The following is a 115,343-nucleotide window of genomic DNA, read 5'->3' as shown; positions in this document are numbered from 1 at the left end:
ATTGGTTCATCCAAATACTTTGGAATTGTTTGCTGAATAAGCTGAATCAATGCACTGTCCTTTGGCGCAACAACCGCACCGTCATATGCCTTAACATTCAAACGCAAATCCATTTGTGAATCCGTTGCCATCACATCGGCCATCAACTTTTTCAAACGGCCAATCAATTCCTCCGGTGGCAACTCTGGAATGATACGCGTTAGCACCGTCAATGTTGCTGAGTCAGGGACTGAGTTTTGTTGCTGGCCACCTTGAATGACGTCAGGTCCATATAACGTACGGTCCAACACTGGACTAACTTCTGGCAGTTCTGCATAGAATTGCTTCTCAGCTAGATAGTAGGTAATCAAATGGTCAATCGCATTGATGCCCAACTTTGGCATCGAACTGTGTGCTGCCTTTCCCTTCGCCGTCACTTCATAAGCCAAAAAGCCCTTGTGCGCGTGAAAGATAAAGTGTTGTTCCGGCGCCTTGCTACCACGCTTCTTTTCATTCAACTCAACCAAAGCTTCCGGATCGATTACTGCCCCACCGCTGTGGAAATAATCATCAATGTCGTCCAACGCCACGCCAGTTGGTTCGGCAATTACCATTGCTTCAACATCATCCAAGTAGCCTCGATCAGTTAGCAACTTTGCGCCAGCTTCCGTCTTTTCTTCATCAACCGTGGCGATGAAGCGCACTGTTCCATGCAACGGCGTACCAGATTCTTGTAACTCAATCATTGCAATCAAGAATTCGGCGATACCGCCCTTCATATCCGTCGTGCCACGGCCATACAAGCGACCATCCTTTGCAACCACTTCAAACGGATCTGTTGACCAGGTATCTAAATCACCTTCATGAACCGTATCAATGTGGCCGGCAAACGCCAGCACTGGTCCTTCACCATCCCCAATTTCCGCCACAATGTTTGCACGTTGTGAATCATCAGCCACTAACTGACTTTCGATGCCATGGCGCTTAAAGACGTCCTGCAAATAAACCGCTACTGATGTTTCATTGGCTGCTACCGTGTTAATGGCAACCAAGTCTTTTAGTATTGTTAATTTTTCTTGTTCCCGCATAGTTTTCCCCACCTTCAAAACTTCTCATGTAATTTTAATCTATGTGGCCCAAATACGCAAAACAGCGATTAAGTATCATAAGAGATACTTAATCGCTGTGAACATTTTTAACGTTGTTGTCGTGCCTCAATCTCAGCAACGACTTCTTCTGGCTTCTTTGGATGCACGCCAATATTCATCAAGATGGCGACTACCGTTCCGATGAACGTATCAAACACACGTTCCACGGCATACATATATGTCGCATCTGCTGGAATCGTCAACGCAATCATCAGCAAAGCCGCCGTCGATCCGATAATTCCTTTGTTGTTACCAATGCCGTCATTGATTGAAATCAACAACATTAGGAACGTTGGCAACACCAGAATTTGGACCAAACTAGCTTCATTGAAGTATTCGTAAATCAAAAAGTACGCAATTGCAAAGCCACCACCTAAAGCATTGGCTAACACACGCGACTTACCAAACTCAACCGTCGTCTCAAAATCTTGTCTTAGCGAAAACACAGCTGAAAGTGCTGCAATCATAGGATTACCACGATCAATGAGGACGAAAATTGCCACAATAATCATGACAGCTAACCCCGTTTTAAACGTGCGCATCCCCAATCGAAATGATCCTAATTTCATACAGTTGCTTCTCCGTTGTTATTCGTATTGTGTTGCATGACGATAACCAATAAAGATCATCGTTGCAACGCCGACAAAGGCAATAAAGACCACACCTGCTCCGCCATAGAACAATGAACCATAACCGCTCTGTTCAATCACGGCGCCACCTAACAAAGGCCCAATGGCACGACCGACAGACGGCGCCGCCGCTGTCAGTCCTTGGTAACGTCCCTTTAACTCCATTGGTGTTAGCTCATTGACCAGCGCCGGAATCATTGGGAAGGCTGTTGCTTCACCAATCGTTGTGACAACCATCGCCAACGCAAACCCGGTAAACATCTTGGCGAATGGCAAAATCAAGAATGCCAACCCAAACATCAACAAGCCGGCAAAAATCTGAATAAACATTGATTTGCGATTAGCTGATAAGTTCAAAGCGTTCATACCAAGCTGAATAACAGCAATCAAAATACCGTTAATCGTCCATAACATTGAGTATTGCCACAATGGCAACTTCAACACACTCGACATGTAAACTGACAAATTACCAAGCCATTGTGAATATGAAATCCACAAGACCATTAAACCAATGACACCAGTGTAAACCAAGCGCCAATTCCATTTTGGTAATTTGAAACTTGACTTCGTTGTCTTTTGTTCTGTACGTTCCACTTTAATTTTGAAATGTGAACGCACAATGAACAAAAGGACAATATACATAATCAACGCCAAGATAAACAACCACGTAATCCCATACGTATAAATAGGTCCAACGGCAGCCGTTGCAAACACCATACCAAAGTTTCCCATAAAGTACAGCATGTTAAAGACAAATCGACCGTCGTGGCTACGGACATAGGTACCATACGAATTAATCGCAGCTGTGTTCCAACCACCGAAGAAACCAACTACGGCCAGAATAACCGCATAAGTTGGCCAACCGTGGAAGAGAATGAACAACACCTGCAACACAATCATGGCCACTGTTCCAAATTGAATCAGCTTATGCGGTGAGAAGCGATCAAATAATCGACCGCTGACCAGCGATCCAACTGCCTGACCTACGGCATTAGCCATCATGACCCAACCAATAATGACTAGCGTTTGATAAAGTTCATCGTGCAAATACACTGACGTCAACGGCCAAATAAAGCCAAAGGCAACACTGTTAATGAAACTAGCCGTCAACAACCAGCGAATTGACATGCCTTGTTCGTTTGTTTGCATCCCTTACCTCCATTATTTGAAAAAAGAGAACGAGGCTACCAAATTGGTACCCCCGTTAATGACTGTTGTTATTACCACAGCAGCTGTTGGTCACGTCGGAGGTCAAAAACCTCCGACATTCTCAGTCTGCTTTACCCGAATCCACCTGGTTCTTCAGCGTGGAATTCAATGTTTGAGAATTTGTTGTATGACTTAACAAATAGCAAACGGGCGGTTCCACGAGCACCAGAACGGTTCTTTTCCAAGATGACTTCGATTTCTCCGACATCTTGTTGTTCTTCATCACGCGGATCATTTGGATTGTCTGAATCATCGTTAGCTTTCTCGTAATAATCATCACGATACAAGAAAGCAACGATGTCGGCGTCCTGCTCGATTGATCCAGATTCACGAATATCTGACAACATCGGACGCTTGTCTTGACGTTGTTCAACACTACGAGAAAGCTGAGAAAGCGCAATAATTGGCACATCCATTTCCATGGCCATCATCTTGATGGCACGAGAAATAGCTGAGACTTCTTGCTGACGTCCTTCACTTCCAGTTCCTTCAATCAGCTGCAAGTAATCGATAATAACCAAGCCAATTTGGCCTTCACGCTTGTATAGACGACGCAACTTCGAACGAATTTCCGTCACCTTGATACCAGCCGTATCATCGATATAAATCTTGGTATTTGCCAATGAACCCATGGCCACAGCTAAAGCATTCCATTCTTCGGAATCCAATTGACCAGTACGCATGTGCTGTGAGTTGATGTTTCCTTCAGCCGCCAACATACGGTTAACCAATGACGTGTCCGGCATTTCCAGTGAGAAAATAACAACTGGCAAGTTCGGGTCAGCCACGGCAACCTTTTGGGCAATATTCAAAACGAACGCCGTCTTACCAACGGCCGGACGTGCGGCCACGATGATCATTTCGCCACCGTGGAACCCAGTCGTCAAATTATCCAAAGCTGGGTAACCTGAGGCAAGTCCCGTAACCGTCTCAGTCGTTCGAGAGTTTTGCTCAATTTGCTCAAATGACTTCTCAACCACGTCCGCGATATTCTTAAAGTCAGCGCTCTTCTCGCCACCATTAATCATATCCAGCTTCGTTGACAATTCAGCCACGGCATCGTCAACCGAATCCGCACCTTCATACGTTTGCGTCAAACTGTTTTGCAACGTATCAATCATGTTGCGACGAATCGACTTTTCACGCACGATGCGCGCATAGTAAAGCGCATTGCCGGCAACCGGCACCGTTGATGCTAGTTCAGTCAGGTAGGCCATGCCACCCACGTTTTCGACTTGATTATCCTTATTCAGTTCATCGGTAATCGTCAAAATATCGATGGCACGTTGCGTTTCATCAAGCTTCAAAATTGCTGCATAGATTAAACGGTGTGCCGTTCGATAAAAGTCAGATGGTTCCAAGATTGTCATCAAGTCCGCAATCAAATCCTGCGGGTCAGTCGACAACAAAATAGATCCCAAAACGGCTTGTTCAGCGGTCACATCTTGCGGCACGCTAAGCGCAGTCGTTTCTGTTTCATCTGCCATGGGGACGCCTCCTTTATATGTGTATTCATAAAATCTATTGTAACAGAAAAAGCCAGTGAAACATCACTGGCTCGTCACTTTATTTATCTACCGATTTTTTATTGCTCATCCGTGTGGATACGAATCTTTGCCTCAACATCGTGGTGCAACTTAACCGTTACGGTACGGTAACCCAAGGCACGGATTGGCTCCTTCATATCCATCTTGCGCTTATCAATCTTCAAGCCGAATTGCTTCTCCAAAGCTTCAACAACTTGCTTTGATGAGATGGCACCGAACAAACGACCGTCAGTTCCAGCCTTTGCCTTCAACTCAACAACCGTCTTGTCGTCTTCCAACTTTGCCTTCAAAGCCTCAGCTTCAGCCTTTTCTTCAGCGGCCTCACGATCGGCTGCCTTCTTTTGGCCACGCAATGCAGAAACATTTGCGTTAGTTGCGGGCTCAGCCTTCTTGTTCTTAATCAAGAAGTTGTTAGCGTAGCCATCAGGAACTTCCTTAACTTCGCCCTTCTTACCGCGCCCCTTAACATCTTCCAAGAAAATAACCTTCATGATTATCGACCTCACTTATTAATCTTCATTATCACCATCATCGTTTGTTCCCGTAAGAACAGACAACAATTGTTCATAGACGGCAGTGGTCGTCGTATCTGAGACCTGCGTTGCCGCATTACTCAAATGACCGCCTCCGCCCATCGCTTCCATTACTAATTGTACATTAAATGACCCAGTTGAGCGCGCCGAAACGGCAACTGTATTATCATCGCGTCGTGAAATAACAAACGACGCTTCAATCCCAATCATTTGCAACAACGCATCTGCAGCCTGTGCGGCCACAACCGAATCATATTGCACATCATCTTCACCGATAACAATTGCCGCATTATCATGAATTTGCGCACGCTCAATCAAGTGTGCACGCTCACGGTATGAATCAACCGTTTCCTTCATGAAGTCCTGTAGCATCTTACCATCAGCGCCAACTGAACGCAGGTAACTAGCCGCATCGAACGTTCGCGTACCAGAACGCAACGTGAATGACTTGGTATCAACTTGGATACCCGCCAGCATCGCAGTCGCCTCAATACGAGACAACCCCTTCGTACGACGTGGTTGATACTCAAACAATTCCGTTACCAACTCAGATGTTGATGAGGCATATGACTCAATGTAAACCAATTGCGGTTCATCTGGGAATTCTTCGCCACGGCGGTGGTGATCGATAATCACAACCCGCTCAGATAGTTGTTGATAGACTTCAGGTGATTCTGAAATCGATGGCTTTGAATGATCCACCATGACCAACAAGCTTCGTTCAGTCGCTTCTGACAATACTTGTGAAGGCACCATCATTGCAGATTGATCTGACGGATCAGCCTTAAGTTCTTGCAACAACAACTTAATATCTGAGTGCTCATGCCCGCTCTCTTCGTAGACAACCCATGACGGCTTACCCAACATTTGAGCCAAACGGCGAACACCCAGCGCGGCACCAAACGAATCCATATCAGAACGTTTGTGTCCCATAATGAAAATTTGGTCCGCTTGCGTCATCAAATCAGCCAACGCTTGTGAGATGACACGCGCACGCACACGGGTACGCTTGGCCATTGGGTTTGTGTTTCCACCGTAGAAACGAGCATCCCCAGTCGGTGACTTCACAACAACTTGGTCACCACCACGACCCAACGCCAAGTCCAAGTTAGCTTGAGCGTTCTGCGCCAAAACATCAATCGCCGTTTCCTTATAAGCGATACCAATACTCAACGTGATTGGCGTGTTCTGCATTGAAGTTGCCTCACGAACCGCGGTCAACACATTAAACTTATCAGCCTCGGCGCGACGCAAACCGTCACGATAACCGATCAACATATAACGATCGACAGCCAAACGACGCACATAAATCTTGTGCTCAGCCATCCAGTCTGACAACGTCTTCGTCACGAAGGTACGTAATGCAGAAGCGTCCGAGTCGTTCATGCCTTCAGACACTTCGTCATAGTTATCCAAGGAAACAATTCCAATGAACAACTTGTGCGCTTCGTAGTCACTCATAACTTGCGCTGAGTCAGTGGCATCCAGCAGATATGCAGCGCGGAGTTCCGGCTGCACTTGCACATTAAATACGCGATCCAACCAGTGCAATTGCGTAACACGCTTATCTTCATCCGGCCATCGCTTAATCAAGTCTGCCAATTGCACGGAAGCTTCCTGCAATGGTCGACCAACGATAACGCGTTCCCCAAGGAAACTTTGTAGATAAGGGTTCACCCAATTAACTTCGTTCTGCTCATTGAACAAAACGACCCCCAAAGGCATCTGAATAATCGCTTCTTGTTCACCACGATTAACGCGGTATGAAAGATTCTCAATATAGTGTGTGGTGTCTTCGCCAATAATCTGCAAGGTCTTGAATATGACCATCAAAGCAATCACAACCAAGGCCAGCCAGACAATTCCGGCAACCCAATTCACCATAAAGGCTAGAATCGCGCCGATAATTGCCATCACCGAGACGAGCACTGCCATCCAAGCGAGGCGCCGATTTTGGAAAAACGCCGGTAAAGCATCCAAATTTTTCACGCGTATCACCCAACCCATTCCTTAATAGTTTCTTTATAAAGTAGTATACCATGATTACCAAATAGACTTGAACTGATAAATAATGGCTTTTTTATGTAAAAACATTTGGTTGTGGTGCACCTCGATGAAACGCGTCGACTTTGACCACCAAACAAAAACGCACCTAACGTAATGTCAGGTGCGTTTCTTGTTAATCGATCAATCCAGCTTCGCGGGCGCGTTGCTTGTACATCTCGATTTCGTCTTCTGCAGCCCAAACGAAGTGTTCAGGTGCAATTTCAACCATTTCACGGTCACGTCCGTCCATTTCGTCAGTTGGATCGTAAACGATTGGCTCACGGGCCGTCTCAACTGATGGATCTGGAACTGGAATGGCACTCAACAATGAGCGCGTGTAATCGTGCAAAGGCTTGTTGTAAACTTCGTCGGCTGGTCCGATTTCAACCATCTTACCCCAGTGCATAACACCGATACGGTCAGAAATGTACTTAACCATCGACAAGTCGTGGGCAATGAACAAGTAAGTCAATCCCTTGTCCTTTTGCAATTGCTTCATCAAGTTAACAACTTGCGCTTGGATTGAAACGTCCAAGGCAGAGATTGGTTCGTCGGCGATGATGAACTTTGGTTGCACAGCCAACGCACGGGCGATACCGATACGTTGACGTTGTCCACCAGAGAACTCGTGTGGGTAACGGTTTGAGTGATCACGGTTCAAACCAACCGTCTCCAACAAATCTTCCACGCGCTTTGAACGATTTTCATCACTTGCAGCCAAGTGGTTAACGTCGATTCCTTCAGCAACGATGTCCTTAACCTTCATACGCAAGTTCAATGACGCTTGTGGGTCTTGGAAAATCATTTGTACCGCTTGACGGAAGTCTGACAATTCGCCGCGCTTCTTCAACTTAGCAATGTCCTTACCATCAAACAAAACTTCCCCTGCTGATGGTTCGTACAACTTCATAATCGTACGACCAATTGTCGTCTTACCTGAACCTGACTCACCAACAAGACCAAACGTCTCACCTTCGTAAATGTCGAAAGTTGCGTTTTGAACAGCCTTCGTTTCGTTGCTACGGCCCTTGTTAAACGTGATATCAAGTCCCTTGATTTCAACTAACTTCTTCTTTTCTTCAGCCATTAGTTGTTAACCTCCGTTCCAAGAACTGCCGTTGCGTCGACGGCGACTGCCTTCTTACGGTCAGCTTCTGGGTGCTCAGCTTGGTAGCGAGCCCAACGCTTTTGTACTTCCAATGGCGGCTCAACTTCTGGCGCACGCTCATCCAACAACCACGTTGACGCAAAGTGCGTCTCTGATAGCTTGAAGAAAGGTGGCTTTTGCTTTTCGTCGATTGCCAAAGCGTACTTGTTACGTGCCGCAAATGGATCACCTACTGGTGGCTCCAACAAATCAGGCGGCGTACCTGGGATAGCTTCCAACTCGCCACGCGCCGTTTCCGTCGTTGGCATTGAGTTCAACAAGCCCCAAGTGTATGGGTGTTGTGGGAAGTTAAATACTTCATCAACAGTTCCAATTTCAATAATTTGTCCGGCATACATAACCGCCACACGATCAGCCATACCAGCCACAACACCAAGGTCGTGCGTGATAAAGATGATTGATGAATCAATTTCCTTTTGAATCTTCTTCATCAAGTCCAAGATTTGGGCTTGAATCGTCACGTCCAAGGCGGTCGTTGGTTCGTCGGCAATTAGGATTTCAGGGTTGTTGATCATCGCAATCGCAATAACGATACGTTGACGCATACCACCTGAAAATTGGTGTGGATAGTCGTTGATGTGGTTTTCTGAATTTGGAATACCAACCAACTTCGTCATTTCCAATGCCTTTGCCCAGGCATCCTTCTTGCTCATCTTCTTGTGCTTAATCAAAGGTTCGGCAATTTGTTGACCGATCTTCATCGTTGGATCCAAAGAAGTCATTGGGTCTTGGAAAATCATGGCAATTTCTGAACCACGCAAGTGCTGCATGTCTTCTTCTGACTTACCAATGATTTCATCGCCCTTGAACTTGATTGAACCGTGTTCAACTTCAGCATTCTTTGCCAACAAGCCCATCAATGAGCGTGTCGTAACAGACTTACCTGAACCAGACTCACCCACGATAGCAAGCGTCTCACCCTTGTACAAATCAAATGAAATGTCGCGGATGGCTTGTACCTTACCGTTGTAAGTTCGGAAATTAATTTTAAGGTCCTTAACCTCAAGAATCTTTTCTGCCATGTCTTAACTCTCTTCCATTAATCCTTCGTACGAGGGTCAAAGGCGTCACGCAAACCATCTCCAAGCAAGTTAAAGGCAATCATGATGACAGCCAAGATAAGTGCTGGAATTACCAATTGGTATGGATAGAATTGCAAAGCCTTTTGTCCATCATTCAACAACGTACCCAATGAGGCCATTGGCACTGGAATTCCCAATCCAATAAATGACAACAATGCTTCGAAGAAGATTGCTGATGGGATTGTGAACATCAATTGCACAATGATTGTTGAACTCAAGTTTGGCACCAAGTGGCGGAAACCAATACGCCATGCTGATGATCCCAATGTACGAGCGGCCAAGATGTAATCTTGTTCCTTAATCGTCAATACCTGTGCACGTATCAAACGTGCCATTGACGTCCATGATGTCATTGCGATACCCAATGCGATTGACAACATACCGGGCTTCAAAATCAAAATCAACAAAACGAAAACAACCAAGTTAGGAATTGATGAAATAACTTCGATGATACGTTGCATCACAATGTCGGTCTTACCACCACGCCAGCCGGAAACAATTCCGTATGTGACACCAAAGACCAAGTCCATGGCAGCGGCAATCAACGCAACTTGCAATGAGATGCGCGTTCCGTAAAGGACACGCTTGAAGATGTCACGACCAAATTGGTCAGTTCCAAACCAGAAGTTCTTCTTCTTTGAAACGCCAGCTGAGTCGTATGAATCAATCTTGACACCATCCAACTTTGCATGACCAGTGAACCCTGGAATATCTCCCAAGACACCTGGCAAGCGCGGTGGCAAGTTTTGCAACGTCACATCTTGGTGTGACGTTGACTTTGAGTTGGCAATTGGGGCAGATCCAAACGCTGCCACAAAAATGAATACCAAAATCCACAATGAGATGAAGGCTCCCTTGTTCTTCTTCAAACGACGCCAAGCATCCTTAGCGAAGCTCAATGAAGGCTTCATAATCTTTTCGTTATCGACATGACGATCCGCTGGAAGCAGCTTAAAGTCATCTGCCGTCAAATTTACTTGTTCAGCCATGTGCTACTCCTTACTTTGCCAAACGGATACGTGGGTCAATGACACCGTACAAGATATCCGTAATCAACAACACAACCATCAACATCATGGCGTAGACAATCGTCGTTCCCATGATGATTTGGTAGTCATTCGTCAAAATTGATGAAACGAATTGGCTACCGATTCCAGGAATTGAGAAGATTGACTCAACAACGATTGACCCAGTCATCAAGTTAACCGCCATTGGTCCAATCAACGTAACCAACGGAATCAATGAGTTACGCATTGCGTGCTTCCAAATCACTTCACGCTTTGACAAGCCCTTGGCACGTGCCAATTCGATGTAGTCAGAACCCAACACATCCACCATTTCGGTACGGATGAAACGAGCTGACGTTGCCAAAGGTGCCATTCCCAACGCGATTGTTGGCAAGATAGTAGAAGAGAAGCCCTTCCAACCAGCGATTGGCAACCAGTCCAACTTCAAACCAACCCAGTATTGCAACAAAGCCGCAAACACGAATGATGGGATTGAAATTCCCAAAACGGCAATGATTGACAAGATTGTATCCGTCTTTGTGTTACGACGAACGGCTGCTGCTGAACCAAGTCCGATACCGGCGATTACACCGAAGATCAAAGCTTGAATTCCCAATTGTGCTGAAGGTCCCATACGTTGTGCAATCAACGTTGAAACTTCTTGGTTAGCAAATTGGAATGACACACCGAAGTCGAAATGCAAGGCATCCCACAAATAAGTGACGTATTGAATGAAAATTGGCTTATCCAAGCCGTACTGTGCTTCAATCATCTTTTGTTGTGCCTCAGACAAACGCTCAGCATTCGCAAGCGGTGAACCAGGCATCAGCTTCATCAAGAAAAATGTCGCTGAGATAATCAGCACCAGCGTCAAAATAATGATTGCTAGTCGCTTAAGTAAATATTTGATCATAGCGATGACCTTCCCCTATTATTCCTGCTATTCATATTATGAAAGACGCGCTTACGTTTAATTAAAAACAAAGTTGATACCTCTCACATATCCATAGTTTTTATTAGTATTTTCTAATCTTACCAGACAAGTCCCGATTATAAAAGGGTTTGTCAGGTAATATCACATGAGAATCAAAATTTCTTAACACTTACGAATTTGTTAGCGTTTACATAGATTTTGATATGTTTGTCCAGATTCTGGGACGACATAACGCTCGCCCTATATGTAAAACACGCATCTATCCATAGTAGATAGATGCGTGTTGTCTATTCAAACTTAACAAACAAGTGTCGTTTTGATCCTGCAATCAAAATTACTTCTTGTATGCCCACTTCCAGTCGTAAGGTGCACCAGCAGGGTTCATAACAACACCCTTAACTGACGTACGGAACAACGTAGCGTATGAACGGTAGTACAAAGGTGCCACACCGACTTCCTTGTCGATGATTTGCTCTGCTTGCTTGTAGTCGTCGTAACGCTTCTTGTCGTCGTTAACGTCAGTCGTCTTAGCAGCTTGCATCAACTCGTTGTATTGAGCGTTATCCCATGAACCGTTGTTGAATGATGAATCCTTCGTGTACAAGTCCAAGAACGTTGATGGATCACCATAGTCGGCTCCCCATGCAGTGATAACCAAGTCGAACTTCTTGTCTTGTGACAAGGCCAAACGTTGCTTAAATGGCACCGTCTTGATGTCGATCTTCAAACCGTCCAACTTTTCCATTTGTGATTGCAAGAATTGTGCAGTACGCTTTGCACCGTCAGTGTCGTCCGTTACCATTTGCAACGTCAACTTCTTAACACCGGCTTCCTTCATACCTTCCTTGAACAACTTCTTAGCCTTAGTCTTGTCGTATGCAATTGCACCCTTTACTTCGGCTGACTTAGCAAAGTCCTTGTTCGTGTTAGGATCAACAGCCAACTTAGTTGAAGTAAACGTCGTTGCTGGCGTTGCAGTTCCCGTCAAAATCTTGTCTGACAAAGTCTTACGGTCAATTGAGTATGAGATGGCTTGACGAATCTTTTGGTTAGCCAATGCCTTAACCTTCTTTTGGTTAAACTCCATGTAGAACGTTGAAGCTTGTGGGATAACCTTGTAAGCCTTGTTCTTCTTTGAAGCCTTAACTTGGTCAGGTGACAAGTTAGTGAAGTCAACCTTACCTGACTTGTACAAGTTGTAACCCGTGTTTTGGTCCTTGATCGTTTGAATAACAACCTTAGGCGTCTTAACTACCTTTGCATCGTAGTAGTTCTTGTTCTTTACCAATGAGTACTTGTTGTTTGAACCAGTCCAGTCCTTCAAGATGTATGGACCTGATGACAACGTGTACTTAGCAGCAGTTCCGTACTTCTTACCAACCTTTTCCACAAACTTTTGGTTTTGTGGGTAGAATGGTGCCATCGTCAATACTGACTCAAGTTGTGGCATTGGCTTTTCCAATTGCACTTCCAAAGTCGTGTCATCAACAGCAGTTACACCCAATGATGACAAATCAGTGTTTTCACCTGATTGGATAGCGTCAGCGTTCTTGATACCTGAGAACAAGTAAGCATATTGTGATGCCGTCTTAGGATCGTTCGTACGTTGCCATCCGTAAACAAAGTCGTGCGCAGTCAAAGCGTCACCGTTTGACCACTTCAAACCTGAACGCAACTTGAACGTCAATGACAAGCCATCTTCTGACTTCTCAACTGACTCAGCCAAAGCCAAAGCTGGCTTTCCTGACTTGTCGTTACGGTACAAACCATCACCAGTGGCTTGCAACGCATCAAAATCAACAGCAGCAGTAGACTTTGAAGGGTCCATCGTTCCCAAATCAGCACCTTCAGTCCAGTTGATCGTCTTGTACTTAGCAGCATCTGCCGTCAAAGGTGCAACCGTTGATCCCAAAATCAAGGCCGTTGACAACAATGCTGACGTCTTCAACAATTTGTTCATAAAATAACTCCCCATATCCAGAAAATGTAAATAACGTTTTTCAATATGCATGTATCATATCCTGGACGAAAATGAGAAGCAATGCCATTTTTTAATACAAACTGTGAATTATGTTTGAATTTCAGGCAATAAAACGTTTAAACCCCTCGGTATATCAACGTTTTTAAAAATGAGAATATTACTCATTTTCATGACGTTTTCACATCATTTATGAGCTTTATTACGTCTTTACATCTCAATTCACGTAATCTCGCACGTAATTGACGCACTTGTTTATCAGTTGGTAACCCTCGCCATTCAAACAGGTTTTCTCGTGCAACATCCTGTCGATTCGCGCTTGAGATGACAATGTCGACATCAGAATCATGCTGCACCGTTACGTCTACATTAAATTCCGGCATCCCCAAAATCATATTACTGATCATTTGTTGTGTACCCGGCAAACCAGGTAAATCTAGTTCCACCCTAATTTTGGGATAGAGTCGCTCTTTTTGGCACACCGAACAAATCACCATCAATAGTGTCGTATACAACGCATTGTTAATCGTTTGCACGTCCATCGCGATGGACGTTCCAAATTTGGCGATAATTCTCCCAACAATAACATCAATGTCTGGAAAACGTTCCGCAATGGTCGCTTTCCCGTATTCGCTGGATTCAACGCCATACTTAACTGACAGCTGGATTAATTTTGGTTCTAAATAGCTGCCCAGCCGAACGTTCTGTAGCTGAGAGAATTTGATATCACCTAACATTTGCACTTCATCAAGGACCATTTCTATCAACCTGTTTTGTTGTTGAATCAGGTCATCTGTTAAACATAAACATTCTTCGGTGTTTGAAAAAATACCAAGCGCATATAGAAATACTAAAAAGTGGCGTGCTTCTACTCGCGCTATCTCATCACTCACTGCCAATTGATGAATCAATTGATGAATTAATCGATTCACGATGGCTTTACTGCTGCCCACCAACCGTTCATTATCCAGCAAGGTCTTATCCACCCATTCAATCGATGCAAAATGCTCCTTTTGAATGCGCACAAATAAGATGCCCAAATAGATTTTAATTTCCTGAATAGCAGACATTTGTAAACTTCCTACCACCGGTACTTCTTTATATAACCAGATCATCGCTTCATCAATCATTGTTTCGGTAGTGGCATCAAAAGGCGTATCATCCTCACACCAATACGATCTAAACAAATCAAGAAACATTAATCGTAAGCGAGACTCCGAGCTTGATTTAAGTTGATAGTCATTTGAAACCACAACACTATATTCCGCTAAGTTTTTCTCTAACAAAACTTTCGTGTTTCTGGCCGTCCCCACCGAGCAATTGAACCGTTCCGAAAAATATGTATACGAATGCATCGTTTCGTTCAACATCTTAATGAGCATCTGCCAACCTGCTGTGCGATGAAAATATTGTGCAGCGAGCGCTTCAACATTAATTTGTCTTGCTGAATCAAGCATTACAATTCGTTTATCTGATTTCAGAGTCAGTATATTTGGGGAGTCTTTATAAAAATCTTGCAAATCAATGGCCACTTCTTCGATAATGCTCAGCACCAAGTACTTTGACCATTTCAATTCACGCATCAAGTCGGCAATCAAAATAGCACGATCTTCATTAGCAACCAGTGTGTTTAATAGTTGTATTTTTTCATACTCTCGTTTACCAAACATCATCTCGATCATCTGTCCATCCCCCAAATCTATATTGTTTTGTATTACTAGATTAACCGCGTCACCTCACCGTTTAGAACAGTTTCCTTTCCTAAAAAGACCTTGTTAAATTGAATGACAAATTTTTAGGCAAAATAAAAAAGCCGTTCAAACGAACGGCTTTATCATCTTAAATTAACGCAATGCGATTGCCATGTAGTTCATGAAGCGTTCCAAGTAGAACGGTGCATCAACCGCAACAGCTGCGTATGTGTTCTTAACTGGGTCAGTCAAACGGCTCAAATCACCAATCGTACGACCGTCTTCGTGGTCAACACGCATGTTAATTGGTAGCAAGGTTACCAAGTTAGGGTCAACCGCCACACCAACAGCCAATGGATCGTGCAATGCGGCACCTGCCTTGTTGATATCCAAGTTGTAGTAAGCATCAATGTAGTAATCCATGATGTCAGCGTAGGCACGTCCCTTTTCGGTACCCAAGTCACGCCATTGTTGCGTTTCTTTCTTTGTAAGCAAAGTTTGCAACGTGACGTCTAGTCCAACCATCACCAAGTGCTTGGCATTCTTGAAAACATAATCGGCGGCTTCAGCATCTTGATTAATATTTGCTTCAGTATAAGGGGTTACGTTACCAGGTACTGTTAGCGCACCGCCCATAATCGTGATATTACCAATCAACTCAGCGATTTCAGGGTCCTTCTTAAATGCCAAGGCCAAGTTAGTCAAAGGACCAGTAGGCACGATAACCAAGTTCTCTGCATATTTGTGAGCGGCTTCAATAAGGAAGTCAACAGCAGATTGATCTTCAATTGGACGCTTTGGTTCAGGCAAAACAACGTTACCGATACCATTGTCACCATGGATGTCCTTTGAGACTTGCATCGCCTCAAAGCTATCCGTGTTCAATGAGTGATCCACACCGCGGAAGACTGGCACATCCGTTGCACCCAACAGCTCCAACAACTTCAAGCTGTTTACAGACGTAATGTCTTGTACGTTGTTCCCGTATGATGATGTGATTCCGATCAAATCTGCATCAGGCGTTGCCAATGCATAAGCCAAAGCCAAGGCGTCATCAACACCTGCATCCAAGTCCAAAATCATCTTCTTTTGAGCCATTTTTCCATTCTCCTCTATATATACAAGTTTTACTATTTTATTTAAGCATTCATTTGTTGCACTTGTGCCAAGAACCATTCGTTGAAGCGCTCGGCATCCACATCGACACCGATCGTCGCATTTACGAAGTCATTAGCGTGCCAACGGTGTTGGAAATCCCAAACCGTCGCACCGGCTGCTGGCCCTTCAGTGACAACGTCAACGGCGCCATCTTTAACAGTCATGCATGATGGATCAACCGCATACAGGATTGTATTCACATCGTGCATCGGCTTACCACCTTCATGAACATCACCATAAGCCGTAATAATATGACTCAACATATTACCAGCCTTACCCATCTGTGTGATAGCCGCCATCGTTTCTGGTGTAATCAACGCCTTCAACGTCACGTCCAGCCCAATCATGGTTTTCTTAACTGGCGCTTCCATGACAATCTTAGCTGCGTCTGGGTCAGTAAAGATATTGAATTCAGCAACTGATGAGACGTTTCCGCCCGAAACCGAACCACCCATCAAAATGACCTCATCAATATTGACCAAATCAAATGGATAATTTTGGAACAGCGTCGCAACATTTGTGTAGGCACCTGTCGCAATCAACGTCACTGGTTGTGAGCTGTTTTGCAACACTTTGTGCATCGCTGTCACCGCATCCTCCTCAATCGGCTTAATCATAGGTTCTGGGAAATCATATCCCGGCATCCCCGACTCACCATGAATGTTTGCTGCATCCGCGAACGCCTTCTTTAATGGCTTAGATGCACCGGCCGCAACCGGGATGTCTTCACGATGGAAAAATTCAAGCAACTTCAATGCATTTTTTGTCGTCTTATCAACTGACACATTTCCAGCAACAGTGGTGATAAGTGACACATTCAAATCAGGGTGATTGACGGCAACTGCAATCGCAGCGGCATCATCAATTCCTGGATCCATATCTAAGATAACCTGACGCATGATTTTTTACCTCTTACCAAACAAAGATTCCAGCTGTAGCAGCAGCTAGCAATGAAACCAAAATACCTGAAAGCATCAAGTATCCAGCTTGAGAACTAATCAAATCGTTAACCTTCTTACCAGTCAATCCCTTGAAGGCACCGATAATCATACCTAGCGTTCCAAAGTTAGCAAAGCTTGTTAGGAACACGGCTGTAACAGCAACCGCGTGTGGGTTGTGGAACAAACCAGTTCCGGCCATGATTGACTTTGAAATTTGACCCATAACAACGAATTCGTTCGTAACCAACTTCAATCCCATCAATTGAGACAAGTTGAAGGCGTCGGCTGGGTTGAATCCTAGCAACCAAGCAAATGGGAACATCACAACACCGATGATCTTCTCCAACGTCAACCAGTGGAAACCAGTCAAACCTAGCAATTGGTCAATCAAGGCTGCCAATCCAACGAAGGCAATAACCGTAGCCGTGATAATCAAGATCAACTTACCAGCGCCCAAGATTGAGTTTGACAAGAATGAGAAGAATGGCTCACGTTGGTGTCCTTCTTCAGTACTTTCGTTAACGATAACATCCTCTGATGGATCCAATTGCACTGGGTTCAAGATTGCCGTAAAGACGATTGAAGCCAAGATGTTCAATGGCACGGCCATCAAAACGTATTGTCCAGGAATCATCTTCGTGTAAGCACCAAGGACTGAAGCCGTCACACAGCTCATTGACATCATGGCCAACGTCAAATTACGTTGTGCTGACATGCGGTTCAATTGTGCCTTTGATACGGCCAAAACTTCAGTGTTACCAAGGAACATCATCTCAACTGAGAAGAATGCCTCAAACTTTGGTTGGCGTGTAATGAATGACAAGCCACGTCCGACCCACTTGATGATCCATGGTAGAACACCAATGTAAGTCAAGATGTCGAACATTGGGACAACCAACAAGATTGGTAGCAATGCTGACGTAACGAAGTTTGGTCCACCGTGGTTAGCGGTTAGCCAATCTGGCAACGCAAATGCGATTCCTTGGTTCGCAACCGCGATCAACCAAGCGAAGCCGCTTGCGGCACCCTTGATGATGTCTTGCCCAATCGTGAACTTATTAAAGAACCAAGCCAATACCAACATCAACCCAACAATAGTTAGAACAGAACGCCAGTCGATGGCCTTCTTATCCATAGAGAACAAGTACGCAATTCCGATAAGAATTGGAATAGCGATGATGTTAACAATCAAAAACATAACGATACCCCCAATAAAGATAAATTATTTTACAATCACGATATTTCGTGTACAATTCTTGTAAAACGTTTTTGTAAATCGTTTTACAAGTAATAATGTAACATGCTTCACAAGATTTAGAAAGCGTTTACACTCGGTTTTTTCAAAATAAAGGAGAATTTCGTATGAAATATGCGTCCTGACTATCATTTTTGAAAATTCCAACGTCGCTCTGTCACTAACCAGAATAAAAAAGGAGACATTATGTTCTATCTTATTGGCATCTTATCTGGATTGATGCTAGCTGTTCAAAATCCATTCAATTCAAATTTCGGTAAGGAATTATCGTCACCAATTGCTGGTGGCTTCATGGTTTATATTATCGGAACCATCGAATTTCTCTTATTGCTACTGATTACCCGTGCTAACGTGAGTGGCATCCTATACCTCGGGTTCAGCCACGGTAACATTTGGTTACTTGGTGGTGTATTAGGTGCAGCCTTCATCACCAGTATCATTATCTTGTTCCCCATTTTGGGACCGATCAACGCAGTTATCTACCCAACCCTCGGGCAGATCTTCTCAGGTCTTATTTATGACTGGACGGGGGCCTTCGGTTCACATCAAGTCCCTGTTAAAATCATCGCGATTATCGGTGTTGTTCTACTATTAGTTGGCGTCTTCCTCACATCTTATGAAAAGAGTTTGCCAACCAACGCACCTAAGGCCAACATCTGGCAAATCATCTGGTCTTTGGTTGCTGGTGCCCTTTCGACAACCCAAGGTTTGTTTAACGGCCAATTATCTGCCATTGTTAAGAACGCCTCTGGTGCGTCATTTATTGCCTTCCTAATGGGAACCATTTTCTTATTGATTGTCGTTATTGTCACAAAGTCATTGCACAAGAACACAATTCCAGCTGGTTTGACTTCTATCACTGGTTGGGTTGCTTCAACGTTAGGTGCTGCCTACGTTCTAATTATGACCATCTTGATGCCCACCCTTGGCGCTGGCCTTACAATTGGCCTATCACTTGTCGGTGTTATGGTGGGATCAGCGCTTGTTGAACAACTTGGCCTGTTCGGTGTCGTTAAAAAGAGCGTGACCCTTCGCAAAATTATTGGGATTTTGCTTTTCGTCTGCGGTGTCGTCCTCACCAAGATGTAATTCATCCCAAATACGATTGTTATGACGTTTAACGTAGCCGCTAACGTTATGATAATCGTGTTGGTTATAACCAACGCCCATTTTATATAGTGATGTCGTACTTCTTTACAAAGTGTTTTCTTATCACCCATTAAGGCATCACACCCACATATTCCAAAAACGCATCCGCCCCCTATACTGCGGATGCGTTTTTATTTTGAAATCGTGTTTGTTGGTTGTTTGTATTGCGCCTCTGTTAACGACAAATAAAAAATGGCCAACCGAAGTCGACCATTCAGACAAAAATAAAATAAACCCTCATGAAATATACCAGTGGGTAAGTATACTTGCATATAGAGAGAAAGAGAGAGGTGCGAATTAGCCATGATTAGCCAATCCACAACACCACATGTGCCGAAAGTCACACATGATGCGAAACTATGCTCAGTTCTATAAAAGAGCGACATAGATCTATTACCACACTTCGATTGTAAGTGATAGGGTAATCAACCATGTGGTGAATGTGCCGTATATTCACGCGATTTAAATAGAGGTACCGGCACATTCTTCATACATCTACGGTTGTTATTCTAAACCAGATATATCATGTTTAATGCATTATTTCTTTATTTGGAGTATCTTTCGTTAGCAATTATATTCATTATGTTATTAATGAAAAATCACACCTCATGCTTGTTATTTTCTACCGAGTCCTTAAGTTGATTTTTTGCAATATGTTCTACTACATTGGGATTTGCGCCGATCAAAGTCATATACCTCGCGTATTCGTCATCCGTTAATTTAAGCACCGCTATATCTCCTTCTTATTCAGAATAGATAGATAGTAGCACTCAACTAAAACGCGTATTAGATAAATTCATTTTTGTGGAGGTGATATCGCATATGATTCATCCGTTTTCGCATTTTTTGCATCCACGCCCCGCATCTGTTCCACTTTAAAGGCAAACTCAACATGCAGCTAATTTGACGCAGTATAGTTAAACCCGTAATTAAGTGTGCGTACTTAATTACACGCTCCTATAAGTAGACTGTCGTCTATTTTCGTTTTCTCAGCATCATTCGCTCAATGCTGAGTTTTTTTATTTGTCGCCATATCTATTTACTAATTAAGGGACAAGGCATCTATCAGCTAATGACATCGCGCTATAATGACATCGTACCGTTGGATATACCATACTAAAATTATCGTCTAATTGTTATTGATGAATGCTTTGCTTTTACTAACACCTACTATCACCTATTCAACGATACAACAAAAGGCTAGTGCAACTTGCACTAGCCTTTTTTATTATCATTACCAGCCACAACGCTGCTCACGAACTCTGGCTTTCTCATGATTTATTGTTTCATACGCCTGCATATCAGATTGTTGTAACTCACCCAAAGCACAACATAAATCACGATGGCGCTCTTCCTTAGAGATAAACATCTCTAAGTCTATTGACCCAAATTTAGCTTTGACAACCGCATTATCATGCCACTGCACATTAACTGGTCCTGTGACTTTATCTGGATTCTTAAATAGCATTCGCTGCTGTTCACTGGCTGATAAGGCTAATATTTCCTTATCACGTGTTGCTTTCTTAGACCATGATAAAATCTCACAGAATTCATCAAACGTCATTGGAAACTCTTTCCTAACGCGAATGACACGATACTTCAGCTGATGTTGCTGTAAAAACTTCTCAACATGCTTTGCTACTTGCCGTTGTTTACGTGCGCCAACAACGTATAGTTCGACGCCGTCTTCGTGTTTCATCATTGCACATCCCCCTCCGTCTTGTTCACTTTTATGGTAAAACAAGCCTTTCTGTGACAGTCAAGTTTTGCTTTGTTTCTTGTATCAAAATAGCCCCAATAACGTTTTTTATGTATACAAAAAAGCAGATCATTCCTGATCTGCTTTGATGAGCTAATTTGCTCGTTCGTAAATTGATTTTGTAAATTTGTCCATGGTCAAATTGACTGCCGTATGCAAAAACGAGTCGAACTCAGCAAAGGTTGGCAACGTTGTCCACACAATGACTTGTGCGTCATCCGTAGGAGGTAGCAAAGTATCACTGATCACCATGTCACATTGCCCCAATTCATCACTTACTTCAACTCGCAATTCCGCTTGGCGCATAAGCATGGCAGCAACTTTTTCGTGCATAAATGCATCACGAATTCTCAAGCTAACCTGTAATTGCGGAATCATAACCTGTCGATCTAAAATGCCGATGAACAAATTATAAAACATTTTAAACATGCGATTCTTGATATTTAACGTCTTAATACCTAAGTACTCGTTAACCCTAGTTAGGAATCGATCCGTAAACAACGCGTACTCAGGGAAAAGCGAATGATTAATCGTGTAATCATCAGTCCCTTGGTAATTAATGTGCGTCAAAAACAGCAATCGCATCGTTGGTAATTCAAGCTGATGCGAGAGTTGATCCGTTAAGTTTTGTGGCATATCTTGGCCAAAAAACTCACGATATACCGTCTGTGCGATTGTCGTTAGCATGGTGTGCATTTTAACCACCTCGGGGCTGGCATTACGGCTCAAATGCCCGTCCACTAGACCAACTCGAACAAACATAATGACACCATAACGGCTCTCTAATGAAAGTTCATGAGGTGGTAACCGGACAAAACGGCGAATAACTGATTCGTTCAAGCTTAACAAATTACGGTAGACATCATCTAACTGATCATCCGCCAACAGTAACTTATATTGATCAGAACTTGAAATCGCACAACGCGCGTTTAATCGAACTAACCAAACTGCTAATTCAATCATCAAAGACAAGTGTTGGTAGTCCGTTAGGTGAGACGCCTCAACATTTGACATTTGATAAAAACGTGCCACCTGGTTTGCCTGATGAATAATATCGGGCTCAAAAAATTCTGCGAGCTCACTTTCATCATGAATGACGTTTTTAAAAATGCTAACTAACATAATTCGAATCGCCCACTCATCTCCTTGCAAGCGATTGTACGTATTAATTTCAACATTTGCTGCTCGCGCACGATCGTTAAATTGATGAATGTCATTCTTCAAATGCAACTTAGGTACCTTGAGACTTTCCGCCAACACCGAAAGCGCTGTTGGGGTATTATTCATGCCCGTCACCAATGTGCGGAACAGATATGACTCTTTAATATAGTTAGCCGTTAAGCTAAGCAAATACGCTCGGTTACCGGGAATCAACTCCACTTCACGTTCAGGTGGACTTAAGCGTAATTGTCCCTTTTCTGGCATACCAAATCGTTTCTGATCATGTAAAAGTTCATTAATTAACGATTTGATCATGTAAGTGGACCAATTAAAATGACGTTCCAAGTCCGGAATCAGCATTTTAGTTTGATTAGTTTCATAAAAGTAGCTAACCAATGCCACTTTTCTTACTTCCTTTTTTCCCAGCAACCACTCCATAGTAATTATCCCCCGACTTCAATCCAATATAGCGTTAGCATAAACGATTGGAAAGAGTCATCCATGAAAGCATTGAAGTAATCCCAGTTCTCCTTTGCTTGGAATAATTTGATTGACTCTTTGACGGCAGCATATTTGGCTTGCGCTAAATCAACTTTTTCGGCCATGATAAGTTGAATAATCTCAACCATCTGACGCAAAAATAGGGGTCATCCAATCATCCACCTCGAAAGGTAGGCTGAAGAAAGAATGCAATAAATCATGAACTTCTTGACTCTGTCCACGTTGGATACTAATTAACAATAGTTGGTATACCAAAAAGCTGATTACGTGTAACACATCATGGTGTGCTGCATCGTGTCGCTTCTTTAACTTTTGCGTTAGGAAGCGAATACTGGTCATTGCTTTGGGATAATAGGCCAAAATCTCATCATATGTAAAATAATTTAGATATAGCAAGAATGCTTTGAGTTCAGCCATTGTATAGTACTCTGATCGCCTTAGGACGTCGTTGAGTACTGGTTTAATGCGTTTAGCTTCTTCACTGCTTAAGACAACAGGTCGGAAATCATTTTTGTCTTGCAAATTAATCAAGCCTGATACGTCTCGCGTCCGTTGATATTCGGCAATAGCATTAATCACCGGACTTGCTGCTGTATCTTCAGTTGATTGCGGTTCAATAAACAAGCACAGCTCATCTAGTCCAACATTAAGCGTGCGTAGCATCGCGTGCAACTTGTGCACAGTAATATCGCCTTGCCCATTTACAAACGTGTAGTATCGACTACTAGAGATTCCAGCATGCTTCAAGATATCGCACACTGGAATATGCTTCATATCGATCAGCCCACGCACAGCTGATGATATGGTTGTATCTACCTCAGTTTTCATACTTTGTTTTTCTCTCTTTATCTCAAAAAATCATAGCAAAAGCTAAAAATTCATTTCCCTTTGGTCAATTACCAGATTCATCTTTTTCATATCCCATTAAAGGCATACTAACATTTTGTAATACGCAACCTTTAGATTTTTTCGAATTAAATACGTCGGGACCCTGGTATCGTCTATTTTTAAAAAATTTAAAAATAACCCTAATTCTTAGCCATATCACGCTTCAATACTTGAATCTCATCCCCACCAACAATGACTTCGTCGCAGACATTCAAGAACAAGCCGTGCTCAACAACACCAACTTGATTTGAGAGCCAAGTCGCAAGTTCTTCTGGGAAGGGAATCGTCTCCAAGTGCAAATCAATAATGTTATTCCCATTATCAGTCGTTAGCGGACGACCATCTTCATCCAAACGCAAAATTGGGTTCAAATTATGCTTCTTAAACAAGCGGCATAGTTGTTGCTCACCGTATGACACCACTTCAACTGGCAATGGGAAGTGACCTAATTCATCGTGTTGCTTGCTACCATCAACAATCCAGATGTTACGCTTTGAATTCTTAGCAACAACCTTTTCGTATAGTAGCGCAGCACCACCACCCTTGATACCGTTCAATTGTGGATCAACCGCATCAGCACCATCAACGGTCAAATCAATGTAGTCAACCGCATCAACGTCAGCCAATGGAATACCTAAGCAACGTGCTTGGTGTGCGGTACGATTCGAAGTCGTCACACCGACAATATCAAGACCTTCATTGGCAACACGCTCACCAAGGCGGTCAACAAAATAGCGGACGGTTGAACCAGTTCCTAGTCCAACGACCATACCGTTTTCAACTAAACTTGCAGCGTATTCCCCGGCAGCCTTCTTTTGTTGTTGAATCTTGTCTAACATGTCGTTCTCCTCCTTAGTCTTCATTGTGCAATGATCGAACAACTTCTGAGTGAGTTGGAATTGAGCGGATTGCACCAGAACGTGAAACCGCAAGTGAAGATGCCTTACATGCATATTCAACTGCATCGGCAACATTCGTCGCATCCAACTTTAATTGTGAAACAACCGCCCCGATAAACGTGTCACCAGCGGCAGTCGTATCAACTGCCTTTACCTTAAAGATTGGACGAGTGTGTGGGTCCTTACCATCAAGGTTGTAGTAAACGCCATCTTCACCAAGCGTGATGATAGTTCCCTGTACTGACAATTCAGAAATCGCATCACTAACTGCCAATAGGTCCTCATACTTTGTTGACGGCTCGCGTTCCAATAGCGCGGCTGCTTCAGTCTCATTAGGAACGATGATATCCGTGCATGCTAGGATGGCTGGATCAATGTCCTTGGCATTCATAACTGGTGCTGGATTCAAGACTGTCTTAACACCATACTTCTTAGCAAGGTAGAATCCCTTAGCAACGGCTTCTTGTGGCACCTCAAACTGTGCAACCACATAATCGGCATCTGCAATCAATGATTCAGACATCACCACATCATCAGCTGACAATTCAGCGTTAGCACCACCGTACACAAGAATCGTGTTGTGACCGTCTTCTTCAAGCAAAATCGTAGCTGAACCAGTTGCTGTATCCTTCTCACGTAAACCAGAAACGTTAATACCTTCATCTTCTAGTAGGGCCTTGAATTGTTGACCAGCTTCATCCTTTCCAATTGCACCGATAAAGCTAACTTCAGCACCTTGACGGGCGGCGGCAACGGCTTGGTTGGCACCCTTTCCACCAAGGTTCATGCTGCGTTCGTCAATTCGCAAGGTCTCTCCTTGGAGAGGCAAACGCTTAATGTTCTGGATGATATCCAAGTTCAAACTACCAATTACGACAACCTTGTTCATTTCTTTCACCTTTTCCCTTATACGTCATTTTAAAAAACTTCATCTTGTAAATCGTTTTTGTAAATCGTTTTACAAAGAATAATATATACCCTTTTTGTGGAATGTAAACCTTTTCAACTCGGAATTTGGTAAATGAATCACAAACAAATCGTTTTGGTGCGCAAAAAAGCCCTAGAAGCGTGGACTCCTAGGACTTTTGCTTAATTGTTATTTAGTTGGTGCTGGTGCCGTTGATTCACGTTGAATTAGACGAACATCCAAAATTTCTTCTTGCATTGGCAATGCTGGATCTTTAAGACGTGCTAGCACCATGTCCAATGCTAATTGGCCCATACGCCAAACCGCCTGCGTCACCGTAGTTAGTGATGGCACCGTAAACTCAGCATAGTCGGTGTTGTCATAACCGATAACACTAATATCTTCTGGTACGCGCACGCCACCATTCTTTAGACCGCGCAACAAACCAATTCCCATTTCATCATTCAAAGTAAAGGCAGCCGTGGCCCCTGATGCGGCGACTTTATTCGCAATCGCTAACCCACCATGCTTTGACAGTTTCGTCGCAATTTCAATAATTTCAACATCATCTTGTTCATCAATAATTGCTGTGAACCCTGAGATACGTTCCAACATATTCGTTGTCATTACATCCGGGTGCAATAAAGCAATCTTTTTGTGACCAAGTTCAACTAAGTGGCGCGCAACCACTTGGCCACCAGTAAATTCATCTGTCTTAACGTGGTCTGAAATGTTACTATCGTTAATTTGATCTAGCACAACGTACGGAATGCCTTGCTTCTGCAAATAACGATCCACTTCCAAGGCATTCGGTAGCATTCGCGCAATCACCAACCCGTTTACCCCACGTTCCAACATCTTCAGCAAGCCTTGTTCAATTTCATCGTCATCAACTGAAATGAAGACCAAGTCCGCGAGATTATGGGCATGGTTTTGCATACTTTGCATTAAGTCTGAAAAGAATGGATTACGCAAACTTGGCACCATCACCCCAATCAATGGGTTACCGCCACCACGAAGGCTCTTGGCACTCTGATTTGGCACGTAGCCCAATTGACGAACTGCATCCATGACACGTTCGATTGTTTCCTCAGGAAAGTGATCGTTTTTCTTATTAATAACTTGTGACACCGTCGTTGGTGAAACACCTGCCAACGCTGCTACGTCTTTAATTGATGCTTTTTTTGCCATGTCTATCCCCCTTGCGATATTACCCATGTACTCTCTAATACATATCTTTACAAACATTATACCTATTTCAACTAGTAAATGCATTTACTAAATTGAAAAAGGTGCATCAAAAAAGCTGAACAAATGGGGGATTCCATCTGCTCAGCTTTTTCGAGTTGTTCACATACTGACTTATACAAGTCATAAGGAGTTGTAGCGTCAACATTAGCTAACCTATCTCGTAACCATCCCGCTAGCTAATGTTGTCATATTATGCTTTTGACATCTCTACGAATGCTATCTTACCTTACCGATTCGTCAGTCGGGTAATCTATCCTTCCTAAAGGACATTCAAGATTACTTGGTTAGCAAACCGCGCAATTCAAGCTCACGGTAAAGTGAACGCGTCTTGCTGTTTTGCAAGCGGATCATCCCCTTATCACGGGCGATAAGACGAATACCGTTCTCACGTAATTGTTGCTTTGCCCAAGCCTTAGTACCTACAAGTGACACAACCTCTCACCTCTTTTCCGATAATCTCATCGATTATGTTGGATGCATTTTTAATGGCTGTCATTAAGTGTGCACCTAACGGCAACACGACATGGCAGAATTCCTTTAAAATGGCGATTTAGTTGTGCGATGCTTGGGTCTATTTTGTTCCTTGGTAGTTAGCTGTAATGCGCCAAACGGTCACAATCATCACCGCCATACCAAGGGCAAGGACAATGTATGCGTCGTGCAATCCGTTGCCCACAACTGAAACAATGGTCGTCGCTACCAAGACCCCGATAACTCCGGCGAATTGGCGGGCCGTGCTAATCATTGCCGAACCATGGGTAATCAAATAATCAGGTAATTGATTATTCGCATACGTCGTGGCCGGTAACATCATAAAGGCATTGCCGACTTCCCCAAACGCAGCGAAAATAACTGCCAATACAGCGTTATGCAAGCCAAACGTTAGTGCCAATCCTGCATAACCAATAAAAATACTGGTAGCCCCAATTCGCATAACAACCTTTAGCCCCTTTTGATCAAGTAGCTTGCCTGAACGACGATTCATCACGGCCATCAATGCAGCCGGCGGTACCATCAACAAACCAGACACCAATTTACTAGTGTGTAGGACATTCTGATAATACAACGGCATCAATACTGTCATAACAATCAAAGCGATATATGACGTACCAGTCAACAGCAATCCTAGCGTAAAACCAGCTTGCTTGAAGACCTTGAAGTCGAGCATCGGTTGTGACAGATTACCTTGGCGGTGTACAAAATACACGCTCAAGACGAGGCCAACCATCATCATTGCAATCATACTGATTGGCTGCGTGGTGTGTCCCAATGACTGAATGCCAAAGAGTACCATCGCAAACCCGAATAGCCCGATTAATGATGGTACATCCAAATGCACATCTTTCTTCACAATGACGTTTTGTCCGACAAATAGATTGACCAAAAATAGCAAACCAATAACAAGTTCAAAAAATACAAAGACGCCTTGCCAATTGAACCATTGGCTGATAATACCGGACACAATTGGTCCAGTTGCTAGGGCAGCCCCCATCACTAAACCAACCATTCCCATGCTGGCACCGCGACTCTCTTCTGGCGTAATCAACATAATGACGCTTTGATAACTCGGGAACAAAAATCCAACAGCAGCACCTTCAAGCACACGACCAAGAATCACCCAACCAAAGCCAGTTGCGTTAATGGCAATAAATGTTCCTAGCAAAAACATCGCTTGAATACCAGCTAAGAACCACTTGAATGGTACCCGATTCAACAGCCAAGGACTCAGTGGCATCGTCACCGTCATAACCAACATAAACCCAGTGGTCAGCCACTGTACCATTGAGATTGGCACGCTAAAATGACTAGCCATCACTGGATAAATCGTGGTCATAGCTGATTGGCTAATTGAGAAAGAAAAACTTGTCAGCAACAGCATCCAAACAAACAACGTTCGTTCACGCTTACCTAATTGTTTTGTCTCGCTCATTCTGTCCACTCACCATCCGCAATGTCACCCAATAACTCACGTGATGGCACAAAGAATAATTGTCCTGACATGAGTTGTGAGAACGTCAGCAAATAATCAGACATCTCAACCATTTGCGTCAACATCGCCTTGGTAACTGACCAGTAACGTGAATAGCCGATAAAGTACGTCCCTGTCTTGTTCAAGGCGGGCTCTGAGAACGGCACATTCATGCGAACGATTTGACGTTCCTCACCATCAATTTCGACCTTGGCACTCACATTGTGTGCGTTATGGAACTTTTCGTCGTCTTCCAATTCAAGATCGTCATACTTGTGCCGGCCAATTGCCTTCTCTTGTACTTCAGTCTTTAATTGTCCCCAGAAGTCCATATCGTGCAACCACTTTTGTGCAAACGCGTATGACCCGTTCACAAATTCAGGGTCCTCGTCACCAATAACCGCAACTTCAGCGGAGTCAGCCGCACTTGGTACCTCAGTCCCATCAATAAAGCCGATAATGGCGCGCCCTTCAAAATTGCGGAAGCCCTTGGTTTCATCAATAACCGTCGTGACATCATGCAAAACGGTCATATATTGACGCACAACCTCATACACAATTGACATATCATTCGCACGCACGTGGATGAAAATATCTCCCTCTGTCCCAGGCATGCTATACTCAGCCCCCTTAAGTCCCTTGAACTCTTCTAGTTCAGCTGGAACTGGCTTGTTTGGGAACAAGGTTTGCCAAGCAGTATAACTAAAACCGATAGCAACCTTCAAATTTCCGTCTGCTGCACGTACATTCATTGAACGGTTAATCGCTTGTGAACGATCAGCAAATTCCGTGATGGCATCTTGTAGTTCCGCCAACGGCTTTGTGCGGTCCAATCCCAACACCACAAATTCAACGCTTTGACCAACGTCCTTCCAAACGTCTTGTGCCTTTGTATAATCCATTTCAGCCATGATAAGCCCTCCCAAAAGTATAATTGGGCGGTGTCTCAGTTCTATCAAATTAGCAAGTTGCTAAATAAGTGTCATAAAATAATCGGCCAACCATGAGTTGAAAGCTTATGACAATTATTTAACCGAGGCATCCGCCACACATACTATTATTGGCACACTTACAAGTAGTTAACACAAAACTCCTTTATAAGGGAATGGTTGCAAGCCTGGTGATGATTATTTCGGTCACCACTTGCATACAAAAAAGCACTACCTTTCAACAAGGTAGTGCTTTTAAGATTAAGCTGCCATACGACGATCTAGAATACGACCAATCTTTGAGATGACGTAGTTCAAAGCGAAGTACAAAACAGCTAGTGCAAAGAACATTGCGACAATCGCATTTGGTTCTTGTGCATAAATAATTTGTGCACGATATGTCACTTCAGGCAACATGATAATCGTTGCCAATGACGTGTCCTTAATCAATGACACGAATTGTGACACAATCGGTGGGATCATCTTCTTGTAGGCTTGTGGCAAAATGATGTACCACAAGGCTTGCTTGAAGCTCAATCCGTTTGAAAGTGCTCCTTCAAGTTGCCCCTTTGGTACGGCTACGATACCTGAACGAATAACTTCGGCCAACATTGCTGACTCGAAAATCGTCAAAGCAAAAATCGTAGACGTCATAACACCCAAGCGAATACCAATCTTTGGCAAAGCAAAGTACGTAAAGAAGATAATCAACAAAAGTGGCAAATTACGAATCAAATCAATAATAAAACCAACAATCTTTGATAGATAAGGAATCTTCACGTAACGGATAACACCTAGGACTGAACCGATGATAAAACTCAAAATAACAGATACAACCGCTACCTCAATTGTTACCCATAGTCCCATCAGCAAGAAGCGGATGTTGATCCATGAGAAAGCTGACAAAAATTCACTCATGATTATCCCTCCTTACTCAACTTGGCTTCCAAGTAACGCATGTAGTAACTCATTGGCATCGTCAAAATGAGGTAGAAAATACCAACAATAATGAATGGGCCAAATGTGTCGAACGTTTCTTGTGAAATCATGTTCGCTTGATACATCAAATCCATACCGGCAACGAAGGCCAATACTGATGAGTTCTTGATCAAGTTAATAAATTGGTTTCCAAGTGGTGGGATAACCAACTTAAAGGCTTGTGGCAAAACCACATAACGCATACCTTGCCACCATGACAAACCGTTAGACATCGCACCTTCAAGTTGTCCCTTTGGCACAGCGTTGATACCGGCACGAACCGTTTCAGCGATAAATGCTGACGTGTATAGTGTTAGTCCCAACGTTCCGGCTGCAAAACCGCTAATCTTAACGATGTTTGCAATAACGACGTAGAAGAACATCGTGATAACCAACAATGGGATGTTTCGTACGACTTCAATATAGATACGACCGATGATGTTTGCGACCTTGTTTGGAACCACTTCAAGCAAAGCGAAAATCGTTCCCAAAACCAATGACCCAATCAAAGCGAGCACTGAAGACACAATCGTCCAGCCAAATCCACTTAAGAAGTCGCTAGCGTGTGATTGAAATAATGAAATCATTCCTTAGCCAACTCCTTCCAGTTCATACCTTCAACGCCAGAGAACCACTTCTTGGCTAGCTTAGCGTATGTACCATCTTCCTTAATTTCATCGATGGCCTTGTTGACCTTCTTGACCAACTTAGGATTGTTCTTGTCCATGGCAACACCGTATGGTTCCTTCGTGAAAGGACCACCGACAACTTGCAATGACTTTGAACCAGCGGCCATTCCATATAGGATACCGTTGTCAGTCGTCAATGCATCCCCTTGACCGGCCTTCAAGGCAGTCAAAGCAGTTGCATAGTCTGACAAGGCAACAACCTTGGCCTTTGGTGCAAACTTCTTAACCGTTACAGCAGATGTTGATCCGGCAACCGCCAAGATACGAGCACCAGGCTTGTTCAAATCGTAGATACTCTTGATACCACTATCTGACTTAACCAAGATTGATTGACCAGCGTTAAAGTATGGCTTTGAAAAATCAACCACCTTGGCACGGTCTGGCGTAATTGACATCGTCGCAATGATGGCATCAATATTACCGTTCAACAACATTGGAATACGGGTACCTGAAGTGATTTGCGTCAACTCAGCCTTAGCCTTTGGGTTCACACGCTTGGTGATTTCCTTGGCCATGTCCACGTCGAAGCCTTCAAGCTTTCCCGTCTTAATGTTCATCAGCCCCATCAACTTGGTGTCACCCTTAACACCCCAGACCATCTTATCGGTCTTCTTAATGCGGTTGTAAGTTTCATTCTTTTTATCGCTAGCTTGAACCGTCGTTGTCACAACACTTCCAGCTAGTAGTGCGATGGCTGCGGTAGCAAGTACCGTACGCCATGTGCGCGTAAACTTGCGACTCATATTCCGCACCTCCCTAGTGGATGATTTGTGACAAGAATTGACGAGCGCGTGGTTCCTTAGGGTTCTCAAAGAACTCTTCAGTTGGAGAGTCTTCCAAGATTTCACCGTCAGCCATGAAAATAACACGGTCGGCCACTTGCTTAGCAAAGCCCATTTCGTGCGTCACAACCAACATCGTCATGCTTGAATCAGCAGCGATTTCGCGCATAATCTTCAAAACATCGTTAACCATTTCTGGGTCCAATGCTGACGTTGGTTCGTCAAACAACAAGGCCTTTGGCTTCATTGCCAATGAACGGGCAATCGCGATACGTTGTTGTTGTCCACCTGACAACGTTGAAGGCATCTTCTCAGCCTTATCAGCCAAACCAACCTTCTCCAACAATTCCATTGCAATTTGCTTGTTTTCTGCTTCATCGCGCTTCAATACCAAGCGTGGTGCCAACATAATGTTTTCTAGCACTGTCTTGTTAGCGTACAAATTAAAGTGTTGGAACACCATCCCCACGTTCTTACGCGTACGGTTCATGTCCGTCTTGGGATTGGCCAAATCTTGACCGTTAACAATCAATTGTCCTTCTTGAACTGGTTCCAAACCATTCACGGTACGAATCAAAGTTGACTTACCTGATCCTGAAGGACCAAGCAAAACAACAGTCTCACCAGCTTCAACTTTAAGGTTAATATCCTTCAAAGCATGGAAATCTCCATAGTACTTCTCGACGTCCTTAAATTCGATCATCGACATTTGGGTTGCCTCCTATTTGATAATTCTCTCAATTTAAATTATCTCTCTATAAATAAAAACCCGCCGCGATTACTCGGGACGGGTCGCTACTGTAATAATAGTCTGTAAGTTACGATAGTGTCAAATTCTTTGTCAGCTTTGTTAACAACAAGTGTGTTTGTTCACAATTCTTTTGCTTTATAGGCTAATTCGACCGCTAAATGGTAGTCATCGTGGCGCGTTTGTAGGTTAGCTCGGCCGCGCACCTTTCCTTCGCCACCTAAGATAACCGCCGAAGCAACAAACAACTCGTATGATTCCATTGCCAACGCTACTGGCTGTAGGCCAACTGTTTCGATACGCGCTAATCGTTGCGCCAACATCTCGTTCAAACCACCATAGATGGCCAGGCCACCACGCTCCTTTTCCAAACGGAAGTAAGGTAGCGGTGTACCAGGATGGTTCGCATAAATGACATCATGGTCAGCCGCCAAGTAGGCCATTTGCTCATCTTCTGACAAGCCACCATAATCTTGGGTCATCAGACCGTTTGATTGGAGTTGTTCAGCAACCTTTGTTAACTCAGCCTGCATATCCGGATCAGTCACGGCACTAGCTGGCAAAACGTGTTGGCGGCCATACAAACCATTCGCTGGTACAAACGGCGTTGCCGGACGTTGCGTCTTATCCGCATCCGCTGGTTTCCCACCCAATAGCTTTTCAACCTTGGGTGATAAATCCCATTTGAACGTTTTCTTCGTAAAATAGTAGACAACATTCAAAAAGGCAAAGTAAGCAATCACGATAAAGGCCAGCAATAGCCCCAAGCCACGCAAATAAGCGGCGTTCTTCAGGTGCATAATTGCCAAGTACAAAACGTAGAAATTACCCACTGACGCTAAGATTGTATACACTTGACCCTTCCACTTTGTGTTGACATTAAAGAAGCCAAGATAATGATTCAATAAATCCAAAATGGTCAACATTAGTTTGTGCCTCCATTATCCGCAGGCGTTTGTACCGTTGTGGCTGAACTTGAAGAAACAGCACTCGAACTAACCGCTGATGACGATGACGCCACACTGCTACTTTCGCCACGTGATGAACTAACCTCGCTTGATGACACTTCGCTTGAAGAAGAAGCTTCACTCACAACTGCTGACTCTTCAACTGCTTCAGAGGTTGAAACCTTCGCACGACTCTCTGACGTGTCACTTGATGACTTCTCAGATGACACGCTACTTTGTTTCTCTTGTGTCTCGCTCGATACCGGCGTTGACACAACTGAAGACGCTTGTTTTGGCGCCCCGTTAGACGTATTCGTTGAGACATTAACAATCGCGTTTGCTGCGCTCAATGCCAAAATAATTGAAACTAAAGCGACCGGTGTGATAAACGGTGGTGTGCGATATGCCATGAGTTCCTCCTTATATCGTCAAAGCTATCCTTGAACAACTTCTTTTACAATGTCATCAATTGCCTGCTTAGTCGTCTGCCAATCATCATTGACAACAACTTTGGCAACGTTAGTTAATTCAGCTGGTAATTGCGTGTCACGCTGGTATTCGTCACTAGCTAGGCGTGCCTTAACTGCTGCAACATCATCACCACGCTTTTCCAAACGTGTTAATAATTCTGATGATTCACTGACCGTTAAGTAAATAACAACTGCTTCATCTGGTAGTTCGCGCGCATAAGTAATTGCGCCAGCTGTATCAAGCACAATTGTAATAAATGGGTTCTTTTCCCATGCACGTTCCAAGCCTTCGTGTGATGATCCGTAACGGTAGTGTGAGTATTCAACACTTTCGAGATAGTGGTTGTCGCCAAAACTGGCGTCGTTTTCAAAGTAGTAATCTACTTGATCAACTTCACCATCACGTGGTGGTCGCGTTGTGTGCGTAATCACCTTAGGCATCTCGTAAAACTCATTCAAATAATTAGCAACGGTCGTCTTACCCGTGCCAGTGTTACCCGTTAATACAAATACTTTGCGCTTCATAATCCCAAAATGTCTCTCTGTTTTCTTAATAGACTTCATTATAAAACCCTGAGCTTAAGTTGGCTTAAGCTCAGGGCAAAATTATACTTATTCTTTACCACCAATTGGCAAACGCATCACGCGCCCGATAATCACCATCAAGATGACCACAATCACAACCTTAACGATTGTTGGCACAACGAATGCAATCAAACCAGTTGCGACCGCTGTTTCAATTGACATCTTAGCAACAAACGCTAACCACAACGTACCGAAACCAAGTTGTAGAAAGGCCGCAATCAAATTCCAAAGGAGCATCGCCGGCCATGAACGACCCAAACTAGCACCGAGGCCAATGACCAATGGAAATAGCAACATACCAATTAAATAACCACCGGTTGGTCCAATAACGATCCCAACACCTGACGTCCAGCCAGCGTAAACCGGCATACCAATCATCCCCAAAAGCAAATACACTGCAACCGCCGAAAATGAAACGCGGGTTGCTGCAATTGACGCAATCAACGGAATAATAATAGTTTGCACCGTCAAAGGCACAATGCCCGTTGGAATTGATAAGGGTGCCAAAATAGCAATAATTGCAGCAAAGACTGCTGCCAAAACGAGTTGGCGTGTTTTCATGAAATCACCCATCCTGTCATTGTTAGTTTCGTGATTTCACCTGAGTAAAATGTTTGACGTTGACCATTAACGTCCACCACTAGACCACCATCCGCACTCACATCCTTAGCAATGCCGGTAATCGTTTGATTACCGACCGCCATTTCAACTGGCTGACCAATCACCAACGACCGTTGCCGGTATGCCGTCATGACTTGCGTCGCATCTAATGAAAAATAGCGAACAAAATAATTTAATAACGTCGCCGCAAGCCGATTTCGGTTTACCATTTGATCAGTCAGTGCACCAGCTTTCTGTGCAATCTCATCTGGATAGTCAGCCGGATTAATGTTGAGTCCAATTCCGATGACCAAAAAGCCATCATCGCCGGTCGTATTTGGCACCGCTTCTACTAGAATGCCGGCCACTTTTCGTTGGTTGTAGTACAGATCATTGACCCACTTGATGCCAACCTCAACCCCAATTTCTTGCGAAAGTGCTTCGGCCGCTGCAACTGCAATCCCCGTCGTCACCTTACCGGGTGCCAATGTTTTCATATCAGCCCATGGCCAAATTAACGTTAGGTAAAGACCCGTTGCTTGTGGTGAATAATATTGGCGTCCATGACGACCATAACCTGCCGTCTGTTCATCTGCCACAAGCGCCATTGGACCAATTACGTCTCCCGCTGTAATCAATCGTTTGGCGGCTGTGTTAGTTGAATCAATCGTCGTAAACGTCTCTACCGACATGGTTTCTGGTGTCTGTAAGTATGAAAGTATAGCGGTCTTATCCACGTCTTAGTCCCCCAATTATCCCCAGGCTGTATCACCCCTTAATCATACCGTGGTACACACTAAAAAACCAGACGTCCCAAGCGGTTCGTCTGGTTATCCTTATTGTAATGAAATTGCCCGTTCGTGGCGTCGCACCTCCGCCACAATTGGTGCGACAAGTGGGCGGAAACGTTGTGGCAAATCAATGCGATGGTTTTTCGTCTCTTCCAACCCTTGAATATGTTGTTGGTTGATGTCGTGATCAAACTTTTTTATAAACCAAACCATCAACCTGTGCCACCATTTTAACTTTTCAGGATTAACAGCGCCTTGTAATTGGTAAAAATGGACGCGCTGTTGTGCCGGATAATCAAAGTTTTGCGTGCATATACTTCTAAAATATTCACGATCAATCGGGTGTAACCCAACCGAGAAAAAGATGATTTCGCAAGCATTCAGATTAGCCAACTCACTATTAATCAAGTTTGCAATCTTAATATGGCCATTAAAAATCGGTCCACCAAAGATAATCGTATCGTACGTCGACAAGTCTAAAGCGCCGATTTCGTCTAAACGATATTTGCTGATGTGCAACTCCTCTGCAATCCAAGCGGCATAAGTTGCGGTATGTCCATATTTTGTATCGTAAATTATAACCGCACTCATAGCCAACCCTCCTGCGTCTAATTTCCATTAGGATACAGGATGAAACTATGATTCTGTGCGCAACGTTTGACCAGTCTTAGAACTACTTGTTGAACAGTCCCTTGAAGAAGTTAACCAATGGGTTCCAAATGTTCGTCACGAACCAGTTGGCCGCTTCCTTCACATCTTCAGAGTTCGCGAAATCCTTGGCCTTAGCCATGATATCACCTGCTGAATTTTCAAGCTTATTAGACAAGTCCTTAGCGTTATCAACAAAGGCCTTTGAGTCTGAAATTGGGGCGTTCGCCACACCAACCAAAGCTTGACCCATTTGTTGTACCGCTGCTTCAGAAGTCTTACCAGCAATGCCTTGCTTGTCCAAGTTAACGTTCAATTGGTTGATCGCAATGTTGACCGTAATGTTTGTACCATCTTGCTTCTTCTCAGCCAATTCGCCGGCCGTTGTGGTAACCGCTGACGTTAGCTTACCAGGGTAGCTACTGTCATTAGCATTTTCGTTAACCGCCGTTTGTGTTGCACTCAACATGTCATTGGCTGCCGTCGTGTTGCTTTCATCCAAATTAATCCCATCAGTGGCCAATGCCTTGTACACACCAGCCAATGCGGCCTCACCAGAAACCTTTGAGTTAGCTGTTACCGTGATGATGACATCGTTCACACCAGCCATCGTTGCCGCCATCGCGTATTGTTGTGACGTCACTTGGGTAATGTTGTTTTGCCCGTTATAGTCCTTAATATTAACCAACGTGCCAGTACCAGGTTCAGCTGGCGCAATTGATACTGAACTAATCATAGCGCTATCCGCAACACCTGAAATGTTCAAGTATGTCGCTGCGTCAGCACCAGTTGTCGTTAACTTGGTGTAATTATCCGTTACGCCTAGCGTTGAAGCCAACGTAGACTGATCAGATGCACCTGCACCGTACACAACATATGACTTTGACAAGGCACGATTTTGCACATTTGTCGTACCGGCCGCTGAAACCACGGCTGTTGGTGTGACAAACACAGTCGTTGTGACTGCCGTTGCACCAATCAATGATGTTGCCAACAAAATTGTCGTGATAACCTTACTCGTTTTCATGGTTAAAATCTCCTCGAATATTATGTTACATAATTGTAACACAACCAACCTAAAACAAAACTTATCGTCGGTAATAAATCCGTTTTGAATTGTGAACTTTTTTTGAATTTTTTATAGACAGACTGTGCATTCCGCCTTTTGACACTGACAAAGTGTTAGTATAAAAAGGAAATAATTGTCTTAGATTGATAAAGGAGACGGCTAATTATGCAAAGGGCAACCAAACTCGCATTGTTAGTCGCTGTCGCCGGCACAACGCTGACAACAACGACTGGTTTTGCAGATACAGCAACGCAAAACATTCCGAATACAACCACAGCGACTTCAGTTGCCGATTCAGCTATCAGCGAGCCGTCAGCACCTGATTCAACATCAACACCTGCTAGCACCGAATCGAGCGTCGTGACATCAGAGGCTGTCGATGAACCATTGTTCATTGTATTACCAAGTTCAGCGATTGATTCAGCGGCACCAGCAGCTTCCGTGACCAGCGCAAGTACAGCCGACATTGATTCTTCAGCTGTCGATGTCGTTACCTCAAGTGAAACAGATTTGAACATTAGCCTACCCGCGGTTTTGCCTGGCGAAAAGTCGTTGTTAACTTCAGCAACTTCGGCAGCCTCATCAGTTGCTAGTGCTTTACCTAGCACTAGCACTGACCTTGTCCAATTAATGACGGACATTTCAATTGTCGATAACGGCTCACATGCCACTAAGCCGGCTGAAAAGGTTGTCGAAGCGGTTGGTAGTGATGCAACGACACCTTCTGAGGAAGCCGGTAATAAGGTACAAGTTTCGACGAACGAAAAAGCCCCCGTTTCAGCAACAACTAGTACGCACTCACAATCAACTGCGAATGCCACGAACGTTTCTGAAACTAATGGGGATGTCGTTAAGACTAGCATTCACGTCGTTCCAGCCCAACAAACGGCCACTGAGACCAATACGGCTAACGTGCCGAGTGTTAAAACACCTTCCTCAACTGAAAAGAACATCGCGCCTGATCAAGGTAACCAAACGATTAATGTCGTTCAAACGGTTGCTGTAAAGGCAAGCAATCTCGCCGATGATGTTTTGCCAAAGGCGGCCTATCAATTCGCCTGGACGCCAATTGCCTTCGTTGTGGTTGTCGTGACAATCGCCGCCTGGGCCGTTGCCTACTACACGATTTTGCGTCGCCAAAAGATGCGCGAATATCAAATTGTAATGCATGACTAATAAAAAAAGCACTCGCAAACAATTTTGCGAGTGCTTTTTATTTTGCTTAAATTAGTCTTCGACGTTAGCCAATTCGTACATTGATTGTGCAAAGATTGCCATTGCACGCGTCAAATCTGAAACTGGGTAGAATTCGTCTGCTTGGTGCATCGTATCAGGCACACCTTCGAACATGGCACCAAAGGCAACACCACGCTCCAACAAACGACCGAACGTACCACCACCGATAACTTGCTCACCAGCTGGCAAACCAGTTTGATCACGGTAAACTTGCAACAACGTCTTAACTAGTGGATCATCACCAGGAACGTAGTGAGGCACTTGTGCGTGACCTTCTTGCTTAGCCGTTGCTTCAAAGCCTGCTGGCAATGAGGCAGCCACGTGACCTTCGATTTCTTCGGCCGTCGTGTTTTGTGGGTAACGGAAGTTCGTGTTTACGAAGCCATCTTCTCCATCAGTAAAGCGTTGGATACCAACGTTCATTGACAAGTCGTGCATCAAATCATCGTGCGTCTTAGCACCAATCTTTTCAGCAACCGTGTCATCGTGCAATTGCGTTCCCAAGAACGTCAAGAAGCCCTTAGCGTTGCCACCAAAGTCTTGGTCTTGCAAGAAGTTAGCCAAGTAAGTACCAGCGTTTTCACCAGTTTCAGGCATCGCACCGTGAACTTGCTTTCCATAGAAAGTAAATGTCACTTGGTTACCATCAACCTTAGCTTCACCCTTAACACGCTTTTCAGCGGCCAAGTAAGCATCCATAGCTGAAACCAAAGCAGCAGTATCTGCGGCTTCAACAACAGCAACAGCAGTTCCAGGCACCATGTTTGGACGTGAACCGGCTGAGAATGAAACCAACTTCAATGAACCACCTTGCGTACCAGCAAAGCGCGTTACGATTGAAACGTTACCCTTTTCACCGTTGATGATTGGGAATTCAGCGTCAGGTGAGAATCCCATCGTTGGCATACCGTAGTCCTCAAAGAACTCATCCATACCAGTCCAGTCAGACTCTTCATCGATACCCATAACCAAAACCAACTTGCGCTTCAAGTCCAAGTTCAAGTCCTTGATCATCTTCATTGCATAGTAAGCAGTGAATGAAGGTCCCTTATCATCTGATGCACCACGGGCATACAAACGACCATCTTCAATTACTGGAGACCATGGATCCTTTGTCCAACCATCACCGGCTGGCATAACGTCCAAGTGACCGATAATTGCAACAGTCTCTTCAGCGTCTTCAGGTCCCAATTCTGCGTAGGCAACCAAGTTCTTGTAGTTACCCGTGCGGAATCCGTCACGCTTAGCAAATTCTTCGAACTTCAACAAAGCTTCCTTAGGACCAGGTCCCAAAGGTGCATCTTCCGTTGCAGCCTCGTCATCACGAACTGACTTAATTGCCAACATCTCCTTCAAGTCTGTCAACAATTCGTCTTCATACTTCAATGCTTCTGCACGCCATTGCGTTGTCATATCTCATTGACCTCCACTGTCATATTGGTTGTAATTATACGCCATTTTATAAAGAAATGCAGACTTTAATCAATATTATGCATGATGGCTAACCTTCTGTCAGTCATATTTTCTTCATGTTCAATATCAATTGTGAACGCTTACAGAACGCTTTGTAAATTTCCGCTTTTTCGTATTTTCTAGTGATATTATGAACAAGCATTAAGCAATTACATTTTTAATACACAGGAGTTAGCTTTTCATGGATGCAAAAGTTCAAAAGGACGAATTTGCTAAGCTTACACTGATGGATCGAATCTCATATGGTTTGTGTGACTTCGCTCAAAACTTGGTTTTCGGTACTGTTGGTGGATTCTTGCTATTCTTCCTTACTACGGTTAACGGTATTTCAGCTGCGGCTGGTGCCACGATTTTCTTGGTTGTTCGTTGGATCAACGTTGTTTGGGATCCTTGGGTAGGTGCTACGGTCGACAAGTCACATCCTAAGGGTGGAAAGTACTTGCCTTACCTACGTAACTTCGGTATTCCGCTAGTTATCTTGGCTGCCTGCTTGTTCTTGCCAGTTGGACAATGGTTCCCTGCATTTAAGGTACCATATGCCTTCTTGTCATATATGGCAACGGCCATGGTTTACTCATTCGTTAACATTCCATATGGTGCCTTGAACGCATCATTGACGCGTGATAACGATGAAATCGCAAAGTTGACGACGGTTCGTATGACGTTGGCTAACATCGCGAACTTGTTGGTTTACACTTGCTTCCCTATCTTCGTTCAATTGGCTACGTCAGTTGGTCGCGAGTCAAAGGATATCGGAATGTTTGGAATCCACATGAACTTGGGTGACTACTCATCAGCTCAATCAGCTGGTGCTTGGTTCAAGGTTTATGCCGTATACATGGTTATCGGATTCTTGGTTTTGATGGTTACTTACTCAAAGACGAAGGAACGCGTTTTGCCTGCTGAAGATGAGCCTGAAGTAAAGTACTCAGACTTGTTTGCTGAGTTGAAGCGTAACAAGCCTTTGCGAATCTTGGGATTGTTCTTCTTGGTTGGCTTTACGTTCATGTTCTTCGGAAACACTGTATGGCCATTCTTCTTGCAATACAACATTGGTCACTCAGAGTGGAACGGTTCAATTTCATTGATCGGTTCAATTCCTGGAATCTTCTTGGTCTTCTTGTGGCCTAAGATTCGTGCCAAGGTTGGTAAGAAGCAATTCTTCGCTTTGTTCTTGGCTATTTTCATGGTTGGTTCTATCCTTTTGTGGGCATGGACTAAGAACCCTGAAAACATCGCTATGGGTTACGCTGGTCGTTTCTTCCAACAATGGGGATTGACTTCAGCTACTGGATTCATGTGGTCATTGGTTCCTGAAGTTGTTACTTATGGTGAGTACACTTCAGGTAAGCGTGTTGCTGGTATCATCAACGCCATCATGGGATTGTTCTTCAAGATTGGTTTGGCCTTGGGTGGTATCATCCCTGGTTACATCAACGCTGCTACTGGATTTGACGGTACTAAGAAGATCCAATCAGCTGATGCTTTGATGGGATTGCAATGGTCAATGATCTGGTTGCCAATCATCATGGCTGTTATTGCCATCTTGGTAATCATGAAGTACCCATTGACTGACGAAGAAGTTAACAAGATGAACCACGAAGTTGAGGCTCGTCACAAGAAGTAATTTCTTGGTTAACAATTAAGTTAGTTAATAAAAACGACGTGAATGTCAAAATTCACGTCGTTTTTTTGTGTCGTTATTACAGGTTTGATTGAATACGAGCCATGTAGTTTGGCAAGAAATCAGCAATGAATGATGGCTTCACCACATAACTGTGGCCTGCCATCTCTTCGGCGATTGCTGAGTGTGCATAAACGGCCGCTTGCACAGCCTTGGTTGGGTTGGCTTTGAACTGGGCTGTAAAGCCAGCGATTGTACCCGCTAGCACATCACCCATCCCACCAGTCGCCTGGTAAGCACCACCGATTTGCAATTGCTTTTGATCATCCTTGGTGTAGATAATCGTGTGGTGTTGCTTAAGAACTAGCACATCAATGTTCAAAATTTGGCGTTGTACCTCATTCAATTGGTGCTCTGCTTGATAGTTTAATTGCACCCCACTCAAGCGTGCCCACTCCATTTGGTGTGGCGTCACAATCGTGAACGTGTCACGTGGGAACGTCATATTCTGCTCAGCCATAATCGTCAATGCTGAACCATCAACAATCAAGATTTGGTTTTCCGTAACAGCTTGCAAAACTTGTTGCACTAATTGCACCGCAAAACCATCGGTCCCCATACCAGGGCCTAATAGAATCACATCGTTATTAGCAATCGCTGTCATCAAATCCGCGTTATTACGCCAGTCCACAAACATGGCTTCTGGTGTACGCGTGTGTAGCGGTGCCAAATTGATCAAATCCGTTGCAACCGTCGTTAGCCCTGCGCCAGCGCCAACAACCGCACCGGCTGCCATCAAAATGGCCCCACCGTATTGGATATTACCCCCGATTAGTAAAACGCGACCAAACGTCCCTTTGTGGCTGTCGTCAGGTCGACGCACAATGACCTCGTGCAATATTTCTGATTTCAATTCACTAATCATGCCGTTTCTCCAATTTTTGTAAGTGTTACCTAATTATAACGCGCAAAAACGTAAATTTGAAATCGTCCTGTTTCATTCATGAAATGTCAGTTGCATTATGGTCAATCTTCAGGAAGAATTAACGATATACAGGGAGGAACGCAAATATGTTAAATATTGCCTACGTCGGATTTGGTAAAAGTACGAACCGCTACCATATCCCCTATTTAATGGAACGCCAAGACCGTTTCAAGATTAGTCGGGTTGTAACCCCCACCTTGGGCAAGCGTCCCGACGAACAAGCTGCTTTGGAAGCAACTGGTACAAAATTCTCAACAGATATCGCTGACATTATTAACGATGAGTCGCTCGACTTAGTGGTGGTGGTCACCCCCGCCCCTAGTCATTATGACGTTGCTAAGCAATTGCTACTTGCTGGTAAAAACGTGCTTGTCGACAAGCCAATGGTTGAAACATTAGCCCAAGCTGAGGAGCTTGTGACTATCGCGCGTGAACGCCAACTCTTCTTTATGCCATTCCAGAACCGTCGTTTCGATAGTGACTTTTTGACGATTCAACACGTGCTTGACGCCGGTTATGTTGGCCGTCCGGTCGAACTGGAGTTGCATATGGATCATTATCGCCCTAACGACGGCGTTAAACTGGGTACGCCTATCGACGGTTCATGGTACGGGCACGGTGTGCACTTGGCCGATCAAATCGTTGCCCTTTTCGGTTCGCCGGACCGTGCAACCTATGATTTGCGTGCCACACGCGAACCTGGCGCTACCATCGACGATCAATTTGAAGTGAACCTGTTTTATGGCGATACTTTCAAAGCTACGGTGCAAGCAACTGAACTAGCTGTGGTCGCCTACCCTAAGTGGGTACTGCACGGTACCAAGGGCACGTATATCAAGCACAATATCGATCAACAAGAATATGATTTGAAGACCGGGATTATGCCGGGGATGCCTGGATTTGGGGATGATGCACCACAAGATTTCGGTGTCGTCACTTACTACAACCAAAATGGCGATCGCATTGAAAAGGTCATTCCAACCATTCACGGTGACTACGGTCGCGTTTACGACACTGTCTATGACACGCTAGTCAACGAGGCGCCAAAGTTAGTGTCTGATGAACAAATGCTGACAGTTATCGAGCTTTTAGCTGCCGGTTATACCGACCCAAAACCCCACGTAACAACGTTTGAGCGCTACTAAAAATTCATCACATCTTTTTCAAGGGTTTATCCTTGTAAGCGGTTACATGTGGTGTTAATATAATGGTGTACCAAAGGAAAGGAAGGTAAAGGATTTGAAAGAAGTTCTTAATTCGACCTCTATCACGACTCTACCTACCAAATTCCATGCGGGCGTGTCACAGTAATGACGCAAGATAATTAACGTATTGTTTTTAAAAGAGATAAACACCTAAGTCATGTATTGACATCTCTTGCGATCATTAGCATCGGTCACTTCGACAAAGTACGATAACCTTTTTAAGGCGTAAGCATGTATGGCGATTCGAAGGCTGCTCCTGACACGGTCTGCTTTTCAAACAGATAGACATGGATGCGGTAGAGATAGAGACGGTGAGTTTGGTTGCGACCATACCCTAGCGACAGACGTTTAAAACTGCAGATTAAACTTCTAGGGTGGTCCATTTACAATTGAATACAGGGTGGCGGAGTAGCGTCTTCCTTGTTACGTGTCGCAAAGCGTAACGAAAGTTTACCGCGGGTCAACGTACCGGCGGTTTTTGTTTTGTCTTTAAATGTTTTTGTGGTTAGTGTCGTCGCTGTCGCGCCGAGTGCTTGGCCCCTTCTGAGGCACGCTAACACGTCCAGACCATGACCTGCAGGGAGCGGAGTCCACGCCGTTGGCGCGAACACCTTTACCTCCCGTGGCTCTAAGCGGGAAACCCGCTAAGAACCCACACCTGCGGGTCAAGGTCTGCACGTGTCTATACGCGTGGCGGGGCCAAGCACAGCAACCAAGCAATACTCTATTGGTTTGATTTACATCCACCACAATACATCAGGTTGAAATGTTCACCCATTTATTTACAGGTGGATGATAATCTACAACAGACAAGAATATCTCGGTTGCTGGCATGGAAGTGTGGGACTATCGGAGCGTTCAAATTGGGGCAACATGCCGCATGGCCGGCGCTATTCAGACAAGCCCACATAGGACTAGAAGGATTAGGGGGAATTATTTGCCCAGCTGAATGGCGTCCGCGCCATTCGGTTGCCCCAATTTGAACTTTGCCGGAGATAGTCCCACACTTCCATGCCTCGACGCAACGCGTCGACACACACCACAAACTAAATAACTCCAAATAAAAAACGACTAACCCGCAATCGAGTTAGTCGTTTATTTTTTATAGTGTCATGCGGTACTCTTGCAAAAGTCCTTCGCGTACACCTGATGCTGAGAAGATGACCTTGTCAGCGCCAGTACGTGAAATCAACTCTACCAATGGCAACAAACCACTGATAATGATGTCCGCACGGTTGGCTTCTGTACCCAACACTTCAGCACGTTCTGCGTGCGTCATGTTGGCCATCTCATCAAATGTCTTCAAAACTGATTCCGTCGTCATCTCGTAGCCGTGGAAGTTTGAATCCGCTGGCAAGCCGTGACGCAAACGGTCAAGACGGGCCAATGAACGGTTCGCGCCACCCAACAAAATGATTGGCAACGTCGTCGTGTCTTCCAACCATGGCAAGTGGTCGTATTGATCAGAAACGTATTGTGAGGCGCGCTCAATCAAGCTTGGATCAATCTTGCCTTCCCCATTCAAGTGGAACTTCTCTGACAAGTTAACCGCCCCAAATGGCAAACTGATAAAGTTCGCAGCCATACGTTCTTCAATACCAACCAACTCAACACTGGCACCGCCAGTATCAAGCAACCAGGCATCTGAAATATCCAAGGCTGAAACAGCCCCAAGATAGTCGTAATAAGCTTCTTGGTCACCCGTTAGCACACGGATTTCAACGTCGACGGCACGGTAAACACGGTCCAAAAAGTCCGCTTGATTCGTTGCCTCACGCACAGCTGCGGTTGCAATACCAACAACTGAGACGCCTTCATATGCCATATAGTCATCACGGAACTCAATCAAAGCATCAACAACGCGGGTCATTGCTGCTTCGGTTAGTTCACCTGCATTTTGATCCATCCCCTCAGCCAAACGCGTATCTAACTTACGACGCTTAAGCTCAACGAACGTGCCATCTGCTTGTAGTTCTTCAACAACCATTCGGGTTGAGTTTGACCCCAAGTCAATGACTGCCAAATAGCTCATAATTTATACCCCTCTAAGGATTAACCCCAGTATTGGATGCCCATTGCGTTACGGACTTCGTTCATCGTTTCTTGCGCCTTAGCACGTGCCTTGTCAGAACCGTCGCGTAGCATTTGCAATACGGCGTCCTTATCTTCAGCATACTTAGCACGACGCTCACGCATAGGCGCCAATTCGGCGTTCAACACTTCGAACAAGTACTTCTTGATCTTCATGTCACCCAAGCCACCAGCTTGGTATTGCGCCTTCAATTCAGCAACCTTTTCGGTATCCTTGTCAAAGATATCCAAGTACGTGAAGACCATGTTACCTTCAACGTGACCAGGGTCTTCAACACGGATGTGCTCTGGGTCAGTGTACATTGACTTAACCTTCGTCCACAACGTATCCTCGTCGTCACTTAGGTAAATGGCATTGTTCAATGACTTTGACATCTTGGCGTTACCGTCCAAACCAGGAATACGGCCTTGACCCTTTGGTGGGAATACACCTTGTGGCTCTACCAAAATACCTTCACCGTAGTAGTTGTTGAACGTACGTACCAATTCACGCGTTTGCTCCAACATTGGCTCTTGGTCATCACCAACTGGCACAACTTGTCCCTTGAACAAAGCGATGTCAGCAGCTTGTGAAACTGGGTAGATGAAGAATCCAGCAGGAATACTCTCACCGAAGCCCTTTTGTTGAATCTCAGTCTTCACCGTTGGGTTACGTTGCAAACGAGCAATTGAAACCAAGTTCAAGAAGTATTCTGTCAATTCTGACAACTCAGGCACAGCTGATTGTACGAAAATCGTTGACTTGCTTGGGTCAATACCAACAGCTAGGTAGTCCAACGCAACTTCCAACAATGAGTTGTGAATCTTCTCAGGGTCGCGCGCGTTATCAGTGAACGCTTGCTTGTCCGCAATCATAATAAATGGTTCGTAGTCGCCTGAATTTTGCATTGCGACACGGTTTTTCAAAGAACCAACGTAGTGACCAATGTGCAACTTTCCAGTTGGACGATCACCAGTTAGCAAAACTTGCTTTTCTGCCATGTTTTCCATCTCTTTCTATCAACGGTTCCCCGTCAAAACTAATTCGTCATTGTTCATTGTAAGAGTTTTTACACCCGATAACAAGCGCACAAACTACCTGTTTTCTAATCACCTAAAACACTAATATCTAATGTCTCTTGCACGTCACGAATCAAACCAGAAACCGGTCCAACACTAATTAGAGTCAACGCGTGCATGGCGCGGGATGCCAAGGTGTACAACAAGCCGGTTGCTTCACTGTCAGGATAATTTATTTGTGACACATCGTATCCAATCACCGCATCAAATTCCAATCCCTTAGCCAAATAAATTGGCATAACGACGAAGTTTGATGTACGCGTGCGATCACTTGCTTGGAGCAATTGAAACTTTTCGGGATACTTGCGCAGCATGCGGGCAACTGCCTCGGCTTGATCTTGGGTTTTGGTCAAAATCGCCACTGTTCGGTGCTCCGCCTTCAGCTCATCAACCGCCTGCCAAATCATCTGCTCTTCTTCATCCGCCGTCGTGACAATTAACTTTGGCTTTCCACCTGGTCGAGTGAACGCCATGATGTTATCGCCGTCCGGCAACAACGCTTTGGCAAAGTCCATGATTTCTTGCGTTGAACGGTACGCCTTGTTCAACGTAATCAAGTTAGGGTGAGTCGCCTTGAACGCTTGGCTGTACTTGGCCAGCAAAGCAGCCGGTGTCTCAACATCGCGGAACAGCGCCTGCTCAGCATCCCCAAGCACCGTAAACTTGGCCGCTGGGAACGCGTGCTTCAAGTACAACAATTGTGCCATGCTGTAATCTTGCATCTCATCAACGAAGACGTAGAACATTGACTTATTCGTCCCGCCACCTGTAATCAAATCGCGTAAGAATAGTATTGGCGCTGCATCTTCCAAGTCAATGCGGTGATACTCCAGCTCACGTAGGAAGCGATCACGCTTGGCTAGCCACCATTCGGTATCCAACTCAGAACGCTCAGCCATGTAGGCCAAAAAGTCACCGTATTGGTTATAGATATCGAAGAAGTGCATGTTATACAACGCATCATCGACAACCTGGAATTCACGTTGCAACAATCGCTTCGCCGCGATGTTGATTGCGTCACCCATTTCTTCTTCTTCGGCAACTTGCTCAGCCAGCTCATCTCCCAGCAAATCACGATACTGTTGGTCATCCAAGTTATTCAACTCTTCCAACACCCAGTCTTCATTCACCAATTGATCAATGCGACGTTCCAAACGCTCCATAAAGCGCTTTTGCGTCATTTGAATACGTTCACGAACCGAGTAATTGTCTGAGAACTCAGCAAACACACGGGTCATGGCTTCTTTACCAAAGAACACTTCATCTTCAAAGTAGATATTGTCAAAGCGCAATGTCTCAGGTGTTAGTTGCTCAACAAAGGCCGTCAAATCATCAACGACTCGGGCACTCTCAAGTTTTTCACGAACCTTAAGACTGGCCACCGTTGTTTCACTCTGACCGATTTCATAACGTTCAAATAGTGTTTGCACTTGCAATCCTTGTAGACGTGCACTAAAAAATTCAGCCAGCGTCACTTGGCGCATGTTGCGTTCACCCAAAGATGGCAAAACATCAGCAATATAGCTTGAGAACAATCGGTTTGGTGAGAACAATACAATCTGATCCGAATTCAATTCTTCACGCGCATGGAATAGCAAAAACGCGATGCGTTGCAGAATCGCTGAGGTCTTACCAGATCCTGCGACACCTTGCACGACCAGCAAATCACTCGTCGTATCACGAATAATTTGATTTTGTTCTTGTTGAATCGTCGCCACGATATTACGCATGGTCAAGTCGTTTTCTTGTCCCAAGGCGTATTGCAACATTTCATCGCCGACAGTTTCATTGGTATCAAACATGTTAACGATTTGCGCATCTTCAATCGTAAATTGACGCTTCTTTAGTAGTTCCGCTTCCTGTTCACCCATTGGTGTGGGATATGTCACAGCACCAAGTGTTCCGTTATAGTAAATTCCACTGATTGGCGCACGCCAATCGTAAACGAGGAAATCACCAATCTTATCCTGCACTGAGGCCAAGCCGATATACAAGGTATCTTTATCGCCCTCTTCATCAATATCGACGCGACCAAAATACGGACTAGGTCGTAGCATCGTCAGCGTATCGACCGTCTTTCGCATAATGTTTTCTGTTTCAGTTACACGGGCCACGATGTTACGTTGCTGTTGGATTTCGGCATTCGTTTCCATCGCATCATCGACTTCGAAGGTATTAATTGACGTATTGGCAATATAGTTTCCTTCAACGGCACGTGTTTCTGAGTGAGCTTGCGCATAGGCTTCCTTAGCACGTTCGAGTTGCCCGTCGATTTCGACAACCACTTTATCGAGCCGCTTTTGTTCAGCGGGTTGGTCTGCATGCATTTTTCGGCCCTCACTTTCGTATATTCAATTCAACTATTATAACGCTTTTTCACCAGAAAACCGGTGCAAATGGAAAAAGCACCGGGTCTCTCCACCCGATGCTTTACAACCATTTCTCTTTCACCCTCTTAGCCACTCTACCTGCTAAAAGAGGCCAACGTTCAACACGCCGGAAGCGTAAAAAGCTTCTCTACTAACTTTTTAACATAATTTATTGTAAGTATAAATAGTGAATGATTTCCCTTATAAATGTGAGGAAATTGTGAACATCGCTTTTTAGTAAGCAAAAAACGAGCAACCAGTTCAACACTGATTGCTCGTTAATTTCATCTTTATTAAGCGAAGAAGCCCATATCTGATGCGATTGATGGGTATGAGTACAAGTTGTGCTTAATTGCCCACTTGTCTTGCTTTTGGTTGATGGCTACCGTGAAGTAGTTCAACAACTCATCAGCTTCAGCACTCAATACCGTCGCACCAATGATAACACCCTTTTCGTTCAAGACAACCTTAGCCTTAGCAATTGGCTCCTTGTGACGCCAGTATGCTAGCCAAGGTGTCATGTCGATTGAGTTAACCTCCATGCCCTTTGACTCAGCTTCAACAGCTGACATACCAACTTGACCCAACTTTGGTGAACCATACACCATCGTTGGAATGGCCGGATATGAAATTTCTTCTGGCTCAGTACCAGTCAACAAACCAGCTACATAACGTGCCTCATAGGCACCAGTTGGCGTCAACTTTGGCACTGGTGACTCTGCGACGTCACCAACCGCAAAGATGTTTGGGTTAGTGGTACGCAAGTCAGACATTACCTTAATACCGTTACCAGCAACTTCAACACCAGCAGCTTCAAGATTCAAATCTTCAGTGTTACCAGCGCGACCAGCAGCGATGAATGGCATGTCACTTGTGACACGACGTCCATCAGCAGCAACGATATCGAAGCGACCGTCAGTGGTTTCTTCAACGGCAGCTGTATCAAAGTTCCAGTGGAACGTGATACCCTTGCTCTCCATTTGCGCAATCAAATCTTGCGTCAAATCTTGATCAAACTCACGCAAAATCACATCGTGCTTAGCCACAACGTGAACCTTTGCGCCGGCTGCTGCGGCAATACCAGCAAACTCAATGGCAATGAATCCAGCACCGATGAAGGCTACTTCTTCTGGCATCTTAGGCAAGTTCAAGAAGTCTTCATTGTCGTGCAAGAATTCATCACCAGGCACTTCCAATCGAGCTGGACGGGCACCAGTGGCAATAATCCACTTGTCAGCCGTAAACGTTTCCGTACCAGTTGAAACCGTGTGCTCATCCACAAAGTAGGCGTGACCATACTTGTGGGTAATGCCGGCATCATCAAGTCCCGCAATCTTACGTGCAGGAACTGGATCCGTGTAGGCCATCTTGTGTTCCATCAAGGCAGGCCAATCAATCTCATTGTGACCAATCAAACCTGTGTGTTGCATCCACTCAGCTTGTTCCTTAGCTTCTACTGCAGCCAAAAGAACCTTCTTAGGATCGCAACCATAATTAGGGCAGGTACCGCCCCAGAGATACTCTTCAACAATAACAACTGATTGCCCAGCTGCTTGTAATGGAAAGGCTGCTGACAAGCCAGCAGGTCCTGAACCAATAACACCAACATTAAAGTGTTCCACGAGTATGCCCTCCTTCTTTTTATAATGTCATTATTTTAACAGTTAACAGCAACCCTTATGCAAAATAAGGGTGTTTTAAACGAGCCCCAAACTAATCACCAACGCTTGATCAAGCTTAGCGATTAAGTGACCCGGCACTAAACCAATTTTATCTTGCAACCGACGCTTGTCGATTGTGCGAATTTGTTCCAATAAAATAACTGAATCGCGTGCAATACCGGTATTCTCTAACTCAGATGGCAAGCCCACGTGGGTTGGCATCTTGGGTTTTGAAATTTGCGCCGTAATGGGTGCAACAATGACAGTCGGCGCGTGCTGATTACCAACGTCATTTTGGATGATCACAACTGGACGTTGCCCACCTTGCTCTGAACCAACTACCGGTGATAAATCGGCAAAGAAGATGTCTCCTCTTTTAATATCATGTCGATTTGCCATACTACTCTCTCTACTTCACTAACTTTCGTGGCAAACGTGGTGACAATCCCGTGGCAATTTCATACGGAATTGTCCCCATCTTGTTTGCAAGATCAACCAACGTGATTGCCTTATCGCCAACTGACCCAATCAATGTTACCACAGTTCCCACTGGCAACTCTTCTGGTAGCTTGACCATTAATTGGTCCATCGCAATACGGCCAATCAATTCAACTTCACGACCATCCGGCAATAAAGCGGTCATGCCTTGCAATGCGCGTGGATAACCATCAGCATAACCAACTGGCAACGTGCCAATCCATTCTGGTTCGTCAGTTGTATATGTTGCACCATAAGAGATTGATGCACCCGCTTCAACTTGCTTCACGTGAACCAACTCAGCCTTCAATGACAAGACCGGTTGAATCTCACGCATGGCCAATTCACCTTGTGACGGATCAAAGCCATACATGCCGGCACCAACGCGAACCAAATCAGTACTTGGTTGCTCGTGCCACAATGATGTCCCTGAGTTTGCTAAGTGACGCCAGATATTGGCTGGCAAATCAAGACCATCAGTCAATTCGTGCCAACGTTGTAATTGTTGCTCAAAGTATGCTGTGTTGCCACCATCAGCGGTCGCAAAGTGCATTCCAATCGCCTTGAATTCGACGTTTTCTGCATCATTTAGCTTTGCGACGACGCGCTCAAGTTCGGCACGGTCACGAATACCAATGCGTCCCATACCAGTATCAACCCCAACTGATGCAATCAATGTCTTATCGGCCGGCAAAAGGTCAAGTGCTTCATCCAACCAGGCTTCACTTGCAACAACGGGCATCAATTCAAAGGTCGCCAAATCAGCAACATACGCAGCCGGTGTTACACCAAGAATAAAAATGGGCTTCTTGATACCAAAGTGACGCAACCAAATACCTTCGTCAATCGTTGCCACCGCAAACCCGTCAACGCCTGCATCTTCAGCTGCCTTAACGATTTGTGGCAAACCATGACCATAAGCATTCGCCTTTACAACGGCAAAAAAGCGTTCGGCGCCGGTCAGCTCACGAATATAAGCTACGTTATGAGCCAGCGCTGACTCGGAAATTTCGAGCCAAGCCGGACGTCGCTCACTGACCGGTTGGTGTAAAGAAGCCAACGACTCCAAAATAACTGAACTATGTACGGTATCACCTGTATGAGAAATTGAAATATGTGCCACCGCCTCGTTTTGCTTGGGGTGCTTAACCATGACTGGTTGTCCAGCTTCGTTTGGAACAATTTCCATATCATGCCAGCGAACTTCGCCACCAATTCCTGTTCCAACGGCCTTGCTATATGCTTCCTTAATTGAAAAGCGACCAGCCAAGAACTCCATTTGGTGCTTGCCCTTACGCTTATCAAAAACCTCGCGCTCTGCTGGCGTCAAAATGACGTCAATAAACTTTGGTCGGCGTTCCGCCAATCGTGTCACATCACTAATCATTTGGGCATCAATGCCTTGTCCGATTATCATGCTAACTTCCTCCTAGATTATTGTTTCATTATACGCTGTTTATCGTCATTTTACTGTAACATCATTCAACCAAACTAAAAATAAGCAAACAACAATATGCCAGTTTTCAGAGCAATAAAAAACCTCCGTTCAACATAGAATTGAACAGAGGTTTCATTTGTTATTAATTAGTCGTTGTTCTTGATGACAAAGTCACGTGATTGACGACGTGGTGCACCTGAGCGACCGCGTTGTGAACGGTCACCTGATCCAGTGCGTGAACCACGGTCGAATGAACGACGCTCGCGTTGTCCGCGCTCGCCATCACGTCCGTCACGACCACCTTCACGACGGCCACGGTATCCACCGCCACGACGCTCGCCACCTTCGCGACGACCACCACGGTATCCACCACCGTTGCGTGAACCACCACCGAAGCCAGAACGCTTGCGAGGCAATGGACGCTCACGTGACAACGTGAACTCAGTGTCCATCTCAGCAACGTTAGCAACTGCACCCAACAAGGCCGTTGCCAAAGTCTTGGCATCGTACTTTTCAACCAACTTGTCGATGACTTCTGAGTCAACGGCACCTGAAGTTGCCGCAATGACATCTTCAACTGAATCAGCAGCAACTGACATACGGCCAGCCAATGCTTCTTCACGAGTAGGTGGCTTCAATGGTTGCATACGCTTCTTAGTCAACTTTTCGATGTCCTTCAAGTAGTCCATCTCAGCGTTTGAGATAAACGTTACAGAAGTTCCAGTAGCACCGGCACGACCAGTACGACCGATACGGTGAACGTATGATTCTGAATCTTGTGGAATATCGAAGTTGTAAACGTAGTCAACACCAGAAACGTCCAAACCACGAGCAGCAACGTCAGTGGCAACCAAAATCTTGATCTCACCGTTCTTGAATTGCTTCAAAACTTGTGAACGCTTTTGTTGCGTCAAGTCACCGTGGATTCCGGCAGCGTTAAAGCCACGCAATTCCAAACCACGTGTCAATTCATCAACACGGCGCTTCGTACGACCAAACATGATAGCCAACTTTGGTTGTTGCACATCCAAGATGCGCGTCAACGTGTCGAACTTTTCAAAGTCGCGTACACGAACGTAGAATTGCTCAACCAAATCCGTCGTCAATTCCTTGGCAGCGATTTGGATGTGCTCTGGGTTCGTCATAAATTGCACACCGATACGCTTGATAGCAGGTGGCATCGTTGCTGAGAACAACAACGTTTGGCGTTGATCAGGAACAGCCTTCAAGATTGATTCGATATCTTCAAGGAATCCCATGTTCAACATTTCGTCGGCTTCGTCCAAGACCAAAGTCTTAACGTTAGACAAGTTAATCGTGCCACGGTTGATGTGGTCGATCAAACGTCCTGGCGTACCAACGACGATGTGAGCACCGTGGCTCAAACCGTTGATTTGGCGGCGAATATCTGCACCACCAAAGACAGCTTGTACCTTAACGCGCTTATCGCGTCCCAACTTGAATAGCTCATCTTGTGTTTGGATAGCCAATTCACGTGTTGGTGAGACAACAAGGGCTTGTACTTGGTTGCTGTCTGTGTCAATCATTTCCAAGATTGGCAAACCGAATGCGGCCGTCTTACCGGTACCCGTTTGGGCTTGTCCGATAACGTCCTTACCAGCCAAGGTCAAAGGAATCGTTTGTTCCTGGATTGGCGTGGCCTCTACGTAGCCATGCTTCTCGATGGCCGTCAATAGGTCTTGTGTAAGACCCAACTCTGAAAACTTCAAAATATTTCCTCCAGTTGCGATTGCGGAGTCAATCGCGCTCTATATATCGCGAACTACGAACAAAATTCAAACTAGACACAATCCGGCGTCCGTACTGCGTTTGATTTTGGCAACAGTCCTTTTTGTAACTTATCCATCTTATCTTGTTAACAACTAATTAGCAAGTGAATTAGCCATACTCACTTCAACACAATAACTAAAATAACAAGAAGCAAGTAGACCAGCCAGATGACAAAGAGTGGCCAGAAGTCGTATCCGACTACTGATTTCTGTGTATTCTTTGCCATGTTCATGTGGGACCGCTGCATATAGACTTGACTTCGCGGTTTAGTAATTTCACCATCAAGTTTTGCCTGCACCAAAATACGCTTTGGCGTTCGCGTTGGTGCTGAACAGGTGACTAAGCTTAATTCCGAATCAACTGTATCTTTCACTTTATTAATTTCGGTCTCTAAAATTGTCGATGTTTTGTAAACCGTATATTGATAGTACTTACCAAGGTATTGCAAGTACGCCTTCTGACCGACCTTAGCGCCCTCCAACACACCGAAATGCACCTTTGTGTGCCCCATATTGTGTCCAATCAACACCAGGTTGTGCTTGCGTACCGTTCTGTTTGGAAAGAGTGTTACGGCACCATAAAACAAATTTTCGTTCGTTAATCCAGCATAAATATCATCATCAAGTCCTACCGATGGCATCACAACACGTCCGACGGCTGTCCTAGCGTGCGTATTCATGTTCATCACAGTCTGTAACGTCGGCGCATGAATTGTCTCGGCCGGTTGAATAACCTTTGGCAGTTTCGACACATACTTTACAGATGTTGTTGACTTAACATAGCAGGTATAAAAATCCTGCAGAAACGGTACAGAAAACAGTACCGCCGCCAATGTTAGAATCACAATAATAACCGTTTTTATTTTTTTACTGTGTTGAAAACTTTGCTTTCCCATTTTTCACTAACGCTCTACAATCTGGACTTGTTTTCCTTTCTTAACAAGACGCTTATATTCCTTCATCGTGGTTGTACGAATAATGGGCAATTCTTGTCCATTTTGATCATGCACAATTTCTTCAATTTCAACTTCTTCCTCATCCTTGCGACGCTTAAAGACAAATAGCCACAAGAACAACGCTAACAACAACAATAGCAAACCAAGCACAATGACTAGTAACTCCCAGTTAAACGGTTGAATCGTCACATCCTTTTGGTTGAAGTGCTTTGCTGTGTCAGCCTTGATTTCAAACGTCTTTGTAAAATGCCACATATACGTATACGTATCGGCGCCCTTTGTATTGAAGTCTGTCGTTGTAAACTGTCCCTTTGGGTTCTTGTCCGCATACGCCATCAAGTCAAGCTTATACTTTCCCGGCTTCATGGCTTCCCCAGCTCCTAACGCAATCGGGTAATTGAAATTGGTGTTCGGCGCCATTTGCATATTGTCTTTTTTAGATTGGTAAACGACCTTTGACGATCCGACTTTTGAAATTTTGGCCGTTACCGCCATTTGGTTAACGTACACATTCAATGGATTTTGCAAATTTGCAGTGACAACATTTCGATAGTTAATCTGAGTTGGCTTAACTTCATGCATCTTCAAGCCGGATTTTTGAATTTGATCATCACTGTATGCTGCATCCTTTGACTGGCGCATCAGCAATCCTAATTGAAATGAATAGATGTTTTTAATCGCCATTCCGGTAGACTTAACATCCATATTTTGCTGATTTTGCGTCTCATCCGAGAACGTTAATCCGCCGGCAATAATTCCGGCATACGCTTGATTTGGCATAGAAACATGGACGGGAACCTCTTTCGTCTCACCGGCCGCTAACTCAACTTTTTCCGGTACATTCACCAAATCTTGCATATTAAATTGACGGGTCTTATCAGCCTTAATCTTGTTTAGGCCATACTCGACAACACCATTGTTGTTTGTGCTAGCTGGCGCTACTTTAGTTGTCACCGTCACTGGACGCTTCGTGTTATTTTGATAACGCAACGTTAAATCTTCTGATTCACCTGCACCAAGCTTCAAATTAAAGAAACCATCAGTCTTATCTACCTGGTTATCTGGCAAAACCGGCATAACTGAAAAGGTTAGTTGATTGGCTGATACTGGTTGGCTACTCACTAATACACCAATGCCAGCCGTCGCAATTAGGCTAGCTACGGTAATCAGACTGCGCTTAATCTTCTTTGTTAAATTCATGTCTCTTTCTCTTTCTTAGGCGTTTATTCTGTCTTAATAAAAAATGGACGGAGAAGTTTTCCTTCACCATCCACTTCTCATTTATCATGCGAAAATATTCTCTATTTAACGATAGTTGGCATGTCGCTTAGGATCCATTCGAATTCTGTCGCATACTTATCTGCCATCTTATCCGTCTTACCTGGCACCATTAGTGTGACAGCCTTATCAGTGTCACCACGCTTTGAGCCATCAGCGTTAACTTCCGTTGAAACAATGTCTGTTGCGTCACCAAAACGCATCAAGTGTGTACCACCAGTTTCGTTTGTGTCACCAGCATTCTTAGCTGCCGCGCCAGACATGATGTTAATGGCATTACCAGACAACGGATCCAGCGTAAATGACTTTAGCGCCGTGATGTCCGTTGCGTTTGTTGATGCTGTCGTCATTCCTAGGTGATTTGCGTTGCCAAATGTGACTTCAGCACCATCCAAAACAGCATTACTGTTTTGTCCCTTGAATTGACCGTTTTGCTTAACTGACAGCGTCCAACCCGTAAACGATCCGCGATTATCTGTCATTTGCACATAATCAGGTCCAGTTGTCTTCTTACCATCAAACGTCGTGTATTGTTGCGCACTACCTTGGTAAGTTTCGGTCTTTGATGTAATTTTTTGAATACCAAAATCAATTGATGAAGCAAAATCAATCGACAAAGGGCCAGCTTGTGGCGCTTGTGGGTCAGTACCATCTGGATTCGTTGGCTTGACCGGCTTGTCTGGGTCTGGATTCGTCGGATCAACCGGGTTGGTTGTATCCTTTGACGGTTGGAAAGTAACAGTTCCTGTTGACTTATAATCAGACATTTGCGCCGCTAGAATTGGCGTTTGAGTGACGGCTAACGTAGCAAGAGCTACACCTGCAAAAAGAGTTACTTGCTTCTTCATAATGATTGTTCCTTACTTTTGTTGTAATGGGACATTAATAATGTGTCCACGTTAATGTCGTTGTATATGTTGCGGCATCACGGGGCGTCGTACCAGGAATTGATAAGCATACCTTTGGGTCGATGAGCATACCACCGTTTTCTTTGTCCGGCTTCAAGTCACCATCGTATCCCCAAGGCATCATCCATGTCCCTGTTCCTTCACCTTTTTCAGCTTCCATAACAACAGTCTTGCTGCCATCAGGCGACAAGGCTGTATTATACGTATCTGGTGCAATAGCATTCGTTAATCCAACTGCGTATGAGTCGTCTAATGAAATAACTGCACCATCAAGAACTGAAGGGTGTTTTGCATCATTCGTCTTAAATTGGCCATTTTGCGAAAGCTGCAGTGTCCAACCTGCACGATTACCGCGGTAATCAGACACCTGCACATAATCAGGCACATAGGCATCTTTACCCCGTGTTTGAATCTCTTGCGCTTCAGCATCATAACTAACATTCTTATTAGTGATTGCATGCGTACCAAAGTTAAAACTTGAGGCAAAATCGATTGACAACGGACCCGGCATACCAGGTTCTGGCTTACCATCTGGTCGCGTTGGATCAACCGGTGTTACTTCGTCCTCGGGTTCATCCCCAGCACTGAGGTGGTACCACCTCAGTGCTGGGGATGAATCCAACTGTGCCGCTAGTTTGATACTCATCTGCATCTGCGGTCACCGCACTTGCAAGACTAAGTAATGAAACCGCTACGACACTTGTAATCGTAATCAGTTTATTTGTCATGCTTTACCCCTGTCTTTTGTACTACTTGATGGGCGTATTCGTTGGAACTTGTTCCAAACTCCAATTCAAAGTAGTTGAATATGTTGCCGCGTGCTTAACTGCTTTACCAGGGACAAACAAACTGACCGCTTTATCGTCAGCTAATTTGTTGCTACCAAAGCGCGTTAACCACGTTCCTTGACCACTGTTCGCAGCGGCTGTCATAACCAACTTCTTCTGGCCCTTTTCCAAGGCAATATCGTTCGCAGCAACGATTGGTGCAGTTGCGCCAGTTCCTGCGATTCCCTTTACGTTCGCATCATGCAACGTAATCACTGCACCATCAAGCGAATTCTTGTTGTCCGTCAAATCACCTTGTTGCGTTACGGATAGCACCCAACCTTTATCCTCACCGGTATTATCAGTAACTTGCACATAATTTGGACCTGTCGTGGTATTTCCTTGACTGTCCGTAAATTTTTGGGCTTCTGCATAATACGTTTCATCAGTTGTCGTAATTTTGTTCTTACCAAAATTAAATGATGACGCAAAATCAAGTGATAAAGGTCCCGCATTAGGATTATCAGGCTTGTTGGGATTATTAGGATCCACTGGCTTAACCGGATTGGTCGGATCTTGGTTGTTTGGATCCAACGGTCCAGATGGTTGATCGTTTGGAATAAACGTCACCTGTGCCGTTGAATCAAGTGTTGAGACGGGCGCTGCGTATACACTCGCAGTTACTCCCAGCGTTGCCATTGCCGATGCGGCAAATAATGTAACAGTTTTAGACATATTTTTTCTCCTCGCTTCGAATGTGTCTAAAAGGGTCAAAATGTGGATAAATTAACCGTGTTGGCTAAATTTCTTACCGTTAACGAAATAAAGTCCAGTGGCAATGAATGTTAACAACACCGGCAAACTAAATCGCTCTAGCATCGTTTCGCTACCCGTGTTCGGCAACACCGGTGTACCATTCTTTTCGTTTGCCTGCTTATAATACGGATTTGTATTATCGTTTGGTTGGTAGACCGTGTTTTGGGCTGTATCATCCGAGCCGTTCACTTGATCATCTGGGTAAGTGTAGTGTCCACTAAAGCGGGCCACACCATCCGTTTGATAAGTTTCAGTAGAAACTACGTTGGCAGGCGTATCTTCCGTATACCCCACCGTTGCGACGCTTAAACCAAACAGCGTACTAGCAACAATCAAAAGTGCTTTAACTTTCATATAATTTATCCTCCCCTCACAATAAGTTTGGTTTACAGATAGTCTTTACCTATTTGTACACCCTTAGTGTAAATTGTTTGGCAGGCAATATTGGCAATCGCTTTGAATAAGGCGCACTTACAAACCGTTCGTGGCAGTTTTTTAATTTTTAAAAATTAAGTGTCTGCGCAAAAAAGCACCAGTCCCAAATGTTCGAGACTGATGCTTTGCCGTATATATTAAAACACACACAACGCCGAATCGCATTGTGTGTGTTCATCATTAATCTTCTGCTATTTGGATATCCGCATTCAACATCGTTAGCTTGTGGATAATGTGATCATATCCACGCAAAACGTGCTCAGCATTTGTCACTTCAGTGATACCATCAGCCATCAATCCAGCCGTCACCAACGCAGCGCCGGCACGAATCTCAGCCGCGGCAACGCTTGCGCCGTGGAAGTTATTGCTGTTAGCAACAGTAATAACACCGTACTCAGGATTCTCAATCGCTACCCCAAGCTTTTGAAGCTCTGGAATGTGACGCGTACGCTCTGGATAAATCGTCTCTGAAATAATGCTCTCACCCTCAGCCAATGTCAAAAGTGGCGTAATTGGTTGTTGCAAGTCAGTAGCGAATCCAGGGAACGGTGCCGTCTTAATGTGGATTGGCTTAAGGTTTTCAACCTTTGGCACAAAGATGCTGTCTTCACGAACATCCAAGTCCACACCCATTTCAATCATCTTAGCCGTAAATGACTCCAAGTGCTCCGGAATAATGTTCTTAACCAAAACACCATCACCTTGCGCGGCAGCCAATGCCAAATAAGTTCCTGCCTCAATACGGTCAGGAATAATCGTGTGGGTATTCTTTGATTCCAACTTAGGCACACCCGTAATACGAATAACGTCCGTTCCAGCACCGCGGATTTGTGCACCCATGTTGTTCAAGAACGTTGCCAAGTCGATGATTTCTGGCTCACGTGCGGCATTTTCCAAAATGGTCGTGCCTTCTGCGTGTACAGCAGCCAAAATGATGTTCATCGTGGCACCAACTGAGACCATGTCCAAGAAGATGCGAGCACCCTTCAAACCGTTTTCAGCCGTGATGTAAACCGTATCGTTTTCTTCACGTACCGTTGCACCCAAGGCTTCAAACCCCTTGATGTGTTGGTCAATTGGACGAGGTCCAATATTATCACCACCTGGGAACGTTACCGTTGCGCGGCCAAAGCGACCCAATAGAGATCCCATAAAGTAGTATGAGGCACGCAAAGACTTAATTGCCGTAGATGGCAACTCCGCCTCAACAATATCAGTTGGGTCAATCATCAATTCGCCGCCTACAAAAGTAGACTTAACGTTCATTGACTCCAAGATAACTTGCAAATTGTATACATCTAGAATATCTGGCACACTGTCAAACTTCACTGGTGTCTCAGCCAAAATTGCAGCTGGAATCAAGGCAACAGTAGAGTTCTTTGCGCCTCCAACTGTCACTTCACCACTGAGTCGGCGTCCACCATGGATAACCAACTTCTTCATTCTTTCACCCTTATAAAAGCCTTATTTCTTTTATGCCTATCAGGCCCGTTCATGTTTCATATATTCGTAACGTGCATACCGATTGATTATCATCAACCGGGAAGTTTTATTAACTTCTAAACAACGTACTGTACAAGTCTACATTACATTTATATGAATAACAAGAAAAGTCGGCACCTAATATCAACCTATAACTTTTACTTTAAAATTACCGAATTATCATACTCGTTATATTCCATACAGTTCTCATTACTTATTTATAGTTACTGAATAACAAGGGAATATGCTTATACAAAAACAGACCCATCAAAACATAATCGGTCTGTTTTCTGATTTATTTAATCGATCCTGGCACGTTCATTAACATCCAGTTCATATTGGCTTGATAGGATTCAGCCTTAGCGGTCGTTCCTGGTACAACTAGCGAAACACCACTATTCGTTTTGCGACCATCACAATCCGTTCCGAAATCATTCTGACCACCAAAGCGTGTTAGCCACGTCCCCCAAACACCGACATTGTCAGCCGACATAATTTGAATGGTGTCACCAAAGGTCGCTGATTGATCCGCCATTGCTGTCACACCCTTCTGGTTCGCATCAGTCGACGCTAACGCTGCCCCTTTAAATTCTAAATAGGCTTGCGACAGTGTTGTATTTGATGTTTGACTTTTCAGCTCACCTAGCTTTACCTGTAGCGCCCACTTTCCTGGTTGCTCACGTAAATCTGTGACTTGCGCATACAACGGTGTGGTCAGCCCAGTGTGGTTTGCATCGCTAAAAGTCTGAGCGGTCGCATGATAGGTTTGGTCTAAAGCACTAATCTTTTGCTTTCCAAAATCAAAAGTCGAGGCATAATCAAGTGTTAATTGACCGCTTGCGTCCGTTGGAACATCGGACCCATCCCCAGGATTAACCGGCGTGACCGGGTCCTCCCACTTTGGATTAAATGGATTTAATGGTCGGTTATAAATTGGGTAGTACGTGACAACCACCGTTTTTTTATCGCCGAACTTTCCAGTAACGGTTTTCACAGCTGGCGTAAAACCAGCTTGTTGTGGCGAATCAATTGTATATGCTTCACCATCATAACCAGACTGCGTTACCTGCTTAAAGTATTGTCCGCGACTGGCTGCATACTGGTACTTAACCGTCACATCACTGGTCTTCTCATACGTTAAATCACATTCGGTGTTAACATCGTTACCAATCGTAAAGTTAAGATAGTTTGCATGGTTTTTACCAGCTAACTCATAACCCTGAACTTTAGGCGCCAAGTAAACATAGTCTGGGTCGTAATTAGGATCCTTCGCAGCATCCGCTTGCGCTGTTTCGTCTCTCAAAACGGTCACATGCGCACCAACCAGCGCCGGCTTGACTGCCGGTGAAAAGACAGGCGCCTTAAAATCTGATGTATCGACCGTATTAGCTGCCGGCACACCCTTAAACGTCACGTTGGAGGTTCCCAGTTGCAATTCAAACGAACGCATATCAACCGTCATGGTTGATGTATCTTGCCCAGTTGCTGCAATCACTCCAAATCCCATGTTGCGGTACACGTTAATTGTTTTTGACCATTGATTTTTAAACGCCGATGAAGATAGTGTTCCCGTTACTTGCGTATCCGTAACCGTAGTCGGTTTCCAGTTAATTTCTACATCATCCCCATTTTTATCTAGCTTAACCTTCATACCTTGATCGTATGATGGGTTGTAATACTGCAGGTCACCATTAGCATTAGTTTCTCGAAATGAGGCATACTGCGAATTATTATTTGTTGAAATCGGCGCATCATGCCATTCCTGATTATAGTGAAAGTCAATTCCCCAAAAATGGGCATTATTAAATCCCGTTCCCGTCTTTGGATCCTTTCCAATTCCCAATAATCCTCCTCGTGATCCATTCCCCATTTCGTGCGGCGCCACAGGTGCCATCATGACACCAAATGCATCTCCAGTGCGCTTAGGTTTGGGGCCAAACCAACCGCCTCCCGGAGCATTTCCGCCCGTGCTAGTGCGCAACACACCCTTGAACTTAAACGGTTGCGAAACGTCAATTGAATACTTAAATGATGCTGACCCAAATTGTTGTTCCAAGCCCTGGGTTAAATCAGCTTGTCCATTCTTAAACGGTGTACTGTCACCGCCTGTGATAAACGCCTTTTCCATTTGTCCCGGAGTGGTTAAGTTAATTTTCGAACTACCAATTTCCGTTTGTGTGGCTAGTTCTGGAATTGTGGCTGCAAATACTGTTGTTGGCAAAACTGGCATCACCAACCCCAACGTGGCGGTCAGCATGACAGTCTTAGAAAGCCTTTTGATGAATAGTCCCATTGGTTTTCCTCGCTTTTTTGCTTACGGTGTCTTATTCACGCCGTGAGTAAAAGTTTGTCACTCACATATATATAGTTCACCCTTTTTACATAGTAACGAACCACAGAACCGGAACCGCCAAAGCTACATAAAACAATATACTCACCACCATGATTATCCGTCAGTTTTTCAAGAAAAAGAAAAAGGCTAACCTTGCACATGCAAGATTAGCCTTTTTACAGTTCTATAATTAAGCTTCCTTCTTATCCAACGCAGCCTTCACAAAGGCACCGTACAAAGGTTCTGGACGGTATGGACGTGACAAGAATTCTGGGTGGTATTGGGCAGCCACGAAGAAGTCATTCTCTGGCAACTCAATAATTTCCATCAAACGATCGTCAGGTGAAGTACCTGAGAAGACCATACCGGCATCCTCAAATTCCTTACGGTAGTCGATGTTAAATTCGTAACGGTGACGGTGACGCTCTTGGATCTCATCTTGACCCTCGTAAATGTCCTTCGTCAACGTACCATCCTTCAAGTCAGCTGGGTACAAACCAAGACGCAAAGTACCACCACGATCCGTAACTTCCTTTTGGTCGTTCATCAACGCGATAACTGGTGCTGACGTCTCTGGGTTCAACTCGATTGAGTTAGCATCGTCGTATCCAAGGACGTGACGGGCAAACTCAACTGAAGCCAATTGCATTCCCAAGCATACGCCCAAGAATGGCACATTGTTCTCACGGGCGAATTGGATAGCTGAAATCTTACCTTCAGTTCCACGTGCTCCGAATCCACCAGGCACGATAACACCATCGGCATCGGCCAACAATTCAGAAACGTTTTCGTCGTTAACCTTTTCTGAGTTAATTGCGTTGATTTCAACATCAGCATCAACTGCGTAACCACCGGCACGCAATGCTTCGTTAACTGAAATGTATGCGTCTTGCAAATCAGCATACTTACCAACCAACGTAATCTTCAACTTCTTCTTCAAGTTGCGGATCTTTTCGATCATAGCTGTCCATTCAGTCATGTCAGCTGGTTCAGCCGTCAATCCCAAACGCTTCAAGATAACATCGTCCATACCTTGCTTTTGCATGTTCAATGCAATTTCGTACAAGATATCAACGTCCAATGACTCGATAACGGCTTCAGGCGCAACGTCCGTAAACAAAGCCAACTTCTCGCGCATCTCTGGCGTGATTGGTTGCTCAGTACGAACAACCAACATGTCAGGTTGGATACCCAATGAACGCAACTCAGCAACTGAGTGTTGCGTTGGCTTCGTCTTCATCTCTCCTGCGGCACGCAAGTATGGAATCAATGACGTGTGGATGTAGGCAACGTTTTCGGCACCTACTTCACGCTTCATTTGACGCAACGCTTCAATGAATGGCAATGATTCGATATCACCAACCGTACCACCAACTTCAGTAATCACGATGTCAGCGTCCGTTGTTTCAGCGGCGCGCATCATCTTTTCCTTCAAAGCGTTCGTGATGTGTGGGATAACTTGAACAGTTGCACCATCATAGTCACCACGACGTTCCTTAGCCAAAACTTCAGAGTACACACGTCCTGACGTAACGTTTGAGTACTTGTTCAAGTTAATGTCGATGAAACGCTCATAGTGTCCCAAGTCCAAATCAGTTTCCAAACCGTCATCAGTAACGAAAGTCTCACCGTGTTGGTATGGTGACATCGTTCCTGGGTCGACGTTAATGTATGGATCAAACTTTTGTACGGCAATCTTGAAGCCGCGGTTCTTCAACAAGCGACCCAATGATGCTGCGACGATACCCTTACCCAATGATGAAACAACACCACCAGTAACAAAGACGTACTTAGCTGTCATAAAAAACAATCCTCCGAGTTCTGTTTGCAGGAGCAATAAAAAAATAAAAAAGCTCCCAATGCTATTATAGCCTTGGGAGCGTTAATCAACTTTGATTACGTCTTGTAAACTAATACAAGAGCCCGGAACTTAATAATACACCAATCCCAGAAAATGTCAACTTTTAATTGTAATTTGTTAGTCGTGATCGGCAATTCGCATGCTCTTCTTAAACCAAGGAGAAGCAAAGAAAGCGATCAAGTCATTTCCCATGTACAACATGTACGTGAAGAACAAGACCAATGAGGCATCCCCTTGTGCGGCCGTAACACCCCACAAAACCACTTGAGCAATACCTTGCAAGAACCACATGTAGTAGGCTTCTGAGAAGCGCAACGTCGTCAAAACGGCACCCGTGATACCAATGGCAGCTGCCCCAGCGTCGATCATTGGACGTGGTGAGTGCGTTACGTAGACGTCAAAGAAGTAAAGCGCAATGTAAGAAACAATAAATACCAATACAAAGAACGTACGCGTCTTTGCAAAAGTCATTTTCTCACCGCGTTCCTTCACTTCGCTCAACTTACGTACTCGCGTTGCAACGTTTTCTGACCATGATGGCATCAAAATAACTGGCAAATCAAGCAAAATAATATAAACGAATTGCAAAACTGCATCGGCAGGATTACCAGCATCTAGAGCCAACCCGATGTAAACAAGGGCTGAAATTAATCCCAAAATACCATTAATTGGTCGGGCATTAGTAATCGCTAGCGTTGTTGTAAATCCCAACAATGCAGCAGCCAATGTCCAAATAGCCATCCCCGTAATCGGATTAGCAATCGTTTGACTAATCAAAAAACCAAAGCCGAACATCAACAACAAGTAAGATGGCAATGCCCAGCCACGCATTTGTTCAACGTACCAAGATGGCTTAAAAATCTTTGCAACGTGCGCCCAAGAAAATGATGGCGTCTTTTGTGGTTCATTCATCATGAAAACCTCTTTCTTCAGTTTACTTTGTTACGCGAGGACTCTCTCGCGGTTACTAATAAAAAGCAACTGTACCAGTGTACGCTAGTTTAAGAGGGTTTGCAAAAACGTTTCACCTATTTGGGATAATTAATAAATTTGCGTTTCAAAAACCGCCATCATCTTCTTTGTTGCTGTGTGCAAAAAGATATCGTATTCAGCAAATGATGGTGAAGATGGCCACACGAACAGCGTTGTTTCATCAGACATCGTCAATCGATCCGCAATCACAATGTCCGGCGTCTCTTCTTCATCCCTCACGAACGCGACATTCAGCATTTCCGTCGTCGTAATCATACGTTGGATATGTTGTGCCAACAAATTATCTTGATAATCTAAGCGCACGCGAATCATTGGCAACATCTTTTCGCGAGGCAACGCCTGCAAAAAGGCGTTATAAAAATCGATTTCCATTCGACGCAAAATCGTGTCCGTCTGCTCATCAAATGACAAACCGACATGACGGAGTACTTTTTGCGTAAACAGCTTATACGTTGGGTAAAGCGTGTGCCCGGTTACCATCCCATCTTCAGCCTTATAATTAATACGACGCAAAAACATCAGCACCACCACCGGCTGAATTAGTAATAATGGCCAGCTGCTTTTTCGGCTCTCTGGCAGCGCCTCACCGAAAAATTCACGATAGGTCGTTGCGACGTTTTGAAAGACCGTATCATACATATCTCGCAACGCTGGGGTCGCATGATCCATCATATTGCCATGCAAAATCGCATCCGTCATCAAAACACCCATCGCAAAATTCGCTTCTGCGTCTAAGCATTCTGGCATCAACCGACGATAGCGCAACACAATTGCTCGTAACGTTCGGTACGGCATCTTCAACTCATCATCATTTTCGATTGTCGATTCAAATATGTTACTAATCGCCTCATTTCGATCAATCGTTCGACTAGATTGTAGTCGTGTAATCCAAACACCCAGGAAAACGAACAATCGAATTCGTTGGACGTTATTCAAACTCACCACGTGGTTTCCTTCAAAAAACGCCACCGTTTGACGAGTCAAAGATAATATTTGTTCAGGAAAATAGCGCTCCAAATCATCTTCAGATTCAACAATATCCGCCAATACACGATACATCATAATGCGGATTGTCGACTCACTACCAACTAATTGCACATTGTTGCTCAACGACACACCACTACCGGCTAATCGTTCATTCAACAGCGTTCGATCCGCTACAAGATGATTCCCCGCAACGTTAAGCTGATCCGCAAATGTGGCTGATGAAATTGCATTACCCGACATGCCGTGGACCAACATCGCTAAAGCATGCGACTCAATTGTATAAAAATATTCCAGCCGCATGATATTAACTTGATACCCAGGCGTCCATGAAATCATGCCACCCTTTTCTTCAAACTGCAATGCCGCCGTATTTACGATGCCGAATCTCGTTTCATCCATAACAATTTCATTTAGCAAAGTCTTCGCCATATACTTAGATACGTTAAAGTGACGTTCGACTTCAAGCAACGGCACACTCGTCTTATTTTGTTGATATAAAAAGCGTACAACCTGCAACTTCTGGTGTTCGCGCTTACCCAATAGCCATTCCATGATTGCCCTCCAATTCGCCCCATAAAAACTGTAACGTAAACGATTCAAATGACTCGCCCATCACACGTTCAAAGTAAGGCCAGTTCTCTTCGGGTTGGAAAATTCGAATCATCTCACGTACCGTATCATATTTTTGATTTGCCAACGACTGCTTTCCAGCAATAACAAGTCGAATAACATTAATGACTTCGCGTAAAACTGACGTCGTCCAATCATCGACTTTGACCTTCATGCTATAAAAAATTTCAACCAATTCATCCATAAACGCACGTTGCCCATGTTCAGCATGCATAACAATCAATTCAAAGAGCAACATACTAATAACCTGGACTGCCTCATGGCGAATGGCGCCACCGTGTTCTTCACTTATCTGAATTTGCAAACGAATCCCTCGTAACAATTTCTTGTACTGTTCACGTAAATCATCGTATGTAAAATAATTCAAATACAGTAACACGACCTTTATCTCAGCCAATGTGTAATTCTCGCTTCGACGCAGCAAGTCCAGCAATACCGGCTTCAACCGTACAATCATTTCCTCATGTAGCGTCGCAACGCCCCAATCGTCACCATTTTTCGCTAATTCAATAATGCCTGTTACTGACCGTGTCTGACGATAACTGTCAATCGCTGCCATCATTTGATCAAATGTCTGCTCCTGCGCCATTTCCTCACGTGGCATATACATGCCGATTTCGGCTAATCCCACGTTCAGCGTTTTTAAAATAGCGTGAAGTTTATGCACCGTAATATCACCTTGTCCATTGATAAACGTGTAATAACGACCGCTTGAAATAGCTGTATGTTGTAAAATATCTCGCACAGAAATATGTTTTAAATCTATAACCTTACGTACCGCGTTTAAAATTGGCGTATCAATCCCAGCCATACCAAATTTCCTCTCTTATATCCCAGAAAAAATCTCACTTACATTCGGGAAGTTTATCACACCTTTTTTCTCTCTATATGATTATTTTATATAAGGTGTAAAAAACTATCAGTAGGCTGGTTTTTTTATTTTTTATAAAAATACCTGTTAATTAATTCGTTATTTTTAAAATAATCTAACCGCAATTATTTAATTAATGTCTTTTAGGCGATACGTCCATCTTAAATCTCGTAATACATATTCCATCACCTTAAGCGCCTCAGCTATGTTACCTGCAATATGGTACTCCTTAACTATCGGCCCCGTTAACTGCGCCTGTTGATTCAACTTTCGAACAACCCCCAAATAGACGTACCACAGTTGCCCCATCGTCACTTTTATTCGCGACGGTGCGATTTCATAAACCCGTTCAGTCTCATAAGACGTAATCGACATCCCCACCACATTCGGCGTTCGAATCATAAACGCGACATCATTTAACATTGGCACCTGACCAACCCGCGAAATAATCCACATCCCTCGATTTGGCATATATACCAACTTACCGAACTCCGTTGTTTCAGTCACTTCACCGATACGAACAGGTCCAATAAATGAACCATCTTCATTCAAAAACATGCCTGTTAGGCCTATCGGAGTCAAATCATTTGTGTGTACTGATGGCCAATAAGGTTGTATCATGCTTTCTGCCTTTTCAAACGGCACACAAAGCACCCGGTTATAATAATCAATTAATTCAACGTACGTCATATTCCACGGGTACTTCCCACCCAGCTTGACCGCTTGAAAAGCGTTATCGTCATTGAAACTTAAATCTTCTTTTTTGTGGGGCAGAATTTTTTTGATTTCATCCCGCCGAACAGGTGTATATGCCAACGTGTCATCAAGCAACACATAAACAGCGTCATCATCTACCTTATCGATAACGCCCGTCCTACCATCTTGTAGCACAATGCGATCCAATGCGTAAAATTCCATCTACTCACTCTCCTGCCAAAAAAGACGTCAATTCTTGTTAGAAATTGACGTCTTTTAATTATCTAAAATTCGATTCTAAAAAATCCGAAAATTAACCGCGACGGCGTGAAGCAACAGCTGCAACACCTAGGGCACCTAGTACACCAAAGGCAGTCAATGCAGCGTTTGACTTAGCAGTTGCAGCAGTAGCTGGCAAGTCAACGTGCTTTGCTGATGATGCAACAGTTGCGGCTGAAGCAATCGTCTTAGCAGCTGCTGAGTTAGCAGATGCGACAGTTGCAGTCGTTGATGCATCTGATGATGCAACGGTAGTCTTTACAAGTTCACCGTTGTTTGTTACGGCATCCTTGGTATCAGCTGAAGCAGTCTCACCGTTATTCTTGGTATCAACTGAAGCAGTCTCGCCGTTGTCCTTAGTGTCAACAGTGACATCCTTGCCATTGTCCTTGTTATCAACGTTAGCGTTTCCGTTAACATCGTGGTCGTGGTTGTCAGCTGAAGTAACCGGCGTGTTTGGTACCACTTCCGTCTTGTATTGTGGGGCAGCAATTGGCTCTGTATCAGCCGTTTGGTATTGCATTGGATCGTTTGGAACTACTGCAGTAACCGTCTCGCTACCATCAGCGTTAGTAACTGTTCCGGCTGGATCATTTTCAACGCTTCCAGTCCATGATTCGCTACCATCAGCGTTCTTCACAACGTTAGCTGGCTCGTTTGCTACTGAACCAGTAATGTTACCATTTTCATCAACGTTCATTCCGGCTGGTGCGTTTGGTACCATTTCTGACTTAAATTGTGGCGCAGCAATTGGTTGTGTGTCTGCCGTTTGGTGCTTGCGGTTGTGGTGGTGGTGACGGTGGTGTGACTTTGCAGCTGAAACAGCGTCATTTGGCACAGTTGCTTCTACTGACTTACTTCCGTCGGCGTTGATAACAGTTCCGGCTGGATCATTTTCAACACTTCCAGTCCATGATTCGCTACCATCAGCATTCTTCACAACGTTAGCTGGCTCGTTCGCTACTGAACCAGTTACCGTCTTGCTGCCATCGGCGTTAGTTACAGTTCCAGCTGGATCATTTTCAACGCTTCCAGTCCATGATTCGCTACCATCAGCGTTCTTTACAACGTTAGCTGGCTCGTTCGCTACTGAACCAGTCATGTTACCATTTTCATCAACGTTCATTCCAGCTGGTGTGTTTGGTACCATTTCTGACTTGTTTTGTGGCGCTGCAATTGGTTGCGTATCTGCCTTTTGGTAGTGGTGCTTGTGGTGACGGTTGTGGTACTTAGTAGCTTGGATTCCAGACTCCAAAGTCAACTTTACATCGCGATTCTTGTAATTGTGGTGCTTATTGTGGTGCTTGTTAGCAGCTGTCACCGGCGTGTTTGGCACCATATCTGACTTGTTTTGTGGTGCTGCAATTGGTTCCGTATCTGCCTTTTGGTATTGTACTGAATCATTTGGCACTACCATTTCCATGTTCTTTGGAGCTGCAGCTGGTTGCGTGTCTGGTCGTTGGATTTCATAAACGGGTGCATTTGGCACCATGTCTGACTCGCTTTGTGGCGCTGCGGCTGGTTGCATGTCAGGCGTTTGATAGTGGTGACGGTTGTGGTGGTGCTTGTGGTGTGACTTAGCACCTTGCACTGCGTCATTTGGTACAGTCGCTTCTACTGACTTGCTTCCGTCGGCGTTAGTAACCGTTCCGGCTGGGTCATTTGGAACACTTGCAGTTACAGTGTCGTTTCCGGCTGCATCCTTAACATCATTAGCTGCTTCGTTTGGTACACTTGCAGTTACGGTGTCGTTTCCATCTGCATCCTTAACGGCGTTTGCTGCTTCGTTTGGCACGCTTGCAGTTACGATGTCGTTTCCATCTGCATCCTTAACGGCGTTTGCCGCTTCGTTTGGTACGCTTGCAGTTACAGTGTCGTTTCCATCTGCGTCCTTAACGGTGTTAGCTGCTTCGTTTGGCACGTTGGCAGCTACAGTGTCGTTTCCGGCTGCATCCTTAACATCATTTGCCGCTTCATTTGGCACATTTGCCGTTACGGTCTTGTGGTCTTCAGCGTCCGTAGTTGTTCCGGCTGGATCATTTGGTACGTTGTTCGTGACAGTCTTGTGATGGTGCGCCTTTAGCAACACCGCACCTTGTGGTTGATCTGCTGATGGCGTTGCAGTATCTGCGTTAGCAACAACCGTTGCGCCTCCCATAGCAGCAACTGAAATGGCGGCAGCAACCATCCATTGCTTACCGGCTTTGTACATCTTTTTACGTTCCATGACGTATCCCCTCCAAATATATGTGGAAAAATATAGTTTTGATACAAAAACTATGGTATACGCCTGAATTCTAATTTGTGATGTACTTCCTTATATAGTTGTTCCGCCCGTCGCAACTAACTTTTTTGAAAAATATAAATAAAATTACCAGTGTTAAGTAGCCGTTATTTTGAAAAATAAAAAAGCGAGCATCACTGCTCGCTTTTTTATCGATATTAATTATCGCTCGATGTCACCTGAACCGTAGTCGTCATCGACTGGTGCAATACCACCGATTTCTTCGCCGATACCACCAGCAACTTCGTCATTACCGAAATCATCTGATGAATCGTCATCATCGTCGTCATCTGCATCATCATCGTCTGAATCAGCAGCTGCCGTCTCATCTTCGTCTTCAACTTCACCGAAGTCGTCGTCTTCAGGATCATCATCGTTGTAGTCGATAACATCGTCATCATCCGCAACGTCTGCCAAAAAGGCGTTGATCTTCTTACGCTTCTTCTTCTTTGGTTGACCTTCTTCTTCTTCAAGATCCAAGTGAACGGCTTCATCAATTGAGTCGATTGGGTACCATGAACGTAGTCCCCACATGTTATCACCCAATGAAATGAATGAACCGTCAATATTCAAATCAGTGTAGAATTGTGCCAAGCGCGCACGAATCTCTTCATCTGACTTACCAGTGAATGATTGTACTTCATTCAACAAGTCGTTAAACGCCATGGTATCATGACGGTCAGACAAAATCGCACGAGCAACTTCAATCATTGAAAGCTCAGCCTTATTTTGGCCGTCAAATTGTGTTAATGCCAAATCACTGCACGTCCTTTCGCGGTCTTACTCAATGTCTTATCTTACAATATTTCAGCCGTTTCGGCAAATGTTATTCTTCGGAAATTAAGCTAGTTCTGGTACATCGCGTCCCAAAACCCACTTTTCAACAGCCACACCAACACCATCTGTGTTTTGTGTCGTCGTTTCAACGTCTGCAACAGCCTTCACTTCAGGCACAGCATTTCCCATTGCAACGCCTAATCCAGCCGCCTCAATCATCGTGATATCGTTTTGTTGATCACCAAGAGCCATCGTTTCAGATTGATCAATACCTAGCTTAGCCGCTAACGTCAACAAACCACTACCCTTCGTTGCATCCTTGTGCATGAACTCCAAGTGTTGTGGCGTTGACTTCACAATGTAGTAAGCGTCCTTAACATCGGCCGGCAAGGCATCGCGCCAACTATCAATGTCGGATTCATCCCCAATGAACATAAACTTAACGTAGTGGTCATTTGGATCCATTTCATCGACCGGCTTAATGATGAGTGGCATCTTAATCAAAAAGTTCTCACGGCTAGCCCAGTAGTTAATTTCTTTAGCTGACGTATAAGCGGCATCAATCGTTTCGACTTGCAAGTATGCGCCCAACTCATCGGCAACCTCGCGCAAACGTAGGTAATCCGAGTAAGCCAATTCCTTACCACCAAGTTCTTCACCGTTAGTCGTCTGCACAACACCACCGTTATACGTAATTGCATATTGGTCATCTTGGTGATTCAAGCCCAGTTCATCCAAATATTCTTGGACACCTGGCAAAGGACGGCCAGTTGTCAAAACAACTTTCACACCTTGCGCAGTTGCTTCTTGTAGCGCAGCCTTCACACGTGGTGTCACTTGCTTTGCTGTGTTAACTAGCGTGTCATCAATATCAATTGTAATTAGCTTAATTCCCATGTCATTGTCCCCTTATTTCTCACTTGGCGTTACCAGCGTCTCGTTGTGCACGTAGCGTTGGAATTCGGCATATAGTGGTGCCATCACATCATCAACCGCTTGCGTATTCATCATCTCACGTGGGAAGAAGAAGCGCGCGTTTCCGAAAATACGACCAGTCATTGCTGCCACCAACGCACTTTGCGTTGATAATTCAAACAATTCCCCAGCTGGTTGCATCATTTCAATCTGTGTACGCGGCTTCTTATCACTTGGATTATACGCATCGTATGGCAAATCATAACTGTCATTTTCAGCAGTGTAATAACGTTCGTCAAAACCAGCTGATGCAATCAATTTGGTAATTGCCGGTAGCAAGTCGCGTGCTGAATCTTCAATCAAAATTGACTTCAATGGCTTGCGATCCAAAAATCGGGTTGCTAAATCTGCCAAAATCGCATCATCCGCTAGACGCCACTCACTAATATTGGCCAACATCACTGAATCATCCAGCATCAAGTATTGTTCCAATGTAAATTCACCAGCAAACAATGGCATCAACGCTGGTGAGATGAAACTCGTCGAAATGCGTGAATCTGTCTTGCTCTCATCATACAAAAACTTTGCGCGTTCTAGCAGGTGCTGCAACAACACTTCGAACGAACGTGATACTGGGTGGAAATAGACCTGCACGTACATTTGATAGCGTGACACCACGTAATCTTCCACGGCATACATCCCCTTTTGATCAAAAGCGATGCCACCCTTGTATGGACGCATCACGTGAATGATGCGGGCTAAGTCAAATTCACCATAAGTCGCACCAGAGTAATACGCATCACGCAACAAATAATCCATGCGGTCTGCGTCGATTTGACTAGAAATCAATTGCACCACTTGTGGATTCTCGTAGGTCTTAGCGATGACACTCGCAACCTTAGTTGGGAAATCAGGGGCCACCTGACGCAAAACTTGATTGATTTCCGTCTCAGGTGACAAGATAATTTGTTGCGTGTACGACTCATGGTCCGTATTGAAAATGTGTTCAAACGTGTGTGAGTAAGGACCGTGTCCCAAATCGTGAAGCAGCGCTGACGTTAACAGCAACAAGCGCTCACTTGGGTCCCACAACCCATCACCCGGTTCCTGAGTTGGATAAAACTTTTCTAAATGGTCAGCAAACTGACGCGCGATTTCATACACACCTAGTGAGTGTGAGAAACGTGAGTGCTCAGCACCGTGAAAAACGGCACTAGCAACACCCAATTGCTTAATGCGTCGTAGTCGTTGAAATTCAGACGTCCCAATTAAATCAAGAATAACTTGATCTTGGACACGAATAAAATTATGTACCGGGTCACGAAAGACCTTTTCCTTTACTTCTGTCGTCATAAGTCGAACCTTGATTCCTTCCCTATTTCCGAACTACTGATTCGTTACTTCCATTATAACCTAGAAATACCTGTATAATGGAAGTAATAGGCTTATTGAAGGAGAAAATTTGTATGGCAGATTCAGCCAACGGATATCCAGTAACATTGAAATTAACTACAGTCATCCGCCAAGAAGGTGACGAAGAGACATTTACGTTCGAAGAGACTGGTACCATCACCCCTATGGGCGAAACGTTGTACTTGCGTTACATCGAACACCAAGCTGGTTTGGAAACACCGGTGACGTTTAAGTTGACCCCCACCGGTGAAGTATCACTCAAGCGCTCTGGTCAAAGTGATGTGCGCTTGCAATTCGCACCAGATGCTACAATTCCAACGCGTTACGTGACACCACAAGGATCAATGTCAATTGATGTTCGCACAAATGATTTGAAAACCGTCCTCAACGACGATTTTGGACACATTAACGTCGCCTACTCACTCCTAGCTGGCGAGACCTTGCTAGGTGATTATTCACTTGAGCTTCACTTTGAAAAGTAACATGAAAAAAGCCTCGCCAATGCAATGACGCATTAGCGAGGCTTATTTTTAGGCACAAAAAAAGACCATCGTGCAAGAGGGGGAACGCAACGATGGTCCGCCGCCGGCTACTATCGCAACCAGCGAGGGGGGTGTTACATACTTTGGGGAAATATGTAACGCTTCATGTACTTTGGGGAGTAATGAAATCCACTAGGAACAGCGGATATGTATAATATATCTAATCCGTGTGAACAACGTGTAAAAAAAGTGTTTCAATTAGTTAACAGAACTAACAAATCATAAGCTGAGTGTTGCAAAAAAGGGACTACCTAGGTAGTCCCTTCCATTTTTCCTGACTAATTTGACTCAGAAGATGATGTTAATGAGCTCGTTGTCTTCGTTAACTTGGCATCAACCGTCTTGGCCTTACCATCGCGGTAGTAAGTAATCTTGATGGTATCGCCTACCTTGTGCTTGTACAAGGCATCACGCAAATCACCAGAACCCGTAATATCAGTATCATCAATCTTCGTAATAACGTCGTACTTCTTCAAGCCAGCCTCAGCAGCTGCAGAACCGTCAGTCGTACCCATCACCACAACACCACCAGAAACACTAGTTGGTAGGTTCAAGACACTTGCTTGATCAGACGTTGAGACATTGCTCAAATCAACCATCGTCACACCAAGTGCTGGACGTTCTACCTTACCGTTCTTTTCCAACTCGTTAATGATGCTTACAACTGTATCTGATGGAATTGCAAATCCCATTCCTTCAACAGATGTACCATCAGATGATGACGCCAACTTCATTGAGTTAATACCCACGACTTGGCCGGCAAGGTTAACCAACGGTCCACCTGAGTTACCAGGGTTAATGGCCGCGTCAGTTTGAATAACCGTCGCCTTACCAAGTGAGTTACCACTTTCGTCTGTCGCATCAACTTCACGCTTCGTTGCTGAGATAATACCTTCAGTTACTGACGTTGCGTATTCAGAACCCAACGGTGACCCAATGGCCAACACCGATTGACCTGGTTCAATCTTTGATGAATCAGCAAAATCAGCGACTTCTGACACCTTTGATGAATTAACCTTCAAAACAGCCAAGTCAGTTTGCTCGTCAGTTCCTACCAACGTTGCCGTCAACTTCGTGCCATCGCTCAACAACACTTGCAATGCATTTGAACCAGCCACAACGTGATTGTTCGTTACGATGTAAGCCGTACCGCCTTGCTTCTTGTAGATGACACCTGATCCTTCTGAAGCCGTTTGCAAATCTGAAGAATCGCTATCGTTACTTGAACTGTTACCGTAATCGCTCGTCAAACCACCAAACATTGAATCGCCCAATGATTGTTGCTTTTGTAGGTTAATCACTGATACAACCGCACCTGAAACTTTGTTAAAGGCCTTTGTTGCATCTGATGTTCCCTTCACATTTGAATTGCTAACTTTAACCGGTGTCGTCTTGCCAGTCGTCACCGTTGAAGGCGCCAACATGCCCGAGTTGTTCAAGTAGGCAACACCCCCTGCTGCCGCACCACCGCCAATCAAACCAGCAACTAAACCAACAATCGCCACCTTCATTGATGACTTGCTACCACTACGCTTTTCATTTTCAGTCATGGGTAACCCCTCCGTGTTAACTCTGATTATTTAATTACATTATAAGTGCCAACCCTTTAAGACGTCTTAAGGAAGCTTCGTTAAATGTCTAATAATTTCGTCGCTTGCGCTGGGTCGGTATCAAATAGATTAAAATCATGGCCAACCCCAAAGTCATGTTCTTCCAAAACTGATTGCACCGTCAAATGAGCCAATGGCTTTTGATTATTTTCTTGACTCAAGTGACCCAAGAACACGTTCTTCGTACGGTCACCCAAAATCTCAGTCAACGCTAACGCCCCATCTTCATTAGACAAGTGCCCTTGATCACTCAAGATACGTTGTTTCAAATTCCAAGCGTACCCGCCCATGCGTAGCATTTCATAATCGTGGTTCGCTTCCATCAACACCGCGTCCGCGTTTCGAATCGTCCCAACAATGCGATCATTAACATAACCGGTATCCGTCAGCATCGCAAACGTCTTGTTGTCGTGATGGAAGGCATAGAATTGTGGATCAGCCGCGTCGTGAGAAACACTAAAACTCTCGACGTCCAAATCGCCAAACAGCTTTGTCTGGCCGGCTTCCAAAATATTCATCTGTTCTGGCTTAATTTTACCAATCTTACCCGCCATCGCGTCCCACGTCTTCGCATTTGCGTAAACATCAAAGCCATACTTACGTGCCAACACACCAACACCTGCGATGTGGTCACTGTGCTCGTGCGTCACAAACAATGCGTCAACATCCGTCAATGAACGGCCGATTTGATTCATCAGCCCATCAATCTTTTTCCCCGACAAGCCAGCATCAACTAGCACTTTATGCGTCGGCGTTTCAATATACGTGACGTTTCCCTTACTGCCAGAGGCCAACATTGACACATGAAAATCACTTGCCATTTCTGCCATCCCCATTCTTTTTATTATCTACAAAGTAAAAACGCCCCATGACAAAAGAGTCACGCGGCGTTTCGTCGTTATCTATTCTAACACGTCATTATTTCATTAAGGCGCCATTCAATGCATTGATTCGTAATAACGTCGTGTTACCAGTACCATCCGTCACCGAAAAGATCCATGCTGGTACAAAAATCGTATCATTACCAACTGTTGTTAATGGTGCATAACCCATATGACTCCAATTCAACTTACCATTATTTGGAATTTCATTATATTGATAAGCCCCAATCAACGCTTTTTCTTCCGAAATCAACGTGGTTGAGTCACGCAACACCTGGGCATTCGATACGTACGTTTGGGTATACCCCTTCAAATCATGATTCTTATCCAATAAGAATCGAATTTGCGCACGTGACGTCATAAATTGGCGTCGGTTCGTCATCTTTTGTGTGTAGACCACCATCGCTGAATTATCCGAATCATTATTCGCATACTCCGTTAACTTCGCATCATACACATATTGGGCACCCGCAATCACTTGCGTCTTATCATCAACCAGCTTTTGTAGTGACTTACGTACATCCGATCGTGACGTTCCCATAAACACCGGCTTATCTAACGTTGCTGTTAGCTGGTTGCCGGTAAGCTTAGTTGACCATCGCTTGTCCAAACTGTCCATATTAGCTTTTAGGAACTCATCGCCATCTTGACCACCGATATAGGCACCAGTTTGGGAATCAGTATCTAACTCACCAACTTGAATACCATCACTCTTCATCTCTGACAGAATGCTTTCCGTTGCCGTTGGATTGGCAGTTGGTTGGTGAATTTGAAACCATTGAAAAGCCAAAAAGATATCGATAGCCACAAAAACCACTAAGAAAGTCGCTAAGATTTTTTTGAAATCCATCAGTTCGTTCCCCCTTGATTTTCAGCTAGCTTATCATTGACCGCTTGCCAGGTGCTACCAACTTCAAAGTACCACTCAGGCTGCAACGTCACGATATTTTGATTGGTATCTGACACCCAGCGATAACCATACGCCATATTCGTAATCGACTTTTTAGGCACACCAGCGCCAGCCAACTGCTTAATCACTTCATCTGATGTCGGTAGCGTCACGCGCACGTTATTATCTGCTGGCAAAGGCACCTGCAATGAGTACTGTGAAAAATCAATTTCTTGGTGACGACTATCGTGTTGCTTCATTTGAACCGTACCGTAAGCAGTTTGGTTAAAGATCGGCAACCCGTTCACGTAAAGACGGTAAATCAAATGACGTCCCATGTCATGACTTTCAAAAAAGTAGATATTGTCAGGAATTTGGTGAATTCGCACCAGCCAATCATATCCTTTAGCCATACGTTGATTAAACGTCTTGCCCAAATCAGATACGTCATAGGCGTCATACTTAGCCACACCAGAAACAGTATCCACCGTCATTTGACGTGACACCCCATCATTGTAGGTCAACGTATTGCCATTGCGATTAGCACTTGGCGTCGTCGTACCAGCAAAGAGTGCTGACAAATAATTATTCGTCGCATTTGTTTCCATTAAGTAGCTATATGAACGCAACGACACAGATTCCAACGCATCAGTCAACACACGCTTACCATTAAGTTCAAATTTAACTTTGACGCGTTCGTCACTCATTTTGAAACTAGCAAACGACTTAGTTGCGCTTTTAATTGCATATCGATAAGTTGTTCGGTGCTTATCATCCATGAACAACACTTCATTCTTAGCCTTTTGCGGCACCCGAATACGATTAATTTCAGCGTTATTTGGCAAATCAACATCATTGGTCATGATTTGGTTAACCACCCCACCGGCAACGGCATCCGGAAAGCTCATTAATACCGTTTCCTTCTTAGACAAGGCATTTAGATAAGCCGCGTCCGTCAGCTTTTGCTTGGTATAGTCACCAACTTCCCATGTCGACAAACGCTTAATCATTTTCGTAGTCGTCGGACGATAATCAATAACTGAATACTGCACATTATCTTCGTTGTACACTAATTGATCAAAACCGTATAGGTCCGTGAGCGACTTTGACGCCACGACTTGCTGCGTCGCGTCAGCATCACTTTTATCATGATTCAAATCACGTCCCGGACTACGCCATAGACTAACTGACAGCGCGATACTAATGCCAATCGCTAGAATCAGCATCGCCACTAATCCAAAACGGCGGAATAGCACTTTGAAACGATAATGTAGTCGATTAATCATCCCATTCACCATCATCCCACTCATCTTCTGCTGGATCGTAAGCTTCATATGGCAATGAAATTGAGAACGTTGACCCCTTGCCTTCTGAAGAATCTACCCAAATCTTACCGCCAAAGCGTTCGATAATTTCCTTAGAAATAGCAAGCCCCAAACCAGTTCCACCTTGGGCACGTGAACGCGCCTTATCAACACGGAAGAAGCGGTCAAAAATGTGGCCCAAGTCCTTCTTTGGAATTCCCAAACCTTGGTCAGTAATACTTAGTACAACCTCAGTCTTGCGATCAATCATACGAGCTGTGATAACACCACCATCAGGTGAATACTTGATGGCATTGTTCATAATATTGTCCACCACTTGCGTAAACTTCGACGTATCCAGCTCAACCCAAATTTGTGAATCCGTAATCTCACGCTTAATTGTGTAATACTTTTCAGGCTTATCGTCATTCGCAATAATCATATCGAATCGGTTCAGAATGTAGTTGAACAATTCGCCAACATTGACGTATTCCGTCTCCAACTTCATCGTACCTGAGTCCATGCGTGATAGCTCAAGCAAGTCGTTAATCATGTGAATCATACGAGTCGTTTCATCTTGCGCCACCGCCAAGAAACTCTTAGCGACTTCCGGATCCTCAATCGCACCTTCTTGCAGCGCATCGACGTATGACTTCACAGACGTCAACGGCGTACGTAATTCGTGTGAAACGTTCGAAACGAATTGACGACGTTCCTCTTCAATACGTTGTTGCTCAGTAACGTCGTGTAGCACGATAACCAAACCAGAAATAAATCCTGATGCGCGTTGAATCAAACTGAAGTATGCACGAATAATCAATTGGCGTTCATCATTACTGAAATCAAGCAACAATTCATCCTGGTTATCAAGCAACTCACGCAAATTATAGCGATCGGCAATTTTCAACACTTCCAAAATTGATTGACCCAAGGCCACGTTACTGTCTTCCATACCCGTCATTTGCAACGCAGCCGTGTTAATGATGTTAATGCTTCCACGACGGTCAGTAGCAATAACACCATCCGTCATGTGTTCCAGCACCGAATCCAAACGACGACGTTCAAACTCAGTTGAGTTTGTCGTTTCTTCAATTCGAACTGCCAGTGCGTTAACATTTTCGGCCAATTGACCAATTTCGTCGTTTGAACGAACTAGAATACCACCTGAATAGTCTCCCTGGGCAATGCGCGTCGTGCGATCATTGATTTCAGCAATTGGCTTCGTCAAACTACGTGAAATAATCACGGCCATGACCACACCCAAGACCACCGCTAGCAATGATGCTGAGAAATAAATCAGTGAAATGTGATTCAAGTTGTCATACGTTGTTTCAAGGCTTGCGCGCACTTCAACAACCCCGACAATGTTACTCTCACCAGCTGATGAACTAACCAGTGGCTTCACAACCACCTGATAGCGAACACCCGAACGCTCTTCAATCGGGTTCTTGGTGTACTTTCCACCAGCCAGTGCTGCCTTGACGTTGGCATCAGTAGTTTTTTGCCCAACTTCATCTTGGGCATTGATATCACTCGTACCGCGAATAATACCCGATGAATCAATTACCTCAATCTCTGAAATCGAGGCGTTATTAATTGACGTCAGAATAGTGTGAATGTCGCTATTCGCCTTTGTTTGGTCTGTGCTGATTAATTGCTGTGTGAGCGAATCATTCACATAAGCCGGCAACGCGATTTGCGTTCTAAACGTTGCCAAATTTTGTTGTTCCAAACGTTTAACGAAGAATGCTCCAACCAGTTCCAACGTTACTAATAGCGTCAGCGTAAATACCAACGCAATTTTAAAATGGATTGAAGAAAAAAACTTCCGCCACCTTTTTTGCTCTGTCAATTCTTCAAAATCTGCCATCGCGTTTTTAATACTCCCAAATCTAATTAAAAAAATAGTGCCATGCCAATCGGCACGGCACTAACCAGTCTGCTTTATTCTTCTGAAGCCTTCAAATAGTAACCGACACCGCGACGTGTCATCAAAATTTGTGGGTGACTTGGTGTTTCTTCAATCTTTTCACGAATACGACGCACCGTCACATCGACCGTACGAACATCCCCAAAGTAATCGTAACCCCAAACCGTTTGCAACAAATCATCACGCGTCATAACTTGACCAATGTGCTTAGCCAAGTGGTGCAACAATTCAAACTCACGGTGTGTCAATTCAATGTCTTGACCGTTCTTAGATACCATATATGCGTCAGGGTGAATCGTTAGGGCACCAATCTTGATGTCTCCACTATCATCCATAACATTTTGACCAGCAACTGGCGCTTGGCGGCGCAAGTTAGCCTTGATACGTGCCAACAACTCTCGATTTGAGAATGGCTTTGTAACATAATCATCAGCACCCATCTCAAGACCCAAGACCTTATCGATCTCTGAATCCTTGGCCGTTACCATGATAACGGGCGTTTGTGACTTCGTGCGAATTTGACGTAGAACTTCTGTTCCTTCAAGCTCAGGCAACATTTGGTCTAGCAAAACTAGATCAGGCTCCTCACTCTCAAAAAGATCCAACGCTTCTTGACCATCCATGGCCACAACAACGTCGTATCCTTCCTTCGTCAAATTAAACTTGATAATATCTGAAATTGGCTTTTCGTCATCGACGACTAAAATTTTACTCATCTGTTCTTTATCCTCCCAGTGGCGGGTATCTTGTAACTATTATAGCATGTTACAAAGTTTTCGTAATCTTTCAGAAACAGAAAACATTTATTTTACAAAAAAGGGTTGCAAAACATTCATATACTTGTTATTATATTATCTGTTGTTGAGGCAACGAAAAGAATTATGGGCAGATAGCTCAGTTGGTAGAGCAACGGACTCTTAATCCGTGGGTCCAGGGTTCGAGCCCCTGTCTGCCCATCCCATAACCACCAGGTCATTTGATCTGGTGGTTTTCTTTTTGCATCAGTGTCAATTTCAAGTTCGTCATGAAAAAAGCGTTTTTTGTTCAAGAAAGTGTTGCATTCATTTTCAGATGGAGGTATATTAATATCTGTTGTTGAGAGACACAAAGAGAATTACATGGGCAGATAGCTCAGTTGGTAGAGCAACGGACTCTTAATCCGTGGGTCCAGGGTTCGAGCCCCTGTCTGCCCATCCCATAACCGCTAGGTCATTTGATCTAGCGGTTTTCTTTTGCCTTTCCTCCCGATTCGCTGCACTAAACGTGCCCAACCCTACTCTTCTAAAACTTTTTCAAACAAAACACTTGCACAGTGCTGAAATTTCTGGTATATTAATATCTGTTGTTGAGGCAACGAAGAAAATTATGGGCAGATAGCTCAGTTGGTAGAGCAACGGACTCTTAATCCGTGGGTCCAGGGTTCGAGCCCCTGTCTGCCCATCCCATAGCCGCTAGGTCTTTGACCTGGCGGTTTTCTTTTTGCCTTTTTATCATAGCAGTTGTTGATCACGACAAGACTAACTCCGATGTACAGTTAGCCCCCCCTTCTCAGTTTTATGACAGCAGCTATCGGTCTAAAGCCTCCGACACTCCCAATCTACTTTATAATCACTTTTTTCGAACAAAACACTTGCATGCTTACTAATTATCTGGTATTATTAATTCTGTTGTTGAGGCAACGAAGAAAATTATGGGCAGATAGCTCAGTTGGTAGAGCAACGGACTCTTAATCCGTGGGTCCAGGGTTCGAGCCCCTGTCTGCCCATCCCATAACCACCAGGTCATTTGATCTGGTGGTTTTCTTTTTACTCCTACAAATACAAAAAACCGGTTCACACTTTTTTTGCGTGAACCGGTTTTTTCTTACTTCGCTGCAGCAATCTTCTCATCGAAGTTCAATGTCAACAAACCTAAATCAATCAACGATTCGATTTGGTCTTCATTAGCTTCGTCTGGGAACTTTGCTTCTAATTCATTTTGATACGTCTCTACATATGTGTCTTCAAACGCATCGCGAATATCTTCAGTTGAACCTGTCTTAATAATACCGCCCTTTTGGTCAGCAATAAACTTATCCAAGTCCCCCTTCAATCGATCCACAACTTCTTGTTCTGACGGCAATGCCACCGACGTCGCCGTTCCAGACGCAGCTGATGACGATACAGCAGAACTTGATGATGAAGACTTTGCAATTGATTCCGAATACGAACGTGCAACGCTTGATTCGTATTGACGCTCAAATTTTTCCTCTTGATGCTCGTTGTACACGTTCATACCAACCGCACCCAAAATCAGCGCCACAACTGCCACTACACCACCGATAAGCCATTTCTTCATAAGTATGCTCCTTTCCCTAAAAAAGAGTGAACCAGCAATGCTGATTCACTCTTTTAAAGGTTGTTACTAAAAGCGTATGCTATTAGTCTTCTGCAACGAATGGCAAAAGACCCATAACACGTGCACGCTTGATAGCAGTCGTCACCTTACGTTGGTTCTTAGCAGACGTACCCGTCACACGACGAGGCAAGATCTTACCGCGTTCTGAGATGAAACGCTCCAACAATTCAGTGTCCTTGTAATCCACGTATTCGATGTGGTTGGCTGCGATAAAGTCAACCTTACGACGACGGCGAGGGCCGCCACCACGACGTTGTTGTGCCATGATTAATTCCTCCTGATAGACTTATGTCGTTAGACAATTAGATATATCAACTTAGAATGGTAGATCATCGTCAGAGATATCAACCTCTTGACCACCACCGAAAGGATCATTTGATGGTTGTGAAGGTTGGCTACCGCCAAACACGTTACCATTTGATGATGAAGAACCACCGAATGGGTTTTGTGCTGGTGCAGCATTGAAGCCGCCTTGGTTGCCACCTTGTTGACCACCGCCGAAGTTGTTGCTTGCACCACCGTTTTGTGAACGGCGTTGTTCGCTTTCAGCTCGACTCTCCAACAATGAGAAGTTATCAACGACAACTTCCGTTACATAAACACGTTGACCTTGTTGGTTCTCGTAGTTACGAGTTTGCAAGCGACCTTCAACCGCCACCAATGACCCCTTAGAGGTAAAGTTAGCAAAGTTTTCAGCCGACTTACGCCAGATAACGGCGTTAATAAAGTCGGTCTCACGCTCACCATTAGCGTTAGTAAACTGACGGTTAACAGCTAGTGAGAAAGTTCCGACAGCAGCACCTGAAGTCGTGTAACGCAATTCAACGTCACGCGTCAAGCGACCAACCAGAACAACACGATTAATCATATGGAAAGTCTCCTTTCAATCGGTCTTAATGACCTGCAACTAAGTTAATAAAAAATGTTAGACAATTAAGCTAACAATTACTCAGCTGATGCAAAGTCGCGCTTTACAACCATGTGACGCAAGATATCTTGTGAGATCTTTGCCAAACGATCAAATTCGTTGATGGCTGCGTCATCTTCTGCAGTAAAGTTAACGATGTGGTAAGTACCCTCACGGTAACCTGCAATTTCGTATGCAAAACGACGTGATGACCAGTCCTTAGACTCTGCCACCGTTGCACCGTTGTCCGCCAAGATCTTGTCGAAACGCTCAACCAATGCCTTCTTAGCATCAGCGTCCATGTCAGGGCGAATGATGTACGTCAATTCGTATGCCATAATAACTTCCTCCTTTTGGTCTATGGCCGACTTCCTGCCGGCAAGGAGAGCTGTTGAAATTTAATTCAACATAACTCACAAGAACTAAGTTTACACGCGATACAAACGTTTTGCAAGTGAAATATCCATTACAAATTCACGTCATACCGCGTGTCATACGCTTTCATGTCGATTACACCTGGGGTCTAATCCCATCGATTAATAGCAAAAAAGCACGACTTTCATCGCGCTTAGTTAGCTTACTTAAACAATGCTGTCGTGTAGTTCATGAAGCGTTCCAAATAGAATGGCTCATCAACCGCAACGGCTGCAAAATTATTCTTGTGTGGATCACGCAAACGTGATGGGTCACCAATTGTGCGACCATCTTCAGGCGTAACCATCATGTTCAATGGCAACAACGTCACCAAGTTAGGGTCAACAGCGACACCAACTGCAAGTGGGTCGTGCAAAGCTGCCCCAGCCTTGTTGATATCCAAGTTGTAATAAGCATCAATGTAGTAATCGAAAATGTCAGCGAACACGCGACCCTTATCCGTACCCAAATCACGCCATACTTGTGTTTCCTTCTTCGTCAACAACGTTTGCAACGTGACATCCAAACCAACCATCACAAGGTGCTTGGCATGCTTAAAGACATAGTCAGCTGCTTCTGGGTCTTGGTTGATATTCGCCTCAGTATATGGCGTTACGTTTCCAGGCACAACAAGCGCCCCACCCATCAACGTTACGTTGCCAATCAAGTTTTCGATTTCAGGATCCTTTTGGTAAGCTTCGGCCAAGTTAGTCAAAGGACCAGTTGGGACAATCACCAAATCATCCGCATACTTGTGTGCAGCTTCGATGATGAAGTCAACTGCCGTTTGCTCTTCAACCGAGTGGCTTGGCGTTGGCAATTCAACATCCCCGATACCATTCTTACCGTGGATATCCATTGAAACTTGCATCGTTTCAAAGTTATCAGTCGTTGATGAGTGAGCAGCCCCGATAAAGACTGGCACATCTTCACGTCCCAACAACTCAAGCAACTTCAACGTGTTCTCACCAGCCGTGTTAACTTGCGTGTTACCGAATGATGAAACAACGCCAATCAAATCTGAATCCGGTGTTGCCAAAGCGTATGCCAAGGCCAACGCGTCATCAACACCAGTGTCCAAATCCAAAATCATCTTCTTCTTTGCCATTAGAATATCCCTTCTTTATAGAAAAAGCATTGCCCTAAATTAGTATTAGAACAATGCTTTAAAACTCAAATTCTGTTAGTCGACCGTACGGTGGAAACGGTTCTTGAACAATGGAGATACCGCTTGGTTCTCATTGATACGCTTAATCGCTTCACCAATCAATTCTGCAGTCGTCACTTGCACCAACTTAGGGAACTTCTTCTCTTCAGGCAAGTTAATTGAGTCAGTTACGATAACCTTCTCAAAGACTGAGTTTTGCAAGTTGTCGACAGCTGGACCTGAGAAGACCGCGTGTGTTGCCACAACGTAGACTTCAGCAGCCCCTTCATCCTTCAACTTTTGTGCACCTTGTGAAATAGTTCCACCAGTATCAATCATGTCATCAATCATGATTGCGCGCTTACCCTTAACATCACCGATGATGTTCATGATTTGCGCCACGTTCGCCTTAGGACGACGCTTATCAATAATTGCGATAGGCTCTTGTGAACCCAACAATTCAGCCAATGCACGTGCACGTGTTACACCACCGTGATCAGGTGACACAACAACTGTGTTGTCATCAGCAATACCAGACGTGATTAGGTAGTCCGCCAACAAAGGCGCACCCATCATGTGGTCAACAGGAATGTCAAAGAATCCTTGGATTTGCGCAGCGTGCAAGTCCAAAACCAAGACGCGTGTTGCACCAACCATCTCAAGCATGTTGGCTACCAACTTAGCTGAGATAGGTTCGCGTGAACGAGCCTTACGATCTTGACGGGCGTAGCCATAGTAAGGCATAACCACGTTGATTGACTTTGCACTTGCACGGCGCAAAGCGTCAATCATAATCATCAACTCCATCAAACTATCGTTAACGGGTGCTGACGTTGGTTGGATAACGTAAACGTTATCACCACGTACTGACTCTTCGATGTTGATTTGGATTTCACCGTCACTAAATCGTGCAATGTTAATTTGTGACAATTCCACGCCAATTGAAGCGGCAATCTTTTCCGCCAAAGGCTGATTGCTGCTCAATGAAAAAATCTTCAAATGCGGATCCGCATAAGTCGCCATGTTGTCCTCCATAGACACATCACTGTGTTCCTCAAGTGTTCAATAGTTACATTGTACCGTTTTTTTACATATTCTTCAACGAATACGCCGTGCAGATTTCCGAACACTTTCATATTCTCTTCGAATTTCGTTAACGAAAAAAGCGACGCCACAAACATGGCATCGCTTTCATTAATCATTACTTATTTTCAAAAAAGGCATCCCAAGCAGCCTTGGCACCGCGCTTTGCTGATTCAGTATCATCAAACTTTTCGTGCAATGGCGTACGGTTCCAGAAATCGTACTTCGTCACTTGACGCGTACGAGCAATTCCCATAGCGTGCGTTGGCACGTCATCAGTAATCGTTGAACCGGCAGCAATAAAGGCTTCGCTACCAATGTTCACTGGTCCGACAATCTTAGAGTTTGAACCGATAAAGGCACGGTCGCCAACGTTTGAGTGCCACTTGTGCAAACCATCGTAGTTAACGAAGATTGAACCGGCACCGATGTTAACATCCACGCCAATCGTTGCGTCACCAAGGTATGACAAGTGACCCATCTTTGATCCCTTACCCAAGTGTGCCTTCTTAACTTCAGTAAAGTTACCGGCGTGGGCTTCAACATCCAAGTAAGCAGCTGGACGCAAGTGAGCAAACGGACCAACCGTTGCACGCTCACGAATTTCAGCTTCTTCAAAGTGTGACGCATCGACTTGTGCACCATCAGCCACAATTGAATCAACCAAACGTGAACCCGTCGTAATCAAAACGTTAGACCCAATTTGCGTCTTACCCTTCAAGTAAACGTTAGGCTCAATAACGGTGTCGTTACCAATCGTGACATCAACATCGATGTACGTGTTCGCTGGATCAATCAGCGTTACACCGTTACGCATGTGCATTTCATTGACGCGGTCGCGCAAAACCTTGTTTGCACGGGCCAAAGCAACACGGTCGTTAACACCCATTGATTCGTCAAAGTCATCCATCACAAATGCCCCAACGGTGTGACCTTCGTTACGCAAAATCTCCAACGTATCTGGCAAGTAGTATTCACCTTGCGCATTGTCATTCGTTACTTGCTTCAAGCTGCTGAACAACAATTGGTTATCAAACACGTAAACACCTGTGTTGATTTCGTTTACGGCAGCTTCTTCTGGCGTTGCATCCTTTTGCTCAACGATGCGGACAACATTACCGTTTTCATCACGAATAATGCGACCGTATCCAGTTGGATCAGGTGCGATTGCCGTCAAAACAGTTACTGCGTTACCTGATTGCTCGTGGAAATCAAACAACTTGTTAAACGTATCAACCGTAAACAAAGGCGCATCCCCAGAACCAATCAACGTCATTCCTTCGGCATCGCCAAGTTGTGGCTCAGCCATTTGAATAGCGTGTCCCGTTCCAAGTTGCTCGGCTTGCAACGCAAACTCTGAACGGCCTGCCAAAGCAGCTTCAACGCGCTCAGCTCCGTGACCAACCACCGTAACAATCTTCTCAGCGCCCGCAGCTTGAGACGTTTCCAAAACCATCTCAACCATTGGCTTACCGCCGACTTCGTGTAGCACCTTAGGTAGGTCAGACTTCATACGAGTCCCCTTACCAGCCGCTAAAATAATGACAAAACGTTGCATCTTTCTTTCTCCACAAATAAAACTTTACTCAGCAGAAGTGGCGTCAGCAGGTGATCCACCACCGTAAATTTCTTCAGCGTAGTTTCCAGGCTTTACCTTGATAATACCGTCATCCTTGTTCGTATCAACGTGAACCAAAGACGTGTACTTATCAATAACGCGGTGTTCGACGCGACCTTCAGCCACGACAGCAACACCGACAACTTGACCTTCGAATTCCTTAACCAAAGAAGCCATTCCTCGAATTGTACCACCAGCCTTCATGAAATCGTCGACAATAAGGACACGAGATCCCATTGGCAATGAACGGCGTGACAATTCCATCTTCTCAAGACGTTGTGATTGACCAGTGACGTAGTTAACTGACATCGTTGGTCCTTCAGTAACCTTAGTGTCGTTACGGACAATCACAAATGGCACGTTCAACTTTTCAGCAACAGCTTGCGCAACCGGCACACCCTTCGTTGCAGCCGTCATAACGGCGTCGATTGGCTCGCGCAAGTATTGCGTGGCAATCAAACGACCGATGCGTTGCAAGAACCAAGGTTGTCCCAACAAATCTGACAAGTAAACATAACCACCAGGCAAGACACGCGTCTCGTCATCGATGGCGTTTACCAATGAAGCAACAAATTCTTCCGCTTCAGTTTCAAGCATGTATGGCGTAAAGCGAGCACCACCAGCAGCACCCGGAATCGTCTCCAAAAGACCAATTCCGCGCTCCTGGAAAGTGCGCTTCAAAATCGTCAAGTCTTCAGAAATTGATGACTTGGCGCTTTCGTATAATTCTGCAAATTGTGTCAAAGACACCAACGTACGTGGGCGCTCCAATAAGTAGCGCGTCATATCGACCAAGCGATCACTGCGTCGTGTTTTCATATCTCATTAAACCTCGAACGTTCGGTAATTTTTATTATTATGGATTAATTATAACACGTTCGTTCATGTAAAAACCTGAAAATAGGTTTAAAACCGAAATTACAAAAAAATCACGTGGGTTTTCCACGTGATTTTCGGACGTTCGGCTTTTTGAGTTAACCGTTTAACTAACTATTGCCAAGAAATTGTTCGTTCCTCACCATCAACTCGAGCACCCAAAGCCAATTCGTTAATCTCAGGTTGATCAAATACCGGTAGCATCTCAGCAAACGTATTTGGCAACACATAACGTCCATCGAGTAGCTTTTCACGCGTTGTCCAGAAGATTTCGCCTTCACGACCTGAGTGAATCGTCCCTGAATACTCAGTCGCCTTGTACAAAAAGACGATGTAGCGGGCGCCATTTTCTAGCGGCCATTCTTTAATTCCCATCAATTGTGGGTTCGCGATTTCCAAACCGGTCTCTTCGCGCGCTTCACGAAAGACAGACTGCGTCACCGTCTCCCCGACTTCAACGTGACCACCAGGGAACGTCACGCCCGGCCACTTTGGATTTTTTCGATCCTCAACCAGCACTTCATGGGTCTCTGGATTTTCAATCATAATCATGTTCGTTAACTCAATCGGTGTGTATCGATCTGCCATTACCACTCACTCCTTTTTGTGACAAAAACAGCCCAGCTGACAAACTGCCAACTGAGCTGTTAAAAAATCGTTTTCTAGCGAATTAGCCCTTAAAGACCCATTCGTTGCCATCCTTGGCCAACAAATCATTTGATGCTTCTGGTCCCATTGAACCTGAAACATAGTTAGGGAATTGCTCACGTGTTGCATCCCAAGCTTCTTGGATTGCATCAACGAACTTCCAAGCAATTGCCACACCGTTCCAGTCGGCAAAGTTTGAACCGTTACCGTCCATAGCGTCGTGAATCATGCGCTCATATGGCTCTGGCGTCAACTTCTTGTCTTCGTCTGAAACCGTCCAGTTCAAGTTAACAACACGCGTCAAGAATTCTGACGTCACGTCCTTAGCGTTAATCTTAAACTCGATACCACCCTTTGGATCGATCAAAATTGTCAAAACAGGGTTAGCCAATTCAACGTCACCGCCGAAGATGTTCAAGCCCTTCTTGAAGACAACATCGACACGCGTTGACTTAGCGGCCAAACGCTTTCCTGAACGGATGTAGAATGGCACGCCTTCCCAACGATCCATCTCGAATTGCAACTTACCAGCCACAAACGTGTTGTTTTGTGAGTCTGCTGGCACGTCCATTTCGTCCAAGTACTTCTTTTGTGTACCATCGGCTGACTCACCGTATTGGCCACGTACGAAGTTCTCGGCAACCTCTTCACGGTTGTAAATCTTCAATGAGTTAAAGGCTGCGTTCTTGGCAGCACGGATATCAACGTCCTTAAATGACGCTGGCTTTTCCATGGCCAACCAACCAACGATTTGCATCGTGTGGTTTTGAATCATATCACGCAAAGCACCGGCCGTATCGTAGTAACCGGCACGCTCTTCAACACCCAAAACTTCTGACAAAGTAACTTGGATGTTTTCGATGTAGTCCTTGTTCCATGCAGCGTCAAACAATGGGTTACCAAAGCGGACAGCAGCAATGTTTTGAACCATTTCCTTACCTAGGTAGTGGTCAATACGGAAGATTTGGGCATCTTCAAAGGCCTCTGACAATTCGTTTTGCAACTCTTCGGCAGTACCAAATGATGTTCCAAATGGCTTTTCAATCATCAAACGGTTGTACTCACCGTTTTCAGTAATCAAGCCTTCTGACTTCAAGTACTTAGCAACCGTTCCGAAGAAACGAGGCGCAACTGACATGTAGAAAATACGGTTGCCCTTCAAGCTGTACTTGGCGTCCAATTCGTTGTTCAATTCCAACATAGCAGCATAACCGTTTGCATCAGTAATGTCTTGTTGGATGTAGTAGAAGTGAGAAATGAATTCTTCAGCATTTGCTTGATCTTCAACGAAGTCAGCAATTGATTCGCGAACCATTTCGTGGAACTCTTCAGTCGTCAACTCTTGACGGGCCGTACCGATAACGGCAAAGTGCTCTTGCAAGAAGCCCTTCTTAAACAAGTTATACGTTGATGGGTACAACTTACGCTTAGCCAAGTCTCCAGTTCCACCGAAGAATGTCAACAATGTTGTAATTTCTGCAGGCACGATGAATGCTCCTTTACTCTCAAAAAATCGAAATAATCATTAGTTGTATAAGTTCAAATCAGTAACAGTATCTCACACTCTTACTCAATAACCACATTATAAACTTTTTTACAGCGTTTTGCCACAAAAATGTAAAACGCTTACATTAAAAACTTATGACATACAATTTATATGCTTAACCCTCGGAAAAGTATCGCGTTGCAGCGATTGCGTTATGCCATCCGTTCAAAAGGGCGTCGCGACGTTCGACCGGCAAGGCAACATCGAAATGACGGCCACGTTGAATGTATTGTGCGAGGTCTGATAGGTTCTGCCAGTAGCCTACTGCCAAGCCAGCTAAGAACGCAGCGCCAAGTGGCGTTGTGTCCTCATCAATTGAACGCTCAATTTCGATGTTCGCGATGTCGGCTTGGAATTGCATCAAGTACGGATTACGTGAAACCGTTCCATCCGCCTTCATCTTCACGACATCGTACTTAGATTCGGCCTTCATAATCGCCAAAATATCAGCCGTTTGATAAGCGATTGATTGCAATGTCGCCTTCACAAAGTCAGCCTTATCCGTCCCACGCGTCATACCGAACACCGCTCCACGAGCTTGTGGATCCCAGTAAGGTGCACCCAATCCGTTAAAGGCCGGCACAACATAAACTTCATCGTTGTTTTGTGACTTTTCGGCCAACTGCCACGCATCCAATTGTGTTTCGATCAATCCCAAACGGTCATGCAACCATTGCACAGCTGACCCCGCTGAGAAAATCGATCCTTCCAATGCGTAGGTTGGTTCATCCCCAACTTGATAAGCAATTGTCGTTACCAATTGGTTTTGTGACGCAACCGGCTCCTTACCAGTGTTCATCAACAAGAAAGCACCGGCCCCGTACGTGTTTTTAATCGTACCTGGCTCAAGTGCTAGTTGCCCAACCAATGACGCGTTTTGGTCACCGATAACACTGGCAACTGGCACCCGACCACCAAAGAATTGCATCGGATTCGTCTGCGCAATCACTTCACTGCTGGTATGAACCGTTGGTAACATGCTTGCTGGAATGTTGAATAACTGCAATAGTTCTTCATCCCACGCTTGTGTGTGAATGTTATAAAGCATCGTTCGTGAGGCATTACTTGCATCTGTCGCATGCGTTTCCCCATCTGTTAATTGCCAGAGTAGCCACGTATCTACCGTTCCAAAAACAAGTTCCCCCGCTTCAGCTCGTTCTTGTGCCCCGGCAACGTGGTCTAGAATCCAACGAATCTTAGTCGCTGAGAAGTAAGCACTGATTGGCAATCCCGTTTTCTCACGAATCATCTCAGCATGCCCGGCATTATTGAGCGCATCCGCAATTGATTGTGATTGTGTTGATGACCAACTAATCGCGTTGTAAATCGGTTGGCCCGTTTGGCGGTCCCAGATAATCGTTGTTTCACGTTGGTTCGCAATCCCAATTGCCTTGACCTCATCACCACGAATGCCAGCATTAATCAACGCATCTGCAATGGCTGTTTGCGCCGTACGCCAAATGTCCATCGGACGTTGTTCCAACCAACCAGTGTGTGGGACGATTGGTGTCATTTGCACCGCTGTTGATGTCACGCGACGCGCATTGTGATTGAAAATAACTGCACGTGTCCCCGTCGTTCCCTGATCAATCGCTAAAATGTATTCAGGTCGTGTAATGGCCATAAGCTTTCCCCAATTTTTTCGTTTAAAATAAATTCATCCTCTCTTAGTATATCAACTCGCGAGAATGTGCTACACTTTTTTGCATAAACTATACAATTTAGGCATGATTTGAACATGCCAGATGGAGGATTTATGTCAATCTCGTCAGCGGATGGCGAAGTGCTCAAACCGAAGCACGTAGAAATTAAGGCCCCAATTCTTTACATAACAACCCTCTTCCAGTCAACTGGTGCATCGCTAATTTGGCCTATCGCCACGTTATACATGCACAATGTGTTGCACGAGACGATGACCATGGCCGGCTTAGTCGTCATGGGACTATCAATCATGATGATGATTGGTAGCTGGGTTGGTGGACACCTATTTGATAAATGGAGTCCCTTCAAATCAATCGCCAGTGCCGTTGCCCTTGCAACAACGATGTTGGCCTTGCTAACGTTCTGGCACTCATGGCCGGTATTCGCAGTCTTTATGCTAATACTCGGTTTCGCCGATGGTATCATCTACACATTGTTAAATTCATACGCTGCTACAATTCAGTCATTGGATTCACGTCGTGTGTTTAACATGCAGTACCTGTTTATGAATGTCGGTGTCGTGGTTGGAACCGCAATTGTTGGTTTCCTATTCAATCATGGGGTGCAATACGTCTTCGGTGGCGCAACCATCATGTATGCGATTTTCTTCGTGTTAGTGCTACGTCACTTCAACGTGAAGGGCATGACCGCACAAGCCTCAAAGGAAGCTGCCAAGGCCGCCAAGAGCAACTTCAAGACACCGGTTTTGATTTATGCCTTGCTTGGTTTGGCATTCTCCCTTTATATGGGATACATTCTGTGGGAGACCGTCGTGGCAACGCACATGACCGACCTCGGCATGACGACACAAGACTATTCATTCCTATGGACATTGAATGGTATCGTCATCATTGTTGGACAAGGTTTACTGGATCGCATCATTGAAAAGTTGCCATTCCGACTAACCGTGCTTGGCGGAACCGCCTTATTCGCGATTTCATTCATCTTCTTGATGGGTGCCAAGACGTATCCAATGTTCATCTTCACCTTTATGATTTTGACCATCGGTGAGATGTTCGCAAGTCCACAGATGCCAGCTTGGATTGACGATATCAGTGATCCAAATGCTAAGGGGCGCTCACAAGGTATGATGACCATGGCGATTTCGCTTGGTCGTGCCGTTGGACCGCTATACGGTGGTTTGATGATTGACGGCGGTTCATACAAGGCCTTGTTCGGGTCAATGTTTGGTATCATGATGCTTTTCGTCATCTTCACCTTCATCCTCGACCGTGCCTTCCGCGCCCGCAAGCGTCGTTTAAATAATTAACTTTTGACAGCATCTCAATTTCGGTTGAGGTGCTTTTTTGTACAAAAAATAACCGCCACACATCTGCGACGGTTATTAGTTGCTCTGGCTTTTATAGCTTTTAGGAGCATCGTTAATTCAATTGATTCACAGCCAGAATGTCCCCTCTCACGTGGGACATTATTCTGCTGTGACTATCTTACAAACTCTTGAAATCGAAGACCATACGTCCCGTGATTTGGTTGTTGTGCATTGCCTCAATAACATCGTTAATGTCACGTACATCTGCACGCGTCACGATTGGCTTAACCTTGCCTTCAGCACCGAATTGGAAGGCTTCCTTCAAGTCTTCACGCGTTCCAACCAATGAACCCTTCACTTCGATACCATCCAACACAGTCTTCACAACGTTCAATTGCATGTCACCCTTTGGCAAAGCAACAGCAACCAACTTACCCATCGGACGTAGTGAGGCGATTGATTGGTCAAAGGCTTGCGTGTTAACGGCCGTAACTTGGGCATTGTGTACACCACCAACCTTTTCTTGGATGATAGCTGGTACGTCTTCCGTCTTACGGTTGATCAACAACTCAGCACCCATCTTTTCAGCAGCGGCCAACTTGTCTGGGTTTCCATCAACGGCAACAACGTGAGCGCCGAAGACGTTGTGGGCGTATTGAATAGCCAAGTTTCCTAGACCACCAGCACCAACAACTGAAACCCATTGACCAGGCTTCGTCTCACCAACCTTCAATGACTTGTACATCGTGACACCGGCACAAGTGATTGATGAGGCTTCCATTGGGTCCAAACCTTCTGGTACCTTAACGGCATACTTAGCATTTACAACAACTTGTTGGGCCATGGCACCGTCAACTGAGAAACCAGCGTTACGAACCTTGCGGCAGAACGTTTCGTTTCCAGTGTTGCAGTACTCACAGTTTCCACATGCATCGTAGAACCAAGCGATTGAAACACGATCACCAAGCTTCAAGTAGTCTGAAGCGCCTTCCCCAAGCTTCGTGACAATTCCAACTCCTTCGTGCCCAATAACACGGCGGAATGGACGTGGGTTAATCTCGTTTGGGTTACCAAAGTCACCCGCGGCAACGTGCAAATCCGTGTGGCAAAGACCACTATATTCAACGTCAACCAAGGCTTCCCCAAAGCCCAAAGCGCGTGGCTCCCAATCATCAATCAAGTCTACAAATCCGTCTAGGTTCTCACGTACGACAGCTGCTTTCATTTCAATAATCTCCTCAAAATCGCAAATTGTTACTTACTTCACAAGTTATATTGTAAAATGTTTCACAATGTTATGCAAGCGCTTTCTTTGATAAAAATAAGAAATGGGACAACAAAAAACGCGTCCTCCCAAATGGCGGACGCGTTTCTGTTTTTTAATCCAATGTAATAATCTTTTCAGCGCTAAATGCGTAGATAAAACGACGTGGCATTGGCTTGCCCATCGCAACAAGTGCTTGCGCATAGATGTTTAATTGACCAGAGTAACGACTCGTTAGCGTTTCCGCTGCGTCTTCTGGTGTGACACGATCGGTCTTGTAATCGAATAACCAGACCTCACCGTCAACTTCAAAATAACCGTCAATAATTCCGTGGACCAACACCTTCTCATCCCCTTGGAACCCCTTGTACAAGCGACTAGCATCCAAGAGCAATGAGAATTGCACTTCACGTTCCAACGAATCAGCATGCATCACCATTTGCTTCCCAAGTGGCATTTCCGCAAAGAATCGTTCAATCTTAGCCAATGAAATTAGCGGTGCAACGCGTTCTTCAATCAACCCTTGCGTGGTCAAATCAGCGACCAGTTCACGCAAGTCATCACGCGATGGCGCACCATGTTGCAAATCAACGCGTTGCAACACCAAGTGCGTCGCCGTACCGATAGCAGCTGATGAAATGCGCGTTTCCGCCTCCTGCATAAACTCAGGTTCCGGCAACGTTTCATCGGTCAAACGCAATCCACTCATATCAGCCACATCTAGGCGGGCATCAATTGGACCACGACCCGCTTGCAAATCAGGATCTTCAAACAAGCGCTTGATTTCAGAAACTGACTGATAAGCTGTCGCACGCGTCGCTTCTTCAAAGCCGTAATCAAAGTTAAGGACTTGGTGCCAATCGGTATTAGCGACAACGGGGGCATTCGCCTCCGTCGCCACGGCAGCTTGTGGTGTGGCAACCGCTTGATACGCGTCCAGCGCTGAACGCAAATCAGCACTATCCACAATTTCAAGGCCAAAACTAAACGGCTTCTTAGGGGCCTTGGCACGGATTTCGCTGAAATCAACAACATCGTCTTCATCATAGCGTCCCAATGCTTCTTGCAGCGCTGGTGCTTGTGGGTGACGCATTAACGCCATCCCCGTCAAATCCATAAACGACTTTCCAGATAGACGCACCCAGTCTGGCAACATCCAGTCTGACCCATTTTCAGCTAACGACCACTTTGACCATAGCGCCTTCACGCTACTGTATGAGCCCACCATAAACAGGTGCTGCTCGGCACGCGTTAAGGCCACATATAGCACACGCAATTGCTCGGCAAAGGCCCCGCGGATACGGGCATCCTTCACGAATTCGCGTTGTGGTGTTGGCAACTTCAAATGGTGATCCAAATCCACGTAATCCATACCAGCCCCCGCTTGGGCATCCAACAGGACATCCCCCATCGTTTCGCGTTGGCTAATCATCTTACGCGTACTGTTCAACACAAAGACGATCGGGAATTCCAACCCCTTTGAACGGTGAATCGTCATTAATGAGACGCTATCACTCGCCACGTTGGCATCGGCTTCACCCAAGTCTTTGTCCTGCGTTTGTAACTGCGTCACGTAGTTAATAAACTGGTACAACCCAACAAAGCTACTCTTTTGGTACATCGCAGCGCGTTCATATAAGGCGTGCAAGTTTGCTTGACGTTGTGGACCTGATGGCAAGCCACCAACGTAATCCAGCCACCCCGTCGTGTTGTAAATCTGCCAAAGCAAATCAACAATTTGATTCTGAACGGCCAGCGTACGGAACGTCTCCAAATCAGCCAAGAAACGTTGCACCGCAGCAATTGTTTCGTTAACCAATTCAACTGAAACGCCTTCAACCGAAATTGTGAGCGGGTTATTGGCTAGTGCCTTCACAGCCGTAAAGAAATCATCATCCATCGCTTGGGTGCGAATCAACGCGAGCCCATTTTCATCAATGCCATACAACGGTGAACGAAGAACCGCTGCCAACGGAATATCTTGATGCGGATTATCAATCACTTGCAATAAACTCATCATGACTGAAATTTCAGTCGTTTGGAAATAGTTTTCCGCCCCATTCACCACAATCGGAATATCCATCTCACGGAAAATGTCCAACACATCCAAGTTTTGATTCTTAGTTGGCACCAAAACAGTCATATCGCTATAGCGAACCGGACGCTTCTCGCCCGCTTTACGATCAAAGATTTCGAACTTCGTATCCATCAATTCTTTAATCTTCAATGCCATCATCCGAATTTGGCCAGTCGCCTTCGTGAAACCATACTCGTTCTTCACATCTGGCTCATCTTCTTCAGCGTCGTCGGCATCATCTTGATCCAAGTACACCATCATTTGAGCTTCCTTGGGCAGGTCAGCCGGATAGTAATCCGCCCCCGCAACCAATTCGGCCTCACCGGCATACTCCACGTCACCCAATTGTTCACTCATAATCTGCGCAAAAATGTAATTGATGTAGTCAGTCACATTCGGCTGTGAACGGAAATTTTCCTGCAACGTAATCACAGTGTTGCCGTCAGTCTTGGGATACGTTGTCAGTTTGTGACCGAACAACGTTGGATCAGCTTGACGGAACTTATAGATCGATTGCTTAATGTCACCCACTTGGAAAGTGTTATCACCAGTCGCAATTTGTGACAAAATCGCTTCTTGCAGTTGGTTCGTGTCTTGATACTCATCGACCATGACTTCGTTGTAGCGCGCTTGTAGTTCCGCAGCTACCGCAGGTTGGCTAACGATTTGCAACGCAAAGTGTTCCAAGTCGTTAAAATCCAGCACCTTGCGACGAAGCTTCTCGGTCAAGAACGCCTCGCGGAAAGCTTGCGTGAAATCAACCAATTGCGTGATTACTTCACCAGCCCCGCCGATGGCAAGTTGCATACCGGCAGCATCCAAAGCAAAGTAGTTTTCTTGCAGCTTCTCGAAACGTTCTTTGATTTGCTCACGTTGGGCCTTAATTGGTTCCCAAGCCGCCTTTAGTTCTGGGTCATGCTTTGACGTAAAGTTCTTACCCTTTCCATCTTCACCTTTACCCCATCCCATCAAGGTCACTGATGCAAACGCCTGACGCAAATCATCCCAACTAGTTGGCGTATCTTGCAAGAGCGTCATCAAACGACCATATGCATCCGCATCGTTTCGAATGTTTAGCAAACGATTAACGGCCGGTGGTTCATCCATCGTATCCGGTGCTTGATTAACCAACTGTGTGATTTGGTCATTAATGGCCAACATCTCACTTTGCAACGTTGGCAATAATTGCGTCTTAAAGAAATTAGATGATGCAAAATCATCCCCAATCTCATAATCATCTGCCAAACTTTCCAACCACGCCGTTGTATCTGGTCGTGCCATCGCAAAGTTAAACAAGGTGAAAACTGATTCTTGCAGTGTGCGGTCGTCAGTTGACCCTGATGCGAATTGGGCCGCAAACTTCGCAAACGTTTGATCTGGGTCCTCAGCATAACGTTGCTCAAGCAAGTCACCATAGACTTCCATCATCAACAACGTGCGCTCGGCATCATCAGACAAACGGAATTGTGGATCCAAATCAATCGTGTAGTGATATTGCTCAATCAAGCGCAACGCAAACGCGTGCAATGTTGAAATGTTAGCAACGTTCAATAGACGTAGTTGCTTCAACAAATGCTGACGTTGCTCACCTTCAGACTCAGCTAGCGCGCCGCGAATTGCGCCCTCAAGACGTTCCTTCATTTCAGCCGCAGCCGCTTCAGTAAACGTTACGATCAAAAACGTATTCACGTTTTCGCCCGCCAGCAAGCGTCGAATCACACGTTCAACCAGGACACGCGTTTTTCCTGAACCAGCGGAAGCAGACACCAAGATGTTTTGGCCAGTTGTGGTAATGGCCGCTTCTTGTGACGTTGTAAAATTCATTAGTCTTCTCCCCCCTCTTCTTCATCTTCGTCGCCCTTAATCAGATTTTGCATCGCCTTTAAGGCATCGTCTGCCTTGAGCTTTTTAATATTACGGTATTCATTACCCATCATGGCATCAAACATCATGACTGGCTTGTAAGCCGTGTACATCATACCGGTCTTATTTGGCCCATCACGGAATGGCAATAGTGGGAATTGTCCGGCCAAAATGTTGGTCGCAATTTGGCGGATTTTGGCTTCATTAAATTGCAGCAACGTGTTCAAGTTGTCTTCCGTCACAACATCCGCTGTCTTGGCAAAGCCACCACTCTTCAAACGCTTTAAGGCAAATGGCGTCTTCACACCCTCGACACCTTCAAGGCGCTCAATGTAAGCTTCATTGTCACGAAGGACACCACGGTAAGCACCTTGGCTTGCGGCTGCTTTATCAGCTTCTTCCTGCAATTCAGCCAACGAAGCACCTGAAATATCCGTGGCCTTAATCCATGGGTTTTGAAGTGACCAGAACACTGCCCCGCCCATTTCACTGGTTGGTAGTACATCCGCATTGGTCAACATTGCGGTCCAGTACGTCATCAATTGCAATTCCAAACCAGCATAGGCTTGCGTGTAATCAAAGACACGCTTACCAGACTTGTAATCGACAATCGTTAAGAAGTTACCGGCTGGCGTTTCCACCAAGTCATAACGATCCACTTTTCCGCGGACCGTCACGCGACCAATTGGCAACTCATATTGCACCGGCTTCAGCTTGCTCTGTGGCAAACCGAAACCTGCTTCGACGCCAAGTGTATGCACCCCACCGTCAATTAATTGGCCACGCTTCATGTTCTGAACCGTATCGTGCACTTGTTCTGCCAAACGTTGCGTCAAGAATTGCATACGGGCTGAACTCGTGAAGATATCAAATGTGGCATCCCCACTTTGAAGCAAACCATGCAGAATATTTTGCTCCAACAGGCGCAATTCTGAATCAGTGAATTCACTCAACGTCTTGTTCTCACGAATTAATTCAGTGAACAAACGCTCCAGAATCGTGTGCATCAATGTTCCCTTTTCAGCCGGTGTTAGTTGTAACACCTGACGCTCTTGCAAACGCAGACCGTATTGCAAGAAGAACTCAAATGGATTCTTCGCATAGTTCTCGAGACGTGAAATTGAGGCTTTCAGGTCATTACCGAATAGTTGGCTCATCAGTGGTGCCATGATTTGGCTTGGTCGGTTTTCATACGTCAAACCACCCATCACACGGGCAGCCTGCGCCGGTGCCAGTTGCTTAATTTGCGCTTGCAAACCTTGCCAAGCACCACTCAGTTCAGCTGACTGACGGTCCTGCTTTTGGTTCTCCGCCTGACGGTTCACAACCACCAAGTGTGCGAGCGTACTTGCAACCGTTCCAACGTATTCGTGGACATCCATCGCATGTGGATCAGGCAATGCCTTAAACTCATGCACTGGTTGATGGAATTGACGCACCAAACGGGACACGTACGTTGACGCTTGTTGACTACCTTCGCCATCACTTGTTGCGTACAACCAAATCATGCGGGTCGCTGCCGTCATCATCGCGCTGTACATCAGCAATGATTCTTGGGCCATTTGTTGCTCAGACGTTTCGCGCAAGAACACATGTTCCGGCAACTTATCTTGCAATAATTCACGGTCACCATCATGTAGCAACGCCTTTGTACGGGTTGTTGCCGGCAAATTAACACTGGTTGCCCCAAACACAATCACTGTGTGATACCCCTGACGTTGCACGATTCCACTTTCAGACACACGCACTTGGTCCATTGTCGCTGGAATGCCCGTGTACTTAGCGCTTTCAAATGCGGCCTGGAGCAATTCTTGCAACGTTTCAACCGTCATTTCAGTGTGATCAAACACCGCTACGAAGTCATCCAGCACGCCAATAAACGTGCGCCAAACTTGCTCTGGTTGTTGGGCAGCCCACAAATCACCTGCTTCAATTGCGGCATCACGCCAGGCAATCAAACGTTGTTGAATGCCAATTTGTGTCAAAAAGCCGTATAACTCACGAGCCATCTCACGAGCATCTTTGGCTTCCGCTAGACGTGACAAAAACGGTGCCACCACCTGACTGATTTGATTATGAATCAACGCCAATTGGGCATCCTTAGCCGCTACGTGTTCGCGGACCACTTCGTCATCTGAGTCAGCCACGTTGCGGTCAAACTGCCATGGCGTATCATCCGTCCAACGCCAGCCTGGCAAATTCTTAGCCAACGCATAGTTTTCCGTTTCCGCCAACGCCTCACGATAGTCAGCCAAAGCGACATCTTCAGGCAACAGCAACTCCGTCTTCAATAATCCCATCACATCTGAAATGGTGTAGGCCGGTTCCAAACGGAATAGCTTATCCAAAAAGGCAACAAGCGGGTGGGCTCCCATTGGTCGATCCAAGTCCATAAAGACTGGAATTTCATAACGAGCAAACACCGCTGGCAAGATATTCTCATATTGCCCCAAGTCACGCGTCATCAACATGAAATCACGATAACGGCGCTTACCACTAGCCACTTCTTGGCGAATCATACGGGCCATTTGCTCAACTTCTTGATAACGCGTCGTCGCTTGCCACACATCAAAATCAGGCAATGGTGCTGCCTGCGTTTGTTGCTGAATGCCACGTTGTTCGTAATCAATCCAGAATGACTCAATGGCCGCAATCGTATCGCTAATTGGACGTTGTGCCGTCACGGTATTCGCCGTCACTGGGACATCATGTGCCACTGCAAAATCACGCAATTGGCGTGCTAAACGCTTAGGTCGGTAGAATAAGTCATTTTCTGACAACGTCACATCTGAGACACTGGCTGCTCCGTCGTCAGCTGGCAGCGCAATCGCTACACCACCTGCGCGTTCAATCAGTGCCTCAACAACCCCGCGTTCTGGTGTCGTCATTTGTGAATACCCATTAATAAAGTAGTAATGGTGCGATGTATCAGTCTTTTCCGTCGCCAAATAAACGCGCAAGGCCGTCAATAATTCACTGTTCAAATATTGACCCCGGTTGGCCAACTCTTGATCCAACGCTTCACCAATCAAGGCCAAGTCCTGCAACTTCATTTGCAATGTGCCTTGGCCTGATAGGTTTTCAGCCATCTCGCGTACTTCTGGCCACGTTAAACCGGCTTGCTTTAGTTCAAGAATCTGACTCGCAAATTGACTGATAAATCCTTGCTTGGTCAACAAACTGCCGTACAGCACCAAGTCATCTTGGTGTTCACGTAGCAAAGCTTGTACCAACATCGTCATACCAGTCGCTGACAAATTGGCTTGGCGATAAATTGGGTCATCTTGCATGTAGTACCAAGCTAAACGGCTCAATGAAAAGACTTGAACGTTCGGCACAGCCACTGCGGCCCCGTGACGATTTTCCAGCTCAGCCAAACGACTCAGCACTTGGATTTCTGTTTCAAACTTAATGTGGTTCGGTACCACATAAAAAATCTCGGCTTGCTCATCGGCTGCCAAGACCTTCTGCACACGCTCCAATAGCGCTAATTCATGGTCGGCACTTGCGCGACCAAACAACAATTCTAAAGCCATGTGCGCCCCCTTTTTCGTAACGTGTTGTATCTTCTCATTTTACCAGCTATACGTGAAAAAAGACCCCAGGCTTTTGCCCAGAGTCTGTCTGATTTCCAGCTATTGTGCCAACTTCAACAACGCTTCCGCAAAGATTGCCATTGAACGTGTTAAGTTAGCGACTGGTGTCGATTCATTTGCTTGGTGACTTGTGACCGGCACATCTGGGAACTGACCCCCAAAGGCGACACCACGCTTCAACAAACGGGCATACGACCCACCGTTTGATGTGCGCGGATTCATAAACATCCCCGTCTGCTTCGCATAAACCATTGATAGGATACCAACCAGTTCATCGGTTTCCGGCACCAAATGCGGTTCCATACCACCCGGCCATACTTCAACCGTCGCCTTAAAGTCGCCAAGGTGTCGTTGGACTTGGGTCATCACCGCTTGCACATTAACCCCTTGCGGATAACGGAAGTTCAGCAAAATCGTTCCCTGTCCGTTCAAACTAAAACGCATGACACCAACATTCAACGTCAGGTCTCCCATCGTTTCGTCGTGATAACGCAAGCCTAGATTGTCAGCCCCGATATCGTCATGCACTGTCTCACCAACAAATTGCAAAAATGTCTTCGCATCATCCGCAAACGCATACCGGTTTAGGAAATGGGCCAAATATGTGCCGGCATTCTCGCCATCCTGTGGATAGGCACCATGGGCCTGAACCCCGTTCAACAAGAGACGTAATTCTTGTCCCTTAATTTCAGTCTTACCACTTAAGAATGGGTATTGTGCTAGATACTGTTCAAAATCATGCACCATGCCATCTGGATCAGGTACGACCACACGCGCGCGTGCATCCCCTGGCACAACATTCGGACGCGTTCCAGCAATAAAACGGCGCAAAATATAGTCGCCAGTCGACACACTTGGGAAACGCAGTTGCACCGTTTGGAAAGCCTTCTCACCGTTCACAACCGGAAATGCCCCGTCTGGTGAAAAGCCCATCGTTGGTTCACCTTCCTGTTCGAAATAGCGTGGCAAATCACGCCAACCATTCTCTTCGTCGGTTCCAATAATCAAGCGAATCTTGCGGGTTAATTTAATCTCATGGTCAGCCAAATACTTCATGGCATAATACGCACTCATCAAGTCAGCTTTCATGTCCGCGGCCCCGCGACCAAAGTATAAGCCATCCAATATTTCAGGCTTGAACGGGTCACGCAACCACCCGTCACCGGCGGGCACAATATCGATGTGCGTCAAAATCGCCACGGTCTCATCGGCATCAGCTGGACCGTATTCAATCCACGTTACCATGTTGTCGACACGACCATAACGGAAGCCGTCACGCGCGGCCAATTCTTCCATCTTCGCTAACGCACGCACCATATCGTTTCCGAATGGTGTTAACTCTGTTTGCGTATTTGGATCTAGAATCGATGGTATTTTAACAATCTGATTCAGGTCCTGAATCAAATCGGCCTCATAAGGCTTTGTTCGGTCAGCCCATTCCATGACGGCCCTCTTTTCTCATTTGTTTTTAATACTTTGATTTTAACGATATCTGTTAACCCTGTAAAGTAAAAAAGCTACCAGGCAGACGCCTGATAGCTTTGCAAAATTCATTAAGAACGCTTCTTGTTGTAGTAGTAGAATACTGGCAATCCAATCAAAACCAATACGATTGAAATGGCAGCACCTGTAAAGTCGTTGATAACCGTTGAACCGATAACGAACAACGCCCCGAAAATCGCAACCAATGGCGTAATTGGGAACAATGGCGTCTTGAACAACGTGTCCATTTCTTCCAACTTACCCTGCTTTACTTGGCGACGCAACATGAAGACTCCGAAGAACGCAGCCGTGTAGAAAATCCAAATCGTGAAGATGGCAATGTCTGACAAACGATCAACACCTGACGTGTAGAAGATTGCCAAAACCAACGTCATAATCGTTACCGTCGCAATGGCGTTCGTTGGCTCTTGCGTCTTGCGTGTCAACTTTGACAAGTACTTAGGGAACAAGCCATCCAATGACATTGCGTATGCCATACGTGGGAATGACAACATCTTACCGTTCAACGTTCCCAACATTGAAATGATAATGGCCAAACTCAAGGCACGTCCACCGAAGTCACCAAACGCAGCCTTAGCAACCGCGAATGTCGCATTGTTTTGCAATGCCACAACCTTTTCAGCAGGCAAAGCGTGGTAAACACCAAATGTCACCCCAACGTAGGCGATGACAATCAAAATCAAACCACCAACAATTGAACGTGGCACATCACGACGGGGGTTCTTCAACTCACCGGCGATGTTTGACAACAAAATCCAACCATCATAAGCAAACAACGTTGCCAAGATGGCCATTCCGAAGCCACCACCTGATTGTGAGACTTGGTGAACCGTCTGTCCCAAAGCATCAACCTTACCGAAGAACAAACCGTAAATGATCAACACAGCGATTGGAATCAACTTAATTGATGTCGTAATCACTTGGAAGCTAGCCGCCACACGGTTTTCCAACATGTTCAATCCAGCGATGAACAATAGGAAGATAACTGAAATCCAAGTTGCAGCTGACGTTGGCAAGCCCAAGAAGTTAGCCGTCAAAAAGGCAGCGTAACCAGCGATTGAGGCAATGACGGCTGGTGCGTAAATCACAACTTGCATCCATCCCGTCAAGAATCCAGCAGCTGGACCGTACAACTCTTCGATGTAGCTGTACAACCCACCTGTCTTTGGCAAGCGTGCCCCGATTTCAGCAATCGTCAAACCAGCAGCCAACGTGATGACACCACCGGCAACCCACGCCAATAGCCCAAGCGTTGATGAACCAGCCGTTTGCAAAACCCCAGCTTGCTTAAAGAAGATTCCAGAACCGATAACCGTTCCAATAACGAGTGATAACCCTGACCAAATTCCCATTGATCGTTTTAATTCAACTTTGTTTTCCATGACCTACTCCTAGATTATTCCGTTCTTGCATAAAAAAACAGCCACCCAATCCTAGTGATTGGATGACTGCTAATCGTTCTCACAGTTCAAGCGTTACACGAAAACGCCCAATCACTTTTTGTGTTGAGTTGAAACGATCATTATTATTATTGTTGTTAACAAAACTGAACATAATCATTTCTCCTTCCAAAAAGTGTACGTTTTTCATAACGATTAAAATCTTATCATATTCTAAGAATTCTGACAATAAAAAATGGTGAACCCAATCGGATTCACCATTTCTATTAGTTACTTATTAAGCTTCTTCGTACCATGAGTAGTGGTACATTTCACCAGCTGGCTTGTCCGTACGCTCGTAAGTGTGAGCACCGAAGTAGTCACGTTGTGCTTGAATCAAGTTTGCAGGCAAAACTTCTGAACGGTATGAATCGAAGTATGCAACCGCAGCTGACAATGATGGCACTGGTACACCAGCAGCCGTTGCCAAAGCGATTACGTGACGAGCAGCTGCTTGGTACTTCTCAGCGATATCCTTGAAGTATGGATCCAACAACAAGTTGTGCAAACCTGCTTCGTTGTTGTAAGCATCCGTAATACGTTGCAAGAAGCGGGCACGAATAATCGCACCAGCACGCCACAATTGTGCCAACTCACCGTATTGCAAGTCCCAATCGTAGTGATCTGAAGCCATACGCAATTGGTCGAAACCTTGTGCGTATGACATGATCTTACCGAAGTACAAAGCCTCGCGGATGTCTTCAACAGTTGCGTCGACATCACCTTCGAAGTTGAATTCTGGACCAGCCAAAACCTTAGAAGCAGCTACACGATCTTCCTTCATTGCTGAAATATAACGTGCGTAAACTGATTCCGTAATCAATGATTGTGGAGCACCAACTTCAAGAGCTGATTGTGATGACCACTTTCCAGTTCCCTTGTTTCCGGCACGATCCAAAATCATATCTACTATTGGCTTACCTGAACCCAAATCGTCATCACGCGTCAAAATATCAGCCGTGATTTCGATCAAGTATGAGTCCAACTCACCCTTGTTCCACTCAGCAAACGTTCCTGCCAAAGCATCCTTGTCCAACTTCAACAAGCGCTTCAACAAGTCGTATGACTCAGCGATCAATTGCATATCACCGTACTCGATACCGTTGTGCACCATCTTTACGTAGTGACCAGCACCATTAGGTCCGATGTAGGCAACCGTTGGCTTACCATCTTCAGGTGCCTTAGCAGCAATTTCCTTCAAGATTGGCTCAACCAAATCATAAGCTTCGCGTTGTCCACCAGGCATCATTGAAGGGCCTTGCAAGGCTCCCAACTCACCACCTGATACACCCATTCCGATGAAGTTGATGCCTGATTCAGCAAGCTTCTCTGAACGGCGCATCGTGTCCTCAAAGAACGTGTTTCCACCGTCAATCAAAATGTCACCCTTCTCCAAGAATGGTAGCAATTCTTCAATAACAGCGTCAGTTCCTGCACCGGCCTTGACCATCAACAAAATACGACGTGGGGCCTTAATTGACTTCACGAATTCCTCGACAGTGTAACCAGGTACAAACTTCTTATCTGAGTGCGTTTGTACCAAATCTTCAGTACGAGCGCTTGAACGGTTGTATACCGCAACCGTGTAGCCACGTGATTCCACGTTCAAGGCCAAGTTACGACCCATTACGGCCAAACCAACAACACCAAAATCTGCAGTTGCCATGTTTTATTATCCTCCAAAGTGTGTCCTTAATCCCTCGATTGACTATAAGTCTAGTCTTCTTTATTTTAATGTCAAAACAAAAAGTGTCTGTGAATTAAATGTGAATTTGTTTACGACATATACAAATGTCAGATAATCCTATGGCAAAAGGCTGCATCACTAATTTTTGCAAAGAAAAACCCACGCGGATGCATGGGTTAATTTCCTTATTGATATTGTGCCAAAACGGCAGCGACTACGTCATCGCTCGCTGAGGCCGTCATGAAACGACCCATTGGCGTAATATCGTGACGATCTTTAAAGGCTAGCTTCTTTGTTTCAACTAGCATGACCGTCAAATTATTTTCCGTCAAAAAGAGTTGACCAGGCTTGCCTAGCTTACCCTTCGTGTGCTTACCAATACGCCAGCTGTGAAAATCGGCTGCTGTTAGCGGATTTTCCTTTGGCTCATAAGCGCCACTATTACTTTGCGTCATCACAACGCCAATTAATTCTGCTGTTGGATATTTATCTGCCATATTTAACCTCGGTAGTATGCCCACGGTACTTGTGGATCGAATTGCTCATCGGTTGAGACAACCAGTCCCTTCTTAAAGCGCGTCAACAACCAGAAACGGAGTGGCTCAGGGATACCAAGCATCTCGAAATCACTCGTTGAGATAGCATAGCGAATACCCTTTTCATCATTATTCATGACTTTTTGCACCCAGTTTGGGTCAACAATCAGCTCACGTGCAATCGCAGCACCATCAACGCCCGCTTGCACAAGTGCTTCAACTTGCTCCGGCGTACGCAATAAACCAGCGACGATCAACGGAATATCACCCAAAATTGCCTTGTACTTGGCGTAAAGTGGTTCCTTATCTTCCTTATTCATAAATGGCGTTTGGAATGCATCCTTTAATGAGATGTGGAAGTATGAAATTGGACGCTTGATAATTTCTTGCGCCATTGCCAATGAATCCGTAAAGCGAATACCCGGCGTTGTTGGCTCTTCAGGTGATTGACGGTAACCAATAATGAATTGATCATCCGCAAATTCAGCACGTGCCGCGACGACGGCGTCCAAAACAGCCAAGCCATAACGCATGCGGTCGTTCAAATCACCACCCCATTCATCAGTTCGTTGGTTGGCATGCTCTGAGAAGAATTGTTGCATCGCATACATGTTGGCACCGTGTAGCTCAACACCGGCAAAGCCAGCTGCAATGGCACGGCGAGTTGCTTCACCGAAGTCAGCAATGCTTTGACGAATTTCTTCATCCGTCATCGGACGTGGTGTTGCCATCCCTGGTTGGTGACCCGGCACATCAGAAGGACCAACGACGTCATCGTGCAATACCGCTGCCGTCTGTGCAATACGACCACCAAATGACAATTGTAGAACCGGCACCGAGCCACGATTCTTAATCACGTCTGCAATCTTCTTCAACCCTGAAATCTTTTCATCAGAATCGATACCGATTTGACCAACGTATGTCTTACCAGCCATTGAAACGTATGCCATTTCAACGATGACCAAACCAGGACCACCAGCACGCATCTTGTAGTAGTTCACCTCATCATCAGTCACAACACCCGTTGCAAAAGATGAACGCAAAGTCGTTGGTGGGAATACAACGCGATTCTTTATTTCAACACCATTCGCCAACTTGAATGGTTCAAGGAATTTATAACTCATTGTCATTAACTCTTTCTTATTATTGGTGCCCCCATTATAGCATTATGTACAAGTGGTAAAATTTTTTACCTCTTTTTCTTGCGGAACTTTCACCATGTACTTAAAATAAGTTTATTCATTTCATTGTTACTATTTTCGAGCAAAGAGGGGAAAACAAACATGAAGTTTGAAACGAAGGTTATTCACGGTGGTACGCAAGGAGATCCAGTTACTGGAGCCGTTACCACACCCATTTACCAAACATCAACCTATCACCAAAAGGAGCTAGGTGGTGGCGCTAAGTATGAGTACACGCGCGGTGAGAACCCTACCCGCTTCGCTTTGGAGTCAGTTATGGCTGACATTGAAAACGGAACGGATGGATTTGCCTTTTCATCAGGAATGGCTGCTATCCACGCAACAATGAGCTTGTTGAAGGCCGGCGACCACATCGTCATGGCCAACGACGTTTACGGCGGAACTTTCCGTTTGGTTAACCGCATTATGGCCGAGTTGGGCATTAAGTTTACGGCGGTTGATACGGCTGATAGCGATGCTTTGAAGGCCGCAATGACGCCAGAGACAAAGATGGTTTACTTGGAATCACCTTCTAACCCATTGATGCACGTGACGGATATTGCTGAAGCATCAAAGATTGCCCACGAAGGTGGCGCAATCGCGGTTGTTGATAACACGTTTGCTTCACCATACAACCAAAACCCATTGGACTTGGGCGCTGACGTGGTTGTTCACTCAGGAACGAAGTACTTGGGTGGTCACGCCGACCTATTGTCAGGGTTCGTGGTTGTGAAGGATGCTAAGTTGGCTGAGCGTATTAAGTTCATCCAAATGTCTATTGGTGCCGTCTTGTCACCACAAGATTCATACATGGTGCAACGTTCAATTAAGACGTTGGCTTTGCGTGTCCAACGCCACAACGAAAATGCGATGGCGTTGGCTGAGTTCTTGAACAACCACCCAAAGGTTGCCAAGGTTTACTTCCCTGGTTTGCCAGGTACGCCTGATCACGAGATTGCTAAGAAGCAAATGCGTGGTTTCGGCGGCATGATGTCAATCGAGCTACAACCTGGTTTGGATGTTAAGAAGTTTGTTGAGAACTTGGATGTCTTCTTGTTGGCCGAGTCACTTGGTGGTGTTGAATCATTGATTGAAGTGCCAGCAGTGATGACCCACGCTTCTATCCCACGCGAGATTCGTATTGCTAACGGCATCAAGGATGAGTTGGTTCGTATCTCAGTAGGTATTGAAGATATCGACGATTTGATTGCCGACATGTCAAAGGGCTTGGATGCCTTGTAATATTGATAAATTAAACTCCCCAACGATTTCGGTCGTTTGGGGAGTTTTTCGTTATGTAGTTTAGTTTGTGGTTAGTGTCCGTCCACCACTAACTAACACTCAACCAAAAGTGCAAAATAAAAACCGCGTGAACGTATATCTACGTTTCACGCGGTTTTTCAGTAAGCTACTGATAAAGTCAAATTACTTTGACTCCAATTCAGCCTTACCCTTGGCCCATTGTTGGATGTTAACAACTTCAGCCACACGAGCCTTCTTTGCAGAATCGTGTGATGTTGGTCGCTTACGAGCCCATGAGTTGTATGGTGATTGAACAGCCATGATCATTTCCTCCATTTATGTTATCGATAACTTTACTAGTATACCGATAAAAACAAAGTGCGTCAAACTTTTATCCCAAATCCGTCATTTTTTCATCGCGTATAAGTTGTGAACACTAGGTCCGCGCCGTATACTAAGGTTACTATGATTACACAAAAAACAACTTTCCCAGATTTCGTCTGGTTCCAAGTACATGATATGACCCCTGAGGAACGAGAATGGCTGACCAAAGACCAACTCATCCCCAATGAACTCCTAAGCTATGCCGTCGACCCCTACGAAAGTGCCCGTATGGAATACGACGAAGAAGCCGATTTAACGTTGATGATATTCGACGTCGTCACACCAACATCACCTCGTGCCACGACTGAACCCGTCGGCATGCTCTTTAGTAATGACCAACAACGTCTCTACACCTTCACTCGTGAGGAAACGGATTACGTGGACAGCTACTTGAGCGGAACTGAAGTTAGTCGTCGCCCCTTGCCTGACCAGGCCACGCCGCTTGATGTCATTTTGAATGGTACGGAGCTACTTTCTTCAAAGTTTATGTCGGCAATTCTTGAAATCAATCGCCGTCGCACACCAATTCAAAGTGAAATTCGCAAGACGAAGCAAACGCAAAAGACAATTGATCAATTGATGGATTTACAGACGGATTTGATTTACCTATTGAATTCTTTGCACACTGACCGCGACTTGCTACGCAGCTACAAGGCGCGCCACAACATCCAACTAACTGATCACCAATCAGAACGTATTGATGACGTTACGGTCGAGTTGCAACAAGCCATCGACACCGGTGCGTTGTCACAATTGGTTACCAACCGTGTTTCAGATGCCTTTGTTAACCTTGCCAATTCAAACTTGAACTGGACGATGAAACTTTTGACAGTGTCATCAATCGTCCTAACGGTGCCTAATATTGTGTCGGGGTTCTTCGGTCAAAACGTTGACCTTCCCTTTATGCACACCCACATGGGCTGGATTGTGACACTTATCATCACTTTCATTCTGATGATTATCACAACGATTGTCCTTTGGCGTTCGGGATTTTTCCGCAAATAGTCATCCACAGCAGAACCTTTTTGGGGTTCTGCTTTTTCGTTTTTCCCTGTGTATAACCTGTTGAAAAGCACTCAACCTTCCCACAAGAAAATGAGACTTATCCACAAATATACAGACTTTTACACACCCAGCTGTGGATAAACCAGGTAAAAACCGGTGCAAAAAAGCCGACCGCAACTAAATGCGATCGGCTAATTTCGTTTACTTCAAATGTAATTTGTGTGCGATTGTTGCTGCACGTTGACCAAGAACACTTTCACCAACGTGCGTCTTAAGCATTGCGACACCGTAGATACCAGCACCAACCAGACCAACAACAACCGTGACGATCAATTGGGCCATCTTTGTATCCGGCACGAATAGCGTCAACGTGTTCGTCAAGAGCGCTACGACAGCATACATGACCAAGCCCCAGAACAGGATAACCATCAATGAGAAATTGAATGGCGCCCAGTCGATAGCGTATAACACACTTAGTCGGCGGACCGAAATAATCAATCCAACCGCAAAGGCCAATACCGTCGCCATCAAAGGTCCGGCACCTTGCAACCAAATCGTCAAAGGCACTTGCAAGACCAACTTCAAAATCAAAATCAAGCCTAGCACCTTCACCGTGAATGACAACTCATTCAAACCTTGGTAGATGGCCAAGACAACCATGTACAATCCCAAGGCGATGGCCGTGAAGCT

97 protein-coding genes and 4 tRNA genes (2 of these 101 cut by a window edge) are annotated in these 115,343 nt (G+C 45.0%); 12 read left to right on the top strand and 89 right to left on the bottom strand.

Annotated features, from left to right (window positions below; all coding sequences use genetic code 11):
• The 15 genes from ACAW68_01305 to ACAW68_01235 all read right to left on the bottom strand — a co-directional run.
• A protein-coding gene (locus ACAW68_01305; protein XGA16240.1) for a M20/M25/M40 family metallo-hydrolase crosses the window boundary here: on the bottom strand, nt 1-1,067 show its 5' portion. Its footprint begins 193 nt before the window's first position; the window shows 1,067 of its 1,260 coding nt (coding positions 1-1,067); its start codon is at nt 1,065-1,067; its stop codon lies beyond the left edge, outside the window.
• Between the two features lie 107 nt (nt 1,068-1,174).
• Nucleotides 1,175-1,696 carry an aromatic acid exporter family protein gene (locus ACAW68_01300; GenBank protein XGA16239.1) on the bottom strand — a complete coding sequence of 174 codons (522 nt, stop codon included), beginning with the start codon at nt 1,694-1,696 and terminating at the stop codon, nt 1,175-1,177.
• A gap of 18 nt (nt 1,697-1,714) precedes the next feature.
• On the bottom strand, nt 1,715-2,905 hold the full coding sequence (locus ACAW68_01295; GenBank protein XGA16238.1) for an MDR family MFS transporter: 1,191 nt from the start codon (nt 2,903-2,905) through the stop codon (nt 1,715-1,717).
• 131 nt (nt 2,906-3,036) lie between these two features.
• On the bottom strand, nt 3,037-4,452 hold the full coding sequence (gene dnaB / locus ACAW68_01290) for a replicative DNA helicase (GenBank protein XGA16237.1): 1,416 nt from the start codon (nt 4,450-4,452) through the stop codon (nt 3,037-3,039).
• A gap of 98 nt (nt 4,453-4,550) precedes the next feature.
• Nucleotides 4,551-5,003 carry a 50S ribosomal protein L9 gene (gene rplI, locus ACAW68_01285; protein ID XGA16236.1) on the bottom strand — a complete coding sequence of 151 codons (453 nt, stop codon included), beginning with the start codon at nt 5,001-5,003 and terminating at the stop codon, nt 4,551-4,553.
• An 18-nt stretch (nt 5,004-5,021) separates the two neighbouring features.
• Nucleotides 5,022-6,980, bottom strand: coding sequence for a DHH family phosphoesterase (locus ACAW68_01280; protein ID XGA16235.1), 1,959 nt, complete (start codon nt 6,978-6,980; stop codon nt 5,022-5,024).
• 244 nt (nt 6,981-7,224) lie between these two features.
• A complete protein-coding gene (locus tag ACAW68_01275) occupies nt 7,225-8,178 on the bottom strand; it encodes an ABC transporter ATP-binding protein (GenBank protein XGA16234.1) in 954 nt (317 codons plus the stop codon).
• Entirely contained in the window at nt 8,178-9,281 is a 1,104-nt protein-coding gene (locus tag ACAW68_01270) for an ABC transporter ATP-binding protein (GenBank protein ID XGA16233.1), read from the bottom strand. The genes ACAW68_01275 and ACAW68_01270 overlap by 1 nt, the downstream gene beginning before the upstream one ends.
• 17 nt (nt 9,282-9,298) lie before the next feature.
• Entirely contained in the window at nt 9,299-10,330 is a 1,032-nt protein-coding gene (locus ACAW68_01265) for an ABC transporter permease (protein ID XGA16232.1), read from the bottom strand.
• A 10-nt stretch (nt 10,331-10,340) separates the two neighbouring features.
• Nucleotides 10,341-11,261 carry an ABC transporter permease gene (locus ACAW68_01260; protein XGA16231.1) on the bottom strand — a complete coding sequence of 307 codons (921 nt, stop codon included), beginning with the start codon at nt 11,259-11,261 and terminating at the stop codon, nt 10,341-10,343.
• Between the two features lie 355 nt (nt 11,262-11,616).
• Nucleotides 11,617-13,242 carry a peptide ABC transporter substrate-binding protein gene (locus tag ACAW68_01255; protein ID XGA16230.1) on the bottom strand — a complete coding sequence of 542 codons (1,626 nt, stop codon included), beginning with the start codon at nt 13,240-13,242 and terminating at the stop codon, nt 11,617-11,619.
• 188 nt (nt 13,243-13,430) lie between these two features.
• Nucleotides 13,431-14,942, bottom strand: a complete 1,512-nt coding sequence (locus ACAW68_01250) for a hypothetical protein (protein XGA16229.1) — start codon at nt 14,940-14,942, stop codon at nt 13,431-13,433.
• A gap of 162 nt (nt 14,943-15,104) precedes the next feature.
• Nucleotides 15,105-16,049, bottom strand: a complete 945-nt coding sequence (locus ACAW68_01245) for a nucleoside hydrolase (protein XGA16228.1) — start codon at nt 16,047-16,049, stop codon at nt 15,105-15,107.
• Between the two features lie 41 nt (nt 16,050-16,090).
• Complete coding sequence (gene rihC / locus ACAW68_01240) at nt 16,091-17,008, bottom strand: ribonucleoside hydrolase RihC (GenBank protein XGA16227.1); 918 nt, start codon at nt 17,006-17,008, stop codon at nt 16,091-16,093.
• A gap of 13 nt (nt 17,009-17,021) precedes the next feature.
• A complete protein-coding gene (locus tag ACAW68_01235) occupies nt 17,022-18,248 on the bottom strand; it encodes a NupC/NupG family nucleoside CNT transporter (protein XGA16226.1) in 1,227 nt (408 codons plus the stop codon).
• Between the two features lie 243 nt (nt 18,249-18,491).
• Between ACAW68_01235 and ACAW68_01230 the strand changes: the two genes are divergently transcribed.
• Nucleotides 18,492-19,394 (top strand): DMT family transporter, encoded by a 903-nt coding sequence (locus tag ACAW68_01230; GenBank protein XGA16225.1) that lies wholly within the window; start codon nt 18,492-18,494, stop codon nt 19,392-19,394.
• A 1,294-nt stretch (nt 19,395-20,688) separates the two neighbouring features.
• Here the strand turns inward: ACAW68_01230 and ACAW68_01225 are convergent.
• The 21 genes from ACAW68_01225 to ACAW68_01125 all read right to left on the bottom strand — a co-directional run bounded on the left by ACAW68_01225 (nt 20,689) and on the right by ACAW68_01125 (nt 37,983).
• Nucleotides 20,689-21,156 carry a hypothetical protein gene (locus ACAW68_01225; GenBank protein XGA16224.1) on the bottom strand — a complete coding sequence of 156 codons (468 nt, stop codon included), beginning with the start codon at nt 21,154-21,156 and terminating at the stop codon, nt 20,689-20,691.
• Between the two features lie 150 nt (nt 21,157-21,306).
• A complete protein-coding gene (locus ACAW68_01220; GenBank protein XGA16223.1) occupies nt 21,307-22,812 on the bottom strand; it encodes a helix-turn-helix domain-containing protein in 1,506 nt (501 codons plus the stop codon).
• A gap of 5 nt (nt 22,813-22,817) precedes the next feature.
• Complete coding sequence (locus ACAW68_01215) at nt 22,818-23,012, bottom strand: hypothetical protein (GenBank protein ID XGA16222.1); 195 nt, start codon at nt 23,010-23,012, stop codon at nt 22,818-22,820.
• On the bottom strand, nt 22,996-23,703 hold the full coding sequence (locus ACAW68_01210) for a helix-turn-helix domain-containing protein (protein XGA16221.1): 708 nt from the start codon (nt 23,701-23,703) through the stop codon (nt 22,996-22,998). The genes ACAW68_01215 and ACAW68_01210 overlap by 17 nt, the downstream gene beginning before the upstream one ends.
• Nucleotides 23,704-23,903: 200 nt before the next feature.
• Nucleotides 23,904-24,602: a ribose-5-phosphate isomerase RpiA gene (rpiA, locus tag ACAW68_01205; GenBank protein ID XGA16220.1), complete on the bottom strand. Its 699-nt coding sequence runs from the start codon at nt 24,600-24,602 to the stop codon at nt 23,904-23,906.
• 13 nt (nt 24,603-24,615) lie between these two features.
• Entirely contained in the window at nt 24,616-25,551 is a 936-nt protein-coding gene (rbsK, locus tag ACAW68_01200) for a ribokinase (GenBank protein XGA16219.1), read from the bottom strand.
• 207 nt (nt 25,552-25,758) lie between these two features.
• Nucleotides 25,759-26,760 carry a ribose utilization transcriptional repressor RbsR gene (gene rbsR / locus ACAW68_01195; protein XGA16218.1) on the bottom strand — a complete coding sequence of 334 codons (1,002 nt, stop codon included), beginning with the start codon at nt 26,758-26,760 and terminating at the stop codon, nt 25,759-25,761.
• A 336-nt stretch (nt 26,761-27,096) separates the two neighbouring features.
• Nucleotides 27,097-27,252: a hypothetical protein gene (locus tag ACAW68_01190; protein ID XGA16217.1), complete on the bottom strand. Its 156-nt coding sequence runs from the start codon at nt 27,250-27,252 to the stop codon at nt 27,097-27,099.
• A 139-nt stretch (nt 27,253-27,391) separates the two neighbouring features.
• Nucleotides 27,392-28,750, bottom strand: a complete 1,359-nt coding sequence (locus ACAW68_01185) for an MFS transporter (protein XGA16216.1) — start codon at nt 28,748-28,750, stop codon at nt 27,392-27,394.
• Complete coding sequence (locus tag ACAW68_01180; protein ID XGA16215.1) at nt 28,747-29,700, bottom strand: Dyp-type peroxidase; 954 nt, start codon at nt 29,698-29,700, stop codon at nt 28,747-28,749. The genes ACAW68_01185 and ACAW68_01180 overlap by 4 nt, the downstream gene beginning before the upstream one ends.
• Nucleotides 29,701-29,979: 279 nt before the next feature.
• Nucleotides 29,980-30,636: an amino acid ABC transporter permease gene (locus ACAW68_01175; GenBank protein XGA16214.1), complete on the bottom strand. Its 657-nt coding sequence runs from the start codon at nt 30,634-30,636 to the stop codon at nt 29,980-29,982.
• A gap of 2 nt (nt 30,637-30,638) precedes the next feature.
• Complete coding sequence (locus ACAW68_01170) at nt 30,639-31,283, bottom strand: amino acid ABC transporter permease (protein ID XGA16213.1); 645 nt, start codon at nt 31,281-31,283, stop codon at nt 30,639-30,641.
• A complete protein-coding gene (locus tag ACAW68_01165) occupies nt 31,280-32,128 on the bottom strand; it encodes a transporter substrate-binding domain-containing protein (protein XGA16212.1) in 849 nt (282 codons plus the stop codon). Before ACAW68_01165 ends, ACAW68_01170 begins: the two co-directional genes overlap by 4 nt.
• Nucleotides 32,129-32,141: 13 nt before the next feature.
• Nucleotides 32,142-32,876, bottom strand: coding sequence for an amino acid ABC transporter ATP-binding protein (locus tag ACAW68_01160; protein XGA16211.1), 735 nt, complete (start codon nt 32,874-32,876; stop codon nt 32,142-32,144).
• 161 nt (nt 32,877-33,037) lie between these two features.
• Nucleotides 33,038-33,841, bottom strand: a complete 804-nt coding sequence (locus ACAW68_01155) for a DUF6681 family protein (protein XGA16210.1) — start codon at nt 33,839-33,841, stop codon at nt 33,038-33,040.
• Nucleotides 33,841-34,272 carry a hypothetical protein gene (locus ACAW68_01150; GenBank protein ID XGA16209.1) on the bottom strand — a complete coding sequence of 144 codons (432 nt, stop codon included), beginning with the start codon at nt 34,270-34,272 and terminating at the stop codon, nt 33,841-33,843. Before ACAW68_01150 ends, ACAW68_01155 begins: the two co-directional genes overlap by 1 nt.
• A gap of 24 nt (nt 34,273-34,296) precedes the next feature.
• Nucleotides 34,297-34,857: an AAA family ATPase gene (locus tag ACAW68_01145; protein ID XGA16208.1), complete on the bottom strand. Its 561-nt coding sequence runs from the start codon at nt 34,855-34,857 to the stop codon at nt 34,297-34,299.
• Nucleotides 34,858-34,944: 87 nt separating this feature from the next.
• Nucleotides 34,945-35,478: a biotin transporter BioY gene (locus tag ACAW68_01140; protein ID XGA16207.1), complete on the bottom strand. Its 534-nt coding sequence runs from the start codon at nt 35,476-35,478 to the stop codon at nt 34,945-34,947.
• On the bottom strand, nt 35,475-36,254 hold the full coding sequence (locus ACAW68_01135; protein ID XGA16206.1) for a biotin--[acetyl-CoA-carboxylase] ligase: 780 nt from the start codon (nt 36,252-36,254) through the stop codon (nt 35,475-35,477). The genes ACAW68_01140 and ACAW68_01135 overlap by 4 nt, the downstream gene beginning before the upstream one ends.
• 99 nt (nt 36,255-36,353) lie before the next feature.
• Nucleotides 36,354-36,899, bottom strand: coding sequence for a flavodoxin domain-containing protein (locus ACAW68_01130; GenBank protein ID XGA16205.1), 546 nt, complete (start codon nt 36,897-36,899; stop codon nt 36,354-36,356).
• Between the two features lie 82 nt (nt 36,900-36,981).
• Nucleotides 36,982-37,983, bottom strand: a complete 1,002-nt coding sequence (locus ACAW68_01125; protein ID XGA16204.1) for a DUF1002 domain-containing protein — start codon at nt 37,981-37,983, stop codon at nt 36,982-36,984.
• 207 nt (nt 37,984-38,190) lie between these two features.
• Between ACAW68_01125 and ACAW68_01120 the strand changes: the two genes are divergently transcribed.
• Entirely contained in the window at nt 38,191-39,201 is a 1,011-nt protein-coding gene (locus ACAW68_01120) for a hypothetical protein (protein XGA16203.1), read from the top strand.
• A 51-nt stretch (nt 39,202-39,252) separates the two neighbouring features.
• Here the strand turns inward: ACAW68_01120 and pepV (ACAW68_01115) are convergent, their stop codons facing one another.
• A complete protein-coding gene (pepV, locus tag ACAW68_01115) occupies nt 39,253-40,674 on the bottom strand; it encodes a dipeptidase PepV (protein XGA16202.1) in 1,422 nt (473 codons plus the stop codon).
• Between the two features lie 241 nt (nt 40,675-40,915).
• Between pepV (ACAW68_01115) and ACAW68_01110 the strand changes: the two genes are divergently transcribed.
• Nucleotides 40,916-42,361 carry an MFS transporter gene (locus ACAW68_01110; protein XGA16201.1) on the top strand — a complete coding sequence of 482 codons (1,446 nt, stop codon included), beginning with the start codon at nt 40,916-40,918 and terminating at the stop codon, nt 42,359-42,361.
• Nucleotides 42,362-42,437: 76 nt separating this feature from the next.
• On the opposite strand, the gene ACAW68_01105 is transcribed toward ACAW68_01110, so the two are convergent.
• Entirely contained in the window at nt 42,438-43,283 is an 846-nt protein-coding gene (locus tag ACAW68_01105; GenBank protein ID XGA16200.1) for an NAD(P)H-hydrate dehydratase, read from the bottom strand.
• Nucleotides 43,284-43,429: 146 nt separating this feature from the next.
• Here ACAW68_01105 and ACAW68_01100 point away from each other — a divergent pair, with 146 nt between their 5' ends.
• Nucleotides 43,430-44,488, top strand: coding sequence for an oxidoreductase (locus tag ACAW68_01100; GenBank protein XGA16199.1), 1,059 nt, complete (start codon nt 43,430-43,432; stop codon nt 44,486-44,488).
• Between the two features lie 1,162 nt (nt 44,489-45,650).
• Here ACAW68_01100 and ACAW68_01095 read toward each other — a convergent pair.
• The 24 genes from ACAW68_01095 to ACAW68_00980 form a co-directional block, all read right to left on the bottom strand.
• The gene (locus tag ACAW68_01095; GenBank protein ID XGA16198.1) at nt 45,651-46,580 is read right to left on the bottom strand and encodes an exopolyphosphatase; all 930 of its coding nucleotides are present in this window, start codon (nt 46,578-46,580) and stop codon (nt 45,651-45,653) included.
• A 20-nt stretch (nt 46,581-46,600) separates the two neighbouring features.
• Entirely contained in the window at nt 46,601-47,620 is a 1,020-nt protein-coding gene (gene trpS / locus ACAW68_01090) for a tryptophan--tRNA ligase (protein ID XGA16197.1), read from the bottom strand.
• A 104-nt stretch (nt 47,621-47,724) separates the two neighbouring features.
• The gene (gene helD, locus ACAW68_01085) at nt 47,725-50,025 is read right to left on the bottom strand and encodes an RNA polymerase recycling motor HelD (protein XGA16196.1); all 2,301 of its coding nucleotides are present in this window, start codon (nt 50,023-50,025) and stop codon (nt 47,725-47,727) included.
• Between the two features lie 335 nt (nt 50,026-50,360).
• Nucleotides 50,361-51,689: an NAD(P)/FAD-dependent oxidoreductase gene (locus tag ACAW68_01080; protein ID XGA16195.1), complete on the bottom strand. Its 1,329-nt coding sequence runs from the start codon at nt 51,687-51,689 to the stop codon at nt 50,361-50,363.
• Nucleotides 51,690-51,764: 75 nt separating this feature from the next.
• Nucleotides 51,765-52,127: a type II toxin-antitoxin system PemK/MazF family toxin gene (locus tag ACAW68_01075; protein ID XGA16194.1), complete on the bottom strand. Its 363-nt coding sequence runs from the start codon at nt 52,125-52,127 to the stop codon at nt 51,765-51,767.
• A 10-nt stretch (nt 52,128-52,137) separates the two neighbouring features.
• Nucleotides 52,138-53,622 (bottom strand): alanine racemase, encoded by a 1,485-nt coding sequence (gene alr, locus ACAW68_01070; GenBank protein ID XGA16193.1) that lies wholly within the window; start codon nt 53,620-53,622, stop codon nt 52,138-52,140.
• A 167-nt stretch (nt 53,623-53,789) separates the two neighbouring features.
• Nucleotides 53,790-55,373, bottom strand: a complete 1,584-nt coding sequence (locus ACAW68_01065) for a DEAD/DEAH box helicase (protein XGA16192.1) — start codon at nt 55,371-55,373, stop codon at nt 53,790-53,792.
• A 179-nt stretch (nt 55,374-55,552) separates the two neighbouring features.
• Nucleotides 55,553-56,329: a class A sortase gene (locus ACAW68_01060; protein ID XGA16191.1), complete on the bottom strand. Its 777-nt coding sequence runs from the start codon at nt 56,327-56,329 to the stop codon at nt 55,553-55,555.
• A 6-nt stretch (nt 56,330-56,335) separates the two neighbouring features.
• On the bottom strand, nt 56,336-57,589 hold the full coding sequence (locus ACAW68_01055) for a DUF916 and DUF3324 domain-containing protein (GenBank protein XGA16190.1): 1,254 nt from the start codon (nt 57,587-57,589) through the stop codon (nt 56,336-56,338).
• Between the two features lie 101 nt (nt 57,590-57,690).
• Nucleotides 57,691-58,515 carry a WxL domain-containing protein gene (locus tag ACAW68_01050; protein ID XGA16189.1) on the bottom strand — a complete coding sequence of 275 codons (825 nt, stop codon included), beginning with the start codon at nt 58,513-58,515 and terminating at the stop codon, nt 57,691-57,693.
• A 34-nt stretch (nt 58,516-58,549) separates the two neighbouring features.
• Nucleotides 58,550-59,221: a WxL domain-containing protein gene (locus ACAW68_01045; protein ID XGA16188.1), complete on the bottom strand. Its 672-nt coding sequence runs from the start codon at nt 59,219-59,221 to the stop codon at nt 58,550-58,552.
• A gap of 103 nt (nt 59,222-59,324) precedes the next feature.
• The gene (locus ACAW68_01040; protein ID XGA16187.1) at nt 59,325-60,077 is read right to left on the bottom strand and encodes a WxL domain-containing protein; all 753 of its coding nucleotides are present in this window, start codon (nt 60,075-60,077) and stop codon (nt 59,325-59,327) included.
• Nucleotides 60,078-60,128: 51 nt separating this feature from the next.
• On the bottom strand, nt 60,129-60,512 hold the full coding sequence (locus ACAW68_01035; protein ID XGA16186.1) for a hypothetical protein: 384 nt from the start codon (nt 60,510-60,512) through the stop codon (nt 60,129-60,131).
• Between the two features lie 261 nt (nt 60,513-60,773).
• Nucleotides 60,774-62,036 (bottom strand): UDP-N-acetylglucosamine 1-carboxyvinyltransferase, encoded by a 1,263-nt coding sequence (locus tag ACAW68_01030; GenBank protein ID XGA16185.1) that lies wholly within the window; start codon nt 62,034-62,036, stop codon nt 60,774-60,776.
• Between the two features lie 334 nt (nt 62,037-62,370).
• A complete protein-coding gene (locus tag ACAW68_01025; GenBank protein XGA16184.1) occupies nt 62,371-64,368 on the bottom strand; it encodes a WxL domain-containing protein in 1,998 nt (665 codons plus the stop codon).
• A gap of 229 nt (nt 64,369-64,597) precedes the next feature.
• Complete coding sequence (locus ACAW68_01020; GenBank protein ID XGA16183.1) at nt 64,598-66,208, bottom strand: CTP synthase; 1,611 nt, start codon at nt 66,206-66,208, stop codon at nt 64,598-64,600.
• Nucleotides 66,209-66,385: 177 nt separating this feature from the next.
• Nucleotides 66,386-67,180 (bottom strand): nicotinamide riboside transporter PnuC, encoded by a 795-nt coding sequence (pnuC, locus tag ACAW68_01015; GenBank protein XGA16986.1) that lies wholly within the window; start codon nt 67,178-67,180, stop codon nt 66,386-66,388.
• A gap of 129 nt (nt 67,181-67,309) precedes the next feature.
• Nucleotides 67,310-68,800 (bottom strand): helix-turn-helix domain-containing protein, encoded by a 1,491-nt coding sequence (locus ACAW68_01010; GenBank protein ID XGA16182.1) that lies wholly within the window; start codon nt 68,798-68,800, stop codon nt 67,310-67,312.
• A complete protein-coding gene (locus tag ACAW68_01005) occupies nt 68,781-69,689 on the bottom strand; it encodes a hypothetical protein (protein XGA16181.1) in 909 nt (302 codons plus the stop codon). The genes ACAW68_01010 and ACAW68_01005 overlap by 20 nt, the downstream gene beginning before the upstream one ends.
• A gap of 189 nt (nt 69,690-69,878) precedes the next feature.
• A complete protein-coding gene (locus tag ACAW68_01000) occupies nt 69,879-70,667 on the bottom strand; it encodes a hypothetical protein (protein XGA16180.1) in 789 nt (262 codons plus the stop codon).
• A gap of 91 nt (nt 70,668-70,758) precedes the next feature.
• The gene (locus ACAW68_00995) at nt 70,759-72,951 is read right to left on the bottom strand and encodes a KxYKxGKxW signal peptide domain-containing protein (GenBank protein XGA16179.1); all 2,193 of its coding nucleotides are present in this window, start codon (nt 72,949-72,951) and stop codon (nt 70,759-70,761) included.
• Nucleotides 72,952-73,170: 219 nt separating this feature from the next.
• Nucleotides 73,171-73,764 carry a DNA-directed RNA polymerase subunit delta gene (gene rpoE, locus ACAW68_00990; GenBank protein ID XGA16178.1) on the bottom strand — a complete coding sequence of 198 codons (594 nt, stop codon included), beginning with the start codon at nt 73,762-73,764 and terminating at the stop codon, nt 73,171-73,173.
• Between the two features lie 84 nt (nt 73,765-73,848).
• A complete protein-coding gene (yidA, locus tag ACAW68_00985) occupies nt 73,849-74,682 on the bottom strand; it encodes a sugar-phosphatase (GenBank protein XGA16177.1) in 834 nt (277 codons plus the stop codon).
• Between the two features lie 12 nt (nt 74,683-74,694).
• Nucleotides 74,695-76,053 (bottom strand): HD domain-containing protein, encoded by a 1,359-nt coding sequence (locus tag ACAW68_00980; protein XGA16176.1) that lies wholly within the window; start codon nt 76,051-76,053, stop codon nt 74,695-74,697.
• A gap of 113 nt (nt 76,054-76,166) precedes the next feature.
• On the opposite strand from ACAW68_00980, the gene ACAW68_00975 reads away from it, so the two are divergent.
• Nucleotides 76,167-76,595 (top strand): DUF1934 domain-containing protein, encoded by a 429-nt coding sequence (locus ACAW68_00975; protein XGA16175.1) that lies wholly within the window; start codon nt 76,167-76,169, stop codon nt 76,593-76,595.
• 338 nt (nt 76,596-76,933) lie between these two features.
• Here ACAW68_00975 and ACAW68_00970 read toward each other — a convergent pair whose 3' ends face one another.
• From ACAW68_00970 to yycF, 6 genes are all read right to left on the bottom strand, one after another.
• Nucleotides 76,934-78,205: a S1C family serine protease gene (locus ACAW68_00970; protein XGA16174.1), complete on the bottom strand. Its 1,272-nt coding sequence runs from the start codon at nt 78,203-78,205 to the stop codon at nt 76,934-76,936.
• 80 nt (nt 78,206-78,285) lie between these two features.
• Nucleotides 78,286-79,086, bottom strand: coding sequence for an MBL fold metallo-hydrolase (locus ACAW68_00965; GenBank protein XGA16173.1), 801 nt, complete (start codon nt 79,084-79,086; stop codon nt 78,286-78,288).
• A gap of 97 nt (nt 79,087-79,183) precedes the next feature.
• On the bottom strand, nt 79,184-79,996 hold the full coding sequence (locus ACAW68_00960; GenBank protein XGA16172.1) for a two-component system regulatory protein YycI: 813 nt from the start codon (nt 79,994-79,996) through the stop codon (nt 79,184-79,186).
• Nucleotides 79,996-81,321, bottom strand: a complete 1,326-nt coding sequence (gene yycH / locus ACAW68_00955) for a two-component system activity regulator YycH (GenBank protein ID XGA16171.1) — start codon at nt 81,319-81,321, stop codon at nt 79,996-79,998. The genes ACAW68_00960 and yycH overlap by 1 nt, the downstream gene beginning before the upstream one ends.
• Nucleotides 81,314-83,209, bottom strand: a complete 1,896-nt coding sequence (walK, locus tag ACAW68_00950) for a cell wall metabolism sensor histidine kinase WalK (protein ID XGA16170.1) — start codon at nt 83,207-83,209, stop codon at nt 81,314-81,316. Before walK ends, yycH begins: the two co-directional genes overlap by 8 nt.
• A 74-nt stretch (nt 83,210-83,283) precedes the next feature.
• Nucleotides 83,284-83,985 (bottom strand): response regulator YycF, encoded by a 702-nt coding sequence (yycF, locus tag ACAW68_00945; GenBank protein ID XGA16169.1) that lies wholly within the window; start codon nt 83,983-83,985, stop codon nt 83,284-83,286.
• Between the two features lie 167 nt (nt 83,986-84,152).
• Here yycF and ACAW68_00940 point away from each other — a divergent pair.
• The 4 genes from ACAW68_00940 (at nt 84,153) to ACAW68_00925 (ending at nt 85,034) form a co-directional block, all read left to right on the top strand.
• Nucleotides 84,153-84,225: transfer RNA gene (locus ACAW68_00940), tRNA-Lys, on the top strand.
• Between the two features lie 164 nt (nt 84,226-84,389).
• A tRNA-Lys gene (locus ACAW68_00935) sits at nt 84,390-84,462 on the top strand.
• A 174-nt stretch (nt 84,463-84,636) separates the two neighbouring features.
• Nucleotides 84,637-84,709: transfer RNA gene (locus ACAW68_00930), tRNA-Lys, on the top strand.
• Between the two features lie 252 nt (nt 84,710-84,961).
• A tRNA-Lys gene (locus ACAW68_00925) sits at nt 84,962-85,034 on the top strand.
• Between the two features lie 98 nt (nt 85,035-85,132).
• Here the strand turns inward: ACAW68_00925 and ACAW68_00920 are convergent.
• The 11 genes from ACAW68_00920 to glpK form a co-directional block, all read right to left on the bottom strand.
• Nucleotides 85,133-85,606, bottom strand: coding sequence for a hypothetical protein (locus ACAW68_00920; protein ID XGA16168.1), 474 nt, complete (start codon nt 85,604-85,606; stop codon nt 85,133-85,135).
• Between the two features lie 82 nt (nt 85,607-85,688).
• The gene (rpsR, locus tag ACAW68_00915; GenBank protein XGA16167.1) at nt 85,689-85,931 is read right to left on the bottom strand and encodes a 30S ribosomal protein S18; all 243 of its coding nucleotides are present in this window, start codon (nt 85,929-85,931) and stop codon (nt 85,689-85,691) included.
• A gap of 51 nt (nt 85,932-85,982) precedes the next feature.
• On the bottom strand, nt 85,983-86,534 hold the full coding sequence (ssb, locus tag ACAW68_00910) for a single-stranded DNA-binding protein (GenBank protein XGA16166.1): 552 nt from the start codon (nt 86,532-86,534) through the stop codon (nt 85,983-85,985).
• Nucleotides 86,535-86,611: 77 nt separating this feature from the next.
• Nucleotides 86,612-86,911: a 30S ribosomal protein S6 gene (gene rpsF, locus ACAW68_00905; GenBank protein XGA16165.1), complete on the bottom strand. Its 300-nt coding sequence runs from the start codon at nt 86,909-86,911 to the stop codon at nt 86,612-86,614.
• Nucleotides 86,912-87,150: 239 nt separating this feature from the next.
• Complete coding sequence (locus ACAW68_00900) at nt 87,151-88,095, bottom strand: nucleoside hydrolase (GenBank protein XGA16164.1); 945 nt, start codon at nt 88,093-88,095, stop codon at nt 87,151-87,153.
• Nucleotides 88,096-88,170: 75 nt separating this feature from the next.
• Nucleotides 88,171-89,157, bottom strand: a complete 987-nt coding sequence (locus tag ACAW68_00895) for a ribose-phosphate diphosphokinase (protein XGA16163.1) — start codon at nt 89,155-89,157, stop codon at nt 88,171-88,173.
• Nucleotides 89,158-89,335: 178 nt separating this feature from the next.
• Nucleotides 89,336-90,775 (bottom strand): bifunctional UDP-N-acetylglucosamine diphosphorylase/glucosamine-1-phosphate N-acetyltransferase GlmU, encoded by a 1,440-nt coding sequence (gene glmU, locus ACAW68_00890; GenBank protein ID XGA16162.1) that lies wholly within the window; start codon nt 90,773-90,775, stop codon nt 89,336-89,338.
• Between the two features lie 24 nt (nt 90,776-90,799).
• Nucleotides 90,800-91,654 carry a pur operon repressor gene (gene purR, locus ACAW68_00885; protein ID XGA16161.1) on the bottom strand — a complete coding sequence of 285 codons (855 nt, stop codon included), beginning with the start codon at nt 91,652-91,654 and terminating at the stop codon, nt 90,800-90,802.
• Between the two features lie 171 nt (nt 91,655-91,825).
• Entirely contained in the window at nt 91,826-92,299 is a 474-nt protein-coding gene (locus ACAW68_00880) for an 8-oxo-dGTP diphosphatase (GenBank protein ID XGA16160.1), read from the bottom strand.
• An 82-nt stretch (nt 92,300-92,381) separates the two neighbouring features.
• Nucleotides 92,382-93,845, bottom strand: a complete 1,464-nt coding sequence (gene zwf / locus ACAW68_00875) for a glucose-6-phosphate dehydrogenase (GenBank protein XGA16159.1) — start codon at nt 93,843-93,845, stop codon at nt 92,382-92,384.
• Nucleotides 93,846-94,020: 175 nt separating this feature from the next.
• Nucleotides 94,021-95,529: a glycerol kinase GlpK gene (glpK, locus tag ACAW68_00870; GenBank protein ID XGA16158.1), complete on the bottom strand. Its 1,509-nt coding sequence runs from the start codon at nt 95,527-95,529 to the stop codon at nt 94,021-94,023.
• A 132-nt stretch (nt 95,530-95,661) separates the two neighbouring features.
• Between glpK and ACAW68_00865 the strand changes: the two genes are divergently transcribed.
• Nucleotides 95,662-96,876, top strand: coding sequence for an MDR family MFS transporter (locus tag ACAW68_00865; GenBank protein XGA16157.1), 1,215 nt, complete (start codon nt 95,662-95,664; stop codon nt 96,874-96,876).
• A gap of 178 nt (nt 96,877-97,054) precedes the next feature.
• On the opposite strand, the gene adhP is transcribed toward ACAW68_00865, so the two are convergent.
• The 8 genes from adhP to ACAW68_00825 form a co-directional block, all read right to left on the bottom strand.
• Complete coding sequence (adhP, locus tag ACAW68_00860; GenBank protein ID XGA16156.1) at nt 97,055-98,101, bottom strand: alcohol dehydrogenase AdhP; 1,047 nt, start codon at nt 98,099-98,101, stop codon at nt 97,055-97,057.
• Nucleotides 98,102-98,255: 154 nt separating this feature from the next.
• On the bottom strand, nt 98,256-102,041 hold the full coding sequence (gene addA / locus ACAW68_00855; protein XGA16155.1) for a helicase-exonuclease AddAB subunit AddA: 3,786 nt from the start codon (nt 102,039-102,041) through the stop codon (nt 98,256-98,258).
• Nucleotides 102,041-105,616, bottom strand: a complete 3,576-nt coding sequence (locus tag ACAW68_00850; protein ID XGA16154.1) for a PD-(D/E)XK nuclease family protein — start codon at nt 105,614-105,616, stop codon at nt 102,041-102,043. Before ACAW68_00850 ends, addA begins: the two co-directional genes overlap by 1 nt.
• A gap of 99 nt (nt 105,617-105,715) precedes the next feature.
• A complete protein-coding gene (gene pepV / locus ACAW68_00845) occupies nt 105,716-107,119 on the bottom strand; it encodes a dipeptidase PepV (GenBank protein XGA16153.1) in 1,404 nt (467 codons plus the stop codon).
• Nucleotides 107,120-107,229: 110 nt separating this feature from the next.
• Nucleotides 107,230-108,561 carry an APC family permease gene (locus ACAW68_00840; GenBank protein ID XGA16152.1) on the bottom strand — a complete coding sequence of 444 codons (1,332 nt, stop codon included), beginning with the start codon at nt 108,559-108,561 and terminating at the stop codon, nt 107,230-107,232.
• Nucleotides 108,562-108,856: 295 nt separating this feature from the next.
• Complete coding sequence (gene gndA / locus ACAW68_00835; protein XGA16151.1) at nt 108,857-110,284, bottom strand: NADP-dependent phosphogluconate dehydrogenase; 1,428 nt, start codon at nt 110,282-110,284, stop codon at nt 108,857-108,859.
• A 206-nt stretch (nt 110,285-110,490) separates the two neighbouring features.
• Nucleotides 110,491-110,802, bottom strand: coding sequence for a hypothetical protein (locus ACAW68_00830; GenBank protein ID XGA16150.1), 312 nt, complete (start codon nt 110,800-110,802; stop codon nt 110,491-110,493).
• A 2-nt stretch (nt 110,803-110,804) separates the two neighbouring features.
• Nucleotides 110,805-111,965 carry an NADH-dependent flavin oxidoreductase gene (locus ACAW68_00825; GenBank protein ID XGA16149.1) on the bottom strand — a complete coding sequence of 387 codons (1,161 nt, stop codon included), beginning with the start codon at nt 111,963-111,965 and terminating at the stop codon, nt 110,805-110,807.
• A 159-nt stretch (nt 111,966-112,124) separates the two neighbouring features.
• On the opposite strand from ACAW68_00825, the gene ACAW68_00820 reads away from it, so the two are divergent.
• Nucleotides 112,125-113,264, top strand: coding sequence for a PLP-dependent aspartate aminotransferase family protein (locus ACAW68_00820; protein XGA16148.1), 1,140 nt, complete (start codon nt 112,125-112,127; stop codon nt 113,262-113,264).
• A 183-nt stretch (nt 113,265-113,447) separates the two neighbouring features.
• Here the strand turns inward: ACAW68_00820 and ACAW68_00815 are convergent, their stop codons facing one another.
• Nucleotides 113,448-113,585, bottom strand: coding sequence for a hypothetical protein (locus ACAW68_00815; protein XGA16147.1), 138 nt, complete (start codon nt 113,583-113,585; stop codon nt 113,448-113,450).
• 144 nt (nt 113,586-113,729) lie between these two features.
• On the opposite strand from ACAW68_00815, the gene ACAW68_00810 reads away from it, so the two are divergent.
• Nucleotides 113,730-114,653, top strand: a complete 924-nt coding sequence (locus ACAW68_00810) for a magnesium transporter CorA family protein (GenBank protein ID XGA16146.1) — start codon at nt 113,730-113,732, stop codon at nt 114,651-114,653.
• A 201-nt stretch (nt 114,654-114,854) separates the two neighbouring features.
• Here the strand turns inward: ACAW68_00810 and ACAW68_00805 are convergent, their stop codons facing one another.
• Nucleotides 114,855-115,343, bottom strand: partial view of an oligosaccharide flippase family protein gene (locus tag ACAW68_00805; protein XGA16145.1) — the final stretch only. 1,650 nt of this gene lie beyond the right edge of the window; the window shows 489 of its 2,139 coding nt (coding positions 1,651-2,139); its start codon lies beyond the right edge, outside the window; it ends in the stop codon at nt 114,855-114,857.

The organism is Weissella confusa, from assembly GCA_041871065.1.
Taxonomy (GTDB): domain Bacteria; phylum Bacillota; class Bacilli; order Lactobacillales; family Lactobacillaceae; genus Weissella; species Weissella confusa_A.
The sequence above is the reverse complement of the archived record's forward strand: the minus strand, read 5'-3'. Positions and strand labels throughout refer to the sequence as shown.

What these genes read in the sequence shown, in the direction of transcription:
- ACAW68_00995 (XGA16179.1), bottom strand. Translation starts at nt 72,951, where the DNA reads ATGGAACGTAAAAAGATGTACAAAGCCGGTAAGCAATGGATGGTTGCT.
- pnuC (XGA16986.1), bottom strand. Translation starts at nt 67,180, where the DNA reads ATGAATGAACCACAAAAGACGCCATCATTTTCTTGGGCGCACGTTGCA.
- rbsR (XGA16218.1), bottom strand. Translation starts at nt 26,760, where the DNA reads ATGGCAAAAAAAGCATCAATTAAAGACGTAGCAGCGTTGGCAGGTGTT.
- yidA (XGA16177.1), bottom strand. Translation starts at nt 74,682, where the DNA reads ATGGGAATTAAGCTAATTACAATTGATATTGATGACACGCTAGTTAAC.
- ACAW68_00865 (XGA16157.1), top strand. Translation starts at nt 95,662, where the DNA reads ATGTCAATCTCGTCAGCGGATGGCGAAGTGCTCAAACCGAAGCACGTA.
- ACAW68_01025 (XGA16184.1), bottom strand. Translation starts at nt 64,368, where the DNA reads ATGGGACTATTCATCAAAAGGCTTTCTAAGACTGTCATGCTGACCGCC.
- ACAW68_01010 (XGA16182.1), bottom strand. Translation starts at nt 68,800, where the DNA reads ATGGAATGGCTATTGGGTAAGCGCGAACACCAGAAGTTGCAGGTTGTA.
- ACAW68_00825 (XGA16149.1), bottom strand. Translation starts at nt 111,965, where the DNA reads ATGAGTTATAAATTCCTTGAACCATTCAAGTTGGCGAATGGTGTTGAA.
- ACAW68_01220 (XGA16223.1), bottom strand. Translation starts at nt 22,812, where the DNA reads ATGGAGTGGTTGCTGGGAAAAAAGGAAGTAAGAAAAGTGGCATTGGTT.
- ACAW68_01055 (XGA16190.1), bottom strand. Translation starts at nt 57,589, where the DNA reads ATGAATTTAACAAAGAAGATTAAGCGCAGTCTGATTACCGTAGCTAGC.
- ACAW68_01210 (XGA16221.1), bottom strand. Translation starts at nt 23,703, where the DNA reads ATGAAAACTGAGGTAGATACAACCATATCATCAGCTGTGCGTGGGCTG.
- ACAW68_01185 (XGA16216.1), bottom strand. Translation starts at nt 28,750, where the DNA reads ATGAGCGAGACAAAACAATTAGGTAAGCGTGAACGAACGTTGTTTGTT.
- ACAW68_00970 (XGA16174.1), bottom strand. Translation starts at nt 78,205, where the DNA reads ATGACTGAAAATGAAAAGCGTAGTGGTAGCAAGTCATCAATGAAGGTG.
- glpK (XGA16158.1), bottom strand. Translation starts at nt 95,529, where the DNA reads ATGGCCATTACACGACCTGAATACATTTTAGCGATTGATCAGGGAACG.
- ACAW68_01100 (XGA16199.1), top strand. Translation starts at nt 43,430, where the DNA reads ATGTTAAATATTGCCTACGTCGGATTTGGTAAAAGTACGAACCGCTAC.
- ACAW68_01230 (XGA16225.1), top strand. Translation starts at nt 18,492, where the DNA reads ATGTTCTATCTTATTGGCATCTTATCTGGATTGATGCTAGCTGTTCAA.
- rihC (XGA16227.1), bottom strand. Translation starts at nt 17,008, where the DNA reads ATGCGTCAGGTTATCTTAGATATGGATCCAGGAATTGATGATGCCGCT.
- ACAW68_01105 (XGA16200.1), bottom strand. Translation starts at nt 43,283, where the DNA reads ATGATTAGTGAATTGAAATCAGAAATATTGCACGAGGTCATTGTGCGT.
- helD (XGA16196.1), bottom strand. Translation starts at nt 50,025, where the DNA reads ATGCATGCAGACCAACCCGCTGAACAAAAGCGGCTCGATAAAGTGGTT.
- ACAW68_01280 (XGA16235.1), bottom strand. Translation starts at nt 6,980, where the DNA reads ATGGCAGTGCTCGTCTCGGTGATGGCAATTATCGGCGCGATTCTAGCC.
- ACAW68_00840 (XGA16152.1), bottom strand. Translation starts at nt 108,561, where the DNA reads ATGGAAAACAAAGTTGAATTAAAACGATCAATGGGAATTTGGTCAGGG.
- pepV (XGA16202.1), bottom strand. Translation starts at nt 40,674, where the DNA reads ATGACAACGCAATGGCGTGCAGAAGCATTGAAGTATGAAGACGAATTG.
- ACAW68_01130 (XGA16205.1), bottom strand. Translation starts at nt 36,899, where the DNA reads ATGAGTGCGGTTATAATTTACGATACAAAATATGGACATACCGCAACT.
- adhP (XGA16156.1), bottom strand. Translation starts at nt 98,101, where the DNA reads ATGAAAGCAGCTGTCGTACGTGAGAACCTAGACGGATTTGTAGACTTG.
- ACAW68_01270 (XGA16233.1), bottom strand. Translation starts at nt 9,281, where the DNA reads ATGGCAGAAAAGATTCTTGAGGTTAAGGACCTTAAAATTAATTTCCGA.
- ACAW68_01260 (XGA16231.1), bottom strand. Translation starts at nt 11,261, where the DNA reads ATGATCAAATATTTACTTAAGCGACTAGCAATCATTATTTTGACGCTG.
- ACAW68_01050 (XGA16189.1), bottom strand. Translation starts at nt 58,515, where the DNA reads ATGAAGAAGCAAGTAACTCTTTTTGCAGGTGTAGCTCTTGCTACGTTA.
- ACAW68_01295 (XGA16238.1), bottom strand. Translation starts at nt 2,905, where the DNA reads ATGCAAACAAACGAACAAGGCATGTCAATTCGCTGGTTGTTGACGGCT.
- yycF (XGA16169.1), bottom strand. Translation starts at nt 83,985, where the DNA reads ATGAGTAAAATTTTAGTCGTCGATGACGAAAAGCCAATTTCAGATATT.
- ACAW68_01175 (XGA16214.1), bottom strand. Translation starts at nt 30,636, where the DNA reads ATGAGTGAATTTTTGTCAGCTTTCTCATGGATCAACATCCGCTTCTTG.
- ACAW68_01255 (XGA16230.1), bottom strand. Translation starts at nt 13,242, where the DNA reads ATGAACAAATTGTTGAAGACGTCAGCATTGTTGTCAACGGCCTTGATT.
- ACAW68_01300 (XGA16239.1), bottom strand. Translation starts at nt 1,696, where the DNA reads ATGAAATTAGGATCATTTCGATTGGGGATGCGCACGTTTAAAACGGGG.
- ACAW68_00830 (XGA16150.1), bottom strand. Translation starts at nt 110,802, where the DNA reads ATGGCAGATAAATATCCAACAGCAGAATTAATTGGCGTTGTGATGACG.
- ACAW68_01120 (XGA16203.1), top strand. Translation starts at nt 38,191, where the DNA reads ATGCAAAGGGCAACCAAACTCGCATTGTTAGTCGCTGTCGCCGGCACA.
- glmU (XGA16162.1), bottom strand. Translation starts at nt 90,775, where the DNA reads ATGCAACGTTTTGTCATTATTTTAGCGGCTGGTAAGGGGACTCGTATG.
- walK (XGA16170.1), bottom strand. Translation starts at nt 83,209, where the DNA reads ATGGCAGATTTTGAAGAATTGACAGAGCAAAAAAGGTGGCGGAAGTTT.
- ACAW68_00850 (XGA16154.1), bottom strand. Translation starts at nt 105,616, where the DNA reads ATGGCTTTAGAATTGTTGTTTGGTCGCGCAAGTGCCGACCATGAATTA.
- ACAW68_01180 (XGA16215.1), bottom strand. Translation starts at nt 29,700, where the DNA reads ATGGCTGAAATGGATTATACAAAGGCACAAGACGTTTGGAAGGACGTT.
- gndA (XGA16151.1), bottom strand. Translation starts at nt 110,284, where the DNA reads ATGGCAACTGCAGATTTTGGTGTTGTTGGTTTGGCCGTAATGGGTCGT.
- rpsF (XGA16165.1), bottom strand. Translation starts at nt 86,911, where the DNA reads ATGGCATACGAATTGACGTACATCATTCGCCCTGACATGGACGCTGAT.
- ACAW68_01275 (XGA16234.1), bottom strand. Translation starts at nt 8,178, where the DNA reads ATGGCTGAAGAAAAGAAGAAGTTAGTTGAAATCAAGGGACTTGATATC.
- ACAW68_01125 (XGA16204.1), bottom strand. Translation starts at nt 37,983, where the DNA reads ATGAAAACGAGTAAGGTTATCACGACAATTTTGTTGGCAACATCATTG.
- ACAW68_01155 (XGA16210.1), bottom strand. Translation starts at nt 33,841, where the DNA reads ATGTTGACCATTTTGGATTTATTGAATCATTATCTTGGCTTCTTTAAT.
- ACAW68_00975 (XGA16175.1), top strand. Translation starts at nt 76,167, where the DNA reads ATGGCAGATTCAGCCAACGGATATCCAGTAACATTGAAATTAACTACA.
- ACAW68_00960 (XGA16172.1), bottom strand. Translation starts at nt 79,996, where the DNA reads ATGGATTTCAAAAAAATCTTAGCGACTTTCTTAGTGGTTTTTGTGGCT.
- ACAW68_01005 (XGA16181.1), bottom strand. Translation starts at nt 69,689, where the DNA reads ATGGCTGGGATTGATACGCCAATTTTAAACGCGGTACGTAAGGTTATA.
- ACAW68_01040 (XGA16187.1), bottom strand. Translation starts at nt 60,077, where the DNA reads ATGTCTAAAACTGTTACATTATTTGCCGCATCGGCAATGGCAACGCTG.
- ACAW68_01170 (XGA16213.1), bottom strand. Translation starts at nt 31,283, where the DNA reads ATGATTTCATTATTTCAATCACACGCTAGCGACTTCTTAAGTGGATTT.
- ACAW68_00980 (XGA16176.1), bottom strand. Translation starts at nt 76,053, where the DNA reads ATGACGACAGAAGTAAAGGAAAAGGTCTTTCGTGACCCGGTACATAAT.
- ACAW68_01265 (XGA16232.1), bottom strand. Translation starts at nt 10,330, where the DNA reads ATGGCTGAACAAGTAAATTTGACGGCAGATGACTTTAAGCTGCTTCCA.
- addA (XGA16155.1), bottom strand. Translation starts at nt 102,041, where the DNA reads ATGAATTTTACAACGTCACAAGAAGCGGCCATTACCACAACTGGCCAA.
- pepV (XGA16153.1), bottom strand. Translation starts at nt 107,119, where the DNA reads ATGGAATGGGCTGACCGAACAAAGCCTTATGAGGCCGATTTGATTCAG.
- ACAW68_01095 (XGA16198.1), bottom strand. Translation starts at nt 46,580, where the DNA reads ATGAGCTATTTGGCAGTCATTGACTTGGGGTCAAACTCAACCCGAATG.
- ACAW68_01110 (XGA16201.1), top strand. Translation starts at nt 40,916, where the DNA reads ATGGATGCAAAAGTTCAAAAGGACGAATTTGCTAAGCTTACACTGATG.
- ACAW68_01145 (XGA16208.1), bottom strand. Translation starts at nt 34,857, where the DNA reads ATGAAGCGCAAAGTATTTGTATTAACGGGTAACACTGGCACGGGTAAG.
- ACAW68_00815 (XGA16147.1), bottom strand. Translation starts at nt 113,585, where the DNA reads ATGGCTGTTCAATCACCATACAACTCATGGGCTCGTAAGCGACCAACA.
- rpiA (XGA16220.1), bottom strand. Translation starts at nt 24,602, where the DNA reads ATGTTAGACAAGATTCAACAACAAAAGAAGGCTGCCGGGGAATACGCT.
- alr (XGA16193.1), bottom strand. Translation starts at nt 53,622, where the DNA reads ATGATAATCGGACAAGGCATTGATGCCCAAATGATTAGTGATGTGACA.
- ACAW68_00810 (XGA16146.1), top strand. Translation starts at nt 113,730, where the DNA reads ATGATTACACAAAAAACAACTTTCCCAGATTTCGTCTGGTTCCAAGTA.
- ACAW68_01035 (XGA16186.1), bottom strand. Translation starts at nt 60,512, where the DNA reads ATGAAAGTTAAAGCACTTTTGATTGTTGCTAGTACGCTGTTTGGTTTA.
- yycH (XGA16171.1), bottom strand. Translation starts at nt 81,321, where the DNA reads ATGATTAATCGACTACATTATCGTTTCAAAGTGCTATTCCGCCGTTTT.
- ACAW68_00895 (XGA16163.1), bottom strand. Translation starts at nt 89,157, where the DNA reads ATGGCGACTTATGCGGATCCGCATTTGAAGATTTTTTCATTGAGCAGC.
- ACAW68_00880 (XGA16160.1), bottom strand. Translation starts at nt 92,299, where the DNA reads ATGGCAGATCGATACACACCGATTGAGTTAACGAACATGATTATGATT.
- ACAW68_01250 (XGA16229.1), bottom strand. Translation starts at nt 14,942, where the DNA reads ATGATCGAGATGATGTTTGGTAAACGAGAGTATGAAAAAATACAACTA.
- dnaB (XGA16237.1), bottom strand. Translation starts at nt 4,452, where the DNA reads ATGGCAGATGAAACAGAAACGACTGCGCTTAGCGTGCCGCAAGATGTG.
- purR (XGA16161.1), bottom strand. Translation starts at nt 91,654, where the DNA reads ATGAAAACACGACGCAGTGATCGCTTGGTCGATATGACGCGCTACTTA.
- ssb (XGA16166.1), bottom strand. Translation starts at nt 86,534, where the DNA reads ATGATTAATCGTGTTGTTCTGGTTGGTCGCTTGACGCGTGACGTTGAA.
- ACAW68_01140 (XGA16207.1), bottom strand. Translation starts at nt 35,478, where the DNA reads ATGAAAACACGCCAACTCGTTTTGGCAGCAGTCTTTGCTGCAATTATT.
- trpS (XGA16197.1), bottom strand. Translation starts at nt 47,620, where the DNA reads ATGGCAGAAAAGCAAGTTTTGCTAACTGGTGATCGTCCAACTGGAAAG.
- ACAW68_00920 (XGA16168.1), bottom strand. Translation starts at nt 85,606, where the DNA reads ATGAAGAAATGGCTTATCGGTGGTGTAGTGGCAGTTGTGGCGCTGATT.
- ACAW68_01235 (XGA16226.1), bottom strand. Translation starts at nt 18,248, where the DNA reads ATGTTTTTGATTGTTAACATCATCGCTATTCCAATTCTTATCGGAATT.
- ACAW68_00820 (XGA16148.1), top strand. Translation starts at nt 112,125, where the DNA reads ATGAAGTTTGAAACGAAGGTTATTCACGGTGGTACGCAAGGAGATCCA.
- ACAW68_01225 (XGA16224.1), bottom strand. Translation starts at nt 21,156, where the DNA reads ATGATGAAACACGAAGACGGCGTCGAACTATACGTTGTTGGCGCACGT.
- ACAW68_01075 (XGA16194.1), bottom strand. Translation starts at nt 52,127, where the DNA reads ATGGCAAATCGACATGATATTAAAAGAGGAGACATCTTCTTTGCCGAT.
- ACAW68_01160 (XGA16211.1), bottom strand. Translation starts at nt 32,876, where the DNA reads ATGTCGATGATCGAATTTAAGGACGTCGAGAAGTACTATGGAGATTTC.
- ACAW68_01150 (XGA16209.1), bottom strand. Translation starts at nt 34,272, where the DNA reads ATGGCATATCGCACACCACCGTTTATCACACCGGTCGCTTTAGTTTCA.
- ACAW68_01020 (XGA16183.1), bottom strand. Translation starts at nt 66,208, where the DNA reads ATGACAGCTAAGTACGTCTTTGTTACTGGTGGTGTTGTTTCATCATTG.
- ACAW68_01245 (XGA16228.1), bottom strand. Translation starts at nt 16,049, where the DNA reads ATGGCTCAAAAGAAGATGATTTTGGACTTGGATGCAGGTGTTGATGAC.
- ACAW68_01030 (XGA16185.1), bottom strand. Translation starts at nt 62,036, where the DNA reads ATGAAGAAGTTGGTTATCCATGGTGGACGCCGACTCAGTGGTGAAGTG.
- ACAW68_00900 (XGA16164.1), bottom strand. Translation starts at nt 88,095, where the DNA reads ATGGCAAAGAAGAAGATGATTTTGGATTTGGACACTGGTGTTGATGAC.
- rbsK (XGA16219.1), bottom strand. Translation starts at nt 25,551, where the DNA reads ATGAACAAGGTTGTCGTAATTGGTAGTTTGAACTTGGATATCATCCAG.
- ACAW68_01165 (XGA16212.1), bottom strand. Translation starts at nt 32,128, where the DNA reads ATGAGTCGCAAGTTTACGCGCACATGGCGTACGGTACTTGCTACCGCA.
- ACAW68_01000 (XGA16180.1), bottom strand. Translation starts at nt 70,667, where the DNA reads ATGGAATTTTACGCATTGGATCGCATTGTGCTACAAGATGGTAGGACG.
- ACAW68_00965 (XGA16173.1), bottom strand. Translation starts at nt 79,086, where the DNA reads ATGGCAAGTGATTTTCATGTGTCAATGTTGGCCTCTGGCAGTAAGGGA.
- ACAW68_01060 (XGA16191.1), bottom strand. Translation starts at nt 56,329, where the DNA reads ATGGGAAAGCAAAGTTTTCAACACAGTAAAAAAATAAAAACGGTTATT.
- rplI (XGA16236.1), bottom strand. Translation starts at nt 5,003, where the DNA reads ATGAAGGTTATTTTCTTGGAAGATGTTAAGGGGCGCGGTAAGAAGGGC.
- ACAW68_01045 (XGA16188.1), bottom strand. Translation starts at nt 59,221, where the DNA reads ATGAGTATCAAACTAGCGGCACAGTTGGATTCATCCCCAGCACTGAGG.
- rpsR (XGA16167.1), bottom strand. Translation starts at nt 85,931, where the DNA reads ATGGCACAACAACGTCGTGGTGGCGGCCCTCGCCGTCGTCGTAAGGTT.